Here is an 80,744-nt window from a genome sequence, read left to right on the forward strand (position 1 = left end):
CCAAGCTCGGCCGCGATCCGTCCGAACGCCCCGCCCCGCGTGAACGCGGCGAACGTGGCGAACGCCACCACGCCCCGCAATTCCTCCAGCGCGCAACCACGATGGCGCCGAGGGGCGATGACGACTTCGAGGAGTGAGGCCGCCCGGTCAAGCCAGGCCCCGACCCTCGTCCCCGACCGTGACTGTCCGCTCTGTCCGCGCCTGGTCGCCTTTCGCGAGGCGAACCGCGCGCGCGAGCCGCTTTGGCACAACGCGCCGGTCCCGCCTTTCGGCGACATTACGGCCCGTCTCCTGATCGTCGGCCTCGCGCCGGGGATGCAGGGCGCCAACCGGACCGGCCGGCCCTTCACCGGCGACTATGCCGGTGATCTGCTCTACGCGACGCTGCTGGAATACGGCTTCGCCAGGGGTCGTTACCAGGCGCGTCCGGATGACGGCCTGAAGCTGGTCGACTGCCGGATCGCCAATGCGGTGCATTGCGTTCCGCCGCAGAACAAGCCGCTGCCGGCCGAGATCAACACCTGCCGCCAGTTCCTCATCGCGAATCTCGAAACGATGCCGAAGCTGCGCGCGATCGTTGCCCTCGGGCGGATTGCGCACGACAGCGTGCTCAAGCCCCTGAAGCTGAAGGCGTCCCAAGCCCCCTTCGGTCACGGCGCCGTGCACCAGGCGGGAGCGTTCAAGCTCTACGACAGCTATCACTGCTCCCGCTACAACACGAACACCGGCGTGCTGACGGCTGACATGTTCCGCAGCGTGTTCGCGAAGGTGAAGGCCGATCTCGACTAGGCCTTGGCCGAATCCTTGACGGGGTTCGCCTTCAGCCAGTCCAGTACATCGCCGGCGTTCCGGTCCGGCGGGAACACCGGGTAGAACACATGCGTGATCGTGGCGTCGTCGATCACAAGCGCCAGGCGCTTGATCAGCGTCAGGCCGGCAACCTCCATGGTTGGCAGATTGAGCGCGCGCGTGAACGCCAGCTTCTCGTCCGAGAGCACCGGAAAGGGCAGATGCAGTCGCGAGGCCATCTCCGTCTGGTATTCGTTGCTCTGGGTCGAGAGGCCGAACACGTGCGAAGCACCGGCCGCCTTCAGCTCGGCGAACAGATCGCGGAAGGCACAGGTCTGCGGCGTGCAGCCCCGCGCGCCCGGGATCATGTCCCAATCGTCGACCAGGGCGATCTTGCCGGGCTCGCCGGTCCGCGGATAGGCAAACACCACGGTGCGGCCTGAAAGCGCCGAGAGATTGACCGAAGTATCGTCGGTCGCGAGCAGGCTGATCGCAGGCACCCTCAAGCCTTGCAGATGCGCAGCGCCGCCATCGTCAGTGGGCGCCGGAATCTGGCTCCAATCGACCTCGAGCAGGTTCTTCTGAGACATCCGCCCTATCCCCTCGCCCGCATCAGCCGGCCCTTCTCGCGGCTCCAGTCGCGCTTCTTCTCGCTCTCGCGCTTGTCGTGCAGCTTCTTGCCCTTTGCAACCGCGAGCTGCAGCTTGGCCCGGCCGCGCTCGTTGAAATAGAGCTTGAGCGGGATCAGCGTCATGCCCTCGCGGTCGACCGCGCCCATCAGCTTGTTGATCTGCCGGCGATGCAGCAGCAGTTTTCGCGGCCGCTTGGGCTCGTGGTTGAAGCGGTTGCCCTGGAGGTATTCCGGAATGGTGGCATTGATCAGCCAGATCTCGCCGTCCTTGGAATCGGCGTAGGACTCCGCGATCGTGCTCTTGCCGTTGCGGATCGACTTCACCTCGGTTCCGGTCAGCGCAATGCCGGCCTCGATCGTATCCTCGATGGCATAGTTGAAGCGGGCCTTGCGATTTTCCGCCATGACCTTGATCGGACGTTCGTTCTTATCGGCCATGGACTCAAAACCTGATCGAGATACGCGACGACGCTAACAGACTGGATGAAGCGCGCGCGTCACTTCTTGAGGAGATCACGGATCTCGGTCAGCAGCGCGACCTCCGCCGACGGCTTCGGCGGCTCCGCCGCCTTTGTCTCTTCCTTGCGCTTCAGCGTGTTCATGGCACGGATCACCAGGAACAGCACGAAGGCGACGATGATGAAGTTGATCGTCAGAGTCAGGAAGCTACCGTAAGCGAGCACCGCACCTTGCTTTTTCGCATCCGCTAAGTTGGTGGCGGTCACTGCCTTCGACAAGGGGACGTAATAGTTCGAGAAGTCGAGACCACCAGTCGCAGCGCCGATGATCGGCATGATGATGTCACCGACCAGCGACGTGACGATGGCGCCGAAGGCCGCACCTATGATGACGCCGACGGCGAGGTCGACGACGTTGCCCTTCATGGCAAACTCGCGGAACTCCGTGAGCATCCGCCTGCCCTTTTCATCAACGCTCATGAACAGCTCCCCGGTTGGCTAGCGCATCAATTGATCAGGCCGGCATGCACCATGGCGCTACGCACGGCCACGCGGGTCGGCTCGGAGACAGGAACCATCGGCAGCCGCAGCGTCTCATCGAACTTGCCGAGCAGCGACATCGCATACTTGACGGGCGCCGGATTGCTCTCGATGAACAGGTTGTTGTGCAGCGGCATCAGCTTGTCGTGGATCGCGAGCGCAGCCTTGCTGTCGCCCTTCGCCCAGGCCGCGTGGAACTCGGCGCACAGGCGCGGCGCGACGTTCGAGGTCACCGAAATGCAGCCATGGCCGCCATGGGCCATGTAGCCGATGATGGTGGCGTCCTCGCCGGAGAGCTGGTTGAAGTCCTCACCCATCGCGGCGCGCTGCTGCGACACGCGCACCATGCTGGCAGTGGCGTCCTTGACGCCGGCGATGTTCTTCAGCTCCCAGAGCCGCTTCATGGTGTCGACCGACATGTCGATCACCGAGCGCGGCGGAATGTTGTAGATGATGATCGGAATGCCGATCGCATCGTTGATCGCCTTGAAGTGCTGGTACATGCCTTCCTGGGTCGGCTTGTTGTAGTAAGGCGTCACGACCAGCACGGCGTTGGCGCCCGCCTTCTCGGCGTGCTGGGCCAGTTCCACCGCTTCCTTGGTCGAATTGGAGCCGGCGCCGGCGATCACGGGCACGCGGCCCTTGGCTTCCTCGATGCACCATTCGACGACCTTCTTGTGCTCGTCATGGCTGAGCGTCGGGCTCTCGCCGGTGGTGCCGACCGGAACCAGGCCGTTGGTGCCTTCCGAAATCTGCCAATTGACCAGGGAGCGGAACGCCGCCTCGTCCAGCGAGCCGTTTTTGAACGGCGTGACCAAGGCGGTGAACGACCCCCGGAATTTCGTCTTGGCTGCCATGGACTTCCTCCGTACGCGGCGAGTTTTTAGAGCAAGCCCCTTTCATATCGGGTCTCACCCGCCCGTAAAAGGCCTGCATCCGCGTGACGCACCGTTTAAGCCGCGATTTTGCCGCGGTGGTGGTGCAAACCGGGCGGCGGTAAGCGGCTGTTGGTATTTTGTCCGCATATTCAATCAAATACAGCCAGATCTTGTACAGATAGGTCTTGAGCCAATTGACTGATTCGGGGCGACGAACCGCCGTGACCTCTTTATCCCGTACCGCATGGCGATCTGCCGGTCTGGCGCTGTGCCTGATGGCTGGCCTGTCGATCGGCTGCGTCGCTCTGGCAAAGTCCAGCGAGACCACCGAGGACGGCAACAAGGAGCCGGCCAAGCCGACGGCAAAGGGAACCACAAAGCCAGCCGCCAAGCAGCCCCCGAAGAGCGAGGCGAAGGGGTCCGCCAAGGAGACGTCCAAGGGCGCAGGCAAGGACACCGCCAAGAACAGCGCCAAGAACGCTGCCAAGAACGCTGCCAAGGAAACCGCCAAGGGCGCTAGCAAGGGAACAACTCCCGCGACGGCCAAGGACGCAGCGAAGAAGCCTGCCGGCAAGAACGCCGCGAAGGACAAGCCGAAGCCCGCAGCGGCAGCGGCAGCGGCGGCGCCAAAATCACGACCAGCCGCGAGCACGTCGGCGCCTCAGGCCGCGCCCGCGGTGACGGCCACTGTGAGACCCAGCGCCGCTGCTCCAGCCTCCACCAGACCTGTCGCAACGCCCGTGCTCGCACCAGCGACCCGCCAGCACGCCGCGCCGCGCAAGCCGGTCACGCCGGCCGCCGTCGCCGCGACCTCGTCGACGTCGCAAGCCGACAAGGACACGCTGGAGAACGTCATCGAGCTCGTGCGCAAGCGCAAGGCGGGCGATGCCACCAGTTACGCGGATTCGATTTCCGATCCGGTTGCGCGAAAACTCGCGGAATGGATCATCCTGCGCAGCGAAGACAATGGCGCGAGCGTCGAGCGCTACCGCGCCTTCCTCTCCGCAAATCCGAGCTGGCCGTCGCAGACCTTCCTGCGCCGTCGCCTTGAAGCTGCGATGTGGGACGACCGGCGCGACGATTCCGTTGCGTGGTCGTGGTTCGAGAATGAATCCCCTGTTTCGGCCAAGGGCCGCTTCACGCTCGCCAAGGCGATGCTGGCACGCGGCTACCGCGCCAATGCCGAGCGGCTGGTGCGCGAGGCCTGGCGTAGTGACCCGATGTCGGAGGAGACCGAGAACAACGCGCTCGATCAATTCGGCGCGCTGCTGACGCCCGGCGACCAGAAGGCGCGGATGGACACGCTGCTCTATGGCAGCGAGCACGAGGCGGCGCTGCGCGCTGCAAAGCGGCTCGGCGCCGGCTATGTCGCGCTCGCCAAGGCGCGCATCGCCTCCTTCAAGAAGGCGCCGAACACGCGCGCGCTGCTCGAAGAGGTGCCGCGCGAGCTGCACAACGACCCCGGCTTCATCTTCAGCAAGATCCAGCTCCTGCGCCGCGAAGAGAAGTTTCCCGAAGCAGCCCAGTTGATGCTGTCGGCCCCGAAGGATCCGAACCGGCTCTACAATCTCGATGAATGGTGGATCGAGCGGCGCCTCCTGGCCCGCAAGATGATCGATACCGAGGACTTCCGCAGCGCCTATCTGATCGCGCGCGATGCGGCCCTGCCCTCGCGCGACATCTACAAGACCGAGCAGGAGTTCACCGCCGGCTGGATCGCGCTTCGCTTTCTCAACGATCCAGCGGCCGCCGCCCAGCATTTTGCTCGCATCGGCGTCGGCAGCGTCAATCCGACCACTCTGGCGCGTGCCGGCTATTGGCAAGGTCGCGCCGCCGAGGCCGCCGGCCGCCAGCAGGAAGCGCGCAATGCCTATGCCCGCGCCGCCGAGCAGTCGACCAGCTATTACGGCCAGCTCGCGCGCGCCAAGCTCGGCCTGCCGCAGATCGACCTGAACAGCCAGCCGCGCGGCCGCGGCGCCGAGCGGCTCGAGATCGTGCGCGCCGCGCAATTGCTCTACGAGCTCGACGAGCGCGAGCTGGCGGTGCCGATGCTTGCCGACATGGGCGAGAACGGCGATCCCGAGGCACTGACCGGCCTCGGCGAGCTGACCCAGCGCTACAGCGACGCGCGCGGCATGCTGCTGGTCGGCAAGGCCGCGCTCAACCGCGGCCTGCCTTTCGACTTCTACGCCTACCCCGTCAACGGCATTCCGCAATTCAGTCAGATCGGCCCCGAGGTCGAGCGCAGCATCGTCTACGCGATCGCCCGGCAGGAAAGCGCGTTCAATCCGGCGGTGGTCTCGCCGGCCCAGGCCTATGGCCTGATGCAGGTGACACCGGATGCCGCGCGCTATGTCTGCAAGCGGCATGGCGCAACTTACGACCTGTCGCGGCTGAAGAATGATTCGTCCTACAACGCCACGCTCGGTGCTGCCGAGCTTGGCGGCCTGCTCGAGGATTACCGCGGCTCCTACATCATGACCTTCGCGGCCTACAATGCCGGCCGCGGCAGCGTGAAGAAGTGGATCGACCGCTATGGCGACCCGCGCGACCCCAAGGTCGACGCCGTCGACTGGGTCGAGCTGATCCCGTTCTCCGAGACGCGCAATTACGTGCAGCGGATCATGGAGAATCTTCAGGTCTACCGTGCCCGCTTCGGCGGCGGCACGCGCTTGCAGATCGAGGCCGATTTGCGCCGCGGCGCCGGCAGCGTGGAGTAGCGACCTCTTCCGGGCCGTCTCGGAAGATATCGGTAGATATCGGTGCTGTCGGGAAACCGATTTTGGCCAGTGTTGCACAAACAGCACAAGCGCCACCGAGGCGCGGCTATTGCATTGTTTTAGTTTAGTTTTCTGGACTGGCGCCGGCTCGCTCCCGAGCTCTTCCTGGAGGCGGAACGGGTATGGCTTCGCTCCAGATGCGCCGCCTGCAAAAATCGCTGGGAAAATTCGGGCACAAACACGCGCTTCGAAATTGACCAGCCCAAGCAAATAGATGCATAAGGCTCGCACCGGAGAGGTGGCCGAGTGGCTGAAGGCAACGCTTTGCTAAAGCGTCATACGGTCTCAAGCTGTATCGAGGGTTCGAATCCCTCTCTCTCCGCCACCCAATTCAAATGAGCCGCGACGCCAATGGACTGCCGAAAGCCGTCGGCTGGTTGCTCGCGCGTCTCAGGCGTGCACTCCACTGATGGAGCGCGAATGGGCGGTCTCGTTGCGGCTCGCCGTCAGTAACAAGGTCCAGGGCGCCGTCCCCGTTCTCCAGGACGGAGATGGATCAATGCGCGGACACCCAGGCCCTTGCGTCGCGCTGCGCGGCCGAGATCTCGGCCTCCGACATCTGGCCGGCCACTTCCTGGCGCAGCGCCACGGCGTCCTTGCGGCCCTTCAGGGCGGCGAGGTTGAACCATTTGTGCGCGGCGACGAGGTCGACCAGGCCCGAGCGGCCGCTCGCCCAGTAGATCCCGCGCTCGAACAGAACGTCCGACAGCGCGGTTGCATCGATCGGCGTCGCCGTATCGAGATCGAAAGTACCCTGAAACATAACGCATCCCCTTTTTTCTTATGCCGCCTCGTCCCCCGAGCGCGGCTCCCGTCCAACTCTGATGCGCGTGATCCTTCTGGACCGCGCGCTGTTCAACTCATCCCCGAGTCTTCTTGCCTTGGGCGTCTTGCCCATTGCCGTTTGCCGGCTTGTTGGAGGCGATGATGGCGGGCAAATTTGAATGGCAGTTTAAGTATCGCGATGAAGTAGACGTAAACGGAAGGCCGCGCCAACAGCGCGGGAACTTCGAGAAGTCCCTGATTTGCAGGTACTTCTGCGATTCGTCAGATTTGGTTTACCCTGCGATTTCAGGACATCGATAACCATCGCGCACGGTGACATCAGTGCTGTGGTTACATCCTGTGGGAGATGACGCCGCGGGAAACGCCGAAAGGCCCGCCTCGCGCTGCGGCCGGCGCGCGCACGGGCCATCATGCCCGCGGGCCAAGCCTCGACGAGCCGCGCAAGGCGACGGCGCCGCGGTCAGATCAACAATGTGGGGAAAGGGATTGCCGGCAATACCCCGGCCTCAGGGAACGAGGGCGTCGGCGAACACGTCAGGACCAGATTCCAAATGAGCCCGAAGGCGCTTGTGGAATTGCGGAGCCCTTTTGAAGGAGACCCGCACCGAACGAAGAAAACTCTGTTTCTTCTGCCGGACCGTAAAGTCGAACGATCCGACCGTTGACCTGATGTCTCGCCGACACCCTCTATCGTCGACCAGAACCTCTAGGAGGCGCTGATGACGTGCCGGCTCTCAAGAGCCGGCAACTTCAGAAGCGAAGTTACTTCTTCTTCTTCGCGACCTTGCGGGTCTTCTTCGCAGTCTTCTTCACTGCGCTCTTCGCCTTCTTCGCCTTCTTCGCTTTCTTGGCCATGTTGCCCTCCGATGTGTGAGATGGCTTTAATCGCTGCATGCATTCGGGGATCGAGTGCACACTCATTCCGAATACACCAACACGACGAAAAAAACATCTTCTCACTTAAGGAAGTGTTGACGACGCAGCGCGCGTGCGCCAGCCGCGCTTGATTTGCCTATCGGCAGAGACACGCGCTTGCGATCGCAAATGCACGGCGCAACAACGACGCCTGCAAGCGCAGCGATTGCACGAAAACACTATGCAGCAAGTACGATTCTGCGCGCGCACATCACACGCGATCAATGCGATGAAGCGCGCGACGATGGGCGCGATCGGCTCGCGAGGCCTAGTCGCGGACTCTGAGTCGCGATTTTTGGCAACGAAATTATTTTCATGCTTAACGGCGGAAGCGCTCGTTCGAGCGCGTGCAAGTCGCCGTTTTGAGCGAATCGCGCGGACTGCGATTCGGTCGCAGCATCGCACTCGGACGGGATGAAGTTCGCTGTCGACGACGCTCGCATGCGTCGCATCGCGAGATGATGCGAGGTGACGACGCGTGTCGTCACCTCGTTCGAACGCGCGAGGTTAGATGCCGAGCTTGGACTTGAGCAGCTCGTTGACCGCCTGCGGGTTGGCCTTGCCGCCCGACGACTTCATCACCTGGCCGACGAACCAGCCGAGCGACTGCGGCTTGTCCTTCACCTGCGCGGCCTTGTCGGGGTTGGCCGCGATGATGTCGTCGACAACCTTTTCGATCGCCGAAAGATCCGTCACCTGCTTCATGCCGCGGCTTTCGACCAGCGCGCGCGGATCGCCGCCCTCCTGCCAGACGATCTCGAACAGATCCTTTGCGATCTTTCCGGAGATCGTGCCCTCACCGATCAGGTCGATGATCGCCGCGAGCTGCTCGGAAGACACCGGAGAGCCCGTAATATCACGGCCTTCCTTGTTGAGACGGCCGAACAGCTCGTTGATCACCCAGTTCGCCGCCATCTTGCCGTCGCGGGCGCGGTTGGCGAGCTTGTCGAGCACGGTCTCGTAGAACACCGCGCTCTCGCGCTCGGCCACCAGCACGCTCGCATCGTAGGCGGACAGGCCGAAGTCTGCGACAAAGCGCGCCTTCTTCTGGTCCGGAAGCTCCGGCAGCTCAGCCTTCAGCTCGTCGACGAAGCTCTGGCTGAACTCCAGCGGCAGCAGATCCGGATCGGGGAAGTAGCGATAGTCGTGCGCCTCTTCCTTTGATCGCATCGAGCGCGTCTCGCCCTTGTTGGGGTCGTAGAGCCGCGTCTCCTGGTCGATCACCCCGCCATCCTCGAGGATTTCGATCTGGCGGCGCGCCTCGAACTCGATCGCCTGGCCGATGAAGTTGATCGAGTTCATGTTCTTGATCTCGCAGCGGGTGCCGAGCGGCGCGCCGGGCTTGCGCACGGAGACGTTGACGTCGGCGCGCAAGGATCCCTTCTCCATGTCGCCGTCGCAGGTGCCGAGATAGCGCAGGATCGAGCGCAGCTTGGTGACGTAAGCCTTGGCTTGCTCCGCATCGCGAATGTCAGGCTTGGAGACGATCTCCATCAGCGCCACGCCGGAGCGGTTGAGATCGACATTGGTCATCGTCGGCGACCGGTCGTGCAGCAACTTGCCGGCATCCTGCTCCAGATGCAGCCGCTCGATGCCGACGGAGACGCTGCGGCCGCCGTCGAGCTCGACCAGCACCTCGCCCTCGCCCACCACGGGCGATTTGTACTGGCTGATCTGGTAGCCCTGCGGCAGGTCAGGATAGAAATAGTTCTTCCGGTCGAACACGGAACGCAGGTTGATCCTTGCGTTGAGCCCGAGGCCGGTCCGGACAGCCTGCCTGACGCACTCCTCGTTGATCACGGGCAGCATGCCCGGCATTGCCGCGTCGACCAGCGACACGTGGCTGTTCGGCTCACCGCCGAACGCGGTCGATGCGCCCGAGAACAGCTTTGAGTTCGAGGTCACCTGGGCATGGATCTCCATGCCGATGACCATCTCCCACTCACCGGTGGCGCCTTTGAGAAGCTTGTGCGTGGCCGTGCTCATGTCGTGCTCCCAAGCAGCGTGGCAGCGATCCGCTGCCACTCCGCTTCCAATGAATCCTTTGCCGCGCCCTTTCCGGCCTGGCGGTACCAGTAGCCGGCGTTGCCGAGGTCGCCTTCGACACGATGCAGATAGGCGTGTACCCAGGCGGCGTCGCGGCCGTTATCGTCCTGAACGATCCTGTGCGCCTCGTCCCAGTCGCCCTTCGCAGCCCACCAGAGGCCGGCGAGCGGCGCGGTCAGACCAGGCGCCGGCGCCGCGCCGTCGAGGCTTGCGATGAAATCGGCGACATTCACCACCACCTCGCGGGCGTGAAGCGGCCGGCCGCCTGCTCGATCACCTCGCCGAGCGAGAACAGCGTCTCCTCCTCGAACGGACGGCCGATCAATTGCAGGCCGAGCGGCAAACCTTGCGCGTCCTTGCCTGATGGCACGGCGATACCGGGCAGGCCCGCCATGTTCACCGTCACCGTGAAGATGTCGTTGAGATACATCTCGACGGGATCGGCACCGCCCTTCTCGCCGATGCCGAAGGCTGCCGAGGGCGTTGCCGGGGTGAGGATCGCGTTGACGCCCTTGGCGAAGCAATCCTCGAAGTCCTTCTTGATCAGCGTGCGCACCTTCTGCGCGCGCAGGTAATAGGCGTCGTAATAGCCGGCCGAGAGCACATAGGTGCCGATCATGACGCGGCGCCGCACCTCCGCACCGAAGCCTCTAGCGCGGGTGTTTTCATACTGCTCGATGATGGTCTTGCCCTGCTCGCGCAGGCCGTAGCGAACGCCGTCGTAGCGCGCGAGGTTCGACGAGGCTTCCGCCGGCGCCACGATGTAATAGGCCGGCAGTGCATACTTCGTGTGGGGCAGCGACACCTCGACGAGCTCGGCGCCCGCCGCCTTCAACCACGCTGCCCCTTCGCTCCAGAGCTTCTCGATCTCGGCCGGCATGCCGTCGAGACGGTATTCCTTGGGAATGCCGATCTTCATGCCCTTCACGGACTTGCCGATCGAAGCCTCGTAGTCAGGCACGGCAATGTCGACCGAGGTGGTGTCCTTTGGGTCATGGCCGGCCATCGAACGCAGCAGCATTGCGCTGTCGCGCACGCTGCGCGCGATCGGACCGGCCTGATCGAGCGAGGACGCAAAGGCGACGATGCCCCAGCGCGAGCAGCGGCCGTAGGTCGGCTTGATGCCCACGGTGGCGGTGAACGCTGCCGGCTGACGGATCGAGCCGCCGGTGTCGGTCGCGGTCGCGCCCATGCAGAGCAGCGCCGCCACCGCCGAGGCCGAGCCGCCGGACGAGCCGCCCGGCACCAGCGTGGTGTTGCTTCCCTCGCGACGCCAGGGATTGCCGACGGGACCGAAGCACGAGGTCTCGTTGGCCGAGCCCATCGCGAACTCGTCATTGTTGAGCTTGCCGAGCATCACGGCGCCGTCGCGCCAGAGCTGCGAGGTGATGGTCGACTCGTAGGTCGGCACGAAATTGCCGAGGATCTTTGAGCACGCCGTGGTGCGCACGCCCTTGGTCGCGAAGAGGTCCTTGATGCCGAGCGGGATGCCGGCGAGCGGGCCTGCATCACCCTTGGCGATCTTAGCATCTGCCTCGCGGGCCATGCTGCGCGCCTGGTCGGGCGTCTCCATCACAAAGGCATTGAGCACGCGCGCTTTCTCGATCGCACTCAGATGCGCGTCGGTCAGCTCGAGCGACGTGAAAGTCTTGTCGGCGAGACCCTTGCGGGCCTCGGCGAGCGTCAGCGATGTCAAATCGGTCATTTATTGATCGGGCTGCAGAAGAACGGAGACAGGGTCTTGTCGTTGGCCGGGTCGTCTTTCTTGTCGGCCGCATTCGCGGCGGCCTGGAGCTCGTCGAGCACGGCATTGACGGCGACATTGGGATCGGCAGCCTTGCCCTGCCGTTCCATCTTGTCGAGGTAGTTCATGTAGGCCTGATAGGCCTTCTCGTCGTCGCAAAGCATGCACATCGGACCAGGTCCCAAAAATTACTCGACGACCTTCGGCACCAGGAAGAAGTGCCCTTCGGTCGCAGGCGCGTTGGCAACGATATCGTCGGCGATCTCGCCGTCATTGACCACGTCCTGCCGCTTCTTCATCTGCATCGGGGTCACCGAGGTCATCGGTTCCACGCCCTCGACATTGACCTCCGAGAGCTGCTCGACAAAGGCGAGCATGGCGTTGAGCTCGCCCTGAAGGTGCGGAACTTCGTCCTCGGAAACCGCAATGCGCGCCAGATGCGCGATGCGGCGGACGGTAGCAGCGTCGACGGACATTATATAAGGCCTCTCACGGCAAAACCCAGCACGGTAAAACCTAGGTGCCGTATAGCAGAGGCCGGTTTTGCGCCGCAACCGGCGCGGCCGGCTTAGCCGGCCAGCGCTTTCAGGCGGGCCAGCGCCGATTTGGCAAAATCCCGGGTCAATTCGGCGGCCGGAAGCTCCCGGCCCATGCCGATCGCCTGCCCGGCCCAGAGATTGGTGAAGTCCACCCTGCCCTGCTTTTCGGCAGCCGCCTTGAGCGGCCCCAGTGCGGTCGCCGCATGGGGAAACGGCGGCGCATCCGGCGAGATCGGACCGGCCTCGCGCATCAGGCGGTTCTGCACGCCACGCGCCGGACGGCCGGTCATGACATTGGTGATGACGGTGGAATCGTCCCGCGCCTCGGCAAGCGCCTTGCGGCCGCCCGCACTGACCTTGGACTCCGGACAGCGCAGATAGGCGCTGCCGATCTGCACGCCGGAAGCACCGAGCGCAAAGGCCGCGGCGATGCCGCGCCCGTCAGCGATACCGCCCGCCGCGATGACAGGCACGTTCACGGCATCCGCAACCTGCGGCACCAGGGCAAAGGTGCCGGGCTGCTCCGCGATCTTGTCGGTCAGGAACATGCCGCGATGGCCGCCGGCTTCGGCGCCCTGTGCGATGACGGCGTCGGCACCACGCTGTTCGAGCCAGACCGCTTCCTTCACCGTCGTCGCCGACGAGATGACGAGACAGCCCGCCGCCTTGACGCGCTTGAGCAATGCCGGCTCCGGCAGGCCGAAATGGAAGCTGACGATCTCCGGCTTCAGCTCCTCGACCACCTCGCAGAAGGCCGCATCGAACGGCGCGCGGTTCGCCGCACTGATCGGTGCTGCCGGATCGAGGCCATGCTCGGTGTAGTAGCCCGCGAGACGCTGCTTCCAGCGCGCCTCGGCCTCGGCCGTGAGCTCAATCGGCGTGTGGCAGAAGAAGTTCATGTTGACAGGCGCTTTCACACGCTGGCGAATGATGTTGACCTGCTCGCGCGCCTTCTCCGGCGACAGCATCGCGCTCGGCAACGAGCCAAGTCCGCCGCCTTCCGCGACGGCGATCACCAGTTCGGCATCCATCACGCCGGCCATCGGCGCCAGCACGATCGGGAATTCGGTCTTGAACAGATCGATCAGTCGACGGTCAGGCCACATGGTTCTTGCCTCGTATTCGCTCTTCCCCTCTCCCCTTGTGGGAGAGGGTGGATTGCCGCGATAGCGGCGAGACTGGTGAGGGGTTTGCGTCCGCGGAGACAGACCCCTCATCGGGCGCGGATTGCATCCGCGCCACCTTCTCCCACAAGGGGAGAAGGAAAAGAAGAAATCGAGTTCCGCCGGCCAGCAAGAAGCTGCTCGGCTTCGGACGCAATTCGTTCGACGATTTCGGCCGCCGGTGGAATATCATGGATCAGGCCGACCGCTTCTCCTGCAAACACGGCCGCGATTTCAAAATCGCCCGCCAGTTTTGCCGCGGCATAGTCCTTCGCAATCTCGTCCGCGCGCTGCAGCAGCTCGATCTCGCGGCCGGTCCAGGTCTTGATAAGGGTGTTGACCAGCGTGCGTGCGGTGAACGGCGCCGGCCAGAACAGCTTTCGCGACCAGTCGGGAACGACGCCGCGCACGGTGTCGTTGGCATCGGCGTTGCGAATGCGCTGCTTGGCCTCCTCCGCACCATTGGCCTCGACGCTCGCATAGAAGCGCGTGCCGACCAGCACGCCGGATGCGCCCAGCATCATCATCGCCGCGAGACCGCGCCCGTCGGCGATGCCACCGGCCGCGACGACGGGCACACGCCCGGCCGCGAGATCGACGATCGCGGGCACGATGTCGACCGTGGTGCGCGAAGCACCATGGCCGCCCGCCTCCGTCCCCTGCGCGATCAATATCTCCGCGCCGGCATCGAGTGCTTGCTTGGCCATGTCCTCGCTCTGCACCTGACAGATCAAGCGCGCGCCGCTCGCTTTGATCCGCGGCGCGAACGGCGCGGGATCGCCGAACGACAGCATCACCGCCTGCGGGCGCGCTTCGAGCGCGATGTCGAGAAGCTCGGGCTGCTTTGCGAGGCTCCAGGTGATGAAGCCGATGCCGAACGGTGCAAAACCCTTCAGCTCCGCGGCCTCGACCTGAAGTCGGGCGCGGTCACCATAGCCGCCACCCAGAATGCCAAAACCGCCGGCCTCGCTGACGGCGCGCGTCAGCCTGATACCCGCGATCGTGTCCATCGGCGCCGACAGGATCGGATGCCTGATTCCGAGAAGCTCCGTCAGCGGCGTGGTGATCGACATGGGGACTCCCGCTCTGGACAGGAACATTAGGCGCGAATAGCATTCTCGAAAAATGAATTGTAGCGAACGTAGCCATCACAAAAGCGAAACGACGCCATGGAACTGAGCGATATCCAGACCTTCGCCGCGGTCGCCCGCACCGGCGGCATCACCCGCGCCGCCGAAGAGCTCAACACGGTGCAGTCCAATGTCACCCAGCGCATCAAGGCCCTGGAAGCCGAGATCGGCACGCCGCTGTTCGAGCGCCACAGCCGCGGCATGGCGCTGACCGGCGCCGGCAAGCGCCTCTTGCCCTACGCCCAGCGGATGGCTGCGCTATCGCGCGAGGCTGTGCTGGCGGCACGTGACGATGGCGAGCCGAAGGGGCCGCTGTCGATCGGTTCGATGGAGACGACGGCCGCGGTACGGCTGCCGCCGCTGCTCGCCGATTTCCACCGCCGCTTCCCGGCCGTGCGGTTGAGCCTGCGCACGTCACCGACCGCCGATCTCGTAGCCGGCGTGCTCGACGGCGCGCTCGATGGCGCCTTCGTCGCCGGGACCATCACGCACGATGACCTTGCCGCGACCAGCGCATTCCGCGAAGAGCTGGTGCTGGTCAGCGCGCGGCGCTGGGGCTCGCTCGCCGAGCTGCGCGCCGGCACGCCCGAGTCAGGCCCGACCGCGTTAGTGTTCCGGACCGGCTGCACCTACCGCCAGCGCCTCGAACAGATCTTCGTCGAGTTCGGCTGGCCCTCGGCCGCGCGCTTCGAGCTCGGTACGCTCGACGGGATGATCGGCTGCGTCGCCGCCGACATGGGCGTCACGCTCTTGCCTCGCGCGGTGGTCGAGCGCAGCGCGATGAACGGCAGTGTGACGATGCACGGGCTGAGCCCGTCGCATGGGCGCGTCGAGACGCTCTTCATCCAGCGCCGAGCCGGACATCAAACCAGCGCGCTTCAAGGCTTCCTGTCCTGCCTGTCTGGAGACGACGAGATCATCGCGGCCTGATCCACCATCGCCGCAGCGCAACGAAGGCCCAGATCGCCTCGACAAGGCCAAACGGCCAGGCGCCTTGCATGAAGCCGTAGGCCGAGCCGAGCCCGCAGGATGCAGCGAACAGCAGCACGAACCAGTGGCTGCGATCCTCCATCGCATAGCAGACCAGCATCGCGGTGACGGCAAACAGGCCGAATAGGGTCAGTGGATCCATCGTGACGGGTTCACTCCGCGGCGCAACGCATGATATGCGCTAGTCCATGCCTGCTCTTATCCTGCCCCTCGTCGATGCTGCAACCCACTGGCCCGACCGCGGCGGGTTGATCGGCCTTGACCTCGGCACCAAGACCATCGGCGTTGCCGTGTCCAACCCGGACCGACGGTTGGCGACCGGCGTCGAGACCATCCAGCGCAAGCAGTTCAAGCAGGACGCCGCCCGGCTCCTCGCCATCGCCGCCGAGCGCAAGGTGGTCGGCTTCGTCCTCGGCCTGCCCATCAACATGGACGGCAGCGAGGGCCCGCGCGCACAATCGACCCGCGCCTTCGCCCGCAATCTCGCCAATCTGACCACACTTCCCATCGGGCTCTGGGACGAACGCCTCTCGACCGCAGCTGTCGAGCGCGAGCTGATCGGCATGGACGTCAGCCGCGCCAAGCGTGCTGAGGTGATCGACGAGCACGCCGCCATCTTCATCCTGCAAGGCGCGCTCGACCGGCTCGCCAATCTGCGCACGGCATCGGGGAATGGCTGATCCATGGCCGTCGTGATCGCGGCGCTGCTGCCGGTCTTCATCCTCATCGTGCTCGGCGTGGTGCTCCGCCACAGCCTGATGCGGCTCGACACGCAATGGCACGGGCTGGAGCGGCTGACCTATTTCGTGCTGTTTCCGATGCTGCTGATCCAGACGCTGGTGAAGGCCGACCTTTCAAAAGTGCCGGTCGCCGGCGTCGGCGGCGCGCTGCTGCTGTCCGCGCTCGCGATGTCGCTGCTGTGCCTTGCGCTCCGCCCGGCCCTGTCGCGGCTCGACATCGACGGCCCCGCCTTCACCTCGATCTTCCAGGGCGCGACGCGCTGGCAGACCTATGTGGCGCTGTCGGTCTCCGCCAATCTGTACGGTGATGTCGGACTGGCATTGGCCTCGGTCGCCATGGTCGCAATCATTCCGCTGGTCAATGTCTTCAGCGTCGCTGTACTCGCCCACTACGCATCTCCCGAAAAGCAATCGGTTCGGGCGATCGTCATGACGGTGATCCGCAATCCACTGATCTGGGCCTGCGCCATCGGCCTCGTCATCAATGTCGTCCATTTGCCGCTGCCAAAGATCTGGCACGAGGTGGCAGACGCGCTCGGCCGCTCCTCACTCGCCATCGGCCTGCTCGTCACCGGCGCCGGCCTTCAGCTCAAGGGCCTGCTGCGCCCAAGCCTCGGTGCGACGCTCGGCGTGGCGTTCAAGCTGGTCTTGATGCCCGTGCTCGCGGTGGTGCTCGCCATCGGGTTCGGGCTCACGGGCACCAACCTCGCGATCGTCGCGATCTGCGGCGCGGTCCCGACCTCGCCGAGCGCTTACGTACTGGCCCGCCAGATGGGCGGCGATGCTCCGCTGCTGGCGCAGATCATCACGCTGCAGACGATCCTGGCGGCGATCACGATGCCGATCGCCATCGCACTGGTGGCATGAGGCGCTAGACGTAGCGCCCTGACGTAAAGAGGACGAGCGTGTTGCAGGCCGAATGAGCCACCACCGTCGTCCAGGTGGACTTGCTGCTCCATCGCAGGTGACCAAGAACAAGCCCCAAGGCAAAAATAATCGATCTTCCGAACCAATCGTACTGTGAATGATTCAATGCCCATACTGCCGACGTAAGTATGATGGCGCCGACCGGCCCAAGAAATGATTCCGACCAACCGCGGAACAGGAAGCCACGGACAACTAATTCTTCCATCAGAGGTCCGGCGATACAGCCTCCAATGAGCCACACGAGCAGACCGCCTACGCTTCCTACGACAAGCGAGGGGTCCGATTGATATCCGCCCGTGCTCAACTTCGACAGCACGAATCCTTCGATTGACATGAAGATCGTCGTGATGGCGAGAGCCCGAACAATTTCGCCTCCGGCGGGCCAATTCAAAGCGAGATATTCACCGAACTCCCTCCCAGTCATCCGGATCGCAACCCAAAGTACTGCGATCGCCGCCGGTGTCCCTGAAACAAGGAAGACCCCATACCAACGTCCTTGCGACACTAACGCTTCGAATTCTCCGGGAGCCAAAGTCTTCGGTCCCAGGCTCACGGCCAGGGCGACGTAAAGCACCATCCAGCCCGTCAGAACGAAAGCGCCGTCTGCGATCAAGGCGACTAGCGTCGTTTCCCAAAAATCCCAGGTTCTAAGCTGTGTGCCCGTGGCCGAGGGATCTGCTCGTTGGAGGTCCGACATATAGGCTCCCGGCGACAACTTCGCGGCGAATGCAAACAGAGGCTCTACCGAATATACGCAAGAATGATTTTTCGGCAATGATCGTGGCCCAAAGTTTGAGGCACGTTGCCAAACCTCGTCATTGCGAGGAGCTCTTGCGACGAAGCAATCCAGGCTGCCGCTGCGATGAGATTCTGGATTGCTTCGCTGCGCTCGCAATGATGGAGCCCGGGACGACCAGCTACGCCCCCAGCCACATCGTCAGCACCACCGCCGTCATGTTGTTCAGGGCATGCAGCACGATGGTCAGCCACAGCGAGCCCGCGCGATAGCGCATGTAGCCGAACCACAGGCCGATGGAGAAGACCTCCGCCAGGAAGTAGAGATCGTACTGGATGTGCACCGCCGTCCACACCAGCGACGACAGCGCGATTGCCCCGGGCACGCGCAGGAAGGTCTCCGACCAGCCGCGATAGAGAAAGCCGCGCGCGAGCACCTCTTCCGACATCGGCGCGGCCAGGCTGAACGCCAGCAACAGCAGCACTGCGCCGCCCTTGTCGCGGCCGGATTTGAGGAGATCGGTCATGAAGCCCGGCGTCGCCTCGCGGCCCAGCGAGCGCGAGACAACTTCCCAGGCGAGCACGATCAGGATGAGACCGGCCGCGCCCAACAGGATTTGCCGCCATGACGGCCAATGCAGCGCGAGATAATCGACGAAGGACGCCTTCTTGATACGAATGGCGAGCCACGCCACGAGAAGCGTCGCGGGCAGACCCATGATGACCGACAGCGCGAGCGCCTGAGGCTCCGCGCCGACGCGCTGCATCGATGCGAGATCGAGCGACAGGCCGCGATGCACCACGAGCAACACGATCGCACCGATCTGTCCGACGAACATTGCCACAAGGAGCAAGAAACCCCACAACGCCGTGCCCCAGAACCTCCAGACGCGCGGCGGCGCCGGCGTCATGGTCAACGGCGGATGGTCGGGATTGAGGGAGTCCATCAGGAGGCTTTCGTTAGGGCCGCAAGCTATCGAGAGGTCGTCATGCCCGGGCTTGTCCCGGGCATCCACGTTCTTAGTCCCGCGCCGCACGGCGTGGATGGCCGGGTCAGGCCCGGCCATGACGAGTGGAGAGAGTAGGTCCTACTCACGGCACCGCACGCTCGAGCAGCGCGCGCACATCGCCGCTGTCGAGCTCGACCGCGCCATACATGCTGGCGTGAGTGGTGGCGAGGCGCGTGGCGGCGAACAGTTCAGCATTGTGAGGCGACACGCCGTTGAGCGCAGCGGCGGCAGCCAGCAGTGCCAGCTTCTCGACCGCAAGCCGCGCGAGGCGCTCGCCATCGGCGCGGCGGAAGGTTTTGCCGATGAAGGCGACCGCCTCGCCCGCCCCGGGAAGGCCTTTCGTCTCGGCCGCAAGAGCTTGCAGCACTGCCATCGCCGCGTCAGGCTCGCGCGAGAGTGCGCGGAGCACGTCGAGGCACATCACGTTGCCTGAGCCTTCCCAGATCGCGTTGACCGGCGCCTCCCGGTAGTGGCGCGCCAGAATGCCGTCCTCGACATAGCCGTTGCCGCCAAGGCACTCCATCGCCTCGTAAAGAAATGGCGGTGCGCTCTTGCAGGTCCAGTATTTGATCGCGGGCGTCAGGAGCCGCATATAGGCGGCCTCTGCTTGGTCGTACGGCGTGCGGTCGAAGGCGCGGCAGAGCCGCATCACCAGCGCCGTGCTCGCCTCCACATGCAGCGCCATGTCGGAGAGTACGGCCTGCATCAGCGGCTGATCAGCCAGATGCTTCTGGAACGCGCTGCGGTGACGGGCATGATGCAGCGCATGCGCGAGGCCCGAGCGCATCAGGCCGCTAGAGGCGATTGCGCAATCCTGCCGCGTCAGTTGCACCATCTGGATGATGGTGCGGATGCCCTTGCCTTCCTCGCCGACGCGCTCGGCATGGGCGCCTGCGAATTCGACCTCCGAGGACGCATTGGAGCGGTTGCCGAGCTTGTCTTTCAGCCGCTGGAACTGGATGGCATTGACGGATCCGTCGGGCGCAAAGCGCGGCATGAAAAAACAGGTCAGCCCTTGCTCAGCCTGCGCCAGCACCAGGAACGCATCGCACATCGGCGCCGACATGAACCATTTGTGGCCGGTGATGCGATAGGCGCTGCCGTCGCGCGCCGCGCGCGTCATGTTGGCGCGCACGTCGGTGCCGCCCTGCTTCTCGGTCATGCCCATGCCGAGCGTCATGCCGCGCTTGTCCCACCATGGCGCAAAGCTGGGATCGTAGCTTTTCGTGGACAGCACCGGCATCACCTTGCTGAGCAGATCCGGCTGCATCGCGAGCGCAGCGACCGAGGCGCGCGTCATCGTAACAGGGCAGAGATGGCCGGTCTCGACCTGCGAGGCCATGTAGAATTTTGCCGCGCGGATAACTTCGGCCGCATCGCCAGCGGGCCTTCCGTCTGCGGTCCACGTCGAAACGTGCACGCCGGCATGCGCGCTGTGCGCCATCAGCTCGTGATAGGCAGGGTGAAACTCGACCTGGTCGCGGCGATTGCCCTTGGCATCGAAAGTGCGCAGCTTTGGCGTGTTCTCGTTCGCGACACGGCCGCGATCGGCCATTGCCGCCGAGCCCCAATGCTTGCCGAACTCGAACAGCTCCCGCTCCGCGGCGGCGCCACCATTGGCCTTCACGGCCTCGACCAGCGGCTGATCGACCGCGAACAGATTCACATCCTCGAACGGCGGCGACTGGTTGAAAACTTCGTGGGTCGCGAAACTCGGCTGGGTCATCTTTTCCTCGGCGCGGAATCAGTTCCGTCGCGGCTGGATAGGGAAATCATAGGCCGCCCCGCCCGCCCCAGGCAGGGAAAAATGCCACCACTCCTTCGAATAGTTCACAAAGCCTTGCTTGGCCATCGCAGCCACCAGCCGCTTGCGCCAGGCCTGCTGATCCCCAGTGATCGACGGTGCTGCGGTATGCCCTTTCTCGTCGGTGCAGTCATAACCGGTACCCATGTCGACGCTGCCTTCCGGCAGCCGTGCCGCGACCGGCGCCGTGCAATCGGCATAGGATTTTGCGGGATCGATCGTGGCGGAATTGTCGGCCTTGAGATCGACCAGCGTGAGGTCGAGCGCCGCACCCGTCGAATGCTGCGAGCGGCTCGCGATATAGCCGAGGCGAAACAGCTCGGTCTTGGCGATGTGCGGATTGTAGCGCCGATCGGCCAAAGTCTCGCGGCCGTTCTGCGACCATCTCACCATGTCGAGCGAGGCCCGCGCCGGCCGGTAGCAGTCGAACATCTTGAGCGACAGATTTTGCGCCGCCAGCTCCTGCTGAACCGCCTTCAGCCGCAGGCCCACTTCGCGCTTCACAACGCATTCGCCAGCGCCATAGCCGGCGAGCGGACGGCCGACGAAATTGTTCGCCGTGGCGTAACGCATGTCCTGGATGATGCTGGGATCGATGTCGCGCAGATAGACGAAGCCGCCGGGGAGTGATTGCGCGTGGGCGGATGAGATTGCCGTGATTGCGACAATTGAAGATGTTAACGTCCTGATTAAGCGCATTCGTTCTCCCCCTGTCATTCCGGGGCGGCTCGAAGAGCCGAACCCGGAATCTCGAGATTCTCGGGTGCGCAAGGGCGCACCCCAGTTCGATGCTTCGCATCGCCCCGGAATGACGACAAGCAGACAGACATCAGGGGATAACTCCGCTCCCGCCGATTGGCCCTTGCCCACCCCGCCATCCCCGCCTATAGCTCTGCTTTTAATGACATCGAAATCGACCTTCGTCCTCGGCCACCGGCATTTGCTGGGCATCGAGGGCCTTTCCGCGGCCGACATCACCGGCCTCCTCGACCTGTCCGAAGAATATGTCGAGCTCAACCGCCAGGTTGACAAGAAGCGCACCGTCCTGCGTGGACGGACGCAGGTGAACCTCTTCTTCGAGGCCTCCACCCGAACCCAGTCCTCGTTCGAGCTCGCCGGCAAGCGGTTGGGCGCCGACGTCATGAACATGTCAGTGTCCTCCTCGTCCATCAAGAAGGGCGAGACGCTGATCGACACCGCGATGACCCTCAACGCCATGCATCCGGACATCCTGGTGATGCGCCACCACGCCTCCGGCGCGGTGGAACTGCTGGCGCGCAAGGTTGACGGTTCCGTGATCAATGCCGGCGACGGCGCGCATGAGCATCCGACCCAGGCGCTGCTCGACGCGCTCACCATCCGCCGCAACAAGGGCCGGATCGAAGGCCTCGTGGTCGCGATCTGCGGCGACGTGCTGCATTCGCGCGTCGCCCGCTCCAACATCATCCTGCTCAACACCATGGGCGCCCGCGTCCGCGTCGTCGGTCCCTCCACGCTCTTGCCGCCCGGCATCGAGCGGATGGGCGTCGAGGTCGCGCGCGACATGCGCGAGGGCCTCAACGGTGCTGATATCGTCATGATGCTGCGGCTGCAGCGCGAGCGCATGAACGGCTCCTTCGTGCCGTCGACTAGCGAATATTTCCACTATTTCGGGCTCGACCAGAAGAAGCTCGGCTACGCCAAGCCGGATGCGCTCGTGATGCATCCGGGTCCCATGAACCGCGGCGTCGAGATCGACACAGCCGTGGCCGATGGCGCGCAGTCCCTGATCCGCGAACAGGTGGAGATGGGGGTTGCCGTGCGCATGGCGGTGCTGGAAGCGCTCGCCCGTAACCTGCCGAACGCGTGATGCCCATGTTGACCGATCGCCGCCCGATCCTGCTCGCCAACGCCCGCGTCGTCGATCCCTCCAGGGATTTCGACGGCCCCGGCGACGTCCTGATTGCCGACGGCATCATCCGCGAGACCCGCCGCGGCATTGGCGCGGCCGGCGTCCCCGAAGGGACCGACGTCGTCAATTGTACCGGCAAGATCGTGGCCCCTGGCCTGATCGACATGCGCGCCTTTGTCGGCGAGCCCGGCTTCAGCCATCGCGAGACCTTTGCCTCCGCGAGCCAGGCGGCCGCGACCGGCGGCATCACCACCATCATCTGCCAGCCCGACACGTCTCCGGTGATCGATAACTCGGCCACGGTCGATTTCGTAATGCGCCGCGCCCGCGACACCGCGATCGTCAACATCCAGCCGATGGCGGCGCTCACGAAGGGCATGCGCGGCGAGGAAATGACCGAGTTCGGTCTGCTCAAAGCCGCAGGCGCCATCGCCTTCAGCGACGGCGACCGCAGCGTCACCAATGCGCAGGTGATGCGCCGCGCACTGACCTACGCCCGCGATTTCGACGCGCTGATCGTGCACTACACCGAAGACCCTCATCTCGTCGGCGAAGGCGTGATGAACGAAGGCGAGTTCGCATCGCGGCTCGGCCTGATGGGCATCCCCAATGCCGCCGAAGCCGTGATGCTGGAACGCGACATGCGCCTGGTCGCGCTGACCGGCGGGCGCTATCATGCCGCCGCGCTGTCCTGTATCGACTCGCTCGAGATTTTGAAGCGCGCTCGCGACGCCGGGCTCGCCGTCAGCGCCTCGGTCTCGATCAATCATCTTGCGCTGAATGAGAACGACGTCGGCCCCTACCGCTCCTTCCTGAAACTGTCGCCGCCGTTGCGCACCGAGGACGACCGCCGCGCGCTGGTGGAGGCGGTGGCCTCCGGCCTCGTCGACGTCATCATGTCCGACCACAACCCGCAGGATGTCGAGGTCAAGCGCCTGCCCTTCGCGGAAGCGGCTCCCGGCGCCATCGGGCTCGAGACCATGCTGCCGGCGGGCCTGCGGCTGGTTCACAACGAAGAGCTCGATCTCAAGACCCTGATCCGGGCGATGTCGACACGGCCGGCCGAGTTGCTTGGCTTGCCCGGCGGAACCCTGCGCACCGGCGCGCCGGCCGACGTCGTCGTGATCGACCCCGATGTACCCTGGGTGGTCGATCCCGCTGACCTGAAATCGCCCTGCAAGAACACCCCGTTCGACGAAGCCCGCTTTACAGGCCGAGCCATCAGGACCATCGTCGGCGGGCGAACGGTTTACGAGCATGTCTAACGGGCGCTGGCTATGTCAGCCATGGAGACACCGCCATGGGGCTTGATGCATTCCTGCCGGTGGCCTTCATCATCGGCTACCTCCTCGGGTCGATTCCGTTCGGCCTGATCCTCACCAGGCTTGCCGGCACGCAGGATCTGCGCTCGATCGGCTCCGGCAATATCGGCGCCACCAACGTGCTGCGCACCGGCCGCAAGGGCCTCGCCGCGGCGACCCTGCTGCTCGACGCGCTCAAGGGCACCGCGGCGGTGGTGATTGCGGGCTATATCGCCGGCCCCAATGCCGCGATGCTGGCCGGCCTCGGTGCCTTCCTGGGCCATCTCTTTCCGGTCTGGCTCAAATTCAGGGGTGGCAAGGGCGTCGCCGTCTATATCGGCATATTGCTCGGCTTGTTCTGGCCGGGCGCCGTCGTGTTCTGCCTGCTGTGGTTGGCGACCGCCTTCACCACCCGCTACTCCTCGCTCTCGGCGCTGGTGGCCGCCTTCATCACGCCGCTGTTCCTGTGGTGGTTCGGCCACCCTGCCCTGGCTTCGCTATCCGCCGTGCTGACGCTGCTGCTGTTCTACATGCATCGAGAGAACATCAAGCGGCTGCAAGCAGGAAAAGAAGGCCGGATCGGCGAGAAGGCTTAAAGAGCTCGTTCCAGAAAAAGTACGGATACCGCCGCGGGGCCTCCGCATTATATGCCAAATCCTGTTTGCAACTTCGGTCCGACTCACGGCCGATAGTGGCGAACGGGTTCGATGCCTGTCATCGTGACAGAGCAAATGGCGTAGCGCGGTTGCTCAGAATGAGCGGGACGATTGACGGCACGCACAACGATGATGGCTCGCAGGGCACTGCGGCGAGCCGCCTGCTCTCGTCAACCAACATCTGGTCGGATCCGCCCTCGCTGCCTCCGGCCCCAGAGCCTGCTGCGGCACCGCGACCTGCTCCCATTGCGCAAGCCCCTGTAACGGTCGAGGTCGCACCAAGGCCCGCGCCTATCGCACCTGCGCGAGCGCGCGCCAACCTTTGGCCTCCGCGAAAACTCTCGCTGGCGCTGCAGGGCGGCGGCACCTTTGCCGCCTTCACCTGGGGCGTGCTGGAGCGGCTCCTGGAAGAGCCATCCATCGCATTCGACACCATCGGCGGCGCCAGCGCCGGCACCATCAACGCTCTGCTGCTCGCCTGCGGCCTTGCCGAGGGCGGCCGCGAAGCGGCGCGCGCGCGGCTGAGCCGGTTCTGGATCCGGCTGATGCACGAGGCCTCGTTCCGCTCGCTGATGCTGATCGGCGGCTTCTCGCCGGCGGGAAGCTCGGTCGCGTTCGGTCCAACGCTGCGCTCCGGCCAGTTCGATCCGTTCGATCTCGACCCGTTGCGCCAGGCGCTCTGCCGCGACATCAATTTTGCCGCCTTACGCGACGCGAAATGCCCGAAGCTCTTGATCGCGGCGACGCGGATCCGCGACGGCCAGCAGCAGATTTTTGGCAACGACGCGATCACCGCCGACGTCGCGCTGGCCTCAACCTGCCCGCCGCTGGTTCACTGCGCCGTCGAGATCGACGGCGAGGCCTATTGGGATGGTGGCTTTGGCGGCAATCCGCCGCTAATCAAACTGGCGCAGCAATCGACGACCGCCGACTTGCTGCTCGTCCAGGTCACGCCCACGCGCGACAGCTACGTGCCGATCACGCTGGCTGCGATCGATCGCCGCCTCGACCAGATTGCGGCCAATGCCGCGCTCAAGGCCGAGATCGCAGCGATCGAATGGGCGCAGTCTCATGCGGCCCCCGCGTTGCGGCTCTCGACCATCGCCGCGGAGGATTCGATCGAAGGCCTCGCGCAACGCTCATCCACCGATCTTGGTCGCGGCTTCATCCGCTTGCTGCACCGAAGCGGCCGCGACGCCGCCGAACGCTGGCTCGGGCAAGGCGCGACGGGCACCGAGGCCCAACGCGCATCGCCCGCTAGCGAGCCCGCACTAGCCTGACTTCGCCAGCGCGTTCTCCAGGAACCACGCTGCCGACAGCGCGCCGGGATCGTTGCCGAAGCGCGCGATCACCTGCACGCCGACAGGCAGGCCGCCGACCTTCATGACGGGCACGTTGACGCAGGGATTGCCCATCAGCGTCCACAGCCTGTTGTAGCGGGGCGAACCGGTCGAGGCGAGCTCCTTGGCCGGCGCGGTGCCGGGCGCAGAATAAGTCAGCAGCACGTCGACCCCCTCGAACACTTCAGCCAGCTCGCGACGGCCGCGCCGCGCGATCCGGCGCGCGTCGTCATATTCCTTCGGCGTCAGCCCGACTGTTTCGTCCAGGCTCGCGCGCAGCATCGGCGCGATCTCGTCGTGATGTTGGTCGAACTCCCAGGCGAGCGCGCGATGCGCCTCGAAATCCTGGATGATGGGATGGATGCGCCAGGCCTCCTGCACCGCCTCGGGCAGATCGATCGTCTGCACGCTGGCCCCGGCCTTCTCGGCCGCTTTGATCGCGGCCTGCAAGCCCTGCTCTGCCGCGGGCTCAACGGCCTCGGCAAACTCCTGCCGGACGACGCCAATGCGCGGCGACTTCGCCGCGACGATGCCCGCGAATTCGGTGCGGCCCGTCATTCCCAGAAGTCCGCGCGCGAGATCTTCCGCGCGTGATCCGAACAGGCCGACCGTGTCGAGCGCCCACGAATAGCATTTGACGCCGACCGTCGGCAGCATGCGGAACGAGGGCTTGATCGCGGCAGCTCCGCAATAGGCGGCAGGCCGGATCACCGAGCCGCCGGTCTGCGTGCCCAGCGCCAGCGGGATCATGCCGGCGCCGACGGCGGCCGCCGAGCCCGAGGACGAACCACCAGGCGTATGCTTGGGATTGTGCGGATTGAGCGTCGGCGTCGGATCGCGCGAGGCGAACGCGGTGGTCGTGGTCTTGCCGATGATGGTGGCGCCGGCCCGCTTCAGCATCATCACCACAGGCGCATCGCTACGCGGCTGCCAGCCACGATAGATCTCCGAGCCCATCTCGGTCGGCATATTGGCGGTATCGATGATGTCCTTGATGCCGACCGCGATGCCGCGCAGCGGACCGGTGCCTTGCGCCTTCGCCGAGGCGTCGTGGCGGACGAAGGCGCGAACGACCTTCTCCTTGGTCTCGATCGCCGCATGCGATTGGGCGATGGCGTCATCAGGCGAAAGCTCCCCCGCTTCGATGCGGCGCTGGAGGTCGGCAAGTGAGATCATGGCAAAATCCTTCTTATTGGATCGCTTTTAGCATCGGGGCGAGGCCGTGCAAACGCACGTCGCTGTTGCGCGACGCCCTCAGGTTGTTCCATGCTGCGCCCACAAGGAGACGCCGTGGACGCCATCAATCCAAGCGTAGAGCTGACCGAGGCTGAGCGGATCGACCGTCTGCGGCTGATCCGCTCCGACAATGTCGGGCCGCGCACCTTCCGCTCGCTCGTCGATCACTTTGGCAACGTCCGCGCCGCGTTGGAGCGGCTGCCGGATCTGGCGCGACGCGGCGGCGCACAGCGATCGGGCCGCATCTGCGGCGTGGAGGACGCGCAGGCTGAGCTCGCGGCGAGCCGCAAGTTCGGCATTGCCTGGCTCGCGCCCGGCGAGGACGGCTATCCATCGCGCCTCGCGACACTCGACGATGCGCCGCCGCTGCTCGCGGTGCGCGGCGACGTCAAGGCCTTGATGCGGCCGATGATCGCGATCGTCGGCTCGCGCAATGCCTCCGGCGCCGGCCTGAAATTTGCGGGGCAGCTCGCGCGCGAGCTTGGCGAAGCGGGCTTCATCATCATCTCCGGCCTTGCCCGCGGCGTCGACCAGGCCGCGCATCGCGCCAGCGTGGAGAGCGGCACCATCGCCGTGCTCGCAGGCGGCCATGATTGCATCTATCCGCCCGAGCATGGCGATCTGCTCACGTCCATTCTCGACCACAAGGGCGCTGCGATCTCCGAAATGCCGCTCGGCCACGAGCCACGCGCCCGCGACTTCCCCCGCCGCAACCGCCTGATCTCGGGTGCTGCTCTCGGCGTGGTCGTGGTGGAGGCCGCGCACCGCTCGGGCTCGCTGATCACCGCGCGCATGGCCGCCGAACAGGGCCGCGAGGTGTTCGCGGTGCCCGGCTCGCCGCTCGATCCGCGCGCCGCCGGCACCAATGATCTGATCAAGCAGGGCGCAACGCTCGTCACCGAAGCGTCCGACATCATCAACGCGGTTCAGCCGATCATGGAGCGGCCGCTGATGCGCCCGATGAGCGAGCCCGACAGCGAACCGTTCGAAAGCGATCCGCAAGGGCACGACCGCGACCAGATCACCGGCTTGCTCGGCCCCACCCCCATCTCGATCGATGATCTCGTGCGGATGTCCGGCGCCTCGCCCGCGATCGTGCGCATGGTGCTGCTGGAGCTCGAGCTCGCCGGCCGGCTCGAGCGTCACGGCGGCGGACTGGTGTCTCTCCTCTAACCGCCGTTGCGCTCGTCAAACCGCGTGCGCGCTGACGCGATCTGCTCCTGGTGCGACATCGCCCACTCGCCCAGCGCCTTCACCGGCTCCTGCAGGCCGCGGCCGAGATCGGTCAGCTCGTAATCGACGCGCGGCGGAATGGTCGGGAAGATCGTGCGCGTGACCAGGCCATCGCGCTCGAGCCCGCGCAGGGTCAGGGTCAGCATCCGCTGCGAGATGCCGTTGATCATGCGCTTCAGCTCATTGAAGCGCTTTGGTCCATCGCTGAGCATCATGATGACGAACACGCTCCATTTGTCGCCGACCCGAGCGAGGATCGAAGCGACGCCGCGACAGTCCGAATGGTTGGGATCCGGCCTGCGCTCGGCGGGAAAATCGATGTGCGTCGGTTCCAAAGATGTGCCCATGGCTCAAAAAAGTGCGTTCTTGCGGGGTATCAGGCAGTCACTCATGTAGTGCGGGTTACAAATCTATACCATGGGTGACCCCAATGAAACTCCTCCATATCGACTCCAGCGTCCTCGGCCCCCACTCTGTCTCCCGGCAGGTTTCTGCCGCCATCGTCGACCGGCTCAAGCAGACGACGACGCCTTCACTCGAAGTGATCTACCGCGACGTGACCCAGGCCCCGCTGGCCCATCTTTCCGGATCGCACCTTGCGGTCGCGCAAGGCGCCGCCGCGCCTGCGGAACTCGGCCCCGACCTCGCTGCCGGGGCTGCCGCGCTGGACGAGTTCCTGGCGGCCGACATCGTGGTGATCGGCGCGCCCATGTACAATTTTACCATTCCGAGCCAGCTTAAGGCCTGGATCGACCGTGCCGTTCTCGTGGCAGGCAAGACGTTCAGCTATGGCGCGAACGGACCGCAGGGCCTCGCCGGCGGCAAGCGCGTGATCTTTGCGATCTCGCGCGGCGGGTATTACGGCGCGGATACGCCGTATGCAGCGCTCGAGCATCTCGAGACTTATTTGCGCGGCGTGTTCGGCTTCATTGGTATCAATCCGGAATTCATCATTGCCGATGGCATCCAGGTCGGCCCCGAGCATCGCGAGAAGGCGCTCGCTGGGGCGCTTCAAGCGGCCACCAGCTTGCGCGCGGCGTAAAACGCCCGCCGACAAAGCCGCTGCCGGACCCCGGCGGCGGCTGGCGGATCGGCGGTGTCTGGCCGTGCTAGAACCAGGCGCCCTGCACGCCCAGGATCACGGCAACAAGCGACACGAGCAAGCCGACGCCGGAGAAAATCGCAACCCCGATGAACTCTGACATGTCGGAGCGCTGCTTGACGGGACTGACTGAACGTTCGGTGTAAATACGCGGTGCTGAAATCGGTGAAAAAATCTGTGCTGCTTTCGGCATAACGGGTTCCTCAATAGGCCGATGCCCCTTCGCCCGTAGAAGGGTCTTGGCAGCGCACGCGAAGGTTCAACGCGTCACGCAAGCTTTAGAAAATACATCTCGCCAGACGTGGGAACCGGCCCGCGCAACCGTAACAGGCGCGCGGGCCGATTCAACTTTCACCTCACTTGATCAACCCCGATAGATCGGCGCGCCGCTCGGCGAGGCCACCGCGCCGCCGTCGACGAAGATCTCCTGGCCCTGAACGTGCCCGGCATCGTCGGAGGCGAGGAACAGCACCGTCTTCGCGATGTGATCGGGTTCGCCGATGCGGCCGAGCGGCGTCGCCAGCCCAAGACGCTTCTCGAATGCCTTCTCCGCTTCCGGCGTGGCAATCGCCGCGCCCCAGATGGGCGTGCGGATCGCACCCGGCGCGACCACGTTGACGCGGATGCCGCGCGGCGACAGCTCGGAAGCCATGATCCGCGCCATCGCCCGCACGCCCGCCTTGGCGGCGCCATATGCCGAATAGCCGGGATTGCCGAGGACGGAGATCACCGAACCGTTGAGAATGATCGAGGCGTTGTCGCTGATGTAAGGCAGCGCCGACTGCACCGTGAAGAATACGCCGGTCAAGTTGGTGCTGATCACCTTCTCGAAAACCTCCCGCGTCGTCGAACCAAGCGGCGTGTTGCCGGGGATGCCGGCATTTGCAAACAGGATGTCGAGCTTGCCGAATGTCTCGGCGCCCTTCCTGATCGCAGCTTCGGTCGCGGCGATGTCGGTCGCATCGGCAGCGAGCGCGAGCGCATTGGGGCCGAGTTCCTTGGCGGCCGCCTCCAGCGTCTCCTTGTTGCGCCCGGTGATAACAACCTTCGCGCCCTCGGCCACGAACAGCTTTGCCGTTGCCAAGCCAATGCCGCTATTGCCGCCGGTAATCAGTGCCGTCTTGTTCGTCAGCCTCATGGTCGTCTCCAGTGGTTGCATAATAAAACCATGTTGCCATCTAGGGCATATGGTTTTATGATGCAACCACACATCCGCGTGATCGACGCCGGAATCGGGCGAATGCGATAGGGCGAGGACGATGGTGAAACGAACGAGCTTTGAGGGCGACGGCTGCCCCGTCGCGCGATCACTGGACGTGATCGGCGATTGGTGGACTCTCATGATCATCCGCGAAGCGATGCTCGGCCTGCGTCGCTTCGGCGAGTTTCAGAGCAAGCTGGGCGTGGCCAAGAACATCCTGTCCGCGCGGCTGCGATCGATGGTCGACCACGGCATTCTGGAAACAGCTCCCGCCTCCGATGGCAGCGCCTATCAGGAATATCTGCTGACGCCGAAGGGACGCGGCCTCTTCCCGATCCTGGTCGCACTCCGGCAATGGAGCGAGGAGTTCGACGATGCGCCTGAGGAGATCGACACCATCATGATCGATCGCGCCAAAGGTCGTCCCGTCAAGAAGCTCGAGCTTCACGCCGAGGACGGACGATTGCTCAGCCTCGCCGACATCACCCTGAAGCCGCGGCCGGCGCCGCGGCGCAGCCGCAGAGCAGGTTAGCAGCCGCATCGACGCGCCATCCGCTCTCGTCTTTCGCCCCTCCGCTCCGGTTAGGACACCTCATCTCGTGCCCGAGCATGCATTGCCCCCCTGGGTTTTATGCTATCCTTCCGCTGCTGGAAGAAGTTGCCAACTGCGCTGACACGTAACGTCCCGTTCAACCTTGTCGATGACCTGGGTGGGAAAATGCATCACGTTCAAGAACGGCTCCTCGAAAGCAAGATGACCGAGATCGAGCAGGTCCGGTCCTGGAGCCCGCGCGTCATCTCCAAATTCGAAAGCCTGATCCGGGGCGGCGACGACCTCTCTCTCTACCGCGTCAATCCGCTTGGCTTTGCACGCGATCGCGCCATCAGCGAAGCGGAGAGCATCGACCTGTTTCTCCATGCAGCGCGGAGCGGTCTGTTCGACATGAGCTGGGATGTCGTCTGTCCCCAGTCTGGCATGGTGCTCGACAGTTTCGGAGCCTTGCGGACCCTGAAGACCCATTACGTCTGCGGTCTGTGCGACGTCACCGGCGATACCGACCTCGATGATTTCATTGAAGTGACCTTCACGGTATCCCCTGACCTTCGAAGGCTTCCCTTTCACAACCTCGAACAGCTTTCCGTCGAAGACTTCCACTGGAAAGCCCGCTTTCTCGCCGACGGCCGGTTGCCCGGTCAATCGACCCGCTTTCTTGACGTCCTACGCGGTCTCGTTCGTGGAATTTCGTTCTTGCCTTCGCACGCGACAACTACGCTCGAGGTCGATCTCTCGCCCGGCGCACTTGCCGGGGTCAATGTCCAGACGCAGGCCAGCTTCGCAGTGAGCGTGATCGGCGAGCCCGCAGCGGCGCCCACGCGCTTACCCGTCAAATATGATGGACGCCGTTTTTCTCCACTCGCATCCGCTGTGCCGCCCGGGCGGGCGGTCGTCGAGGTGGAGAACGACTCCGCCACGCGCGGCTCGTTGCTTCTGATCAACTGGCCGCCGGAGATCGTGGCGCAGACGATCAAGCCCGCGCTCGAGTTTGACCCCTATCTCTCGGGCGGCATGCTGCTTGCTCGACAGACTTTCAGACGACTGTTCCGGTCCGAGCGTGTCGACGAGAAGGAGGGCCTCGGCATCAGGCAGGTGACCTTGCTGTTTACGGATCTCAAAGGATCGACCGCCATGTACGAGCGGCTTGGCGACCTCAACGCCTATGCGCTTGTGCGGGAGCACTTCGCCCTGCTCGGCGCGACCGTACAGCAGCATTCGGGTGCGATCGTCAAAACGATCGGCGATGCCGTCATGGCCGTATTCTCCCGTCCGCCTGATGCAGTCTCAGCCGCACTCAACATTTTGGCGGACATTGAGCGCTACAATGCCGAGCACGGCGATCCCAGCATTATCCTCAAGATAGGAGCCCATTGCGGGCCATCAATCGCAGTCACATTGAATGAGAACCTCGACTATTTCGGGCAGACCGTAAATGTCGCATCGCGTGTGCAAGCCCTGGCCGGCGCCGGAGAAATTTGCCTTTCGGAGGCGCTCTATTCGGCACCCGGTGTCAGTCAGCTTCTCGCCGGTCACGACGTCGTCGCGTTCGACGCACCGCTTCGCGGGGTCGAGGGAGCCGCCTGCGTCTATCGCGTCACGGGCGCCTAAGCCGACTTTCGAACGCTAAAAGACATGACCGCGCGCGCATTGCCCCGTCGTCGAGGGCCGATCGGGTCTACGGCCCATCCCCTCACGACAGCTTGCGCTTGCTGCGCAGCCGGAAATGCTCGTCGGCCTCGAGCTTGGTCATGCCCAGGAGATAGTGCAGCACATCGAGCTTGTGGCGCTCGGCGAGCTTGCGCAAGCTGCCCACCTGCTCGGCAATGAAGGCAACCGCCTCATCAGCGCCGCCCTCGCCCGGTTCCTCGTTGCGCGAACGTGCCTGTGCGCCCGACGCGGCGCGTGCGCGTTTCTGTCCTGGTTTTGCCACCAGCCCCATCCGAATCCATGCCCCGCGAGGACATTACGCCCACACCAACCACAACTCCAAGGTGGTATTTCGCAACTTTTTCGATATGAAACTTTTCCCAATTCGCGGGCTTTCAACACCCTTCGATTTGACAGGACCGGTCTCACCACCCATGTTCGGGGCGAAACGGCCGACCCGAATCTAAACGATTTCGGCCCAAGATTTTCCCGTAAGTTACTGGAACTACATGAATATCGTCATTGTGGAGTCGCCGGCGAAAGCCAAGACGATCAACAAATATTTGGGCTCGTCCTATGAGGTTCTGGCCTCGTTCGGCCATGTCCGCGACCTCCCCGCCAAGAACGGTTCCGTCGATCCCGACAGCAATTTCAAGATGATCTGGGAGGTCGACCCCAAAGCGGCCGGCCGGCTCAACGACATTGCCAAGTCGCTGAAGGGGGCCGACCGCCTGATTCTGGCGACCGACCCTGATCGCGAGGGCGAAGCCATCTCCTGGCACGTGCTGGAGGTGATGAAGGAGAAGCGCGCGCTGAAAGATCAGAAGATCGAGCGCGTGGTGTTCAACGCCATCACAAAGCAGGCGGTCACGGACGCCATGAAGCATCCGCGCCAGATCGACGGCGCGCTGGTCGATGCTTACATGGCGCGCCGCGCGCTGGACTATCTGGTCGGCTTCACCCTTTCCCCCGTGCTGTGGCGCAAGCTGCCGGGCGCCCGCTCGGCCGGCCGCGTGCAGTCGGTGGCGCTGCGCCTCGTCTGCGACCGCGAGCTCGAGATCGAGAAGTTCGTAGCCCGAGAATATTGGTCGCTGATCGCGACCCTGCTGACTCCGCGCGGCGATGCCTTCGAGGCGCGCCTCGTCGGTGCCGATGGCAAGAAGATCCAGCGGCTCGACATCGGCACCGGCGCGGAAGCCGAGGACTTCAAGAAGGCACTGGAACTCGCGACCTACGCGGTGACTGCGGTCGACGCCAAGCCGGCGCGCCGAAATCCGCAGGCGCCCTTCACCACCTCGACCCTGCAGCAGGAAGCCAGCCGCAAATACGGCTTTGCGCCGGCGCACACCATGCGTATCGCGCAGCGCCTTTATGAAGGCATCGACATCGGTGGCGAGACCACCGGACTCATTACTTATATGCGTACCGACGGCGTGCAGATTGCCCCCGAGGCGATTACGCAGGCCCGCAAGGTGATCGGCGAGGATTACGGCAATGCCTATGTGCCCGACGCCCCGCGCCAATACCAGGCCAAGGCCAAGAACGCCCAGGAAGCGCACGAAGCGATCCGCCCGACCGACCTTTCCCGCCGTCCCGACAGCATGAGCCGCAAGCTCGATGCCGATCAGGCCCGGCTGTATGAGCTGATCTGGAAGCGCACCATCGCAAGCCAGATGGAATCGGCTGAGCTCGAGCGCACCACCGTCGACATCACGGCGAAGGCGGGCGGGCGCACGCTGGAGCTGCGCGCCACCGGTCAGGTGGTCAAGTTCGACGGCTTCCTCGCCCTTTATCAGGAAGGCCGCGACGACGAGGAGGACGAAGACTCCCGCCGCCTGCCCGCGATGAGCCCGAACGACGCGCTCAAGCGGCAGTCGCTCTCCGTCACCCAGCATTTCACCGAGCCGCCGCCGCGCTTCTCCGAGGCCTCGCTGGTCAAGCGCATGGAAGAGCTCGGCATCGGCCGGCCCTCGACCTACGCCTCGATCCTGCAGGTGCTGAAGGACCGCGGCTACGTCAAGCTCGAGAAAAAGCGCCTGCACGGCGAGGACAAGGGCCGCGTCGTGGTCGCGTTCCTCGAAAGCTTCTTCAACCGCTATGTCGAGTACGATTTCACGGCCAATCTGGAGGAGCAGCTCGACCGCATCTCCAACAACGAGATCTCCTGGCAGCAGGTGCTGAAGGATTTCTGGACCGGCTTCATCGGCGCCGTCGACGAGATCAAGGATCTGCGCGTCGCGCAGGTGCTCGACGTGCTCGACGAGATGCTGGGCCAGCACATCTATCCGCCGCGCGCGGATGGCGGCGACATCAGGCAGTGCCCGAGCTGCGGTACCGGCCGTCTGAATCTCAAGGCCGGCAAGTTCGGCGCCTTCGTCGGCTGCTCGAACTATCCGGAATGCCGCTACACCCGTCAGCTCGCCGCCGACAGCGAGACCACGGCCGATCGTTCGCTCGGCCAGGACCCTGACACGGGTCGCGATGTCTGGGTCAAGGCCGGTCGCTTTGGCCCGTACATCCAGCTCGGCGAGCAGAAGGATTATGAGGAAGGCGAGAAGCCGAAGCGCGCGGGCATTCCGAAGGGCACCTCGCCCGGCGATGTCGAGCTTGAGCTTGCGCTGAAACTGCTGTCGCTGCCGCGCGAGATTGGAAAACATCCGGAAACCGGCGAGCCGATCACGGCGGGCCTCGGTCGCTTCGGACCGTTTGTGAAGCACGAAAAGACCTACGCCAGCCTGGAAGCCGGCGACGAGGTCTTCGACATCGGCCTCAACCGCGCCGTGACGCTGATTGCCGAGAAGGTCGCCAAGGGCCCGAGCCGCCGCTTCGGTGCCGATCCCGGCAAGGCGCTGGGCGATCACCCCTCGCTCGGAACTGTTACCGTGAAGAGCGGCCGCTATGGCGCCTATGTCACGGCAGGCGGCGTCAACGCGACGATCCCGGCCGAGTTCGAAAAGGACACGGTGACGCTGGCACAGGCGATCGCGCTGATCGACGAGCGCGCCGCCAAGGGCGGCGGCAAGGCGAAAGCCAAGAAGGCTGCGAAGCCCGCCAAGGCCAAGAAGACTGCTGAGAAGGCCGCGGATGGCGACGACGCCACGCCGAAGAAGAAACCGGCCGCAAAGAAAGCGGCCAAATCGAAAACTGAATCCACCAGCAAGGCGCGCGCAGCCGTATCGTCGACGGCTAAAACGTCGGCGACAAAGGCAGCCGCCAAAGCTCCGGCCAAGAAGAGTGCCGGCACCAATTAGAGGTTAAGTGAAACGCAAGAATGACCGTGGCTTTCCCGACCGGCAAGCCATCGTCGCCTTCATCAAGGCAAATCCAGGAAAGACCGGAACTCGCGACATTGCACGCGAGTTCGGCCTGAAGAACGCCGATCGCATCGAGCTCAAGCGCATTCTGCGCGAGCTCGCCGACGACGGCACCATCAAGAAAAAACGCCACACGGTCTCCGAGCCGGACAGCCTGCCGCCGACGCTGGTGGCTGACATCACGGGGCGCGACTCCGATGGCGAACTGATCGCCTCTCCCACCGAATGGGACGAGGTCGAGGGCGGCGAGCCGCCAAAAATCCGCATCCAGATGCCGCGCCGGCCGAAGCCCGGCACCGTCGCCGGCGTCCGCGACCGCGTGCTGTTGCGCGTCGAACGTAACGATGACACCGACGGGCCGGCCTATCGCGGCCACATCATCAAGGTCTTCGACAAGACCAAGACCCGCATCCTCGGCGTTTTCCGCGAGCTTCCCGAAGGCGGTGGACGGTTGATCCCGGTCGACAAGAAGTCGGCCGATCGCGAGTTGAACATTGCGGCGGCCGATACGCATGGCGCCCGAGATGGCGACCTCGTCAGTGTCGACATCGTCCGCACCCGCAGCTTTGGCTTGGCGTCCGGCCGCGTGAAAGAGAAGCTCGGGTCGGTCAAATCGGAGAAGGCGATCAGCCTGATCGCAATCTACGCCCACGATATCCCACTGCAATTCTCCTCTTCTGCCGAGCGCGAGGCGGAAGCGGCGGAGCCCGCCAATCTGAAGGGACGCGAGGATTGGCGCGATGTCCCGCTCGTCACCATCGATCCGCCTGATGCCAAGGATCACGACGACGCGGTGCATGCGCAGCCCGACGACGATCCCAACAACAAGGGTGGCTTCATCGTCGACGTCGCCATTGCCGATGTGAGCTTCTACGTGCGGCCGGGCACTGCGCTCGACCGCGACGCGCTCGATCGCGGCAACTCGGTCTATTTCCCCGACCGTGTCGTGCCGATGCTGCCCGAGCGCATCTCCAACAATCTCTGCTCGCTGGTGCCGGGCGAGCCGCGCGGCGCGCTCGCGGTGCGGATGATCATTGCGCCCGACGGCCGCAAGAAATCGCACAGCTTTCATCGCATCCTGATGCGCTCGGCCGCGAAGCTGAGCTACGCACAGGCACAGGCCGCGATCGATGGCCGGCCTGACGACACCACCGGCCCCATCCTCGATCCGATTCTGAGGCCGCTTTGGGCGGCCTACACGTGCGTCAAGCGCGCCCGCGACGAGCGCGATCCGCTCAATCTCGATCTGCCCGAGCGCAAGATCCTGCTCAAGAGCGACGGCACGGTCGACCGTGTCGTCGTGCCTGAGCGCCTCGATGCGCACAAGCTGATCGAGGAATTCATGATCCTCGCCAACGTCGCAGCGGCCGAGATGCTGGAGAAGAAATCGCTCCCGCTGATCTACCGCGTGCATGACGAGCCGACGCTGGAGAAGGTTCACGCGCTCTCGGAATTTCTGGAGACGCTCGACGTTCCCTTCACCAAATCGGGCGCGCTGCGCCCGACCTTATTCAACCGCGTGCTGGCCCAGCTCGAAGGCCACGACTATTACCCGCTGGTGAGCGAAGTCGTGCTGCGCGCCCAGGCGCAAGCCGAATACTCATCGGAAAACTACGGGCACTTCGGCCTGAACTTGCGCCGCTATGCGCATTTCACCTCGCCGATCCGCCGCTACGCCGACCTCGTCGTGCACCGTGCACTCGTCCGCGCGCTCGGGCTCGGCGAAGGCGCCCTGCCCGACAGCGAGACCGCGGAGACGTTAAGCGAAGTCGCAGCGCATATTTCGCTGACCGAGCGGCGCGCGATGAAGGCAGAACGGGAGACCGTCGACCGGCTGATCGCCCATCACCTCGCCGACCGCATCGGCGCAAGCTTCCAGGGCCGCGTCTCCGGCGTCACCCGTGCCGGCCTGTTCGTGAAGCTCTCCGAGACCGGCGCCGACGGATTGATCCCGATCCGATCCCTCGGCACGGAATATTTCAACTATGACGAGAGCCGGCACGCGCTGATCGGCACGCGCAGCGGCACCATGTACCAGCTCGGCGATATCGTTGACGTCCGCCTGATCGAAGCAGCGCCCGTCGCAGGCGCGCTGCGTTTCGAGCTGCTGTCGTCCGATAGCGCCACCGCGCCCCGCGACCGCCGGCGGCCCGGGCCGCAGCGCCGTCCCTCGTTCAAGGCGCATCCCGGCCGCAGCCCGGATAAAAAACGCAAGCCACCGAAGCCAAAATCCGGCAAAGCGAAGGGCAAGGGAAAGAATAAGGGCAAGAGCAAAGGCAAGAAGGGCAAGGCATGGTGACCATGAGCACGGCCCCAAAAATCTGGACGCGCGAGACCGGCCTCTTCGAGAAGCGCGACCTCTGGGCGGCGATGAAGCGCGGCTTTCGCGGCCGCTGTCCGCGCTGCGGCGAGGGAAAGCTGTTCCGCGCGTTCCTGAAAACCGCTGATCATTGTTCGGCTTGCGGCCTCGACTTCACGCCGCACCGCGCCGACGATCTGCCCGCCTATCTCGTCATCGTCATCGTCGGCCACGTCACGGTGCCTTCGATCCTCTGGATCGAGACCAATTACACGACGCCGGTCTGGCTCACCTTCGTAGCCTATCTGCCCTTCACCTTCTTTGCCTCGCTCGCCCTGCTTCAGCCGGTGAAGGGAGCTGTGGTCGGCTTGCAATGGGCTCTGCGCATGCACGGGTTTGACGACAACCCGCCGGATGGTATTCCGCCTGTGTAAGCACAATAAGCAAGAACAGTCTGGGTGAGGATATGAGCGATACGGCGCCGACGGCCGAGAAGGCGAAAGTCCACGATCAAAAGGAAGCCGACCACCATCCCTATTTCCGCCCGCGGGATGCGGCGACGCTGATCCTGGTCGATCGCAGCGGCTCCACTCCGAGAGTGCTGGTCGGCAAGCGCCACGACAAGGTCGTGTTCATGCCTGGCAAGTTCGTCTTCCCCGGCGGCCGCGTCGACAAGGACGATCATCGCGTGCCGGTCGCAGCGCCCATCACCGCCGAGCTCGAAGCCAATCTCGCCAAGGGCAGCCCGAAGACGCCGGCCTCGCGCGCCAAGTCGCTGGCGATCGCCGCGATCCGCGAGGCTTGCGAGGAAACCGGCCTCTGCCTCGGACGCAAGAATGAGGGCAAAACAAAACTCGAAGGGCCCTGGAAGCCGTTCGCCGATGCGGGCCTGTTGCCCGATCCCTCCAGCCTGTTCCTGATCGCCCGCGCGATCACCCCGCCCGGCCGCGTCAAGCGGTTCGACACGCGCTTCTTCACGGCCGATGCGTCCGCGATCACGCACCACGTCGAGGGCGTGATCCATGCGGATGCGGAGCTGGTCGAGCTCGTCTGGGTCGAGCTCGGCTCAAAGCCGCTCGCGGATCTGCATCCCATGACACGGAATGTGCTCAACGAGCTCGACACGCGTCTCGCCACCGGCCCCTTGCGCCACGATGCGCCGGTGCCGTTCTTCCATTTCTACGGCGGCAAGATGCAGAAGGATATTTTGAGCTGATCAGCGCGCCTCGTCGCCGGGCGCCGCCATCAATTCCGGTCTGACGCGATGAGCACGCTCAGCGCAGCGCCTCTGAAGGCACGGTCTTCGCGGCCTGCCTGTCCGTGGCCGATCGCCCAATGCCGGGGCCATGAAAGCTGCTCCAGCCCCTGCGCCGCCGCAGCGGTGAAGGACGACCAGCGCGCGGAGTCGTGACGGCGATACAGCAGACCGCCGGGGCCCATGTCCGGATAAACAGTGACGTCGATATCGAAACTCTCACCCGGCGGAAGATCCGGTCCGAACCAATAGGTCGGACTTCGTCCCGGCTGACGACCCACGATGGCCGTCAGGGTTTGCCGCGGTCCCCGAACGCCAAGCCAGAACGGTGCGAGCGAGCCGGGTTCGAAAGCCGTGACAATCGTCTGGGCCGTTGCGACGTCGGCCGCAGCACTTTGACCAACGAGCCTCAGCGCGATCCGTCGTCCGCTCTCCACATCTCCGCTGAAAGGCGCTTCGATATGACCGGGCTGTAATTCTCTCCACCCGCCGGGATCAGCATCGGGCAGCGGCCATTGCAGCCTCTCCCTGACGACGCCGTCGGTATCGAGCACCTGGTAGCGCAGGCCTTCGTCGTCGAGCGCGGCCTGAATGCAATGCAGATACTCGACGCCCTCGGGCATCCTGTGCGCCGTTCCCGCACCCGCCGTGCAGATCTGTAGGACACCGCGATGCGCCTGGACATCGAAGGCGAGGATGTGGCTGCACAGATAGCCCAGCACGTTTGCGTTGACGAGGATGTCCCAGAACGGGCGGGCGTATTCGTGGCCGATCTCGCGCTGATACGTCCCCGTAAAGCCGTTGATGGGAAACACCGGGTGATGGCCGAGGACGAGCTTGTGGCGGGCATCACCGTGCGCTCTGAGTGTCGCGTCCAGCCACGCGAGCTCGAGATGGCCCTCACCGCCGAGGCCGCTCCAGAGCGTGTTGACGAACACCATTAGGAGATCGCCACGCCGCACGAAATAAGACAGGCCGGCCTGTCCCGGCGGCCCATTGTCCGGCATATCAAGCACCTCGCGAAACACCGCCTCGCTCATCACGTCATAGGTCGTGTGGTTGCCGGTGGTGTGCCAGATCGGAATGGCCGCACGGTCGAGCCAGCCCATTTCCGTGTCCCACCAATATCGCCACTGCGCACGCAGAGCGTCCGGATCAGGCGTCAGTCCGATGATCTCGTCGCCGGGAAAGAGAATGAAGTCAGGCTGCGGCCTCAGTCGCTGTACGACGGCATTCACCGAGGCAAAGGTCTTTTCGTGGAGGGCGCCAGGCACGCCCGAGCAGGAATCGCCGTACAACAGAAACTGGTGGCCCTCGCCGCGCGGCAGCAGCGCGGGAATGAAATCATTTGCAGAGATCATGGCCTATCATCGCGGTGTCCGGCCGCGACAATGGCAACTTCCTGGAGGGGGCGCAACCAGCCTTGATCAGTCCGCGTCAGGCTCGGTGCCGACATAGTCGCGCGCCGGCAGGTTCAGGACACGGCCGATTTCGCTCGCGAGCCTGTCCGCCTCTTCGCGCCTCGTAAAACTCTGAAGCATGATCGGCTCGGTGCCCTTGCTGCCGCAGAGATTGACGTCGTAGGTCGTCAATTCAGGATCGAAATCGTCGGTGATGCTGATGAAGTGATAATCGGCGAGATCGCGCGACTTGCGAAAGTTCAGCGGCCCGAACTGCCTGGTGACGACGATCTGGCGCAGCGTCTCGTTGAGCACGACGAAGGTGCGGAAGGTCAGCAGGATCAGGCCGGGAACGCCGATGAGCAGCCCGAGGCCGGAAAACACCAGCACCGGCACGAGATCGTCGGCAAGCCTGCCGAAGCCGGAAAAATCCTGGCGCAGGCCGAGCGCGACATTCCAGAGCAGATAGCCGCTGGCCGCCAAGAGCGGCAGCGACAGCAGCCGGCCGAACCACGGCATCGGCCGGTCGATCCGGACGATGCTGCCATCTGCGGTCATTGCGCTGGCCATTGAAGTCTCCTCACGGGGTCTTGGCTTGGTCGGCGTGGGCCGCGGGATGGTTCGATTGCCTTCTCCCTGTCATTCCGGGCTCGCCGCTTAGCGGCACCTCTCAATGACGGAAACGTGCTGAGCCTGTCGCTAAAAACAAAAAATTCTTCCCTGCCCTGCCAATGGCGGAGTTCCCCGGCGTGCCTATGTCTCTGCGAACGACATCAGGAACGGACCAGGGCGCGATGGCACAACGGCAACTCAAGCTTGGCGCGTTCATGCGCCCGATCAGCATCCACACCGGCGCCTGGCGCTATCCCGGGGCCTGGCCCGACGCCAATTTCAACTTTGGCCACATCAAGCAGCTGATCCAGAAGCTCGAGGCCGGCAAGTTCGACGCCTTCTTCATGGCCGATCACCTCGCCGTCTTGAACATGCCGGTCAATGCGCTCAAGCGCAGCCACACTGTGACCTCGTTCGAGCCGTTCACGCTGCTGTCGGCGCTCTCGGCCGTCACCGAACGCATCGGCCTGATCGCGACCGGCTCGACCACCTTCGACGAGCCCTATCACGTCGCGCGCCGCTTCGCCTCGCTCGACCATCTCAGCGGCGGCCGTGCGGGGTGGAACATCGTCACCACCTCGAACCCGGACGCGGCGCTGAATTTCGGGCTCGATGACCACATGGAGCACGCCGAGCGCTACAAGCGCGCCCGCGAGTTCTATGACGTCGTCACCGGCCTCTGGGATTCCTTCGCCGACGATGCCTTCGTGCGCGACGTCGAAAGCGGCCTGTTCTTCGATCCCGGGAAGATGCACGTGCTCGATCACCAGGGCAAATATCTGAAGGTGCGCGGCCCGCTCAACATCGCCCGCCCCGTGCAGGGCTGGCCCGTGATCGTGCAGGCCGGCGCCTCGGAGGACGGCAGGCAGCTCGCTGCGGAGACCGCGGAAGCCGTCTTCACCGGCGGCGGCCCCCTCGCCGACGGCCAAAAACTCTATGCCGACATCAAGGGCCGCATGGAGAAGGTCGGCCGCGACCCTGACCACCTCAAGATCCTGCCCGGCGCCTTCGTCGTGGTCGGCGACAGCGTCGATGAGGCCAAGGAGAAGCGCGCCCTGCTCGACAGCCGCGTGCATTACGACAGCGCCATCGCCTCGCTGTCCGTCATCCTCGGCACCGATGCCTCTGGCTTCGATCCGGACGGGCAACTGCCTGAGATTCCCGAAACCAACGCCAGCAAGAGCGGCCGCCAGCGCATGGTCGACCTTGCCAGGCGCGACAAGCTCACCGTGCGCCAGCTCGCCCAGCGCGTCGGCGGTTACGGCGGGCTGTCCTTCGTCGGCACGGCCAAGACCATCGCCGACCAGATGGAGGAATGGCTGGTCGGGCGCGGCTCCGACGGCTTCAACATCATGTTCCCGTTCCTGCCCGCGGGCCTTGACGATTTCGTCGATAAGGTCGTCCCGGAGCTGCAGAAGCGCGGGATTTTCCGCAAGGAGTATGAAGGGGTCACTTTGAGGGAGAATCTGGGCCTTCCCCGGCCGAAAAACCGCTTCTTCGAGGCGTAATCGGGCCGATTTGAGTGGTTTTCCCGCCCTAAAACCTTGACATCAGGCGGTTTCTGGCTAGGTTGCCGGCCAACGCGGGCCGTTTGGCCGGCTCCAGATTCCCCTGATTTCTGAGGTTCAGAACATGGCCAAAGCGGTCACCATCAAGGTCAAGCTCGTGTCCTCGGCCGACACCGGCTTCTACTACGTCGCCAAGAAGAATTCGCGCACCATGACCGACAAGCTGGTCAAGAAGAAGTACGACCCGGTCGCGCGCAAGCACGTCGAATTCAAGGAAGCCAAGATCAAGTAAGATCGCGGCACACGCTAAAGACTCTTGCGGGGCCCTTGCGGGCCCCGTTTTCGTTCTGGTGGTCCGTCACCCTGAGGTGCTCGCGTCTTCGGCGAGCCTCGAAGGGCGACGGCCCGGCTGCATCGGCGACGGTGGCCGTTCGTCCTTCGAGGCTCCGCATGGGACGCCTCGCGTCCCATGCCTCGCACCTCAGGATGACGGAGCGATATCGAGTCACCGCCGCCGAACCATCAGCCTCACGCAATCCTGGCGTGGTTAGAAGGACGAGCCTCGCTGCCTTCAATCGCGAGGCTGCATCACGTCCAGCCGTCCATGAATCGCAGAGAGCGCCGGGCCGTCGCGGCCAGACAATCCGGAAAGGTGACGCCGGCAGCGCTGTGCCAGGCCGGATTTGCGCATTTTCAATCCGGACGCATCGCCGAGGCGGAGCTGTCTTGCCAGCAGGCGTTGACGCTCGACGAGCGACACCCGGATGCCCTCCATCTGCTGGGCGTGCTCTGTTTTCACGCGCAGCAGCCTGACGCCGCCGTGGAATGGATCGGACGCGCAATCCAGCACGCACCAAAGGCCGAGTACCTCCTCAGCCTCGCCACGGTGCTGGAGCGGCAGGGTCGGCTCGACGAGGCACAGCAACATTACAGCCGGGCCCTCGCCCTCAAGCCTGACGATGCCGGCCTGTGGAATCACATTGGCAATTTGCTCTGGCAGCTCGATCGCAAGGAGGAGGCCGCACAGCATTTGCAGCAGGCCCTCAAGCTCAATCCGCGCTATTGGGAAGCCGCGCATAATGGCGGCATGCTGCTGCTCGAACTCTCCAGGCATGCGGAAGCGATCGCGCGCTTCGACGTCGCCGAGACGCTGAAGCCGACCGCGGCGCTGTATCAGATGCGCGCCGTCTGCCTCTCCAATGTGAACCGCTTCGAGGACGCGCAGGCCGATTACGAAAAATCCCTCGCGCTGGATCCTGCTCTCGCCGAGACGCACAACAATCTCGGCCTCCTGCATTGGCGATTTGGCCGGCTGGAGCAGGCCTTTGCCTGTTTCGACCGCGCCCTTGCCCTCTGCCCAGATTTCCACGCCGTGCTCAACAACAAGGCCGTGGTCCTGCTGCATCTGCAGATGCTGGATGAGGCGTTCGCGACCTTGCACGGATCGCTCGCGGCTGCCCCCGACGATGCGCAGACGCTGTTCTATCTGGCGACGCTTCAGTTGCTGACAGGCGATTTCGACCGCGGCTGGCTCGCGCGAGAAGCGCGCTGGCGACTTCCCTCCGTTGGTCTTGTCGATCGCGGCTTTTCACAGCCGCTGTGGCGCGGCGACCAGCCGCTCGAAGGCAAGACCATCCTGCTGCACTCCGACGAGGGTCTCGGCGATGCAATCCAGTTCGCGCGTTACGTGCCTATGGTGGCCGCGCTCGGAGCGAAGGTGATCCTGGAGGTCGAGCCGCCGATCCGGCAGATCCTTGGCGGCATCGCCGGTGTCGCAGAGTGTAGCAGCCGATCCTCGACGCCGGCATTCGACCTGCATTGCCCTCTCGGCACGCTGCCACTGGCGTTCGGCACGCGGCTCGATACGATCCCGCTCGCGCAAGGCTATGTTCCCGCGCCACCACCGGCGCGCGTGAAAGAGTGGGAGCAACGGCTCGGCCCCCACACCCGCCTCCGCGTCGGTCTGGTCTGGGCCGGCAATCCCGATCACAAGAACGACCACAACAGGTCGATAGCGCTGCGCACGCTGGCGCCGCTGCTGGATTGCGATGTGCAGTTCGTCTCCTTGCAAAAAGGCGTCCGGGATCAAGACAAGGCCTACCTCGGCGAACGCGGCGACATCGTCGACCTCACGCAACACCTGACGGATTTCAGCGAGACAGCAGCGCTGATCTCCTGCCTCGACCTCGTGATCTCCGTCGACACCAGCGTCGCCCACCTCGCCGGCGCGCTCGGCGCGCCCGTCTGGACGCTGCTGCCCTTCAATCCGGACTGGCGCTGGCTGCTCAATCGCGATGACAGCCCGTGGTATCAGTCGATGCGGCTGTTCAGGCAACCGATGCGAGGCGATTGGAGCAGCGTGGTAGACGAGGTCCGCGTCGTGCTTGAGGGACACGTCGTGGCGCGGCGATCAAGGCACGATGAGGCTTCATTCCTGAAGCCGAATCGCTGACCTCACGCCCTGCCCTACGCCGTCCGCAACACCGGCGCCGGCGGCTGCGACGGCCTCACAAGCGCAAACGCGACCTGGATGATGCCGCCAGCCAAGCCCAGCGCCACGCCGATGCGCCAAGCCATGCTGTACGAGCCGAGTGCGTCGTAGATCAGCCCGCCTCCATAGGCGCCGAGGAAGCTGCCGATCTGGTGGCTCATGAAGGCGAGGCCCTGGATCATGGCCTGCCAGCGCAGGCCGAACATCTCGGCGACCGCGCCTGCGACCAGCGGACCGACGCCCATCCAGAGGAAGCCCATGATGGCGCCGAACAGCAGCGTCGAGAACGGCGTCGCCGGCAGCATGAAATACCAGGCAAGCGCGAGCGAGCGCAGGATGTAGATGCCGCCCAGCAGCGCCAGCTTGTTCCAGCGCTGGCCGGCCCAGCCGAAGAACAGCGAGCCCAGCACGTTGAAGCCGCCGATCATGCCGAGCGTCTGCGCGCTCAGCATCGGGTCGAGGCCGCAGATCGCGAGATACGACGGCAGATGCGTGGTGAGGAACACCAGCTGCATGCCGCAGACAAGATAGGCGCAGGTCATCACCACGAAGGAGGCGTTGCCGAATGCGGACTTCGCGACGGATGCCGCCGTGGCATCGCCGATGTCATCGGCGGCGGGCTTCGGCAACGGGACGGCGTCGACGCGGCCGGCATACCAGGCGGCGGGGATCATCAGCACCGACATGACGACGAAGCCGGCAAGCCCGATGCGCCAGCCGAAGCCCTCGTTGAGCATCTGTCCGATCGGCGCCGACAGCAGCGCGCCGAGCGAGCCCGCGCCGGAGACGATGCCGAGCACGGTGGAGCGCACGGTTGCAGGCACCGCGCGCGCCGCCACCGACATTGCGATCGCGGCCGCGGTGCAGGCGAGCGACGTGCCGATCAGCACGCCGGCGCCGATCATGATGCCGACGAGGCCGTTCGCGGTCGTCATCAGAATGAGGCCAACGATGTACATCAGCGCGCCGACGATCATGATCGGGCGGAAGCCGTAGCGCACGGTCATCGCGCCGGCGAGCGGCTGGAGAAAGCCCCAGGCGAGGTTCTGCACGGCCAGCGCCAGCGTGAAATCCGACACCGAGAGGTGGATGTCGTGCGTCAGCGGCTGCATGAAGATCCCGAGCGATTGCCGCAGCCCCATGCTCAGCGTCAGCATGATCGAGGCACCGATCAGGATCGGCAAGGTCGGACGCAGGACCTGCAACAGGGGCATTGTTGTTCTCCCTCATGGGCGCGGCACGCGCGCCGGCATCTGCAAAGTCAGTTGATTTTGATTACACAGACCTGTGTAATTAGTCTATAAGAGGCCGGCGCTGTCAAGCGAACCAGGACGCATCACGACGCATGGCTCCCCCGCCCGCCCCACAGACGATGAAAGAGCGGATTCTCGAGACCGCCGACAAGCTGTTCTATCTGCAAGGCATTCGCGCCATCGGCGTCGACACCATCGCGGCCGAGATCGGCATCTCCAAACGCACGCTCTACAACCACTTCCCGTCCAAGGACACGCTGATAACAGCCTATCTCGAGCGCCGCTTCGTCCATGCCCGCCCCTCCGACAAGCCGCCGGCCGAGCAGATCCTCGGCACCTTCGATTCGCTGGAGCGGCGTTTCTCGGCCAAGGACTTTCGCGGCTGCCCGTTCGTCAATGCGGTCGCCGAGCTCGGGCCCACAGACCGCGCCGTGAAGAAGATCGCCATCGCCTTCAAGGAAAGCCGCCGCGTCTGGTTTCGCGAGCGGCTGACCGAGCTCGGCGTTACGGAAGCCGATGCGCTCGCAACGCAGCTCGCGCTGCTGGTCGACGGCTCGATCGCGCAGGACCTGGTGCGTGACGATCCTGCGATGGCACGCGCGGCGAAAGAAGCCGCGAAGGTGCTGCTGCGGAATGCGGGGGTGGATGTGGGTGGCGATATTGCGGCGAAGCCAGTGAAGAACAAGCGGCCGCCACAATAACAGCCGTCGTCCCGGCGGAGGCCGGGACCCATACGCCGCAGCAACAGTTTTGCGAAGACTCGGAGTTATCGGCTCGCTCCACAACCCCTCCCTCGGGTTATGGGTCCCGGCCTCCGCCGGGACGGCATCGAGGATGAAGCGCCATCAGCGCCGCCTCACCTCACGCCGCCTGCGACACCACACGATTGCGCCCGTCGTGCTTGGCGCGGTAGAGCGCCGTGTCGGCGCGCTTGAGGACGTCGGCGACCGGCTCGCCCTTCTGCTCCAGCGTGGTGAGCCCGATCGAGATCGTGACCTCGACGCGCTTGGTGCCCTTGTGGACGGCGAACGGCTCGCCGGCGATCGAGCGGCGCAGGCGCTCGGCGACCATGCTGGCGACGTGCAGGTCGGTCTCCGGCATCACGATGACGAACTCCTCGCCGCCGTAGCGGCACGCGAGATCGATTCCGCGGATCGACTTGCGCACGCGCACCGCGAATTCGCGCAGCACGTCGTCGCCGCCGTCATGGCCAAAATTGTCGTTGATCGACTTGAAATAGTCGATGTCCAAAATCATCAGCGCGAGCGGCTTGCCGCGCGTGGAAGCCTGCTCGGCGAGCGTTGCCAGATGGCTCTCCATGTAGCGACGATTATGCAGGCCGGTGAGCGCGTCGGTGATCGCCATCTCGATCGAGTTCTGCACGTTGTCGCGCAGATGATCGGTGTAGCGGCGGCGGCGGATCTGGGTGCGGGCGCGCGCCAAAAGCTCGGTCTTGTCGACCGGGCGCAGCAGATAATCGTTGACGCCGATCTCGAGGCCGCGAAGCAGCCGGGTGGAATTCTCGGCTTCTGCGATCGCCAGGATCGGCACATGACGCGTGCGCTCCAGCGAACGGGCCTGGCTGCACAGGCGGAGGCCGTCGAAATTGTTCAGGTCGAGCGAGACGATCAGGAGATCGTAATTGCCCTCGGCCGCATGGAACAGCGCTTCGGTCGGATTGGGCTCGACGTCGACGGTGTGCTCGGCGGCAAGGATCGTCGCCAGCCGCTCATAGGAGGACTCGCGGTCGTCGACGAGCAGGATGCGGCCGCCCTTGCCGGTGTCCGCCACGGCGCTGCGCTCGGGCGCCTGCATGCCGATCTCGAGCGAGGTGATGGCGCGCATGCGCAGCTCGTCGGTCATCATCTTCAGCCGGGTCAGCGAACGCACCCGCGCGATCAGCACGACATCGGAGACGGGCTTGGTGAGGAAGTCATCGGCGCCGGCCTCGAGGCCGCGGTTGCGGTCGGCGGGGCTGTCGAGCGCGGTGACCATCACGACGGGAATGTGGTGCGTGGCCGGGTCGGTCTTGAGACGGCGGCAGACTTCGAAGCCGTCCATGTCGGGCATCATCACGTCGAGCAGGATGATGTCGCACTCGGCGCGGCGGGCCAGCGCCAGCGCCTCGGTGCCGTTCGAAGCCGTCATCACGTCGAAATATTCGGCCGAGAGGCGAGCCTCCAACAGCTTGACGTTGGCGGGAACGTCATCGACGACAAGGATACGCGCGGACACTGTGAACTCACTTCCTATCCGATAAAACGCCGGACCGTCTCTATGAATTTGCCGACCGAGATCGGCTTGGACAAATAGGCTTCGCAGCCGCCCTCGCGGATGCGCTCTTCGTCACCCTTCATCGCGAAGGCCGTGACCGCGACGACGGGAATGGCGCGCAGCTCCGGATCGTCCTTGATCCAGCGCGTCACCTCGAGCCCCGAGACCTGCGGCAATTGGATATCCATCAGCACCAGGTCGGGCCGGATCTTGCGGACGAGGTCGAGCGCCTCGTAGCCGTTGCTGGTGCCTGAGGTCTGGTAGCCGTGGGCTTCCAACAGGTCGCGGAAGAGCTTCATGTTGAGCTCGTTGTCTTCCACGATCAGGACGGTCTTAGCCATCCCGCCCTCCTGTTTGGTCCCAAAGACCGATGCATGTGACGCCTCAGGCGCCGCTTTCCGGCGCTTCGAAAACTGGATTCAAACTAGCCTCAGATTCGCTTGAGTTTCGTTAAACCCGAGGGGCCACTTTCTGCGATGTGGTTTCCAGTTGCTTGTCTGGGCCAGCAAGACTCAACGCCAAGACTCAGTCCTGAGACTCGGGCATAGTCCAAAGTAGACACCGAAAGTTAACGGAAAGGCAAACCGGCCCTTTGAAAAAGCCTGTTCACAACCCCCGCGAAGTCGCTGAAATCGTTGCGATTCAGGCGCTCTCCTTCGTCGCCGGCGATCCTGAAAGGCTGGGCCTGTTTCTGGCCGAGACAGGGGTCGGACCGGAGACGCTCCGGAACGCCGCCTCGGACCCGAATTTCCTGCTCAGCGTGCTCGATTTCGTGCTGCGCGATGACGACACCGTGAAGGCCTTTGCCAAGGCCTCGGAGCTGCATCCGACCAACGTTGCCGCGGCGCGGCAGGTGCTGGGCGATGCGCTCGGCGACCGGACCTGGGAGCGCGACGTGCCGTGACCGCCCCTGATACGGCCGGGCCCCGCTGCTTCTGCCGGGATTGTCTGGCCGATCTGGATATGGGAGGGCGGCGCTGTTCCGCCTGCGGCTCCCCTCGCCTCGTCCGCCACCGCGCGCTGGCGGGGCTCACAATCGCCCATATCGACTGCGACGCCTTCTATGCGACGGTGGAGAAGCGCGACAATCCTGACATCGCCGACAAGCCTGTGATCATCGGCGGCGGAAAACGCGGCGTGGTGTCGGCCGCCTGCTACATCGCGCGCACCTATGGCGTGCGCTCGGCGATGCCGATGTTCAAGGCGTTGGAGGCCTGTCCGCACGCGACCGTGATCCCGCCTGATATGGCGAAGTATGTCCGCGTCGGCCGCGAGGTGCGCCAGGCCATGCAGGCGCTGACGCCGCTGGTCGAACCGCTCTCGATCGACGAGGCCTTTCTCGATCTCTCCGGCACCGAGCGGGTGCACGGCATGATCCCCGCAAAAGTGCTGGCGCGCTTTGCCCGCGAGGTCGAGCGCGACGTCGGCATATCAGTCTCGGTCGGCCTGTCCTGCAACAAGTTCCTGGCCAAGATCGCCTCTGATCTCGACAAGCCGCGCGGCTTTGCCGCGCTGGATCAGGACGAGGCGCGCATGATGCTTGCAGAAAAACCGGTCGGCTTCATTTTTGGCGTTGGCCCCGCAACGCAAGAACGTCTCATGCAGCGCGGCTTCCGCATCATCGCCGATTTGCAAAAGGCCGACGAGATCGAGCTGATGCGACAGTTTCCGAGCGAGGGCCGCCGGCTGTGGCGGCTCGCGCGCGGCATCGACGATCGCCACGTCGAGGCCGATCGCGGCGCCAAGACGATTTCGAGCGAGACGACGTTCGAAACGGATATTCGCGATTTCGCGTCGCTGGAGAAGATCCTGTGGCAGCTATGCGAGAAAACGTCGTCCCGGCTCAAAAGCAGCGAGCTTGCCGGCTCGACCATCACGCTGAAGCTGAAGACGGCCGATTTCCGTCAGCGCACCCGCTCACAGTCGATCCACGCACCGACGCAGCTTGCAGCAAAGATCTTCTCGATCTGCCGCGAGATGCTCGCCAAGGAAATCGATGGCACCGCCTTCCGCCTGATGGGCGCCGGCGTCAGCGCGTTGCGCGACGGCTCCCCCGCCGACGACACCGACATGCTCGACCGTCGCGCCGCGCATGCCGAGCGCGCGGTGGACAGTCTGCGCAAGAAGTTCGGCAGCGCCGCCGTGATCCGCGGCATCGCCTATGACGGCCCGGAGAAGGCGCAGGAGTGAATCTGGCGGCACGGCATTGTTCATTCCGTCATCCTGAGGTGCGAGTGGCGCGATGCAAAGCATCGCGCCGGGAGCCTCGAAGGATGCACGGCCGAGCTTCCAGCCGGGCCGTTCGCCCTTCGAGGCCTTCGCTGCGCTTCGGCGCCTCAGGGTGACGGGGATAGACTTTTGTCGCTGAAAACCAAGGCAGGAAATGACCGTGACAGGAGAACGCGATCTCAACGTCCTGCTGAAGCAAATGAAGCCGGAGCTGCGGCCAGGCATCTTCGTGTTCTGCACCATCCCGGCAGATGCAAACATTCCCGCGGCCCTCAACCCGCTGTTGACGTTCCGCGAGCAGGAAGGGACGACGCTGGTCATCCTGCGCGAGGAAGCCGAAGCGGCCGGACTGAGCTACGCATTTCCCTCTCGCCTGATCACGTTGACGGTTCATTCCGCGCTCGACGCCGTAGGTTTCCTGGCAGCCATCACCGCGCGTCTCGCCAAGGCCGGCATCAGCGCGAATGCCGTGTCGGCCTTCCATCACGATCATCTCTTCGTGCCCGTCGATCGCGCCGACGAGGCGATGGCAGCGCTGTCGGAGCTATCCCTCTCGCCGCCTTCGCAAGATGCCAGCATGGCATAATGCCACTGTTTTGCCCGACGGAGCAAACGAAATTCGCAAAATACGAAATCGCTGTGCATTTCTACTGTGCATGGGGTTGTTTTGCGGTTTTGGCGGGAGCGCCGGTCTGCGATCTCAATCCGCGACCGCGATCGCCTCGATCTCGATCAGCCATTCCGGCGCGGCCAGCGCGGAGACGCCGACGAGTGTCGAGGCTGGCGGCTCCATGCCCTCGAAGAAGGCCGAGCGGGCCTTGCCGATGATCGGGCGCAGCTCCGGCTTGTAGCCGACGACGAAGGTCGTGATCTTGACGATGTTGGCGTAGCTGGCGCCGGCCGCCTTCAGGGCGTGGCCGAGATTCTGCATCACCTGCGTCGTCTGCGCGGCGATATCGCCCTCGCCGACAATGCGTCCCTCTTCATCTGTCGACACCTGGCCGGAGATGTAGATCGTTCGCGCGCCGGAGGCGGTGACGACGTGGGAATAAGCGGGGTTGTGGTGCAGGCCGCTGGGGCGGAGATGATCGAGCTTGGGCATGATGTCGCTCCCGGAGTTTGTGGTTGGAAGGGAGCGTAACCGGAGATGGCGTTGAGGGCTAGTGTCGCCGCTCAATTGCAGGGCTTGCTGTCCTTGACGTCGAACTTGCCCATCGCGCCGGAGATCACAAAATCGTTGTAATCGAGCACGAGCTGGCGGGACACGCCGTTCTCGTAAAGCTCGAACGACATCGCATAGACGGGCGTCTGCTCGCCCTCCTTCTGCGGGACGTCGCGGTCGAAATAGCTGACGGTCACCGGCCAGCGCATCAGCGATTTCATGTGCTCGTCCGATGTCGACGGATCAGGCGATGCGGCGCGGTCGGCGGGGATCGGCTGACCGATCACGGTCAGCGTGTTGTAAACCTTCTGGCCATCGTCGGAGCCGTCATAGACGGAGAGCTCGAGCAGCGATTTGCCGTCCTTGGCGGCTGCGATGATCCGCTGGATCTGCTCGGTCGGGAACACGATCTTGCCGTCGAGGGTGAAATTCTTCGGCGCCGGCAATTTCAGCTTGACGTTGATGTGGTCGCCGTCGCGCTCCGCCGAGCCGTCGACGAGGCCGGCCTCGGTCTCGTTCATCCGCGTCTCGATCTTGAAGCGATAGCTCTTGCCCGCGGCGTCCTCCCAGGAATTGGAGCGGAGGTCGCTCAGCGTGATCTTGCCCTCGCCGCTGTCGAGCTCGGAGACCTGGCGGAATTCGGACGTGTAGCCCTCGCAAGCGCTGCCGGCGAAATTGTAGAGGATGCGGCCTCGCGCGCTATTGATGGAATTGGAGCGCGATTTGACCAGGCTGAGATCATAGAGCGCCTGGTGCGGGAGGAACGGACCGTTCGCCGCATGCGCCGCGCCACCGGCGCCGATAGCGGCCGCCGCGAGCGCCATCACACCGAGTGAAGTCCGGAAAAGGTGCACCATATCTATTCCCTGGGGACGCGCAGATTCGACACTTTAATGACCGTTCCATTGCGTCGCAACTGCGGCGGTTTCACGTAAATTTGCGCCTCTGCGCCGAACCTCCTGACCTTCCTCCGGAAAACGCGATCCGCCCGGTCTGGCGCGGCCAAATCGCCTTGCTTGCATGTGTCGGCACGATGGGCGAAACAGGGCACAGCCGGCTGCTCCCGAATGCGCCGGACGGACGCGTTTTCAGACATTGAGGTTGAGACATGGCAGGCACGGTCGAGCAGAAACTGGCGGAACAGGGTATCAAGCTGCACGAGGCCCCCTCTCCCGTGGCCAATTACGTTCCGTTCGTCCGGACCGGCAATTTGCTGTTCGTCTCCGGCCAGGTCTGCTTCGATCCCTCAGGCAAGCTGATCGCGAAGGGCAAGCTCGGCGCCGGCGTCTCGATCGAGCAAGGCGCTGCAGCCGCGCGCGGCTGTGCCGTCAATCTGCTCGCGCAGGTCAAGGCCGCGCTCGGCGATCTCGACAAGGTCGTGCGCGTGGTGCGCCTCGGCGGCTTCATCAACTCGGCGCCGGACTTCCTGGACGGACCGAAGGTGCTGAACGGCGCCTCCGACCTGATGGTCGCAGCCTTTGGTGACAAGGGCCGCCACGCCCGCACCACCGTCGGCGTTGCCTCGCTGCCCGCGGATGCGGCGGTCGAGGTCGAAGGCGTGTTCGAGGTCGCCTGAGGTTAGCATCGTGCGTGCTCCGGAATGGCTGACAGCCCGGCCGGTCGCCCATCGCGGCCTACATGACATCTCGCGTGGCATCGTCGAGAACATGCCGGGCGCGGTACGGGCCGCGATCGCAGGCAATTTCGCGATCGAGGTAGACATTCAACTGTCCGCGGACGGCGAGGCCATGGTGCATCACGACCATGCGCTCGGCCGCCTGACCGACGCCACCGGCCCGGTGGTGGCGAAGACCGCAGCCGAACTGAAGGCCATCACGTTCAAGGACACGCCCGAGCGGATGATGTCACTCGGCGACCTCTGCGCCATGGTCGCCGGCCGGGTGCCGCTGGTGATCGAGGTGAAGAGCCATTTTGACGGCGACCGCAAGCTGGTGAAGCGGATGGCCGAGGTGCTGGCGTCCTATCAGGGCCAGGCGGTCGGCATGTCCTTCGACCCTGATCAGGTGCTGGCGCTGCGCGAGCTGCTGCCCTCCCGCCCGCGCGGCATCGTCGCACAGCGCAGCTATGAGGACGAATACTGGACCTATCTGACGCAGCAGCAGCGCGACAGCATGCTGTACCTGCGCCACGGCTTCCAGACCCAGCCGCATTTCGTCGCCTTCAAGGTCGATCACCTGCCGGCGCCCGCCCCCTGGATCGCCCGCAATATCTTCGGCTGCGCCCTGCTCGGCTGGACGGTGCGGACGGCCGAGCAGCGGACACGGGTCGGGCAATATGCCGATCAGATGATCTTCGAGGGCTTCTTGCCATAGGCTTGATGGTCCCGACCCTTGAAGTCGCTGCTGCAATGAACGATCTTGGCTGCAATGGCATCATCCGAAGTTACGCTCGAGGCCGTCCCGTCCATTGGCGAAGTCTCGCCGGAGGATTGGGACGCCTGCGCCAATCCCGGCAGGGCCTGCAATGGGCACCATTTGGGAACCTCATCCGGGCTTCCAGGCGATTCGCTTGGCCTGTTAAAGCCCGCCTATAACCCATTCGTCTCGCACGCCTTTCTTTCCGCCGTCGAAAAATCGGGTTCGGCCACGATTCGCACCGGCTGGGGACCACGACACCTCGTGGCCAAGGTCGACGGCCGCGTCGCCGGCGTCGTCCCCTGCTATCTGAAATCGCACAGCCAAGGCGAATACGTCTTCGACCGCGGTTGGGCGGATGCCTATGAGCGCGCCGGCGGACGCTATTACCCGAAGCTTCAGGTCTCTGTTCCCTTCACACCGGCCACAGGGCCGAGGCTGCTGGTGCGCGACGGCGTCGACCACGAGCGCATCACGGAAGCGTTGGCCAGCGGCCTGGTGGCGTTGTGCGGCGTCAGCAAGGCGTCCTCGGTGCACGTCACCTTCGCCCGCGAGGCCGAGTGGAAGCTGCTCGCCCAGCACGGCTTCCTCCAGCGCACCGACCAGCAGTTCCACTGGCGCAACGAGGGTTTTGCCACTTTCGACGACTTCCTGGCGACGCTGAACTCACGCCACCGCAAATCGATCAAGCGCGAGCGGCGCGATGCGCTCGCGGCCGGCATCACCATCCACTGGCTCACCGGCAAGGACATCACCGAGGATGCCTGGGACGCCTTCTTCATGTTCTACATGGAGACGGGTTCGCGCAAATGGGGCCGCCCCTATCTCACCCGCGAATTCTTCTCGCTGATCGGCGAGACCATGAGCCAGGATGTGCTGCTCGTGATGGCCCGCCGCAACGACCGATGGATCGCGGGCGCGATCAACTTCATCGGCTCGGACACGCTGTTCGGCCGCAACTGGGGCGCAGTCGAGCATCATCCGTTCCTGCATTTCGAGGTCTGCTACTATCAGGCGATCGATTTTGCCATCAAACATGGGCTCACGCATGTCGAGGCCGGCGCGCAAGGCGAGCACAAGATCGCGCGCGGCTACCTGCCGCGGACGACACATTCAGCCCATTTCATCGCCGACCCTGGATTGCGCCGCGCTATCGACGATTACCTCAAGCGCGAGCGCGCCTATGTCGCGGAGGCCGGACGGGAGCTCGCCGAGCTCGGCCCGTTCCGGAAGGGCATCGACGAGGCGCCTTGACGCGCACGCAGGGCTGGTGACAGTAAGCGCAAAATCTTGGAGCCCGCCATGACCGCTTATGACCCGAACAATATCTTTGCAAAGATCCTGCGCGGCGAGTTTTCCTGTCACAAGGTCTACGATGACGAGCACGTCTTCGCCTTCCTCGACATCATGCCGCGCGTTCCGGGCCACACGCTGGTGATTCCGAAGGCCCCTGCCCGCAACATCCTCGACATCAAGGCCGACGACTATGCCCACGTCGCCCGCGGCGCGCACAAGATCGCTGGTGCGGCGATGAAGGCGTTCAAAGCCGACGGCATCACCGTGCAGCAGTTCAACGAAGCTGCCGGCGGACAGGTAGTGTTTCATCTCCACATGCACGTGATGCCGCGCCACGATGGCGTAGCAATGCTTCCGCCCGCGAGCCGCAAGGAAGACGTCAAGGTGCTGGAAGAGAACGCGGCCAAGCTGATCGCGGCGCTGAAGGGAGGTTAGGTCTCGCCACTCGTCATTACGAGCGCAGCGAAGCAATCCAGAATCCCTCTGCGGAGACAGTCTGGATTGCTTCCTCGCAAGAGTTCCTCGCAATGACGGGGCTAAAGCGGAGCGCCCTCATTCCGTCTGGAAATCGCCCTTCTGCGGCGCCGCCAGCGGCGTGAACTCGCAGCGATCGGGCTTGATGTCGATCAGCGGCGTCTCGTCGATGCAGTCGAGGCCGCGCACCAAAATCGCATTTCCTTCGATGCCGACCAGCTTCACGATCGATGTGCCGATCGGATTGGGCCGCACCGGCGAGCGCAGCGAAAAAGTGCCCCGGGTTTTGTCGTTGTTCTTCGGGCTTTGCAGCACGATGTCACGGCGCGACTTATCGAGCCAATAGAGCACTTCCAGATTGTTGTAGAAATCGACGCCCTTGATCGCCGGCACGAAGGGCTCGAAGATCTCGAGGCGGCAGATCGGACCGTCATGGCGCCCCTGCCGCGGCGTCTCCAGCCGCGACGTCCAGGGCGTGCGGATGCGGCCGATGAAGACGAGGCCGGCATCCTCAGTGGATGGCAGCTCGATGGCGACCTCACCCTCGCGGAGTTCGTTTTCGCGAACCATAATTCCTGTTCCTTGCCTGTTCGAAGGCGGTTTTAACCCAACCACCACTGGCCGACCAGCATGAAGACTTCGCCGGCGACAACGCCGGCAAAGATCGAACGGCGGGCCAGCAGGAACACGACAAGTCCGGCGGCCACCGCGCCATAGCGCAAGCCATCCGGCACGCTGGCGAGGGCACCGGGCGGCTGCACCACGATCTGGGCGATCACGCCGGCCAGGATCGCGGTCGCGACCGCCCTCACCCAGACCAGCAGCTCGGAGCCCTCATCGATGCCGCCGCCGAACCACAGGCCGAGCATGCGCCATATCTGGTTGGGGATGACGCCGGCGACAAACAGCACGACCAGCGCTTGCCAGTCACCGATGAGTTGCGCGGCACTCATGCGCGCACCTCCCGCCACCAGTGCACGCCATAGGCAATCGTGCCGGCCACCACGCCACTGATCAGAATGTCGAGACCGGAGTTCATCTTCGCGGCCAGCGGATAGAGCAGGATACCGAGCGTAAGCGCGACCACGTCAGCGACCTCGCGGCTGTTGCGCGCGGTCGAGAACAGGAAGGACAGCGGCGTCAGCAAAAGGATCGCAGCACCCAACGTCTGCGTCAGGTTGGCGGCAAGGAAATAGCCGATCGTGTTGGCGGTCAGACACACCGAGACCAGACCGAAACCAAGTCCGTTGACGAAGGCGATGCGCCGCTCGCGCGGCACAAGCGGCAGGAAGCGATGGCATTCGACCCACAGAGTCACAGCCGTGAGATGCGCTGCAAAGAACAGCTCGCGCCGCTTGGTCGTCGGCGTGCGCATCAGCGGCAGCACCGAGACCACCATCGGAAACAGCCTGATCGCACTGACGGTGACCGCGATCGCCGACTGGATGATGGTGGCGCCCGAACCGAGCGTCGTGATCAGGATGATCTGCGCGGGCCCGGCCCAGACGAACAGCGTCGAACAGAGCGCCCAGAGCAGGCTGAAATGGGTGTCATGGGCGAGCGCGCCGATGCCGAGATAGGTCGCGAACAGGACGAGCGTGAGGATCGTCTGCGTGATCGAGCGCAGCCCCCAGGCGAAGGCGCGCCACGGACTTTGCCATTGAGGGGAATCGAGCGGGGGAAGTGCCACGGGAGCTTGGCCGGCGTGAGGATCTTGCCCGCATAACGGACAATGCGGACCGTCACGTCAAGGAAGCCCGCGGCGGGGCTGGCATGCGTAGCGCCTGCTACCCGCTCACCCCGCGGTTCTTCAGCACAAAACAAGCTCCGCCCGCCTTGCGGATGCGGTTGCAGAGATCGTCTGCCTCAGTTCGCGTGTCGGCGCCGATGCGCACCTGGTAGAAGGCGTGCGAGCCGCGGCTGCGAACCACCGAGGAGAGCAGGCTGGGATCGCGTTCGCCGATGACGGCGCTGAGCCGCGTGACGGCGCGGGAATACATCGCCAGCGCCTTGTTGCGGTCGAAGCCCGCGGCGAGCTGAACACCCCAGATCTTCGCAGCGGCGAGCTCGACGTGCTGCTCGAGCTCTGCGACGAACGGGTTCGGCGCGCGCTTCAACAACGCCATCAGATCGCGGCAGCTCGTCGGCGGCGAGCTCGGCGGTCCCTTGCCGGTGCTGCCCGCCTTGGCCCATGCGTCGACTGTCGCACCCGTGATGGCGTAGACGTAGTTGCGTGTCTGCTCCGGCATGCCGCCGGTGCCGGCGAGCCACTCCTGCACCCGTCGCGGCCCGGCATTGTAGGCGGCAGCGGCGAGGCCAAGATTGCCGAACTGATTGCGCAGCTCATTCAAGAACTCGGCGGATTTTGGTAGCGCCTGAACAGGATTGAACGGATTGAGCAGTCCGCGCTCGCTCGCGGTCCCCGGCATGAACTGCGCGATCCCCTGCGCCTGCTCGCCACTGCGGGTTACGGGTCCCACTGCATCAGCCTGGAAACGGCTCTCCTGCCAGATCACGCGGGCGAAGAATTCAAGCGGCAGATTGGCATCCCGCGCAGCCGCCTCGACGATGAGGCAGATGGATTCCCGCGTGTCGCTCTCGCGCGCGGACTCGCCTGCAGCCGGTTTTGCCGGCCCCTCGGGGCCAAGCTGCGTCGGCGGGACCGAAGCATCCTCGGCGAGCGCCGGTGTGCAAACCAACGCCGCCGCGAGCACCCACCAGATCAGCTTCCGAGCCCGGATGAACGCCATGTCGCTCCTAATATCGGCCCTTGAACTCCGGCCCCAAGGCAACTAGCAACAGCCGTAATGAACAACGCTGAGCCTGGCCAGAATGCAGACAGTCTATATTGATCTCGACGGCACGCTGACCGATCCAAAGCCCGGGATCACGGGTTCGATCCAGTATGCCCTGAAAAAACTCGGCAAGGCGGTCCCGAGCCAGGATGAATTGACCTGGTGCATCGGGCCGCCCCTGCATGCGAGCCTGAAGGCGCTCACCGGAACCGAAGCACTGGCCAACCAGGCGCTCCTTCTGTACCGGGAACGATTTTCCGAGGTCGGACTGTTCGAGAACACGCCCTATCCGGGCATCCACGACACGCTGGCGGCGATCGCCGCAAGCGGCGCGCGCCTGTTCGTGGCGACCAGCAAGCCCGCGGTCTACGCCACCCGCATCGTCGAGCATTTCGGCTTGAAGCCCTATTTCGAGCGCGTGTTCGGCTCGGAGCTCGACGGCACCCGCGCCGACAAGCGCGACCTGCTTCGTTACGCGCTCGAGGAGACCAAGGTCGACCCCGCCAGTGCCGTCATGATCGGCGACCGCAGCCATGACGTGGTCGGCGCCCGGACCAATGGCATGACGGCGATTGGCGTGCTCTATGGCTATGGCAGCGAGGCCGAGCTCAGGGACGCCGGCGCGCATCACATCTGCGCCGCACATCCGGAGTTGCTCGGCCACTGCGTCGCCTAAGCGGTCACCCTCTCGACTGCCGCAAGCATACCTGTCTTCGGATGGCAGTTCAGATATTCGAAGAACTGCTCATCGGCTGCGGCCACGGTGACCTCGTGATAGAGCCGCAGCTTCGCTGACGGCCCCAGCGTCGAGAGATATTTCATCGCCGCACCGAAGATCTTCACGTGGGTCGGATGCGATTCCGCCCAGCGCTCCAGTGCAGCGAGACTTTTCCACCAGCTCTGGCCATAGGATTTTTCACTCGCCTTGCCGTCGGCCGAGAGCACCTGCATGTAACGGTTGGCGTAGCAACCGATCCCGAGCCCGTCGTCGCGCAGGAAGTCCATGCCCTCGCGCAGCACCGGTTCGACGTCGTCGAGATAGAGCCTTCGCTCCGATGCTTCCGTATCGCTCCAGTCCTGCCCGGAGCGGATCAGGCAGAGATTGTCGTGCGCCTTCACGCGCAGGCGTGCGCCGTCACGGATCAGCTCTGGATTGCCTCCCGGCGACATCGGGTCCGTCTGCGACAGCGGAATGCGGTCGCGCATGCCGCCCCAATAAGCGTGCTCCTGCACCTCCCCGCTCATGCCGTCGGCGATCGCGGCGACACCTTCGGACCTATCGAGCGAGGAGAACAGCGTCTCGTGCCGTGCCACAGTGGGGCGCAGCACCTCGATGAAGGTGCCGATGCCGTCGCGCGGCTTTCCGGTCCACGCCTCATGTGCCGGCGCAAACCAGGTGTCGAAGCGTGCGATGTCGTCCCAATAGGCCACCGAGACGATGTTGGTGTGACCGGTTTGATCGACGTAGTGTGCGCGGTCCCAATGCATGGGACCACCTGCGCCGGCAAACAGGCTCGCAATTTCTGCAAGCGCTTGCGCTACACCCGCCGCCATCGCCCCACGATACTGCACGCCGAAATAAGCCATCACCACACGACTTACACCGGGCTTGTAGCGCGCCACAAACGACGGATATGGCGGCTGGTAATCGTCAGGCACGCGCTTGTGCCGCGTGCGCTGGGTTTCGAGATGTGCGGGAATCGCGGATTCCATGATCGTACCCTCCCTCGATCGCAGCGATCAGCTCGCTGCCGCGCCGATATCCGCCGACTCGATGGTGTCGACCGGCAGCGCGAACTGCTCGACGCGCTTGTACGGCTTCTTGTTGAGCAGTAACCGCGTGACGTCGGGCCGCGAATAGTGCCCGGCGGGATCGGCGGCGTTCTTGGCAACGCCGATGGCACCGAGATCGATCTCGGCGATCAAGAGCCCCTCCTGGTCCGGCGCGAGCTTGTCGCCGATCTGGCTGCCGTCAGGCCCGTAGATCGCGGCAAAGCCACCGCCCACATGCAGCAGCGCATTCTTGTCCGGCCGGTCGCAGAGCTCGTCGATCATCGCCTGCGACACCGTCGCGCACGGCGCGAGCACGAAGCAGGAGCCCTCCACCGCATAGACGCGCGAGGCAGCATTGTTGACCTCGGCCCCCAGCGCCGGCGCGAAGGGATCGTACAGAGAGAAGCTCGGCCAGGCCGCGACGTGCACCTGCTCGTTCTGGGCGTACATCGCGTATTTCGACAGCGGCTGAAGATGCTCCCAGCAGCACAGCGCGCCGATGCGGCCGATGTCCGGGCGCGCATGGACCGCAAGGTCGCTGCCGTCGCCCTCGCCATAGACGGTGCGCTCGGCATGGGTCGGCCGCAATTTGCGGCGCTTTGCGATGGTCTCGCCGTCGGGTCCAATCAGCCACTGCGCGAGATAGAGGCTGCCGCCGTCGCGCTCGGACAGTCCGATCACTGCGGTGAGCTTGGCTTTGCGCACGGCATCGCGGAGCCGCTCGGCCTGCGGACTGTCGTAGGACAGTGAGTTGTCGAAATAGCGCTGCACGAAGCCGCGGCCGATCGCCCAGGCCGGCGAGTCCAGCCAGATATGCCAGGGATAGCCGGGGATGAACGCCTCCGGAAACGCGATCAGCCTGGCGCCCTTTTCGGCGGCCTCCCTGATCAGCGCGACCGACTTGTCGATCGAGGCGTCGAGGTCGAGCCAGGCGGGTGCCGCCTGCACCACCGCGACCTTGTATTTCGGATGCTCGATGCCCATTGCCGTCTCCCTTGCCGGTTGATCCAAAACCACGTCCGTTGCAGTCTATTGGACCAAGCCGGGCGGCCGCGCGCTCGACCACGGCGGAACAAAAACTCGACTGCAAAAACCTGGCTGGAAGGGATCGCGCCCCGGTACGGAACTTGCCTGCGGTCAGGCCGGATCTGCGCCACCATGCGGTTTGCCAGGAGTGAAAGGGAGGCCTGACGATGACGATCCAGTTCACGACAGACGGCAGCCCTGGCTACCGGCGGCTTGCCCTCTGGCAGGACATCGTCTGCGACGTCTTCGTCGGGCTCGACTGCAAGTCCGACCTCGGGAGCGCTTTTCATGGCTCGGTCACGCAGGCCCCGCTCGGCAAAGCCGTCTGCTCCGAGGTCTGCTCCGAGCGCCAGCACGTCTTCCGTACGCCCTCGCGCATCGCGCGTTCGGATCAGGATTATGTTCTCGTTGCGCTCGGCAATCGCGGCGATGGCGGTGTGGTGCAGGACGGCCGCGAGACCGTGATCCATCCGGGCGAGTTCGCGCTCTACGACACCACGCGTCCCTATGAGCTGAAGTTCAAGGACACGTTCTCCCAATCCATCTTCAAGGTGCCACGCGAGATGTTGCAGCGCCGGCTCGGCGGCACCGAGACGCTCACCGCGATCACGTTCGGAGCCGACGCGCCTCTCGAGCGGCTCGCCTATGATTTTATCTTCCGCCTTTGCCAGAGCGCAGACCGGCTCGCGCCGAGCAGCGCGGCCGCGCTCTCCGAGCAGGCGGTCGACTTGCTCGCCATGGCACTGAGCGAACGGCTGAGCGGGAGATCGCTGCCGTCCTCGACGCATCGCTCCGCCCTGCTCTACAGGCTCAAGGCGCATATTCGCGCGCGCCTCGCCGACCCCGATCTCTCGCTTCCCGAAACCGCCGCTGCGCTCGGAATCTCGCCGCGCTACGTCAACGACCTCCTCGCCGACGAGGACACTTCATTCCAGCGCCATGTGCTTGCCGAACGTCTCGCCCAATGCCGGCGCGACCTCGCCTCGCCCCTGCTCGCCCATCGCCACATCAGCGAGATTGCGTTTGCCTGGGGCTTCAACGATCTCTCGCATTTCGGCCGCGTCTTCCGCGAACATTTCGGAATGTCACCGCGCGACTTCAGGCAGACCCAGGTACCGCACTGAGCCGCACATTGCTAAATATCGATACGCAAACTCACGGGATGTTCAGCACCGCGGCGTAAAATTGCCGCCTGTCCACCAAGTTGACCCCGGATCGCCACATGTCCCTTCTCGTTGGAATCAGCCGCAAGCGTTCGCCCCAGCTCATGGGCAATCATGTGTCCCCGGAACAGTCGTCAATTCCGCCGGATCGCGACGAGGCCTTGGCAACGTTCATTGAGGCCCTCATCGAGGGCAATTTCCTCGCTCCCGGCTACAGCAGTAACGACCGTCTCTCCAGCGCCGTCTCGAGGCTTGCTGCCAAACTGGCCGAGGATGCCTCGCAAAGGCTGGACGCCATCGTCGATCTCAACGTTCAGAGCAATGAGACGGCGATTTCCGCTGCCCGAATGCTTACGGCTTGTCGGAACGTCGACCAGAGGACCCAGGCGCTTGCTGCCGCAAGCGAGGAGATGGTGGCTTCGGTTGGCCAGATCAGGGCCAACGCGGAAGATGCAGCTGGCAGTGCAGCCAGAATGAAATCGAGCGCCGAGCAGGGCATGACGACCGTCCGGCAGGCCTCCAACGCAATGGAGCGCGTCGAAGCGACGGCCAACGAAGCCTCCAACAAGATCGTGGCGCTGAGCGCCGCCTCCGAGGAGATCGGCGCCATCGTCTCGGCGATCGACGCGATCGCAAAGCAGACCAATCTGCTGGCGCTGAATGCGACGATCGAAGCGGCGCGGGCTGGCGAAGCCGGGCGTGGCTTTGCCGTGGTCGCTTCCGAGGTCAAGGCGCTTTCGCAGCAGACCGGAAAAGCAACCGAGGACATTCGTGACCGGATCCAGCGATTGAGAAACGAGGTCGAGCTGATCGTAGCCGCCATGTCGGCCTGCACGTCTGCGGCCGTCGAGAGCAAGAACGTCGTCGCACAGCTGGGCCAGGAGATGTCATGCGTGGAAAGCCAGACGACCACACTCACGCACGGCATGCATGAGATCGCCAATATCCTCAATCAGCAGACCGATGCGTCTCGCGAGGTGGCCGAAGGTATCTCCGCGATCGCGCGGATGACCCAAGCCAATGTCGAGCAGATCAAGAGCATATCCTCACAGCTCGACGTCGGCCAGGGTGTCGCCGGCCGGCAACTCCAGGATCTTGCTAGTCTGTCTTTCGACAACAAGATCCTGCGACTAGCCAAGGCGGATCACGTCATCTGGAAGAAGCGCCTGGCCGATATGGCAGTCGGGCGGGCGACGTTGAAGGCCGACGAACTCGCTGATCATCATTCCTGCCGCCTCGGCAAATGGTACTACGGCCAAGACTCCCTGGCGATGCGCAATCACCGATCCTTTGGGCTGCTCGAAAGGCCGCACGCGGACGTTCACGAACACGGCAAGCGCGCTGCCAAGCTGTTCGCAGACGGTGACCTCTCCGGCGCTCTCAGTGAGATCTCCAAGGTTGAAGAAGCCTCCGTCGAAGTGCTCAGGCTCCTTGACGATCTGGCACGCTGAGACCCTGCTTGCGCGCGACGCGGACCCGGTGGGCACAATGGTGTGACGAGCTTGCAGCTTGCTGAAGCAGAGCGGCCATGTGTGCGTGCGATGGCCCAACACACCTGCCTGCATTATCATTCGCTTCCAAGGCCGTGCCTATCAAACAGCGGCCGTGAGGAGCAGTTCGATGGAATACCGACGCTTGGGCCGGTCCGGCCTGATGGTGCCCGCTTTGAGCCTTGGCACGGGCACGTTCGGCGGCGTCGGCCGCCTCGCGGCCTGGGGGACGACCGACGCGACCGAAGCACGGCGCCTTCTGGACATTTGCCTGGAGGCGGGCGTGTCGATGTTCGACACCGCCGACGTCTATTCGCTCGGTGAATCCGAGCGCGTCCTCGGAGAGGCCATCAAGGGCCGCCGCGACAAGGTGCTGGTCTCGACCAAGGCCACTTTCCGCTTCGGCGATGGCCCCAACGACATCGGCTCGTCACGGCAGCATCTGCTCGCGGCCATCGACGGCGCGCTGAGCCGCCTTGGCACCGACTATATCGACCTGTTCCAGCTCCATGGTTTTGACGCCATGACGCCGCCGGAGGAGGTGCTCGGCACCCTCGACGTGCTCGTGCGCGCCGGCAAGATCCGCTATGTCGGCGTCTCGAATTTCTCGGGCTGGCACCTGATGAAGTCGCTCTCCGTTGCCGACAAGCACGGCTTCCCGCGCTACGTCGCCAACCAGACCTACTATTCGCTGGTCGGGCGTGACTACGAGTGGGAGCTGATGCCGCTCGGCCTCGACCAGGGGTTAGGTGCCGTGGTCTGGTCACCGCTCGGATGGGGGCGCCTCACCGGAAAAATCCGCCGCGGCCAACCGAAGCCTGAAGTGAGCCGCCTGCCCCAGACTGCCGATTTCGGGCCGCCCGTGCCGGACGAACACGTCTATCGCGTCGTGGAGGCGATCGACGAGGTCGCCAGGGAAACCGGCAAGAGCGTCTCGCAGATCGCTCTGAACTGGCTGCTGCAGCGCCCGACCGTGTCGACGCTGATCATCGGCGCGCGCAACGAAACGCAGCTGCGCGAGAATCTCGGCGCGGTCGGCTGGTCGCTGACCAAGGACCAGGTGGCAAAACTCGATGCCGCGAGCAAGGTGACGCTGCCCTATCCGTACTGGCACCAGCGCGGGACCTTCTCCGACCGCAATCCGCCGCCGGTGTAATCGGCTCCCCGGCGAGGGCCGGCTTGATTTGAGCTGCGTCAATCCGGCCCGCGCCGATCGTGGCATCGTGCCGCCTTGCGAGGCAGCCGATGCGCCGATTTGCCATGAAAGCCCTGTTCGCAGTCCTCAATCTCGACCGCACAGAACGGACGCGGATCGACTGGGATCGCCGCATCCTGATCTTCTCCACGGCCGTGACGATTGGGCTCGTTGCGCTCTACATCTTCGGCAAGGCGACGTCACGCTGGTAGGTGCGCGAACAGCCTGCCGATCCATGTCCCCAGCGCCGCCAGACCTGCTTGGGACACAGGAACCGTCCGCGTCCTGCCGGGTTGCGATGGACAGCGCAATTTCCTAATCGAGGGGACACTCACGGCTCGAATCAAGCACGCTTCCACCATGTCGTCTGTCCCGATCGAGCATGCCGACGGCCTGCCGCAGCCCCAGCGCAATCAGGCGGTGCTGACGATTGCGCTCGGCATCATCATGGCCGTCGTCGACAGCGCCATCGCCAATGTCGCGCTGCCGACGATCGCAACCGACCTGAACGCGAGCCCAGCCTTCTCGATCTGGATCGTCAACGGCTATCAGCTTGCGATCACGATCTCGCTGCTGCCGCTGGCCTCGCTCGGCGAGATTGTCGGTTACCGCCGCGTCTATCTGGTAGGCCTTGTGCTGTTCACGCTCGCGTCAGCCTTCTGCGCTTTGGCGCATACGCTGCCGCTGCTCACGATCGCGCGCATCATCCAGGGGTTCGGCGCGGCCGGCATCATGAGCGTCAACTCGGCGCTGGTCCGCTTCACCTACCCCCGCAGCCTGCTAGGCCGCGGCATCGGGATCAACGCGCTCGTCGTCGCTTTCTCCGCCGCGATCGGCCCCACGCTTGCCGCCGGCATCCTTGCGGTCGGCAGCTGGCCCTGGCTATTTGCCATCAATGTGCCGCTCGGCGTGGTCACGCTGGTGCTCGGACTGCGCAGCCTGCCGCATACGACGCCGGCGAGCCATTCCTTCGACTGGCAGAGCGCGGGGCTCTCGGCGATCACCTTCGGCGTCGGCATCGCCGCAATCGACAGCGTCGGCCACGGCGAGGCGACGATCACCTGCCTGATCCAGTTCGCGATTGCGATCGTCGCCGGCGCGGTGCTCATCTATCGCGAGACGCATATGAAGTCGCCGCTGTTGCCGGTCGATTTGTTGCGCATCCCGGTGTTCGGACTGTCGATCGCGACCTCGATCGCCTCGTTCTGCGGGCAGATGCTGGCCTTCGTCGCGATCCCCTTCTACCTCCAGAGCCGGTTCGGCTATTCGGCGGTGCATATGGGCCTGTTGATCACGCCATGGCCGATCGCCGTGGCGTTCGCGGCTCCCCTCGCCGGCCGGCTGGTCGAGTATTATCCCGCCGGCCTGCTCGGCGGCATCGGGCTGACGCTGTTTGCCTGTGGCCTTGGCGCGCTCGCCTTCCTGCCTGCAAGCCCGACGCCGCTCGACGTGGTCTGGCGGATGGCGCTGGCCGGCCTCGGCTTCGGCCTGTTCCAGACGCCCAACAACCGCACCATGATCGCCGCCGCCCCGCGCGAGCGCTCCGGTGGCGCCAGCGGCATGCTGGGCACCGCGCGCCTGCTCGGCCAGACCACCGGCGCTGCGCTGGTCGCGCTGTTCCTCGGCCGCTATCCGGTCGAAGGCACCCGGATCGCTCTCCTCGCCGGCGTCGGATTTGCGTTTTGCGGCGCCATGCTGAGCATGTTGCGGCTGTCGCCGGCGGGCGCACGGGGCGCCGAACATGTTCGTGTGCAGGACGATCAGCGCCTGCGCGGCGAATAGCGTTCCCCCACGTTCAGGTGCCGGCCATTTCCGCGCTCAACCTGTGCGTGGCTTAACCATCGGCACCAATGACGTATTGCCCTCTCGCTCTGGTTGCGCTTGATTGCGGTCGGGGAATTAGGGGCTTTCATGCGTTCATTTGGAATTGTGGCGCTCAGCGTCATGCTGGGCGGCTGCGCGTCTGTCACGCGCGGCACGACCGAGAACATCAGCATTTCATCCACGCCGTCGGGCGTTGAAGCCGTCATCAGCGGACTGGAGGTACCGACCACCTGCACGACGCCCTGCGCCGTGGTCGTCAAGCGCAACGCCGACGTCTCCATCACCTTTCAGAAGGAAGGCTATGAGACGCAGATCGTGCCGCTCAGCCGCGACATCCAGACCGGAGGGGCCGCTGGCTTCGCCGGCAATCTCCTGCTTGGCGGCGCCATCGGCATGGGCGTCGATGCAGCAACGGGCGCGGCAACCGATCACAAGCCCAATCCGGTCATCGTGACGATGCAGCCGTCGGCCCCGCCGCCCCGCGCGCGGCCACCGGCGCCAAGGAAGCCGCGGGCACCGGCGCTGCCTCCGCCTGACACCGGCACTTAAAATCCGGCGCGTCGTGCAAACAAAATCGCGCAAACAAAAAGGCCGGCTCTACAGCCGGCCTTTTCGATTCATGATGTGCCGATCAAGCCTTGACCAGCGGGCCCTTCGAGGTCGGCCCCTTGGAGCCGCCGGGGCCGCCCGGCTTGTTGGGTTTGCCGGGTGGACGCTTGCGGGCGCCGGGCAGCTTTTCCTGCTTCGGCGTGACCGGGCCCTCGACGAACTCGAAGCCGATCTTCTCCTTGGTCTCGTCGGCCTCGTCCTTGACCAGGACGACGCGGACGTGGCCACCGCCCTTGAGCTTGCCGAACAGCACCTCATCAGCCAGCGGCTTCTTGATGTGCTCCTGGATCACGCGGGCCATCGGCCGCGCGCCCATCTGCTCATCATAGCCGTGCTGGACCAGCCAGGTCTTGGCCGGCTCGGACAGCTCGATGGTGACGTCGCGGTCGCCAAGCTGCGCCTCGAGTTGAAGCACGAACTTCTCGACCACGGTGCCGATCACCTCGACACTGAGATGGCCGAACGAGACGATGGCATCGAGACGGTTGCGGAATTCCGGCGCGAACTGCCGATTGATCGCCTCATGGTCGTCGCCTTCCCGCTTCGAGCGCGTGAAGCCGAACGCCTGCTTGGCAAGATCCGAAGCACCCGCATTCGTGGTCATGATCAGGATCACGTTGCGGAAGTTGACCTGCTTGCCGTTGTGGTCGGTGAGCCGGCCGTGATCCATGATCTGGAGCAGCACGTTGTAGAGGTCGGGATGGGCCTTCTCGATTTCATCGAGCAGCACCACGCAATGCGGATGCTGGTCGACGCCGTCGGTCAGCAGGCCACCCTGATCGAAGCCGACATAGCCGGGAGGCGCGCCGATCAGGCGCGACACGGTGTGCCGCTCCATGTACTCCGACATGTCGAAGCGCAGCAACTCGACGCCAAGCGACGCGGCCAGCTGCTTTGCCACCTCGGTCTTGCCGACGCCGGTCGGACCCGAGAACAAATAGCAGCCGATCGGCTTCTCCGGCTCGCGCAGACCCGCACGCGCCAGCTTGATCGATGCCGCAAGCGACTCGATCGCCTTGTCCTGGCCGAACACGGTGCGCTTCAGGGTCTGCTCGAGATGCTTGAGCACCTCGGCATCGTCCTTCGACACGCTCTTCGGCGGAATCCGCGCCATCGAAGCGATCGTGGTCTCGATCTCCTTGATGCCGATCGTCTTCTTGCGCTTGTTCTCGGCGACCAGCATCTGCGCCGCGCCGGACTCGTCGATCACGTCGATCGCCTTGTCGGGCAGCTTGCGGTCGTGGATGTAGCGCGAAGAGAGCTGCACCGCAGCCTCGATCGCCTCGTTGGTGTATTTCAGCCGGTGGTAGTCCTCGAAGTACGGCTTGAGGCCCTTTAGGATCGCGATGGCGTCTTCGACCGTCGGCTCGTTGATGTCGATCTTCTGGAAGCGCCGCACCAGTGCGCGGTCCTTCTCGAAGTGCTGGCGATATTCCTTGTAGGTCGTCGAGCCCATGCAGCGGATCGTGCCCGAGGCAAGCGCCGGCTTGAGCAGGTTCGAGGCATCCATCGCCCCGCCTGACGTTGCGCCCGCACCGATCACGGTGTGGATCTCGTCAATGAACAGGATGGCGTTGGGATGCGCCTCGAGCTCCTTCAGCACCTGCTTCAGGCGCTCCTCGAAGTCACCACGATACCGCGTGCCCGCGAGCAATGTGCCCATGTCGAGCGAGAACACGGTGGCCGCCGCCAGAACCTCCGGCACTTCGCTGTCGACGATGCGCTTGGCGAGGCCCTCCGCGATCGCGGTCTTGCCGACGCCGGCCTCGCCCACGAACAGCGGATTGTTCTTCTGCCGGCGGCACAGCACCTGGATCGCGCGGTTGATCTCGGAATTGCGTCCGATCACCGGGTCGATCTTGCCGTCACGCGCCTTCTTGTTGAGGTTGACGCAATAGGTCTCGAGCGCCTCGCCCTTCTTCTTGGAATCCTCGTTACCCTTGGTCTCGGTTTCCTCGTCGACGCCGCGCACGGGCCGCGCCTCCGAGACGCCCGGCCGCTTGGCGATGCCGTGGCTGATGTAGTTGACGGCATCATAGCGCGTCATGTCCTGCTCCTGCAGGAAGTACGCGGCATGGCTCTCGCGCTCGGCGAAGATCGCAATCAGCACGTTCGCACCGGTCACCTCTTCGCGACCGGAGGACTGCACGTGGATCACCGCGCGCTGGATCACGCGCTGGAAGCCGGCGGTCGGCTTGGCGTCGTCGGCGCCATCCGTCACCAGATTCTCGAATTCGGTCTCAAGATAGTTGACGAGGCTCGTGCGCAGCTTGTCGAGATCAACGCTGCAGGCACGCATGACTGCGGCTGCGTCGGAATCATCGATCAAGGAAAGCAGGAGATGCTCGAGCGTCGCATATTGGTGATGACGCTCGTTTGCGATCGCCAGTGCACGATGCAGGGATTGTTCAAGGCTTTGAGAAAAAGTCGGCATTCGCGTCCTCTATGGCCCCCACCATCATGATCGCCATCGCCCGGTCAGGCAACAACAACCTTTGTCACATATAGTTATACAAGATCGCGGCAAAAGGCCGGTTCCGCGACTCAAATGGGCATTGCGCGCCCACGCCATACTCGATGCAAAACCCGTTCCGATTTGGGCAGAACTACCCATTTGGGCAGGATTGGCGCCGGCATGATTTTACGCCGGATCATGCCGCAGCATGCGCTGACGTCACACACCGAACGAACAGAACCAATCTTAAAGAAACTCTGGATTCGAACGCGGTTACTTTTTTTCCATCACGCATTGCAGCGGATGCTGGTGCTTGCGGGCGAAATCCATCACCTGCGTCACCTTGGTCTCGGCAATCTCGTAGGTGAACACACCGCACTCGCCAATCCCGTGATGATGGACATGCAGCATGATCTTGGTCGCGGCCTCGACGTCCTTCTGGAAGAACTTCTCAAGCACATGGACCACGAATTCCATCGGCGTGTAGTCGTCGTTCAGGATCAGCACGCGATAGAGGTTCGGTCGCTTGGTCTTGGGCTTGACCTTGGTAATGACAGACGTGTTCGGACCCGCCGGGGTGCCGGAACGGTTCTCGTCATTGCTCATCCGGGGAGCATGGGCGGTGGCGGCCGCGGGCAGGTCGAGTCTGGAAGTCAATTGCAGCATGGCTCAGGCGTTCAAATTCCCCACGGAAGCGTCTGACGGTCCGCAGCGCCGCCCACACGCGTGGGTCCCGCGCCGGCGCGCCGCCTTGTCGGATCGCCGCTTCCAACCGGTCCGGCCGAGCCGGATCGATTGCAGGCAATATGGGCCCACCCCCGGCTCGCCGCAAGCGTGCAAAGGCCGAGCCGATGCGGCCGCGGCGCCCCGATTCCCGGTCCGGGCGATCCTGCACAAGGTTAGTCAATCCTGTCAGGTTTGACAAAACCTTCCAGCCCGCCTGTTCAGAACATGCTGATCAGGAACCGGGCACTTGATTGACCGCGACGGTTTAGCGAGGCGATTTCTCCGGGATTCTACGGTCCGATCTACTGGCCTTCATGATGCTCGATCATACGGGATCGATAGCCGAAGCCGGCAAGACGCCAGCATTGCAGCGATGCCTTCGAGCGGGAGCTGCAGCAGCTCGCGCTATACGAACCGGTCCTCATGTGTGAACGACGGCGAGACGTGGACACCAGACAAATCACGACGCGTGTCTCGGGTGCGTGGATCAAGAACAGGACACCGATGAGCGGCAATTCCCCGGCGCAACACAAGGCCGCAAACTTCACGATCTATACGGCAGTGCTGCAATGTTGTGTCAGCAGCACCAACATCAACCGTCGCTGGCGAAGCTGCGCGTGGCGCGCTGACCAGAGCCTCGTGCAAATGAAAAAAGCCCGGCTGACGCAGCCGGGCTTTGTAATTTCAGGACTTCAGAAAATTACTGGGCGGCCGGGGTGAACTTCGACACGACCGTCTCCACCGGCTTGAACGCCTGCTTGGCGAGGTCGCTGTAGAGGCCGGCGATCTTCTGCGATTCCGCGACGAAGGTCTCGTAAGCGGAACGGGCGAAATCGGTCTGCGCTTCAAGCGCCTTGTCCAGCGACTTCACGCCGGAAAGCTTCTCGACGAACGACTTGGTGTCTTCGAACGACTTCTTGGTGTAGTCGCCATAGGCGCTGGCGATGGCCTGGAGGCCGTGCTGGACCGAGGTCGCGGAGGCAACGCAGGTCTCGAAATGCTCTTTCCCGTAGTTCTGAAAGTCTTCAACCTTGAACATCTTGGAATCCTTTTCCCTGGCTCGCGTCCGGAAGCCCCGGCTCCCTGACTCTGCCCACAATTAGTGCAATGCACAAAAAAGTCAAGAATCTTGTGCGACGCACAAATATCAGCGCAAGTTACGGAAATTCCCGGACTTTCCCGCAAGGGTTTCTTAAGCTTTTGGAAACCGCCGCCCCCTACCCTGATTCCCTGGATGTGTTCACTTCCGCAAGCGGTCAAAAGCCGTTTGAGAACATCGCCTTAGCCAGAACAGCGGCTCAAGCCCAACGTCTCCCGCAGTGAACACCAGCGGAGGGACAGCCTGAGCAGGTAATGATCCCGGGTCCGCAGGGCACAATTTCGCCTCACGAGCCGGTGATCAAGTCACAAACGGGGACGGGGTTCCATGCTTCGTAGCAACTGGTCTTCCTCGCGCTTGGCGCGGGTTGGCGTTTTCGGGCTTCTTACGGTCACCACAGCCGTCATCTTCACGACCGATGCAGCCGATGCACGGCGCTACCGGCGCCACTATGCGCACCACCGGGTGCATCACGAGGCCTCCGAGAGCTACAGCCCGCAATTCGCGTCGATCATCGTCGACGGTAATTCTGGTGCGGTGCTGCAAGCGACCAGCCCCGATGGCCTTCGCCATCCGGCTTCGCTCACCAAGATCATGACGCTCTATCTGCTGTTCGAGCGCCTCGAGTCCGGCAAGATGAAGCTCGACACCGAGATGCCGGTGTCGCAGCACGCCGCCGACCAGGATCCGACCAAGCTGAACCTGCGCGCCGGCCAGACCATCCGCGTCGAGGACGCGATCAAGGGCCTCGTCACCCGCTCCGCCAATGACGCCGCCGTCGTGATCGCGGAAGCGATCGGCGGCGACGAGGATGATTTCGCCGCGATGATGACGCGCAAGGCGCGCGCGCTCGGCATGTCCAAGACGGTTTATCGCAACGCCAATGGCCTCCCCAACGACGAGCAGGTCACCACGGCGCGCGACCAGGCGACGCTCGGCCGCGCCATCCAGGAGCGCTTCCCGCGCTACTATCGCTACTTCTCGACCACCTCGTTCACCTGGCGCGGCGAGCAGATCCGCAATCACAATCACCTGCTCGGCAGCGTCGAGGGCGTCGACGGCATCAAGACCGGTTACACCCGCGCCTCCGGCTTCAACCTCGTGACCTCGATACGCCGTGGCAACCGCCACCTCATCGGCGTGGTGCTTGGTGGTCGCAGCGGCGGCTCCCGAGACGCCATCATGCGCAATCTGCTCGCCGAGAACATCGAGAAGGGCGCAACCACCCACACGGTCGCCGCGGTGACCGAGCGCAACGGTGCCGACGCCAGCGTCGACGTCGCCGATGCGTCGGATACCCCGCCCCGTCCCGCTCCCCAGGTCCAGGTTGCGGCCGCCCCTGCCCCTGAGGCACCCGCGCCGCGTCCCGCCTCCCGCTTCGCTACGCTTGCAGCCGCGACCGCAGCGATGCCGCCGGCGCAACCCAAGCCTGAGGCCAAGCCGACCGAGTCCAAGATCGAGCCCGCGCCTCTCACCAACGGCGTGATCTCGAGCCAGCCACTTGCCCTCATTCCGGGCTCGTCCGAGCCGATGAAGCCGGTCCGGGTCAAGACGGTTCAAGTCAAGGCCGGCGCAGTCAAGGTCGCCTCCGCCGCCCCGACGCAGGTCGCACCGCAGGTCACCAACACGATTTCGCCCCGCAGTGACGTCGCCGAGACGTCGGGCGCCGTCGTCGCCAGGGCCGACATCGTCAACAAGCCGGAGCCCGCCCGAGCCGAACTGCCGCAGCAGCCGGCTGGCTTCGGCACCGGCAACGGCGTCCTCGGCGTGCTGCCGGCCACCGCTGCAGCAACGGCGCCTGCGCCGGTTGCCAAGCTTGCCTCCGCCGATCCGTCCCCGCAGCCGATCCAGATGAGCGCCACCAAGCCGGTCGTCACCCATAGCGGCTGGATCGTCCAGGTCGGTGCGCTCGAGAGCGAGAGCGAGGCCCAGCAGCGCATCGACGCCGCGCGCAGTTCGGCCCGCGGCCTGCTCAGCAAGGCCGATCCATTCACCGAGCCTGTCGTCGCCAGGGACAATCGCAAGCTCTACCGCGCCCGTTTTGCCGGGCTCGAGCGGGACCAGGCCGAGGCGGTGTGCCGGACGCTGAAGCGCGCCGACATCTCCTGCATGACCGTCCGCAACTGATCGCTCTTAGCGATCCCGAACAAAATGCCCGCGCCTCGCGCGGGCATTTTTGCTTTTGGGGCATGGTGACGCTGCAGGCTGTTCCGCGACAACCTCTCGTCAAGAATTTACGGTTAAAACTTTGCTCAAGGGATCGACCACGCCGATAAGGCGGGCATCGGGGCGACGGCAAACAGAGCTAGCGGAGCTCACACGGTACGGGCGTTTGTGGCGTGGTGCCGGAGTTAGCCGTTATGCGTACGAAGCAGAGTATCCTTGGCCTCGTTTACCCGGGCAGCGAGGTACGTCGAGCCCCCCTGGTCGGGATGCAGTTTCTTCATCAGGGACTTGTGCGCCCGGCTGATGTCGTCGCGCCCCGCTCCCGGCTGCAAGCCAAGGATCTGATAGGCTTCCTCCGCCGTCATTTTGCCGCTCGCCGCCGTGCGGCGCTGCCCCCCAGCCGCGTTGCCCTGCGCGTTCTGACGCCAGGCGGGAAACCGGCGGTCCAGATAGCTTTCAAGTAAAGCCACGCTCTCGGCATCGAACGCCGGGACCATCGCCAGCAGTCCCGCAAGATCGAACTCGTCGAGACTGCGCCCGGCGTGAGGCCCGGCAACGATCTGGCCCGAGAGCTGGCCGGAATCGTGATCGAGCTGCATGTCCAGGAATTGCGATCGCACGCGCGAGGCCTGACCCGATGAGCGCGACCTGCCACCCCCGAACAGGCCCCCGATGTTGCCAAAGCCCGCATTCGCGAGCGGCGTCCAGCCCAGCAACCCCGCCCCGAACAGTCCAAGCGGGATCGCGACCGCCAGCTCGCCCCGCAAGCCGGTGAAGGCGGCCACTGCGAGTGCGACCACCCCGCCGCCGAACTTGATGGCGCGCGCCAGCACGACCGGATTGGCGGCGCGGAACATCTGGAGCAACAGATAAAGCGTGATAACGGCGACAAGGCCGGCGATGAGCGTCATGGCGCGAATATAGTCGCCCTGCCGTCAAAATGCATGGCGACCTCCTTCATCCTCCACCGGCAATGACGGCAGCGCCCATGGTCCAGTGGTCGCTCTGTCCCGGCCTCAAGCCGCGCCGGCTTGGGCCGCTACTTCATCTGTCCAATCAGCTGCGCAGCACCGTGCGCCGTCTTCGCCAGTCTCAGCAAGGCCTCGCGGCCTCCAGCTGCGTAGGCCGCAGCGGCCCTCAACAGTTCGCGTAGCTGTGCCGCCGCGCCCGGATCGAACCGGCACCAAGCGCCTCCGGTCAGACGCGCGATCTCGCGAAACGCCTGTTCGGCGACCGCATCATGACCTTCCTGAAACAGGAACACCGGCACCTTCAGCAGGCCGAGCTCGCCGGCCTTGGCGCAGAGCGCATCAACCTTCTCCTCCATGGCATCGCCGACGAAAACCACCGCACGCACGCCCGATGCAACCGCCTCGCGCCGCGCGTCGGTGAGCACCCTGCCGATCTGGGTGTCGCCGCCGCGACAATCGATCTTGCTCATCAATGTCGCCAGCTTGCTGCTGTCGGAAATCCATCCTGTGGCACGACACTCATTGTAGCCGCGATAGTAGACCAGTCGGATGTCGAGGCTGCCAAGCGCAGCAGCCTCGCGGAACATGTCGGCCTGAAGCGCACAGGCCATGTCCCAGGTCGGCTGCCGGCTCATCGTCGCATCCAGCGCGAAGATCAAGCGGCCCTTCGCACCAGGCGCGTGCGGTGATAACGCACGCGCCCTGGCGACGAAGGCGGCGACATCCTCGGAGGTCGAGGTTTTTGCCTGCGGCAGCGCGTCGTCGCTCTCGACTCGCGCCGACAAGGCATCGCTATTGCGCGGTTTGGTGGGATCGTCGGGCATCCATTGTCACGCCTGGTCTCAAGCACCCAATGTGGATAGCTTGCCCTGCCCGGTCAATGTGCAAAGCCTCCGCAGGCCGGAGCCGGCGGAAGCTTAAATGATCTCGATGAACTCTTCTCGGGGATCAGCTCTTGGCGGGCGCCATCAGAGCCACCGGCCCCGGCTCCAGGATCTTGGGCGGAGCCGAACGGGTGTCGACCGGCGCAATTGCGCTGTCGGTGTCGCTCAAGAATTTATCAAGCATGCCCTGGATCGAGTTCTTGGCGTCGTCCGGACCTGTGTCGCGCATGTCGTTGTGCTGGAAGTCGGTCTTCACGACCTGGATACCGGCCTTCTCGCACTCCTCCTCGGTCGGGATCACGCCCGGATCAGTCTTGAACTGCGGATCGTGAGAGCGGAACGAGAGGATCTTGAATTTGCCGGCGGTGACGAACGGCACGCGGAGATTGTCCAGCGTCACGACCTTCTTGACCTCGTCCGGATACTGCTTGGCGAAATACATCGTGATGTCGCCGCCCATGGAATGGCCGACCATCGTGACCTTCTCGTAGTCAGCGTTGGGCTGAACCTTCTTCATCTCCTGCATCGCCAGATGGATATTGGCAACGCCACGAAGGATCTGCGGCAGGCGGCCGACATAGAGCTCGCCGGGCTTGGTCACCATCGGCGGATCGGTCGGCAAATCATGCTGCGGGCTCACGACCAGGTAGCCACGCGCAGCGAAGATGTTTGCGAGGAAGCCGTACTCGGTGTTCTTGACGGTGTTGCCGTGATTGATCACCGCGACCGGAAGCGTGATCATGCCGGCATTGGCCTGCATTTCCTTGTCGCGACGGATCGCGATGTCGACAGGCACGGGACGATTGTCGCGCGAAGCGTCGTAGAAGGTGATGGTCTCGTGCTTGATGGCCCACTTGCTCGCCGTGAAATAGGCGACACTGAAGAGGGCTCCCACAGAAACCAGAACGGCAATTCCACGCTTCATTTTCGTCCTCAGCCCCAGGCCTTGCGGCCTGATCCCTGTTGAAAATCGTGTTGTTCGAGAGGCTCTTCGGCCCCTTCGCGCCTATTCGCTAATATATGTCACAGCCGCGTGACAGGAAGGCTAAATGTTGTGATCAAACAGCCCTTTCATTGTGCGGCGCACACATTTGGTGGGCACCCCGTTCTGATACCGCTACGTCCGGATGCAGATGACCATCCGACGCAACCCGTCACGATCGGGTTCAATTTCACGGTGAATGCCCGGTGAAAACGACTTCAGGCGCGGCAGGTTCCCGCAGGAACCGGCTGCCATGATCGATCGGAAGTAGCGGCGTACCGTGTCTAGGCGCCGAGGATGTCGTGGAGCTCGAGCGGCTTGTCCACCTGGCTGAACCACTCGGCGCGATTTGCCGCACGGCGGCGGCCACGCTCGTCGAGCGGCAGCTTGAGCTGGCGCAGCAGGCTCGTCACCTCTTCCCGCGCGGTCAGATGGCCGAGATTGGGCCGCATCCCGAGCGTGGCCTCGTCGATCTCGTCGAGCGCCGTGAGGCCACGCGGGAAGAACTCGCGATAAACCACGCGCTCGGCGAAGCCATCGACATAGCGGAAGCCGAGCCGCAGCGACAAATCCTTCAGCCCGTCGGCGACGAGCTGCTTGTTGCGCGAGCCGAGCATCGACAGGCGATTGCGCACCACGATCCAGTCGGTGGTCGAGCCGTCGAGCTGACGACGCTTGCGCCTGACATCGCGCACCATCTCGGCGTAATGGCTTTCCCCCGTTACCGCGTAATTGGCGGGGTCGACGGTGCCGAGCACATCGAAATCGAGGAAGCTGTCGTTGATTGGCGTGACCAGCGTATCCGCCATCGAATGGGCCAGCCGCATCAAATAGCTGTCGGTGCCGGGCGTATCGATGACGATGAAATCGAAACTGCTCTCGACCGCCGAGACCGCCTCCATGAATTGCTGGAACTCGGAATTCTCGTTCTCGGCGATCTGCATGGTCTCGCCGAGCTTGATGCAGCGATGCACCGGCAGCTCGAGGTCGAGCTTGGTGCGGCGCGCCCATGCCGAGCGGTTGTTGATGTAGTGGGTGAAGCTTTGCTGGCGGCAGTCGAGGTCGATGGTGGCGACGCGCTGACCGGCCTTCAGGAGCGCAACCGCGATGTGCAGGGCGGTGGTCGATTTGCCGGAGCCGCCCTTCTCATTGCCGAGCACAACGACGTGCGCCGAGCCGGATTGGCTTTGGCTAGCCTGCACAAGCATGGCGATCCTCAACACCCCTGAACAATATCTTCGAGTTGGCCGCGTCTGCGGTCAAGTGAAATGCGTGACAGGATGACGAAATCACAGTGCGATGATGGTCACCATGAATCGCGGCGCGGCCTCGCCTCTATGATCCAACCCACAATGGCGCGACGTCCTCGCTGCTGGGAATGCTGTGCCTGATGTCGATGCATGGCGTCCACGACCGGCGCTTGTTAAGGTTAGCCGGCTGCGCGGCTGGCGGCGCCCACCCCCAACCTTCCCGAGCTCTGATGTCACCAAGCCCCTTGATCACCCGCACGGTGCCCGCCCTGCGACGCGCCGTCGACAATCTTCGCAAGCGAAAGGCCACGGTCGCGCTGGTGCCGACCATGGGGGCGCTCCATGACGGGCATGTGTCGCTGGTGCGCCTCGCCAAGCGGCGCGCGAGCCGCGTCGTCGTGTCGATCTTCGTGAACCCGACCCAGTTTGCGCCATCGGAGGATTTCGGCGCCTATCCGCGGACCTGGAAATCCGACCTCGCCAAGCTCGCAGCAGAGGACGTCGACATCGTCTGGCACCCCGGCGTCGAGGCGATGTATCCGGAGGGCTTCGCGACCCGCATCGTTCCAGAGGGGCCGGCGCTGGCCGGCCTCGAGGACCGCTTCCGCCCGCACTTCTTCGCCGGCGTCGCCACCGTCGTCGGCAAGCTGTTCACGCAATGCCGGCCGGATATCGCGATATTCGGTGAGAAGGACTTTCAGCAATTGCGCGTGGTGACGCAGATGGCACGCGACCTCGACCTTGGCGTGAAGGTGGTCGGCTCCCGCACCTTGCGCGAACGCGACGGGCTCGCGATGTCGTCCCGCAACGTTTACCTCTCGCCTGCGGAACGCCAGACAGCGACCGTGCTCTATCGAGCCATGAAGGAGAGTGCCGGGCGGATCCGGGGCGGTGCAGCCATCGCGAGCGCGATGGCGCGCGGCGCCGAGACGATCAAGGCGGCCGGGTTTGCGCTCGACTATTTCGAGCTCCGCCATGCCGAGACGCTGGCGCCTGTCACCTCCCGCAAGGACGGGCCGCTGCGGATCCTGGTCGCCGCCAAGCTCGGGACGACGCGGCTGATCGACAATATCGCGGTCTAGAGCAGTCCGAGATCGCGCAGCTCCCGCCGCATCGGTTCCGGCATCGCCGCGATGGTGCCTGCAGCCGACTTGCCGAGATCGGGCGGCACGGAATCCTCCGTGAGATAGCGCCAGCCCTGGAACGGGCGCATCGGCCGCGGCGACACCGAGATCACCTTCGGCTGCATCACGATCCGGCAGCGTCCGATGCCGTCCTTGTCACGGAACGGCTCGATGCCGATGATCTTTTCACGCGCGGCGATCTCGCCCTTGATGACCCAATAGAGCGAGCCGCCTGCGAGAATCTCGGCATCGCGCTTCGGCACCATGCGGGTGATATGGATGTGGTGTTGCGGCAGGCCCTTTTTCTTGGCCGTCTGCATCCGTTCGGCGACCCACCCCTTCAATTCCTTGACGGAGTCGCAGCCGACGGCAAGCTTGATCAGATGGAGTGGCATGGCCCAGCATTAGCGGGCCATGCATGGCTTTTCAAAGCCTAACTAGACGATCGATTCCAAGAAACCTGCGCTGGAACTGATTGAGTGTTGGCGGATTCCTCGGTTGC

The 80,744-nt window shown here is 64.3% G+C and carries 81 protein-coding genes, 1 tRNA gene and 1 pseudogene; 40 read left to right on the forward strand and 43 right to left on the reverse strand.

What is annotated here, in order from left to right; all coding sequences use genetic code 11:
- Both Q0687_RS08970 and Q0687_RS08975 read left to right on the forward strand, forming a co-directional pair.
- Window positions 1–137: pseudogene (locus Q0687_RS08970) on the forward strand (NYN domain-containing protein); the annotation flags it as partial.
- Window positions 118–789, forward strand: coding sequence for a uracil-DNA glycosylase (locus Q0687_RS08975; RefSeq protein ID WP_298874750.1), 672 nt, complete (start codon window positions 118–120; stop codon window positions 787–789). The pseudogene Q0687_RS08970 and the gene Q0687_RS08975, both read left to right, overlap by 20 nt.
- Here Q0687_RS08975 and Q0687_RS08980 read toward each other — a convergent pair.
- From Q0687_RS08980 to dapA, 4 genes are read right to left on the reverse strand one after another with little or no spacing between them, the layout of a single operon-like run.
- Entirely contained in the window at window positions 786–1,379 is a 594-nt protein-coding gene (locus Q0687_RS08980; RefSeq protein ID WP_298874753.1) for a peroxiredoxin, read from the reverse strand. The two genes, Q0687_RS08975 and Q0687_RS08980, sit on opposite strands and share 4 nt — an antisense overlap.
- Window positions 1,380–1,384: 5 nt before the next feature.
- The gene (gene smpB, locus Q0687_RS08985; protein WP_035709956.1) at window positions 1,385–1,858 is read right to left on the reverse strand and encodes an SsrA-binding protein SmpB; all 474 of its coding nucleotides are present in this window, start codon (window positions 1,856–1,858) and stop codon (window positions 1,385–1,387) included.
- A 59-nt stretch (window positions 1,859–1,917) separates the two neighbouring features.
- Window positions 1,918–2,358 (reverse strand): large conductance mechanosensitive channel protein MscL, encoded by a 441-nt coding sequence (mscL, locus tag Q0687_RS08990; protein WP_298874759.1) that lies wholly within the window; start codon window positions 2,356–2,358, stop codon window positions 1,918–1,920.
- A gap of 26 nt (window positions 2,359–2,384) precedes the next feature.
- On the reverse strand, window positions 2,385–3,275 hold the full coding sequence (gene dapA / locus Q0687_RS08995; protein WP_298874762.1) for a 4-hydroxy-tetrahydrodipicolinate synthase: 891 nt from the start codon (window positions 3,273–3,275) through the stop codon (window positions 2,385–2,387).
- 296 nt (window positions 3,276–3,571) lie between these two features.
- Here dapA and Q0687_RS09000 point away from each other — a divergent pair, with 296 nt between their 5' ends.
- Both Q0687_RS09000 and Q0687_RS09005 read left to right on the forward strand, forming a co-directional pair.
- Window positions 3,572–6,016, forward strand: coding sequence for a transglycosylase SLT domain-containing protein (locus Q0687_RS09000; protein ID WP_298874979.1), 2,445 nt, complete (start codon window positions 3,572–3,574; stop codon window positions 6,014–6,016).
- A gap of 292 nt (window positions 6,017–6,308) precedes the next feature.
- A tRNA-Ser gene (locus Q0687_RS09005) sits at window positions 6,309–6,401 on the forward strand.
- Between the two features lie 171 nt (window positions 6,402–6,572).
- Here Q0687_RS09005 and Q0687_RS09010 read toward each other — a convergent pair.
- The 8 genes from Q0687_RS09010 to Q0687_RS09045 form a co-directional block, all read right to left on the reverse strand.
- Window positions 6,573–6,839 (reverse strand): hypothetical protein, encoded by a 267-nt coding sequence (locus Q0687_RS09010; protein ID WP_298874763.1) that lies wholly within the window; start codon window positions 6,837–6,839, stop codon window positions 6,573–6,575.
- Window positions 6,840–8,284: 1,445 nt separating this feature from the next.
- Window positions 8,285–9,763, reverse strand: coding sequence for an Asp-tRNA(Asn)/Glu-tRNA(Gln) amidotransferase subunit GatB (gatB, locus tag Q0687_RS09015; RefSeq protein WP_298874766.1), 1,479 nt, complete (start codon window positions 9,761–9,763; stop codon window positions 8,285–8,287).
- Complete coding sequence (locus Q0687_RS09020; protein WP_298874769.1) at window positions 9,760–10,062, reverse strand: hypothetical protein; 303 nt, start codon at window positions 10,060–10,062, stop codon at window positions 9,760–9,762. Before Q0687_RS09020 ends, gatB begins: the two co-directional genes overlap by 4 nt.
- Window positions 10,053–11,528 (reverse strand): Asp-tRNA(Asn)/Glu-tRNA(Gln) amidotransferase subunit GatA, encoded by a 1,476-nt coding sequence (gene gatA, locus Q0687_RS09025; protein ID WP_298874772.1) that lies wholly within the window; start codon window positions 11,526–11,528, stop codon window positions 10,053–10,055. The genes Q0687_RS09020 and gatA overlap by 10 nt, the downstream gene beginning before the upstream one ends.
- Entirely contained in the window at window positions 11,525–11,737 is a 213-nt protein-coding gene (locus tag Q0687_RS09030; RefSeq protein ID WP_298874775.1) for a hypothetical protein, read from the reverse strand. Before Q0687_RS09030 ends, gatA begins: the two co-directional genes overlap by 4 nt.
- Window positions 11,738–11,755: 18 nt before the next feature.
- Window positions 11,756–12,043, reverse strand: a complete 288-nt coding sequence (gatC, locus tag Q0687_RS09035; protein ID WP_008548395.1) for an Asp-tRNA(Asn)/Glu-tRNA(Gln) amidotransferase subunit GatC — start codon at window positions 12,041–12,043, stop codon at window positions 11,756–11,758.
- A gap of 92 nt (window positions 12,044–12,135) precedes the next feature.
- The gene (locus tag Q0687_RS09040) at window positions 12,136–13,212 is read right to left on the reverse strand and encodes a nitronate monooxygenase family protein (protein WP_298874788.1); all 1,077 of its coding nucleotides are present in this window, start codon (window positions 13,210–13,212) and stop codon (window positions 12,136–12,138) included.
- Window positions 13,213–13,319: 107 nt separating this feature from the next.
- Window positions 13,320–14,342 carry a nitronate monooxygenase gene (locus tag Q0687_RS09045; RefSeq protein ID WP_298874790.1) on the reverse strand — a complete coding sequence of 341 codons (1,023 nt, stop codon included), beginning with the start codon at window positions 14,340–14,342 and terminating at the stop codon, window positions 13,320–13,322.
- A gap of 96 nt (window positions 14,343–14,438) precedes the next feature.
- Here Q0687_RS09045 and Q0687_RS09050 point away from each other — a divergent pair, with 96 nt between their 5' ends.
- Entirely contained in the window at window positions 14,439–15,329 is an 891-nt protein-coding gene (locus tag Q0687_RS09050) for a LysR family transcriptional regulator (RefSeq protein WP_298874793.1), read from the forward strand.
- Here Q0687_RS09050 and Q0687_RS09055 read toward each other — a convergent pair.
- Entirely contained in the window at window positions 15,316–15,531 is a 216-nt protein-coding gene (locus tag Q0687_RS09055) for a hypothetical protein (protein WP_298874795.1), read from the reverse strand. The genes Q0687_RS09050 and Q0687_RS09055 overlap by 14 nt on opposite strands.
- 46 nt (window positions 15,532–15,577) lie before the next feature.
- Between Q0687_RS09055 and ruvX the strand changes: the two genes are divergently transcribed.
- The gene (ruvX, locus tag Q0687_RS09060) at window positions 15,578–16,069 is read left to right on the forward strand and encodes a Holliday junction resolvase RuvX (RefSeq protein ID WP_298874798.1); all 492 of its coding nucleotides are present in this window, start codon (window positions 15,578–15,580) and stop codon (window positions 16,067–16,069) included.
- Window positions 16,070–16,072: 3 nt separating this feature from the next.
- Window positions 16,073–16,996, forward strand: coding sequence for an AEC family transporter (locus Q0687_RS09065; RefSeq protein ID WP_298874801.1), 924 nt, complete (start codon window positions 16,073–16,075; stop codon window positions 16,994–16,996).
- Between the two features lie 4 nt (window positions 16,997–17,000).
- Here Q0687_RS09065 and Q0687_RS09070 read toward each other — a convergent pair whose 3' ends face one another.
- From Q0687_RS09070 to Q0687_RS09085, 4 genes are all read right to left on the reverse strand, one after another.
- The gene (locus Q0687_RS09070; protein WP_298874804.1) at window positions 17,001–17,753 is read right to left on the reverse strand and encodes a type II CAAX endopeptidase family protein; all 753 of its coding nucleotides are present in this window, start codon (window positions 17,751–17,753) and stop codon (window positions 17,001–17,003) included.
- A 220-nt stretch (window positions 17,754–17,973) separates the two neighbouring features.
- Window positions 17,974–18,738: a type II CAAX endopeptidase family protein gene (locus Q0687_RS09075; protein WP_298874807.1), complete on the reverse strand. Its 765-nt coding sequence runs from the start codon at window positions 18,736–18,738 to the stop codon at window positions 17,974–17,976.
- Window positions 18,739–18,883: 145 nt separating this feature from the next.
- Window positions 18,884–20,527 carry an acyl-CoA dehydrogenase family protein gene (locus Q0687_RS09080; protein ID WP_298874810.1) on the reverse strand — a complete coding sequence of 548 codons (1,644 nt, stop codon included), beginning with the start codon at window positions 20,525–20,527 and terminating at the stop codon, window positions 18,884–18,886.
- Between the two features lie 18 nt (window positions 20,528–20,545).
- Window positions 20,546–21,304, reverse strand: a complete 759-nt coding sequence (locus tag Q0687_RS09085; RefSeq protein WP_298874814.1) for a M15 family metallopeptidase — start codon at window positions 21,302–21,304, stop codon at window positions 20,546–20,548.
- Window positions 21,305–21,506: 202 nt separating this feature from the next.
- On the opposite strand from Q0687_RS09085, the gene Q0687_RS09090 reads away from it, so the two are divergent.
- The 4 genes from Q0687_RS09090 (at window position 21,507) to Q0687_RS09105 (ending at window position 25,733) form a co-directional block, all read left to right on the forward strand.
- A complete protein-coding gene (locus Q0687_RS09090; protein ID WP_298874816.1) occupies window positions 21,507–22,454 on the forward strand; it encodes an aspartate carbamoyltransferase catalytic subunit in 948 nt (315 codons plus the stop codon).
- A 5-nt stretch (window positions 22,455–22,459) separates the two neighbouring features.
- Window positions 22,460–23,761 carry a dihydroorotase gene (locus Q0687_RS09095; RefSeq protein WP_298874982.1) on the forward strand — a complete coding sequence of 434 codons (1,302 nt, stop codon included), beginning with the start codon at window positions 22,460–22,462 and terminating at the stop codon, window positions 23,759–23,761.
- A gap of 35 nt (window positions 23,762–23,796) precedes the next feature.
- On the forward strand, window positions 23,797–24,393 hold the full coding sequence (gene plsY / locus Q0687_RS09100) for a glycerol-3-phosphate 1-O-acyltransferase PlsY (RefSeq protein WP_298874819.1): 597 nt from the start codon (window positions 23,797–23,799) through the stop codon (window positions 24,391–24,393).
- Window positions 24,394–24,551: 158 nt separating this feature from the next.
- Entirely contained in the window at window positions 24,552–25,733 is a 1,182-nt protein-coding gene (locus Q0687_RS09105; protein ID WP_298874821.1) for a patatin-like phospholipase family protein, read from the forward strand.
- Here the strand turns inward: Q0687_RS09105 and Q0687_RS09110 are convergent.
- Entirely contained in the window at window positions 25,725–26,969 is a 1,245-nt protein-coding gene (locus Q0687_RS09110) for an amidase (RefSeq protein ID WP_298874824.1), read from the reverse strand. The genes Q0687_RS09105 and Q0687_RS09110 overlap by 9 nt on opposite strands.
- Window positions 26,970–27,059: 90 nt before the next feature.
- On the opposite strand from Q0687_RS09110, the gene dprA reads away from it, so the two are divergent.
- Window positions 27,060–28,202 carry a DNA-processing protein DprA gene (gene dprA, locus Q0687_RS09115; protein WP_298874827.1) on the forward strand — a complete coding sequence of 381 codons (1,143 nt, stop codon included), beginning with the start codon at window positions 27,060–27,062 and terminating at the stop codon, window positions 28,200–28,202.
- On the opposite strand, the gene Q0687_RS09120 is transcribed toward dprA, so the two are convergent.
- Complete coding sequence (locus Q0687_RS09120) at window positions 28,199–28,609, reverse strand: helix-turn-helix domain-containing protein (protein WP_298874830.1); 411 nt, start codon at window positions 28,607–28,609, stop codon at window positions 28,199–28,201. The genes dprA and Q0687_RS09120 overlap by 4 nt on opposite strands.
- A gap of 83 nt (window positions 28,610–28,692) precedes the next feature.
- Here Q0687_RS09120 and Q0687_RS09125 point away from each other — a divergent pair, with 83 nt between their 5' ends.
- Complete coding sequence (locus Q0687_RS09125; protein ID WP_298874833.1) at window positions 28,693–29,304, forward strand: NAD(P)H-dependent oxidoreductase; 612 nt, start codon at window positions 28,693–28,695, stop codon at window positions 29,302–29,304.
- A gap of 67 nt (window positions 29,305–29,371) precedes the next feature.
- Here Q0687_RS09125 and Q0687_RS09130 read toward each other — a convergent pair whose 3' ends face one another.
- Together Q0687_RS09130 and Q0687_RS09135 are read right to left on the reverse strand one after the other, a co-directional pair.
- The gene (locus Q0687_RS09130) at window positions 29,372–29,557 is read right to left on the reverse strand and encodes a hypothetical protein (RefSeq protein WP_298874836.1); all 186 of its coding nucleotides are present in this window, start codon (window positions 29,555–29,557) and stop codon (window positions 29,372–29,374) included.
- Between the two features lie 171 nt (window positions 29,558–29,728).
- Window positions 29,729–30,502 (reverse strand): glucose 1-dehydrogenase, encoded by a 774-nt coding sequence (locus tag Q0687_RS09135; RefSeq protein WP_298874839.1) that lies wholly within the window; start codon window positions 30,500–30,502, stop codon window positions 29,729–29,731.
- Window positions 30,503–30,623: 121 nt separating this feature from the next.
- Here Q0687_RS09135 and Q0687_RS09140 point away from each other — a divergent pair, with 121 nt between their 5' ends.
- The gene (locus tag Q0687_RS09140) at window positions 30,624–31,097 is read left to right on the forward strand and encodes a helix-turn-helix domain-containing protein (RefSeq protein ID WP_298874842.1); all 474 of its coding nucleotides are present in this window, start codon (window positions 30,624–30,626) and stop codon (window positions 31,095–31,097) included.
- A gap of 186 nt (window positions 31,098–31,283) precedes the next feature.
- On the forward strand, window positions 31,284–32,729 hold the full coding sequence (locus Q0687_RS09145; protein ID WP_298874985.1) for an adenylate/guanylate cyclase domain-containing protein: 1,446 nt from the start codon (window positions 31,284–31,286) through the stop codon (window positions 32,727–32,729).
- 82 nt (window positions 32,730–32,811) lie between these two features.
- On the opposite strand, the gene Q0687_RS09150 is transcribed toward Q0687_RS09145, so the two are convergent.
- Window positions 32,812–33,051: a hypothetical protein gene (locus Q0687_RS09150; protein WP_298874845.1), complete on the reverse strand. Its 240-nt coding sequence runs from the start codon at window positions 33,049–33,051 to the stop codon at window positions 32,812–32,814.
- Window positions 33,052–33,277: 226 nt separating this feature from the next.
- On the opposite strand from Q0687_RS09150, the gene topA reads away from it, so the two are divergent.
- The 4 genes from topA to Q0687_RS09170 are packed head-to-tail and all read left to right on the forward strand — an operon-like array spanning window position 33,278 to window position 39,597.
- The gene (gene topA, locus Q0687_RS09155; RefSeq protein ID WP_298874847.1) at window positions 33,278–36,019 is read left to right on the forward strand and encodes a type I DNA topoisomerase; all 2,742 of its coding nucleotides are present in this window, start codon (window positions 33,278–33,280) and stop codon (window positions 36,017–36,019) included.
- Between the two features lie 7 nt (window positions 36,020–36,026).
- On the forward strand, window positions 36,027–38,381 hold the full coding sequence (rnr, locus tag Q0687_RS09160; RefSeq protein WP_298874850.1) for a ribonuclease R: 2,355 nt from the start codon (window positions 36,027–36,029) through the stop codon (window positions 38,379–38,381).
- The gene (locus Q0687_RS09165; RefSeq protein ID WP_298874853.1) at window positions 38,375–38,815 is read left to right on the forward strand and encodes a DUF983 domain-containing protein; all 441 of its coding nucleotides are present in this window, start codon (window positions 38,375–38,377) and stop codon (window positions 38,813–38,815) included. The genes rnr and Q0687_RS09165 overlap by 7 nt, the downstream gene beginning before the upstream one ends.
- Before the next feature lie 32 nt (window positions 38,816–38,847).
- Window positions 38,848–39,597 carry an NUDIX domain-containing protein gene (locus Q0687_RS09170; protein ID WP_298874856.1) on the forward strand — a complete coding sequence of 250 codons (750 nt, stop codon included), beginning with the start codon at window positions 38,848–38,850 and terminating at the stop codon, window positions 39,595–39,597.
- Window positions 39,598–39,626: 29 nt separating this feature from the next.
- Here the strand turns inward: Q0687_RS09170 and Q0687_RS09175 are convergent, their stop codons facing one another.
- Complete coding sequence (locus Q0687_RS09175; protein WP_298874858.1) at window positions 39,627–40,997, reverse strand: metallophosphoesterase; 1,371 nt, start codon at window positions 40,995–40,997, stop codon at window positions 39,627–39,629.
- A 66-nt stretch (window positions 40,998–41,063) separates the two neighbouring features.
- Window positions 41,064–41,606, reverse strand: a complete 543-nt coding sequence (locus Q0687_RS09180; RefSeq protein WP_298874861.1) for a hypothetical protein — start codon at window positions 41,604–41,606, stop codon at window positions 41,064–41,066.
- Window positions 41,607–41,830: 224 nt separating this feature from the next.
- Here Q0687_RS09180 and Q0687_RS09185 point away from each other — a divergent pair, with 224 nt between their 5' ends.
- From Q0687_RS09185 to Q0687_RS09195, 3 genes are all read left to right on the forward strand, one after another.
- The gene (locus tag Q0687_RS09185) at window positions 41,831–43,156 is read left to right on the forward strand and encodes an LLM class flavin-dependent oxidoreductase (protein WP_298874988.1); all 1,326 of its coding nucleotides are present in this window, start codon (window positions 41,831–41,833) and stop codon (window positions 43,154–43,156) included.
- A 124-nt stretch (window positions 43,157–43,280) separates the two neighbouring features.
- Entirely contained in the window at window positions 43,281–43,448 is a 168-nt protein-coding gene (gene rpmG, locus Q0687_RS09190; RefSeq protein WP_057756569.1) for a 50S ribosomal protein L33, read from the forward strand.
- A gap of 312 nt (window positions 43,449–43,760) precedes the next feature.
- Window positions 43,761–45,608 carry a tetratricopeptide repeat protein gene (locus tag Q0687_RS09195; protein ID WP_298874870.1) on the forward strand — a complete coding sequence of 616 codons (1,848 nt, stop codon included), beginning with the start codon at window positions 43,761–43,763 and terminating at the stop codon, window positions 45,606–45,608.
- Between the two features lie 14 nt (window positions 45,609–45,622).
- Here Q0687_RS09195 and Q0687_RS09200 read toward each other — a convergent pair whose 3' ends face one another.
- Entirely contained in the window at window positions 45,623–46,861 is a 1,239-nt protein-coding gene (locus tag Q0687_RS09200; RefSeq protein ID WP_298874873.1) for an MFS transporter, read from the reverse strand.
- A 131-nt stretch (window positions 46,862–46,992) separates the two neighbouring features.
- Between Q0687_RS09200 and Q0687_RS09205 the strand changes: the two genes are divergently transcribed.
- A complete protein-coding gene (locus Q0687_RS09205) occupies window positions 46,993–47,601 on the forward strand; it encodes a TetR/AcrR family transcriptional regulator (RefSeq protein ID WP_298874878.1) in 609 nt (202 codons plus the stop codon).
- 160 nt (window positions 47,602–47,761) lie between these two features.
- Here Q0687_RS09205 and Q0687_RS09210 read toward each other — a convergent pair whose 3' ends face one another.
- Complete coding sequence (locus Q0687_RS09210) at window positions 47,762–49,135, reverse strand: PleD family two-component system response regulator (RefSeq protein WP_298874881.1); 1,374 nt, start codon at window positions 49,133–49,135, stop codon at window positions 47,762–47,764.
- 14 nt (window positions 49,136–49,149) lie between these two features.
- A complete protein-coding gene (locus Q0687_RS09215; protein ID WP_092220123.1) occupies window positions 49,150–49,515 on the reverse strand; it encodes a response regulator in 366 nt (121 codons plus the stop codon).
- 251 nt (window positions 49,516–49,766) lie between these two features.
- Between Q0687_RS09215 and Q0687_RS09220 the strand changes: the two genes are divergently transcribed.
- The 3 genes from Q0687_RS09220 (at window position 49,767) to Q0687_RS09230 (ending at window position 51,989) form a co-directional block, all read left to right on the forward strand.
- A complete protein-coding gene (locus tag Q0687_RS09220; protein WP_008130066.1) occupies window positions 49,767–50,078 on the forward strand; it encodes a DUF3572 domain-containing protein in 312 nt (103 codons plus the stop codon).
- Complete coding sequence (locus Q0687_RS09225) at window positions 50,075–51,364, forward strand: DNA polymerase IV (RefSeq protein WP_298874896.1); 1,290 nt, start codon at window positions 50,075–50,077, stop codon at window positions 51,362–51,364. The genes Q0687_RS09220 and Q0687_RS09225 overlap by 4 nt, the downstream gene beginning before the upstream one ends.
- A gap of 199 nt (window positions 51,365–51,563) precedes the next feature.
- Window positions 51,564–51,989: an ACT domain-containing protein gene (locus Q0687_RS09230; RefSeq protein WP_298874899.1), complete on the forward strand. Its 426-nt coding sequence runs from the start codon at window positions 51,564–51,566 to the stop codon at window positions 51,987–51,989.
- Between the two features lie 114 nt (window positions 51,990–52,103).
- On the opposite strand, the gene Q0687_RS09235 is transcribed toward Q0687_RS09230, so the two are convergent.
- Window positions 52,104–52,505 (reverse strand): RidA family protein, encoded by a 402-nt coding sequence (locus Q0687_RS09235; protein WP_298874902.1) that lies wholly within the window; start codon window positions 52,503–52,505, stop codon window positions 52,104–52,106.
- Between the two features lie 71 nt (window positions 52,506–52,576).
- On the reverse strand, window positions 52,577–53,422 hold the full coding sequence (locus tag Q0687_RS09240; RefSeq protein ID WP_298874905.1) for a cell envelope integrity EipB family protein: 846 nt from the start codon (window positions 53,420–53,422) through the stop codon (window positions 52,577–52,579).
- Window positions 53,423–53,673: 251 nt separating this feature from the next.
- On the opposite strand from Q0687_RS09240, the gene Q0687_RS09245 reads away from it, so the two are divergent.
- The 4 genes from Q0687_RS09245 to Q0687_RS09260 are packed head-to-tail and all read left to right on the forward strand — an operon-like array spanning window position 53,674 to window position 56,671.
- Window positions 53,674–54,141, forward strand: a complete 468-nt coding sequence (locus Q0687_RS09245; RefSeq protein WP_298874908.1) for a RidA family protein — start codon at window positions 53,674–53,676, stop codon at window positions 54,139–54,141.
- A gap of 10 nt (window positions 54,142–54,151) precedes the next feature.
- Window positions 54,152–54,898, forward strand: coding sequence for a glycerophosphodiester phosphodiesterase (locus Q0687_RS09250; protein ID WP_298874911.1), 747 nt, complete (start codon window positions 54,152–54,154; stop codon window positions 54,896–54,898).
- 54 nt (window positions 54,899–54,952) lie between these two features.
- Window positions 54,953–56,194: a GNAT family N-acetyltransferase gene (locus Q0687_RS09255; protein WP_298874914.1), complete on the forward strand. Its 1,242-nt coding sequence runs from the start codon at window positions 54,953–54,955 to the stop codon at window positions 56,192–56,194.
- Between the two features lie 48 nt (window positions 56,195–56,242).
- Window positions 56,243–56,671, forward strand: coding sequence for an HIT family protein (locus Q0687_RS09260; protein ID WP_298874916.1), 429 nt, complete (start codon window positions 56,243–56,245; stop codon window positions 56,669–56,671).
- Between the two features lie 117 nt (window positions 56,672–56,788).
- Here the strand turns inward: Q0687_RS09260 and tsaA are convergent, their stop codons facing one another.
- The 4 genes from tsaA to Q0687_RS09280 all read right to left on the reverse strand — a co-directional run bounded on the left by tsaA (window position 56,789) and on the right by Q0687_RS09280 (window position 59,460).
- Window positions 56,789–57,280 (reverse strand): tRNA (N6-threonylcarbamoyladenosine(37)-N6)-methyltransferase TrmO, encoded by a 492-nt coding sequence (gene tsaA / locus Q0687_RS09265; RefSeq protein WP_298874918.1) that lies wholly within the window; start codon window positions 57,278–57,280, stop codon window positions 56,789–56,791.
- 32 nt (window positions 57,281–57,312) lie between these two features.
- Window positions 57,313–57,663 carry an AzlD domain-containing protein gene (locus Q0687_RS09270; protein ID WP_298874921.1) on the reverse strand — a complete coding sequence of 117 codons (351 nt, stop codon included), beginning with the start codon at window positions 57,661–57,663 and terminating at the stop codon, window positions 57,313–57,315.
- The gene (locus tag Q0687_RS09275) at window positions 57,660–58,400 is read right to left on the reverse strand and encodes an AzlC family ABC transporter permease (protein WP_298874922.1); all 741 of its coding nucleotides are present in this window, start codon (window positions 58,398–58,400) and stop codon (window positions 57,660–57,662) included. Before Q0687_RS09275 ends, Q0687_RS09270 begins: the two co-directional genes overlap by 4 nt.
- A 97-nt stretch (window positions 58,401–58,497) precedes the next feature.
- Window positions 58,498–59,460, reverse strand: a complete 963-nt coding sequence (locus Q0687_RS09280; RefSeq protein WP_298874925.1) for a lytic transglycosylase domain-containing protein — start codon at window positions 59,458–59,460, stop codon at window positions 58,498–58,500.
- Between the two features lie 82 nt (window positions 59,461–59,542).
- Between Q0687_RS09280 and Q0687_RS09285 the strand changes: the two genes are divergently transcribed.
- The gene (locus tag Q0687_RS09285) at window positions 59,543–60,181 is read left to right on the forward strand and encodes an HAD family hydrolase (protein WP_298874928.1); all 639 of its coding nucleotides are present in this window, start codon (window positions 59,543–59,545) and stop codon (window positions 60,179–60,181) included.
- Here the strand turns inward: Q0687_RS09285 and Q0687_RS09290 are convergent.
- Complete coding sequence (locus Q0687_RS09290) at window positions 60,178–61,218, reverse strand: phenylacetaldoxime dehydratase family protein (RefSeq protein WP_298874930.1); 1,041 nt, start codon at window positions 61,216–61,218, stop codon at window positions 60,178–60,180. The genes Q0687_RS09285 and Q0687_RS09290 overlap by 4 nt on opposite strands.
- Window positions 61,219–61,245: 27 nt before the next feature.
- On the reverse strand, window positions 61,246–62,262 hold the full coding sequence (locus tag Q0687_RS09295; protein WP_298874931.1) for a carbon-nitrogen hydrolase family protein: 1,017 nt from the start codon (window positions 62,260–62,262) through the stop codon (window positions 61,246–61,248).
- A gap of 209 nt (window positions 62,263–62,471) precedes the next feature.
- On the opposite strand from Q0687_RS09295, the gene Q0687_RS09300 reads away from it, so the two are divergent.
- From Q0687_RS09300 to Q0687_RS09325, 6 genes are all read left to right on the forward strand, one after another.
- Window positions 62,472–63,428, forward strand: coding sequence for a helix-turn-helix domain-containing protein (locus Q0687_RS09300; protein WP_298874934.1), 957 nt, complete (start codon window positions 62,472–62,474; stop codon window positions 63,426–63,428).
- A gap of 80 nt (window positions 63,429–63,508) precedes the next feature.
- Window positions 63,509–64,918 (forward strand): methyl-accepting chemotaxis protein, encoded by a 1,410-nt coding sequence (locus Q0687_RS09305; RefSeq protein WP_298874937.1) that lies wholly within the window; start codon window positions 63,509–63,511, stop codon window positions 64,916–64,918.
- A gap of 169 nt (window positions 64,919–65,087) precedes the next feature.
- Window positions 65,088–66,113: an aldo/keto reductase gene (locus Q0687_RS09310; RefSeq protein ID WP_298874939.1), complete on the forward strand. Its 1,026-nt coding sequence runs from the start codon at window positions 65,088–65,090 to the stop codon at window positions 66,111–66,113.
- A gap of 89 nt (window positions 66,114–66,202) precedes the next feature.
- A complete protein-coding gene (locus Q0687_RS09315) occupies window positions 66,203–66,364 on the forward strand; it encodes a hypothetical protein (protein ID WP_298874942.1) in 162 nt (53 codons plus the stop codon).
- Between the two features lie 148 nt (window positions 66,365–66,512).
- Window positions 66,513–67,934 carry an MFS transporter gene (locus Q0687_RS09320; RefSeq protein ID WP_298874944.1) on the forward strand — a complete coding sequence of 474 codons (1,422 nt, stop codon included), beginning with the start codon at window positions 66,513–66,515 and terminating at the stop codon, window positions 67,932–67,934.
- A 129-nt stretch (window positions 67,935–68,063) separates the two neighbouring features.
- Complete coding sequence (locus Q0687_RS09325) at window positions 68,064–68,525, forward strand: PEGA domain-containing protein (RefSeq protein ID WP_298874947.1); 462 nt, start codon at window positions 68,064–68,066, stop codon at window positions 68,523–68,525.
- 82 nt (window positions 68,526–68,607) lie between these two features.
- Here Q0687_RS09325 and clpA read toward each other — a convergent pair whose 3' ends face one another.
- The gene (gene clpA / locus Q0687_RS09330; protein WP_298874950.1) at window positions 68,608–71,019 is read right to left on the reverse strand and encodes an ATP-dependent Clp protease ATP-binding subunit ClpA; all 2,412 of its coding nucleotides are present in this window, start codon (window positions 71,017–71,019) and stop codon (window positions 68,608–68,610) included.
- A gap of 294 nt (window positions 71,020–71,313) precedes the next feature.
- Window positions 71,314–71,646, reverse strand: coding sequence for an ATP-dependent Clp protease adapter ClpS (gene clpS / locus Q0687_RS09335; RefSeq protein WP_298874991.1), 333 nt, complete (start codon window positions 71,644–71,646; stop codon window positions 71,314–71,316).
- A gap of 624 nt (window positions 71,647–72,270) precedes the next feature.
- Here clpS and Q0687_RS09340 point away from each other — a divergent pair.
- Window positions 72,271–72,486, forward strand: a complete 216-nt coding sequence (locus Q0687_RS09340; RefSeq protein WP_298874952.1) for a hypothetical protein — start codon at window positions 72,271–72,273, stop codon at window positions 72,484–72,486.
- Here the strand turns inward: Q0687_RS09340 and Q0687_RS09345 are convergent.
- Window positions 72,467–72,805 carry a phasin family protein gene (locus Q0687_RS09345; protein ID WP_298874955.1) on the reverse strand — a complete coding sequence of 113 codons (339 nt, stop codon included), beginning with the start codon at window positions 72,803–72,805 and terminating at the stop codon, window positions 72,467–72,469. The genes Q0687_RS09340 and Q0687_RS09345 overlap by 20 nt on opposite strands.
- A 387-nt stretch (window positions 72,806–73,192) precedes the next feature.
- Here Q0687_RS09345 and Q0687_RS09350 point away from each other — a divergent pair, with 387 nt between their 5' ends.
- Window positions 73,193–74,992 (forward strand): D-alanyl-D-alanine carboxypeptidase, encoded by a 1,800-nt coding sequence (locus Q0687_RS09350; RefSeq protein ID WP_298874958.1) that lies wholly within the window; start codon window positions 73,193–73,195, stop codon window positions 74,990–74,992.
- 224 nt (window positions 74,993–75,216) lie between these two features.
- Here the strand turns inward: Q0687_RS09350 and Q0687_RS09355 are convergent, their stop codons facing one another.
- The 4 genes from Q0687_RS09355 to Q0687_RS09370 form a co-directional block, all read right to left on the reverse strand.
- Window positions 75,217–75,942, reverse strand: coding sequence for a DnaJ domain-containing protein (locus Q0687_RS09355; RefSeq protein ID WP_298874960.1), 726 nt, complete (start codon window positions 75,940–75,942; stop codon window positions 75,217–75,219).
- A 128-nt stretch (window positions 75,943–76,070) separates the two neighbouring features.
- Window positions 76,071–76,826 carry a VWA domain-containing protein gene (locus Q0687_RS09360; RefSeq protein WP_298874963.1) on the reverse strand — a complete coding sequence of 252 codons (756 nt, stop codon included), beginning with the start codon at window positions 76,824–76,826 and terminating at the stop codon, window positions 76,071–76,073.
- 124 nt (window positions 76,827–76,950) lie between these two features.
- Window positions 76,951–77,811 carry an alpha/beta fold hydrolase gene (locus Q0687_RS09365; RefSeq protein ID WP_298874965.1) on the reverse strand — a complete coding sequence of 287 codons (861 nt, stop codon included), beginning with the start codon at window positions 77,809–77,811 and terminating at the stop codon, window positions 76,951–76,953.
- Window positions 77,812–78,152: 341 nt separating this feature from the next.
- Window positions 78,153–79,076: a division plane positioning ATPase MipZ gene (locus tag Q0687_RS09370; RefSeq protein ID WP_298874968.1), complete on the reverse strand. Its 924-nt coding sequence runs from the start codon at window positions 79,074–79,076 to the stop codon at window positions 78,153–78,155.
- A gap of 272 nt (window positions 79,077–79,348) precedes the next feature.
- Here Q0687_RS09370 and panC point away from each other — a divergent pair, with 272 nt between their 5' ends.
- Window positions 79,349–80,200: a pantoate--beta-alanine ligase gene (panC, locus tag Q0687_RS09375; protein ID WP_298874971.1), complete on the forward strand. Its 852-nt coding sequence runs from the start codon at window positions 79,349–79,351 to the stop codon at window positions 80,198–80,200.
- Here panC and Q0687_RS09380 read toward each other — a convergent pair.
- Window positions 80,197–80,637, reverse strand: coding sequence for a DUF1489 domain-containing protein (locus Q0687_RS09380; protein ID WP_057751487.1), 441 nt, complete (start codon window positions 80,635–80,637; stop codon window positions 80,197–80,199). The genes panC and Q0687_RS09380 overlap by 4 nt on opposite strands.
- Window positions 80,638–80,744: the final 107 nt, after the last annotated feature.

The sequence above is a fragment of the uncultured Bradyrhizobium sp. genome (assembly GCF_936928535.1).
GTDB lineage: Bacteria > Pseudomonadota > Alphaproteobacteria > Rhizobiales > Xanthobacteraceae > Bradyrhizobium.

Coding starts and splice junctions, on each gene's coding strand:
- Q0687_RS09085 (WP_298874814.1), bottom strand. CDS start 21,304: ATGCGCTTAATCAGGACGTTAACATCTTCAATTGTCGCAATCACGGCA.
- Q0687_RS09260 (WP_298874916.1), top strand. CDS start 56,243: ATGACCGCTTATGACCCGAACAATATCTTTGCAAAGATCCTGCGCGGC.
- plsY (WP_298874819.1), top strand. CDS start 23,797: ATGGGGCTTGATGCATTCCTGCCGGTGGCCTTCATCATCGGCTACCTC.
- Q0687_RS09040 (WP_298874788.1), bottom strand. CDS start 13,212: ATGTGGCCTGACCGTCGACTGATCGATCTGTTCAAGACCGAATTCCCG.
- Q0687_RS09090 (WP_298874816.1), top strand. CDS start 21,507: ATGACATCGAAATCGACCTTCGTCCTCGGCCACCGGCATTTGCTGGGC.
- Q0687_RS09110 (WP_298874824.1), bottom strand. CDS start 26,969: ATGATCTCACTTGCCGACCTCCAGCGCCGCATCGAAGCGGGGGAGCTT.
- smpB (WP_035709956.1), bottom strand. CDS start 1,858: ATGGCCGATAAGAACGAACGTCCGATCAAGGTCATGGCGGAAAATCGC.
- Q0687_RS09300 (WP_298874934.1), top strand. CDS start 62,472: ATGACGATCCAGTTCACGACAGACGGCAGCCCTGGCTACCGGCGGCTT.
- Q0687_RS09075 (WP_298874807.1), bottom strand. CDS start 18,738: ATGGACTCCCTCAATCCCGACCATCCGCCGTTGACCATGACGCCGGCG.
- Q0687_RS09270 (WP_298874921.1), bottom strand. CDS start 57,663: ATGAGTGCCGCGCAACTCATCGGTGACTGGCAAGCGCTGGTCGTGCTG.
- Q0687_RS09295 (WP_298874931.1), bottom strand. CDS start 62,262: ATGGGCATCGAGCATCCGAAATACAAGGTCGCGGTGGTGCAGGCGGCA.
- gatB (WP_298874766.1), bottom strand. CDS start 9,763: ATGAGCACGGCCACGCACAAGCTTCTCAAAGGCGCCACCGGTGAGTGG.
- Q0687_RS09045 (WP_298874790.1), bottom strand. CDS start 14,342: ATGTCGATCACCACGCCGCTGACGGAGCTTCTCGGAATCAGGCATCCG.
- panC (WP_298874971.1), top strand. CDS start 79,349: ATGTCACCAAGCCCCTTGATCACCCGCACGGTGCCCGCCCTGCGACGC.
- Q0687_RS09065 (WP_298874801.1), top strand. CDS start 16,073: ATGGCCGTCGTGATCGCGGCGCTGCTGCCGGTCTTCATCCTCATCGTG.
- Q0687_RS09195 (WP_298874870.1), top strand. CDS start 43,761: ATGAATCGCAGAGAGCGCCGGGCCGTCGCGGCCAGACAATCCGGAAAG.
- dapA (WP_298874762.1), bottom strand. CDS start 3,275: ATGGCAGCCAAGACGAAATTCCGGGGGTCGTTCACCGCCTTGGTCACG.
- Q0687_RS09055 (WP_298874795.1), bottom strand. CDS start 15,531: ATGGATCCACTGACCCTATTCGGCCTGTTTGCCGTCACCGCGATGCTG.
- Q0687_RS09070 (WP_298874804.1), bottom strand. CDS start 17,753: ATGTCGGACCTCCAACGAGCAGATCCCTCGGCCACGGGCACACAGCTT.
- Q0687_RS09370 (WP_298874968.1), bottom strand. CDS start 79,076: ATGCTTGTGCAGGCTAGCCAAAGCCAATCCGGCTCGGCGCACGTCGTT.
- Q0687_RS09315 (WP_298874942.1), top strand. CDS start 66,203: ATGCGCCGATTTGCCATGAAAGCCCTGTTCGCAGTCCTCAATCTCGAC.
- Q0687_RS09345 (WP_298874955.1), bottom strand. CDS start 72,805: ATGTTCAAGGTTGAAGACTTTCAGAACTACGGGAAAGAGCATTTCGAG.
- Q0687_RS09380 (WP_057751487.1), bottom strand. CDS start 80,637: ATGCCACTCCATCTGATCAAGCTTGCCGTCGGCTGCGACTCCGTCAAG.
- Q0687_RS09350 (WP_298874958.1), top strand. CDS start 73,193: ATGCTTCGTAGCAACTGGTCTTCCTCGCGCTTGGCGCGGGTTGGCGTT.
- dprA (WP_298874827.1), top strand. CDS start 27,060: ATGCTGCGCCCACAAGGAGACGCCGTGGACGCCATCAATCCAAGCGTA.
- gatA (WP_298874772.1), bottom strand. CDS start 11,528: ATGACCGATTTGACATCGCTGACGCTCGCCGAGGCCCGCAAGGGTCTC.
- Q0687_RS09355 (WP_298874960.1), bottom strand. CDS start 75,942: ATGACGCTCATCGCCGGCCTTGTCGCCGTTATCACGCTTTATCTGTTG.
- Q0687_RS09285 (WP_298874928.1), top strand. CDS start 59,543: ATGCAGACAGTCTATATTGATCTCGACGGCACGCTGACCGATCCAAAG.
- Q0687_RS09365 (WP_298874965.1), bottom strand. CDS start 77,811: ATGAAGCGTGGAATTGCCGTTCTGGTTTCTGTGGGAGCCCTCTTCAGT.
- Q0687_RS09105 (WP_298874821.1), top strand. CDS start 24,552: ATGAGCGGGACGATTGACGGCACGCACAACGATGATGGCTCGCAGGGC.
- Q0687_RS09320 (WP_298874944.1), top strand. CDS start 66,513: ATGTCGTCTGTCCCGATCGAGCATGCCGACGGCCTGCCGCAGCCCCAG.
- Q0687_RS09255 (WP_298874914.1), top strand. CDS start 54,953: ATGGCATCATCCGAAGTTACGCTCGAGGCCGTCCCGTCCATTGGCGAA.
- Q0687_RS09325 (WP_298874947.1), top strand. CDS start 68,064: ATGCGTTCATTTGGAATTGTGGCGCTCAGCGTCATGCTGGGCGGCTGC.
- Q0687_RS09000 (WP_298874979.1), top strand. CDS start 3,572: ATGGCTGGCCTGTCGATCGGCTGCGTCGCTCTGGCAAAGTCCAGCGAG.
- topA (WP_298874847.1), top strand. CDS start 33,278: ATGAATATCGTCATTGTGGAGTCGCCGGCGAAAGCCAAGACGATCAAC.
- Q0687_RS09290 (WP_298874930.1), bottom strand. CDS start 61,218: ATGGAATCCGCGATTCCCGCACATCTCGAAACCCAGCGCACGCGGCAC.
- Q0687_RS09235 (WP_298874902.1), bottom strand. CDS start 52,505: ATGCCCAAGCTCGATCATCTCCGCCCCAGCGGCCTGCACCACAACCCC.
- tsaA (WP_298874918.1), bottom strand. CDS start 57,280: ATGGTTCGCGAAAACGAACTCCGCGAGGGTGAGGTCGCCATCGAGCTG.
- Q0687_RS08980 (WP_298874753.1), bottom strand. CDS start 1,379: ATGTCTCAGAAGAACCTGCTCGAGGTCGATTGGAGCCAGATTCCGGCG.
- Q0687_RS09145 (WP_298874985.1), top strand. CDS start 31,284: ATGCATCACGTTCAAGAACGGCTCCTCGAAAGCAAGATGACCGAGATC.
- Q0687_RS09140 (WP_298874842.1), top strand. CDS start 30,624: ATGGTGAAACGAACGAGCTTTGAGGGCGACGGCTGCCCCGTCGCGCGA.
- Q0687_RS09205 (WP_298874878.1), top strand. CDS start 46,993: ATGGCTCCCCCGCCCGCCCCACAGACGATGAAAGAGCGGATTCTCGAG.
- Q0687_RS09180 (WP_298874861.1), bottom strand. CDS start 41,606: ATGGCCAGCGCAATGACCGCAGATGGCAGCATCGTCCGGATCGACCGG.
- Q0687_RS09095 (WP_298874982.1), top strand. CDS start 22,460: ATGTTGACCGATCGCCGCCCGATCCTGCTCGCCAACGCCCGCGTCGTC.
- gatC (WP_008548395.1), bottom strand. CDS start 12,043: ATGTCCGTCGACGCTGCTACCGTCCGCCGCATCGCGCATCTGGCGCGC.
- Q0687_RS09135 (WP_298874839.1), bottom strand. CDS start 30,502: ATGAGGCTGACGAACAAGACGGCACTGATTACCGGCGGCAATAGCGGC.
- Q0687_RS09030 (WP_298874775.1), bottom strand. CDS start 11,737: ATGTGCATGCTTTGCGACGACGAGAAGGCCTATCAGGCCTACATGAAC.
- Q0687_RS09050 (WP_298874793.1), top strand. CDS start 14,439: ATGGAACTGAGCGATATCCAGACCTTCGCCGCGGTCGCCCGCACCGGC.
- Q0687_RS08975 (WP_298874750.1), top strand. CDS start 118: ATGACGACTTCGAGGAGTGAGGCCGCCCGGTCAAGCCAGGCCCCGACC.
- Q0687_RS09175 (WP_298874858.1), bottom strand. CDS start 40,997: ATGATCTCTGCAAATGATTTCATTCCCGCGCTGCTGCCGCGCGGCGAG.
- Q0687_RS09310 (WP_298874939.1), top strand. CDS start 65,088: ATGGAATACCGACGCTTGGGCCGGTCCGGCCTGATGGTGCCCGCTTTG.
- Q0687_RS09120 (WP_298874830.1), bottom strand. CDS start 28,609: ATGGGCACATCTTTGGAACCGACGCACATCGATTTTCCCGCCGAGCGC.
- clpA (WP_298874950.1), bottom strand. CDS start 71,019: ATGCCGACTTTTTCTCAAAGCCTTGAACAATCCCTGCATCGTGCACTG.
- Q0687_RS09165 (WP_298874853.1), top strand. CDS start 38,375: ATGGTGACCATGAGCACGGCCCCAAAAATCTGGACGCGCGAGACCGGC.
- Q0687_RS09130 (WP_298874836.1), bottom strand. CDS start 29,557: ATGCCGAAAGCAGCACAGATTTTTTCACCGATTTCAGCACCGCGTATT.
- Q0687_RS09080 (WP_298874810.1), bottom strand. CDS start 20,527: ATGACCCAGCCGAGTTTCGCGACCCACGAAGTTTTCAACCAGTCGCCG.
- Q0687_RS09200 (WP_298874873.1), bottom strand. CDS start 46,861: ATGCCCCTGTTGCAGGTCCTGCGTCCGACCTTGCCGATCCTGATCGGT.
- Q0687_RS09340 (WP_298874952.1), top strand. CDS start 72,271: ATGAGCGGCAATTCCCCGGCGCAACACAAGGCCGCAAACTTCACGATC.
- Q0687_RS09360 (WP_298874963.1), bottom strand. CDS start 76,826: ATGCCCGACGATCCCACCAAACCGCGCAATAGCGATGCCTTGTCGGCG.
- rpmG (WP_057756569.1), top strand. CDS start 43,281: ATGGCCAAAGCGGTCACCATCAAGGTCAAGCTCGTGTCCTCGGCCGAC.
- Q0687_RS09215 (WP_092220123.1), bottom strand. CDS start 49,515: ATGGCTAAGACCGTCCTGATCGTGGAAGACAACGAGCTCAACATGAAG.
- Q0687_RS09240 (WP_298874905.1), bottom strand. CDS start 53,422: ATGGTGCACCTTTTCCGGACTTCACTCGGTGTGATGGCGCTCGCGGCG.
- Q0687_RS09280 (WP_298874925.1), bottom strand. CDS start 59,460: ATGGCGTTCATCCGGGCTCGGAAGCTGATCTGGTGGGTGCTCGCGGCG.
- Q0687_RS09125 (WP_298874833.1), top strand. CDS start 28,693: ATGAAACTCCTCCATATCGACTCCAGCGTCCTCGGCCCCCACTCTGTC.
- Q0687_RS09185 (WP_298874988.1), top strand. CDS start 41,831: ATGGCACAACGGCAACTCAAGCTTGGCGCGTTCATGCGCCCGATCAGC.
- Q0687_RS09010 (WP_298874763.1), bottom strand. CDS start 6,839: ATGTTTCAGGGTACTTTCGATCTCGATACGGCGACGCCGATCGATGCA.
- ruvX (WP_298874798.1), top strand. CDS start 15,578: ATGCCTGCTCTTATCCTGCCCCTCGTCGATGCTGCAACCCACTGGCCC.
- Q0687_RS09245 (WP_298874908.1), top strand. CDS start 53,674: ATGGCAGGCACGGTCGAGCAGAAACTGGCGGAACAGGGTATCAAGCTG.
- Q0687_RS09170 (WP_298874856.1), top strand. CDS start 38,848: ATGAGCGATACGGCGCCGACGGCCGAGAAGGCGAAAGTCCACGATCAA.
- clpS (WP_298874991.1), bottom strand. CDS start 71,646: ATGAGCAATGACGAGAACCGTTCCGGCACCCCGGCGGGTCCGAACACG.
- mscL (WP_298874759.1), bottom strand. CDS start 2,358: ATGAGCGTTGATGAAAAGGGCAGGCGGATGCTCACGGAGTTCCGCGAG.